Below are 99050 nucleotides of genomic sequence, written 5' to 3' on the forward strand. Positions count from 1 at the left end.
GCCCGGCACGAGCACCGTGGACTACGCCAACAAGAGCGTGACGGAGAACACGCGCACGGCCTACCCGATTCACTTCATTCCCAATGCCGTGGAGCCGAGCGTGGGCCCCTCGCCCAAGAACATCTTCTTCCTGACGGCCGATGCCTTCGGGGTGCTGCCCCCCATCAGCCGCCTGGACAAGAGCCACGCCATGTACCACTTCATGAGCGGCTACACGGCCAAGGTAGCGGGCACGGAGATGGGCATCACCGAGCCGCAGACCACCTTCTCGGCCTGCTTCGGGCAGGTGTTCCTGCCGCTGCACCCGACCCGCTACGCCGAAATGCTGGGCCAGAAGATGGACGAGCACCCCGAAGTGCGGGTGTGGCTGATCAACACGGGCTGGAGCGGCGGGGCCTACGGAGTGGGCCAGCGCATGAAGCTGGGCTACACGCGGGCCATGATTACGGCCGCGCTGGAAGGCCGGCTCGACGCGGTGGACTTCCACCGGCACCCGGTGTTCGGGGTGCAGGTGCCGGCTGCGGTGCCGGGCGTGCCCACCGACATCCTGGACCCGCGCAACACGTGGGCCGATAAAGAAGCCTACGACAAGACGGCCACTGAGCTGGCCCACAAGTTTGTGCACAACTTCCAGCGCTTCGCCGACTTCGCCTCCGACGACATCCTCGCCGGGGCTCCCAAAGCAGAAGTGGTGGCCGGCGTGTAGCCAGTAGCAACATAGAACCTGAGTAGTGAGCCCGCCTGCCTTCCGTGCGAAGAGCAGGCGGGTTCTGCGTTTGGGCTGTATCTTGGCTACAGCTGCGGGCTACTGGCCGGCTTGGTATATCATTATGTTTTTTCGCCGCCGTCCTGTTGCTCCCACCGAGTTGCCTGATGCCGCCCTGCTGGCGCGCTATCGGGAGCAGGGTGCGGTGGCGGACCTGGGCGTGCTGTACGAGCGGCATATGACGGAGGTGTTTGCCATTTGTAGGCGCTACCTCCGCGACGATGCTGATGCGCAGGACGCTGTGATGCAGCTGTTTGAGCAGCTGGTAGATAAGCTGCGGCGTCACGAGGTGGACAACTTTCCGGCCTGGCTGCACGCCACCGCCCGCAACCACTGCCTCATGCTGCTGCGGGCCCGGCAGCGCCCCGGCCCCGACCGGGGCGGCGGGCTGGTGCTGCACTTTCCGGATGCGGCCAGTATGGAATCGGCGGTGGCCGGGCATCTGGAGGAGGATGACCCTCAGGAAGCCGGATTCAACGAAGCCCGCCTGCAAGCCCTGGAGCACGCGCTGGCCACCCTGCCCGACGGCCAACGACGATGTCTGGAGCTGTTTTTCCTCGAAAAGAAGTGCTACCGCGACATTGCCCAGGAAACCGGCTACGACCTGAATGCGGTAAAGAGCCATCTGCAAAACGGCAAGCGCAACCTGCGCCGCCACCTCGAATCACCTCCTTCCTCTACGCCTTCGTCTTTCTCTTCCGATGCGGCCCGATAATCAGTCTCCGTCCTCTTTGCTGCCCGCCGGCTCGGCCGGGGAGCACCTGCCGCTGGCGGTGCTGCGGCAGTACGTGGCCGGTACGCTGCCAGCCGCTGAGCAGTACCGCGTAGAGCGCCATACGCAGGCCTGCCCGCGCTGCGCCGATGTGCTGGAAGGCCTGTCGCAAACCGACCTCGCCACTACCGACCAGGCCGTTTCCGGGCTGCAGGCCCGGCTGCGGGCCCGCGTAGCCGAACTGGAACCTGATACGGCAGGTCCGGCTGTGGTGCCGATGTGGCCGTGGCGGCAGCTGGCGGCCGTGGTGCTGTTGCTGCTGGTGGGCACTGGCGTATGGCTGGGCCTGCGCCGCTCCTCCGAAGGACCGGCTGCGGCGTCTTCTGGTGCTCTGCGTCAGCCGGCTTCTGCTCCCGAGTCGTATGCCACCGTTCCGCCTGCTGCAACTCCGCCAGCTCCTGAAACTGAGGCTGCGGAAACTTCTGCCGCCGTGGCAACGACAATTTCTGCTCCGGCCGTGGCACTGAATACGAAGCCGCTGAAAACCCGCCGCTTGGCAAAGGCAGCGCCGCCGAAAGCCGGTGCAGCACCTGAATTGAGCGATGCTGTTGCCATGAGCAGTGCCCCTGCGCCCACTACTGCCTCAATGGAGACTGTGCAGGGCGCCTCTGCAGAGACTGAATCGATGACGGCCGACAAGGCAGACGTAGCTGCTAAAGAAGGTGCGAGGCAGGCCGTAGCGGATTCAGCCCAAACCTATGCCAAAAGCAGGGCCGCTACAGCCCGCATGCAGGCGGCAGCCGCGCCAAGCGCCATCAGCAAAATGGCAAAGGCCCGGACCATAGATGCCAATGCGCTGCGCGCCGAAACGCGCACAGTGCAGGGCCGCGTGACCGATAGTAAGGGGGCCAACGGGCTAGGCGGCGTGCGCATACGGGCCAACGGCGTAGATACCGGCGTGACCACCGCCCCCGACGGCTCATTTGTGGTAACGGTGTCAGCTTCCACCACAACGCTGGCTTTCGACCACGCCGGCTACGCTTCCCGGGAGCTGCCGGTACCAACGGACTCCGGTGCCGTGGTGCTGGCCCTGACTCCGCAACCAACGGAAACGCCCGTGCTGGTGCGCCGCGAAAAGGCCCCGGCGCCGATGGATCTGGCCGCCACGCCGGCTGGCGGGCAGCAGGCATTCCGCAACTACCTGCGCGACAATCTGGAGTACCCGGAAAAGGCCCTGAAAGACGAAAAGGAAGGCAGCGTCAAGCTCAGCTTCGTGGTGAATACCGATGGCGCGCTGCAGGATATCAAGGTGGTGAAGGGCCTCACGGAAGAGTGTGATGCCGAAGCCATCCGGCTGCTGAAGGAAGGCCCGGCCTGGCATCCGGCCGTCGTGAATGGCCGCCGCACGGCCCGCACGGTGCAAATCAGCGTGCCGTTCCGCATTGCTGACCAGCAATAAGAGGACCCTAAAAAGGAGCGCCTACTCTGCCGGCCCGCATAGGCGTAGCAGAGCAGGCGCTCCTTTTCACCATGTAGCCGCTAGCCGCTGTAGCCGCCGCCGCTTTCGGGCTCGGTAGCGCTGCCGCCGGCTTTGTCGGGGGTGGGCAGCTCGGGCTCAGTTTTCACTTCTACCTGGCTATAGTCGGGGGCACCGTTGCCAGCTACGGGCACGGGCGTTTGATTGGGGTTTGTGTTGATGTCCTGGGCCGAAGGAGGCGTAGGAGCCGTGTTTTCCTGGGAGGGCGGCGTCACGGCGGAAGGCTGGGACGTGGTGGGTTGCTCGGGCTTGGCCGACAGCGCGTCAGATTCGTCTTCGAAGGTCTTTTTCATGGAAATGCTAACTGGATGATTGCCTAAAACCGGCTATACGAGGCCGCGGCCGCGGTGGCCGGAATGCCGGGCCGCAGAATTTTGGGGTTGCCGTGGCGGGCCGTAGGCAGTTGCGTACTTTTGCGCCGTGCCGGCTTGCGGCGCGCTTTCCCGTACTCTTATTCTCTTCTCACCCATTAGAAGCATGACTCAGTTCCGCACCGAGAAAGATACCATGGGCACCGTGCAGGTGCCGGCCGACGCCTACTACGGCGCCCAGACCCAGCGCTCCATCGACAACTTCCAGATTGCCCAGGACATCAACCGGATGCCCAAGGAAATCATCCGCGCCTTCGCCTACCTCAAGAAAGCCGCCGCCCTCACCAACCGCGACGCCGGCATTCTGGACGCCGAAAAGGCCGAGCTGATTGGCAAAGTGTGCGACGAAATCCTGGAAGGCAAACTCGATAAGGAGTTCCCGCTGGTGGTGTGGCAGACCGGCTCGGGCACGCAGAGCAACATGAACGTGAACGAGGTGGTGGCTTACCGCGGCCACGTGCTGCAGGGCGGCAGCCTCTCGGATGAGAAAAAGGTGCTGGCCCCCAACGACGACGTGAACAAGAGCCAGAGCTCCAACGACACGTTCCCGACGGCCATGCACATTGCGGCCTACAAAATCCTGGTCGAAACCACCATTCCCGGCATCGAGAAGCTGCGCGACACGCTCAAAAGCAAGTCGGAGCAGTTCATGCACATCGTCAAAATCGGCCGCACCCACCTCATGGACGCCACGCCGCTGACGGTAGGGCAGGAGTTCAGCGGCTACGTGTCGCAGCTCGACCACGGGTTGCGCGCCATCAAGAACACGCTGGCCCACCTGAGCGAGCTGGCGCTGGGCGGCACGGCCGTGGGCACCGGCATCAACACGCCCGCCGGCTACTCCGAAAACGTCGCCAAGCACATTGCCAACCTCACCGGCCTGCCGTTCATCACCGCTGAAAACAAGTTTGAGGCCCTGGCCGCCCACGACGCCATTGTGGAAGCCCATGGCGCCCTTAAGACTGTCGCTGCTTCGCTGATGAAAATCGGCAACGATATTCGTCTGCTGGCTTCGGGCCCGCGCGCCGGCATCGGCGAGCTGCACATCCCCGACAACGAGCCCGGCTCCAGCATCATGCCCGGCAAAGTGAACCCCACCCAGTGCGAAGCCATGACCATGGTAGCGGCGCAGGTGATGGGCAACGACGTGGCCATCAACATCGGCGGCATGAACGGCCACTTCGAGCTGAACGTGTTCAAGCCGGTGATGATCTATAACTTCCTGCATTCGGCCCGCCTGATTGGGGACGTGTGCGTGAGCTTCAACGACAAGTGTGCCGTGGGCATCGAGCCGCTGGAAGCCAACATCAAGAAGCACGTGGACAGCAGCCTGATGCTGGTCACGGCCCTCAACCCGCACATCGGCTACTATAAAGCCGCCGAAATTGCCCAGACGGCCCACAAAAACGGCTCGACGCTGAAGGAAACGGCTTTGCAGCTCGGCTACCTCACCGAGGAGCAGTTCAACGAGTGGCTGAAGCCCGAGGACATGGTGGGCGAGATTAAGAAGTAAGCCAACCGCTAGCCAAACCGAAACGCCGCTGCTCCACTCCGGGGCAGCGGCGTTTCGGTTTTTCGGGCATCTTTACGTTCCGTACTGTAGCTGCTGCCCGCATGGACTTCTCCGCTGACATCATTCTCGAAAACAGCCGCGCCCTGCTGCGCCCGCTGACAGCTACCGACGCGGACTTGCTGCTGCCCGCGGCCGCCGACCCGGAGTTGTGGCGCTATACCCTCACCCGCGCCGACGACCGGGCCAGCCTGGACGCCTACGTGGCGGCCGCGCTGCAGGGCCGGGCGCAGGCATTGCGGTATCCGTTTGTCATCATCGACAAGCAAACCGGCCGGGCGGCGGGGAGCACCAGCTATTATAACATAGTGCCCCACGAGCAGCGGCTGAGCATCGGCTACACCTGGATTGGGACGGATTTTCAGCGCACGGGCCTCAACCGGGCGGCCAAGCATCTGCTGCTGCGCTATGCTTTCGACGAATTGCAGTGCGAGCGGGTGGAGCTGGAAACCGACGCCCGCAACCACAAGTCGCAGAACGCCATGCGGCAGATGGGCGCCACCGAGGAAGGCCGCCTGCGCAGCCACCGCCCCACGCAGGGCGGCATCCGGCGCGACACCATCCTGTTCAGCATCATCCGGCCGGAGTGGGAGCAGCTGCGCCATACCGTCTTCGGCGCCTTCAATACCGCCCGTGGCTAACCCTGACCCCCACCTCCCGCCCCGCCGCTTTCCGGCGCTGCTGCGCCAGCGGGCCGCCAGCTTTGGCTATGCCTTTCGGGGCGTGGCGGCGGCGCTGCGCTCTGAGGTGCATCTGCAGTTTCATGCGGGGGCTACGGTGGCGGTGCTGGGGCTGGGCTGGTACTGTGGGCTGGCGCGCTGGGAGTGGGCGCTGGTGGCGCTGGCCGTGGGCCTGGTCTGGAGCCTGGAGCTGGTGAATACGGCCATTGAAGCCGTCGTGAATCTGATGTCGCCGGAGTACCACCCGCTGGCGGGCCGGGCCAAGGATGTGGCGGCCGGGGCCGTGCTGGCGGGGGCCGTGGCGGCGCTGGCGGTGGGGCTGCTGGTATTCGGGCCGCGGGCGTGGGCCTGGCTGGGGGCGTAGCGGCCGAACCCTGCGGCGCGGGAGGGCGTAAGCTCGGGTATAGGACTGGCTTTTTGAGCCGGCCTGCTTACTTTCGCGCCCTCTTTCTCCGTGCTTATGCGCTCCTATTCGTTTTTGCCGGCTGCGGCGGTAAGTCTGCTGCTCTTCGGATTTGCCTGCCAGAAAAACGTCAACGTCACGACGCCTACTGACACGCCCGCCACGGGCACTACGGGCATCACCTCCACGCCGGCCCCAACGGCCAAAAACACCACCACGCCCGTGCCCGACGCCCCCGTAGCGGCGTTTGACACCACGGCCCGCCCGGGCTGGCTGCGGGCTAAGATTGACGCGCACTTGGCCGAGAAAAAGCAGAACCCACCCATTCAGATTCTGCGCTACCGCTACCGCGACGCCGTGGTGTACTACGAAACGTCGCCGTGCTGTGACCAGTTTACCAACCTCTACGACCAAAAAGGCAAGCTCATTTGCCACCCCGATGGCGGCTTTACGGGCCGCGGCGACGGAAACTGTGCGGATTTCAACAAAAACAAAACGGAGGAAAAGCTGGTTTGGCAGGACCCCAGGCAGTAAGTCCAGGCCGGGTAGCTAAGGGGGGTGAACACTGCACCGCTACGCCTGGCCTTCATTTCCAAGTACCATGATAAATACCAACGAAAAGCTGGGAGCCTACAACGTGTGGGCCAACGAAACCCTGCTGCGCCACCTCGATGGCCTAGTGGCCAACGGCCAGGAAATTCCGGCCGTCTGCCTGCGTCTTTTCAGCCATGTGCTCAATGCGCAGGCCATCTGGCTCGGCCGCCTCACGGCCACGCCCAGCCCCGTGAAAGTGTGGCAGGAGCACGATTTGGCCGGCCTGCATCACTGGCACGCGCAAACGTCGGAGCGCTTCCGGCAGTACGTGCAAAACGCCGACGAAGCCGAGCAGTTGCGCCTGATTTCCTACACCAACTCGGCGGGCGAAAGCTACACCAGCCAGGTGTCGGACATTTTCACGCACGTGCCGGTGCACGCCAACTACCACCGGGCCCAGGTGGCTACCCGCCTGCGCGAAAACGGCCTCGAACCCATCAACACCGACTACATCACCTACTGCCGCGCGCTGACGGCGGCCGGCAAAGAAACGGTGAGCCTGTAGGAGGGACACTTAGAGCGTGTTTGGGAATTATAAAAGAACGTCATGCTGAGCTTGTCGAAGCATCTCTACCGCTTCGTATGAGGCTTTTCAACCAAGCGGTAGAGATGCTTCGACAAACTCAGCATGACAGAAACGGCGTTTTCGCAAATTTCCAAACACGCTCTTAGTTACTACTTTATGCCTGCCTGGGATATGTCCGGGCAGGCATAAGTTTTTCTATCAGCATAGGTTTATTCATAGAAAAAAGCGGTTACTTGGATGTAGTATCATTCATCTTTTAATCAGCTTTTTATGAAACAATTTTTCCGTGCGGGGTTGCTGACGGCGCTGCCTGCGGACATCCGTACCCTCAACAACGGCTACCTGAGTACCAACAGCGGCTATTACCAGATACTGGTGCGGGGACGCGACCAATGCGGCAAAACCAAGCAGGCAGGTGGTCTGGTCCGCGTCAATGCCCTGACGGCGGCTTTGGCGGGCTTCCGTTTCAACTATGGCAACGGTACGCAGCTGACACCTTCCGCCAATCCGGCCGCACCCACGCAGCTGGGAGCCTACGGAGGCGGGCTGGACGTTACGTTCAGCACGGGCACCTATGACTCGTTTCGCGTCCGCTTTGACCGCTATAATCCGGCCACCGGCCAGTATGACCTACTGGTGTGCCAGTCGCCACCCATTGATGTGGCGGGCGTCATGCTCTCTACCGTAGCGCTCAACAGCCTTATCTATGACAGTGGGTGCAACCCCAACGCCAATCCGGTGCCGGGCAACCCGAACACCGGGCCATTCTTCGCGCAGGAAGGAAACTTCAATACTACGTTCAAACTCACCCTCACCGTTACAAACGGCTGCGGTACCTCAGCGCCGGTGATTGGCTACTTCCAGCCAGATACTCGCTTGTACAGAGGCGGCACGGCCCCCGCACCCGTGACCGTGTACCCGAACCCACTACAGGAAGGCAAGGCCCGGTTGGAGTTTACTTTGCCCACAGCCGGACCAGTAAGCCTGCAGATTCTGGATGGTACCACGGGCCGGGAGCGGCTGGTGGTGCTCGACAAGCAGCCTTATGGCAGCGGTGCGCAAAGCATCATCTTTGACACCTCCACGTTACCGGCCGGCCTTTACTACTACCGGCTGGTTACGGATAAGGTGACAACAGGCCGGCTGCAGAAAACAGAGCAATAAACAGTGGTAGCGAATGTACACGGGGTGCCCGGTTTCGGCCGGGTGCCCCTTATGCGTTGGGTGATGCGAAGTTGGTTGACTGTATTGCTGGTGGTGCTGGTGCTACCAAGCTATGGGCAGAATTTGGTTAGAAATCCAGGGTTTGAGCAGTACCTATACTGCACTCAGTACAATCCAAACTGTGTAGGATGGGCGCGTATGCTCCCTAATGTTGGTACTGGGTCAAGTTGCAACTCAACTGGGGCAAACAGTTGGGTATGTCCAAGTACTGATCTATACGTTGGGCATGTTCTAAAATGTAATAAATCATTTTATAGTTTTCCGCAGACACCTAGAGAGCCCTGGGATACTACTTGGTACACACCGCGCAATGGGGGAGCATACGTTCTGTTGCAGCCTGTAGCCTATAACCACCCTTTGCAGGACCAGGGCCGCACCTATGCGCAGACGCGCCTAGCTAACCCTTTGCAAGCAGGCTGCACCTACCGCGTTACGTTCTATGCGCGGCTGAGTTGGACAAAAGAATTTCGCGTCACTAAGCGTGTCCCCCTAGCCTGCGATGCACTCCAAGCGTATCTTTCGGTTGTGCCTCCCGTTCAGCAAAATTCTCGGCCGCTACTTGGCTACCCGGCGCAGGTTGGCACGCCCCCCGGTATGTTGCTGACGGACACGCTACATTATCAGCGGATTACTGGAACATTCGTGGCACAGGGCGGCGAAGAGTACCTGACATTGGGAAATTTCCGGGCACCGCAATTGGTAACTACCCAACCGTTATATCCGGTACCGCCTGTTTCTCCCGGCAGCCGGGAGTCACTTAGCATCTACGCCATCGACGATGTGTCGGTGGAAGCCGTGCCGCCAGCCGGCCTGACGCTGACGGCCGGGCCCGACCAGTTTCTATGCACCTCCAGCGGCGCGGGCGTACCCCTGACGGCTTCGGGAGGGTTCAGCAGCTACCGCTGGAACACGGGTGCCACCACGCCCACGCTGCTTGTGCGCCAGCCGGGCCGCTACATCGTTACGGCCAACTTTGGCTGTGGCACTGTTTCAGATACGGTGGAGGTAAGCCTCTACGACCCCGCCCGACACCGGCTGCTAGGGCTGCCGCCCGTGGAGCTATGTGTTAATGAGCCACGCTTGCTTACTGCCCGCGCCGGCTTTCAGGACTACCAATGGACTGATGGAGTCAATGGCCCAAGTCGTACGGTTACGGCGGCTGGCCTCTACCGGCTCACGGCGCGCACCGCCGACGGCTGCCTCGTACGGGACAGTGTGTGGGTACGCCGACTGGCTGCACCCGTGCCGCCCCGCCTTCCCGCCGACACGATTGTCTGCGCAGATGAGCGGCTCGTGTTGCGTGTGCCGCCTGCCGCCCAAGGTATCACGTACCAATGGCCTGATGGCAGCCCGGAAACGGAGTACAGCATCCGGCAGCCCGGCACTTATCGGCTACTTATCCGCACCCGTTGCGATACGACAGTGGCTACGGTGCGGGTGCGCAAGGTGGAGTGTGCCCCACTGGAAATACCAAATGTTTTCACTCCCAACGCAGACGGTAAGAATGATGTATTCCGTATCGTGGCTCCGTCTTCAAGGGTGATGCGGCTCTCTATCTATGACCGGTGGGGAAGGCAGGTGTTTCAGACAGAAGCATATACGAACGATTGGCGGGCCGAGCAGCAGGCAGCGGGAGTGTATTATTATTACCTGCGTGACGAAACGTACGGCCGAGTCTACCGGGGCTGGGTGGAAATAATTCGCTGAAAATGCTCGTACATTCAAGCCTGTATAACATGGCTACCCGTGAAGCCCCTTATACGCTTACTCATCTGCTCACAGAATGTCCACCACTTCCCTGACCCAGCCTGTTCCTGTTCTCACGCCCGAACGCCTCGCCACGGCCTATTCCTACGTCAGCTACCGGCTGCTGATTGATGAGCTGCTGGCCGACGGCAAGACCACCGGCCCCCAGCAGTCGGAGGAGCTGACCGACTACACCCGCCTGAATGTGCAGCGCATGAAGCGCCTCGACAAAACGGTGCAGCTGCTGCCCGCCGTGCAGACCACTCTGAACCGGATGCAGGGCCAGTACGCGTGGCTCATCATCACGGAAGGCTGGTGCGGTGATGCTTCGCAGATTGTGCCGGTGCTGGAAGCCATAGCGCTGGCCTCGGAAGGCAAAATCACGACGCACTACATGCTCCGCGACGAGCACCCCGACCTGATGGACCAGTACCTCACGGATGGCGCCCGCTCCATCCCGAAGCTGGTGGTGCTGCACGCCGACACGCTCACGGAAGCCGCCAACTGGGGCCCCCGCCCGGCTCCGGCTCAGAAGCTGCTACTAGACCTGAAAGCCCGCGGCGCCACTCACGAAGAGTACGCCGAGCAGGTGCACGGCTGGTATGCCCACGACAAAACCCAGACCACCCAAGGCGAACTGCTGGCGCTGTTGCAAACGCTGTAGCCATATCTGGAAAGTAGCCTTAAAAGAGAAGCCCCACCTCGAATATGGCAGGTGGGGCTTCTCTTTGCTGTAGATGCGCCAGAATGCTTTACTGCAGCGGAATGGACCCCAAATCCGTCACCTGGTCGTTCACGACCGTAACGCCGGTGCGGGTCACAACGCGGTAAGCTGCCTGGCCGGTGGGGGCGGTAGTCGTCGGGAACAGCTCGACGCGGTAGGTGCCCGAGGGCAGACCGCTAAACTGGAAGGCCCCGGAAGTAGCATCGGTGGCGGTGCTGAACGTGTCGGCGGGCGTGATGGACTGGCGGATGGCCAGTACCTGCGGCCGGGCAGCAGCCGGCGTAGCGGTGCCGCGCAAGCTGGCCCGCAACTCCTGCGCCAGCACGCGAATGACGGGCTTCAGCAGGTAGCGCTCCTTTTTGTCGTTACCGGGGCGCCAGTTGCCGCGCTCCACAATGGATTTGGCCACGTCGAAGTCGAGCAGCAGTTGGAAGGTCTGGTCGGGGCGCACGGTCACGTTGTCGAGTTTCAGCTTCACGCCGGAAGTCTGGCCGCTGGGCGTTTTCAGGTCGTAGCGCTGGCCGTCGCGCCCGATTACGTAGGAGTCGGGCCCCAGCAGCAGCCGGATTTCTTTCAGGTCGCCGGGCTCAAAATCGGTGCTGACCAACAGGGCTGAGCGGCCATTCACGTATTCCAGCACGTTGATGGTCTGGGCCTGGAAAGGCAGCGTCTGCCAGCCGTCGGGGTTGTTTTCGTCCTGGAGGTGCACTTCAATCTGGCGCACATCCAGCACTACCTGCTGAAAGTCGCCGGGGCCGTCCATGAGGCGCACTTCCAGCTTGGTGTTGCCGGAGGCGGAGTCATCGTCTTTGCTGCAGCCAGTGAAGGACAGGGCGGCCAGCAGGGCTATGGGAAGAAAACGGGTCAGTTTCATGGGCTTGGAAAAGCGAAGTGGTAGAAAGCAAAAACGGAGCAGTGCGGCGTATACGGCGGCCGCGCTGCTCCGTTGTGCGGCAACAAACGGGCCGACTGACGGCCTGAACGTTGCTGGGTAAACTTCTATTGCTCTCCGGTTTGTGCTATCCGCCGGTTTTGGTGGTGTCCGTTTTGGCTGGTGCCGGGGTAGTAGCGGGGGCCGAAGCTGGCTCAGTGGGCTTGGCGGGCTGCGTTTTGGGCTTGCCAAACAGCGAGTTGAGGCCTTTGGTCGCCTGCTCTTTCAGCTTGGCCTGGGCCTCCAGCTTTTTCTTCTCGATTTCCTGCTGCGCCTTGGCCTGCAGCTCCAGCTGCTTGCGCTGCAACTCCCGCTGCAGGCTGTCCTGGGCTACTTTGGCTTTGGCCTGCAGCTGCAGCTTGGCGTCATCTACCTTGGCCTGCACGATGTTGGTGACGATGTCCTTCGCCTGCGCCTTCACGCTGCCGGTACTCAGCTTCACCTGTGGGTTGCTCACAGTGCCGCCAATGGTGAGGCCCAGCGTCACGCGCTCCGTGCCCTTGATGTCCGAGACGCCGGTGAGGCGCGTGAGCTGCCCGCTAAGCTGGTTGCCGAGCTTGCCGGTAGGCACGTTCAGGGCCGTCACGTACTCCAGGCCGCCGCTGCTGATGTTGTTGGAGCCGCCCACCGTCATCTTGATCTGGCCCACGTTCAGGTCGAAGGGTTTCACGATGAAGTTACCATTGATGATTTCGGCCGCCACATCCTTGTTATTCACGGCGAAGCTCTTCAGCTCCTGAAACTGCGTCAGGCTGCTGATTTTGTTCATCACCGGGGAGCCGCTCACGGCCGCGCGCACCACCTCAAACAGGCCTTTGCCGGTGAGCGTGCTGTAGTTGGGCATCATGTCGGGCCCCATTTCGCCGCTCACGTTGAAGTTGGTGGAGAAGATTCCTTCCAGGTTGTCGGCCAGCGGCACCAGCGTCTTGATGGAGTTGAAGGCCGAAAAGGCGTTCTGGAAGTTCAGGTTCTTGATGTTTAGCCCGAAGTTGAACTTGGGGTGCGCCAAATCCTTGCTGCTGTACGAGCCGGTGGTGGCAAACGCGCCGCCCAGCGTGTTAAACGTCAGGCCGTTGAGCGTGGCCGTCTGGTCGCGCACGCCCACGGTGCCCTTCACGTTTTCCAGCTTCAGGTTGTCGTAAATCACCTGGCCCACGGTGGTGTTCAGCGTCAGGTCAAACTCTTTCGGAATCTGCAGCACGCCGTCGGCTTTGGTAGCGGCGGCCGGGGCTTTGGTGGCTGCCACCGCGCCCTTGGTCGGCATGGCCGATACCTCGTCTACCATCCACTCGTTCACGTTGAAGCGCTGCGAATTCACGGTCAGGTTGCCGCGCAAGGGCTGGCCGGGCACAAACAGGTAGCCCATGTAGTTGCTGATGGTGCCCGAAGCCGCAATGTCCGACGAGCCCACGAAGCCGCTCATGTTCTGCAGCACAATCTTGTCGTTATTGAAGGTGGCCGTGGCTTTGGTCACCTTCATGCCCTGCGGCAGGTCGGCACTCTTGTAGGTAATGTTCTGCGCATTCACTGTGCCTGAGGCCACCACCGTCTGGTAGCGGCCGGCCTCGATGTCGGCCATGTTGCCTTTGGCGGCCACGTTGCCGTTCAGGCGGCCCGTTACGGTCATGCCTTCCAGCGGGAAGATTTTCGTGATTTTAGTGAGGTCCACGGTGCCTTTCACGTCGGCATCGAAGCGCAGCTTATCTACGCCCTGCGTGCTCACACGGCCTTCCAGCGGCTCACCTTCCAGCAGCATCCGGAAGTTGCTGATGTCCACGCGCGTGTCGTTCAGCTGGCCCGTCGGGTTGGTCACCACGCCCGCCACGGTCAGGTTTTCGATGGGGGCCGGAAACTGCTTGCTCTTTACGTAGCCGTTGGTGAGGTTCATTTTGGCCTGCACCACCGGCATCTGGGTTTTGGAGTAAGTGCCCTTGGCAGTGCCGTCCACAAACAGCTTGCCGCGCAGCAGCAAATCCTGCACCGGGTACACCTTCATCATCTCGGCCAGGTCCACGTTGGCTTTCACGCGGCCGTCCACCTTCATCGGCTCCAGCCCATCAATGGCCACGTTGCCATCAATTGGGTTGGCGCCCAGGTCCAGGTGAAACTGCTTCACATTCACTTTCACGTTGTTGGTGAAGCCCGAGGGGTTGTCCACCACCATATCCACGTTGATGTTTTTGGCGGCCTGCGGCAGCTGCGGATACTTGAACATGCCGTCCTTCACCTGCAGATTCACGCCGTAGCCGGGCATCTTCACCTCGTTCTGCACGCCCTTGAAGTAGCCCTCAAACGCCACCTTGCCGCCGGCCTGCACATCCTTAAACTGCTCGGTATACACGCCGGGCACCAGACTCAGAATCGTTTTGAAGTCGGTTTCCAGCGCCTTGAACGTCAGGTCGTAGGTGATGTCGGTGGCATTCGGCAGGCCGATTGAACCGGCAAACTGCGCCGGGAAGTCGTTCAGCTGCACCTTGTTGTCCTTGAACGTGAACAGCATCTTGTCCAAGTCCATGGCCATGGTCACGTCGGCGGTCAGCTTCTTCTTGCTCACGTACTCGGTGCCGTCGTAGGCCATCGAAAACTGGTTGGCCGTGGTTTGGCTCACCATGTCGAAGACGTTGCTGGCGAAGTCGCCGGAGCCGGTGTGGTTCAGGCCACGCAGCTCCATCTTGAAGGGCAAAGTGCGGTCTTCGTAGCGCAGGTGCCCATCCTTCACTTCCCACTTGCTGATGGCCAGGTTCAGCGAAGTGGTGTCCTGCCCTTTGGCCGCGGCCGCCGAGTCCGACAGCATCACGTCCCAGTTGGCCTTGCCGCTCTTCAGCACCTTCGCACTGATTGCGGGCCGCTCCAGCAGAATGCTCTTAATCTTGATTTGGTCGCCGCTGATAACGCTCATCAAATCCATGCCCACCCGAAACGACGGCAGGTAAGCCAGTGTGTCGCGCGCAAACGAGTCCTGCCCGATTACGCGCAGCTCATCAATGCCCAGGGCCAGGTCGGGGAAGGTGCTCAGCAGGCTCAGGCTGACGTTGCTCGGGTCGTATTCCACCTTGGCATCTATCCGCTCGGCCAGCTGCTTATCAAGGGCCTGCTTGATCTTGTCTTTGAACAACAGCGGCGTAAGGGCCACCGCCGCTACCAGCACCACCAGAAAAATCAGTAAGCCAATCCAGAATTTGCGCATAATTGAAAGAGTGATGAAGGAAAAACAAAGCTCAGCCTACTGCTAAGCCGCTGCAGCGCTGGCCGAATGCTCAGAGCCGCTACCTGCTTAGCAGATAGCACACCGCCCGCCGTGGTTGCACTTTGGACGGACCTCCAGCCTTCGGCAATACTGCCGCCGCTGCCCACCGGCGCCCCGGCGAGCTGCTACAAAAGTAGCAGCCTCAGCGTGCCAGCCCCGCAGGCCTGGTCTGCAAAATCAGGCGTTTGGTCGATTTATGGGGCCGATATACCGTTATTGAGCAGGGAAATCGACAATTTAGTTTCCGCAAAGATGACTGGCCGCGTACGAATCGGGGCAGCTCGGCGTTTAACAGCTTGATGATGGGGCTATTCCGACGGAGAAATATCAGTGGCTGCCGTGTGCCGCGCCGCCTGCGCCAGCCCCTTACGGCGGCGGCCGTCGCGCTGACGTTGCCGGCCACCGCCCAGGACCTGTACTTCTCTCAGCCTTACGCCACCCGCCTGCACCAGAACCCGGCCTTCGCCGGCCTGCTTGATGATGCCAGCCTCACGCTCAGCTACCGCAACCAGTTCCCGACGCTGGCCGGCACGTTCCAGACCAGTCAGCTCGCCGCCGACCTGCGCTTCAAAGACCAGCACAGCGCCGCCGGCCTGCTCCTGAACTACGACCGGACCGGTGGCCTCGGCTACACCCGTTTCGAGGTAGGCGGCATTTACGCTTATCACTCGCGCATCAACGAAAACCTGGCTTTCAGCGGCGGCCTGCGGGCCAGCTTCGGCAACCAGCGCATCAGCTACGGCAACCTCGTCTTCGGCGACCAGCTTTCGGAGGATGGCTCCACGGCGCCCACCACCCGCGAGCCGCTGGACTTCAACCCCGTCAGCTACCTGAGCCTGGGCACCGGCCTTATTCTATATAGTGAGAACTTCTGGGTGTCGGTGGCCGGGCATCACCTCAATCAGCCTGACTTAGGGTTTCGCTCCCAAAGCACGCTGCCGCTCCGCTACGAGCTGAGCACCGGCTACAAGCATTACTTCGTGCGCCGCACCGAAAAGCGCATCTACCGCGAAATCAGCGTGACGCCTACCGTGCATTATGTGCGGCAGGGCGGCTCGCAGCGCGCTGAGGCCGGATTGTACGCAACCGTGACGCCCATTACGCTGGGCGCCCTGTACCGGGGCATTCCGCTGCCCGGCGCCCCACGCCCGCAGCAGATTCTGACCGCCATTGCCGGCGTGAGCGTGGGCAGTTTCCGGGTCGGCTACGCTTATGATGTGGCCCTGAGCAGCTTGAGTGCCGACTTAGGCGGGGCGCATGAAATATCTTTGAGCCTGCGTGCGTTTGATTCGCTGGAAGCGGCATGGCGCCGACTCAAACGCAGAAATTCCCCGGCGCCTCCTTGTCCATCCTTTTGAATTGTTGTATTATTGCAGCAACTTGCCTTGCCTAACCTCTTTTCTAACAGGTAGTTTCAACTCAATCATGAATTTTTCCAAGTACCTGCGTTTTGCGGTCGTAGGAGCCTGCGCCCTGGCTTCCTGCAAAAGCGGTCCGCCCACTGCTACCAAACCCGGTAAGTACAGCTCGACGACGGGCATCGATTATAATACCGAAGAGGGGATGAAGGTAGCCGACTACAAAGGCATTCCGGAAGGTCCCGGCCTGATCTTCATCGAAGGCGGCCGTACGGTGCTGGGCTCGCAGGAAGAAGACGTAACGATGACCCACGACAACGTGGAGCGCACCGTTACCATCGCCTCGTTCTACATGGACGAAGCGGAAGTAGCTAACATCCACTGGCTTGAGTATCTGCACTATATCCGCAAAGACTCGTCGGAAGAATTCTATCAGTCGGCTCTGCCCGACACTACTGTTTGGGCCCGCGAACTGTCGTTCAACGACCCGTACGTAGACTACTACCTGCGTTACCCCGGCTTCCGCTTCTTCCCTGTGGTGGGCGTAAGCTGGCTACAGGCCAACGACTACTGCACGTGGCGGACGGCCAAGGTGAACGAAACGCTGGCTGCTAACGCCGATGGCGGCGGAGGCGGCGGCCTGTTCAAGAAAAAGAAGAAAGGCGGCGACGCTGCTGAAGGCACCGACGGCGACGGCAAAACCCGGATTGCCATCGAAAACGGCAACACCCTGCCGAACTACCGCCTACCCACCGAAGCTGAATGGGAATACGCCGCGCAGGCCCTTATCGGCACCCAGGAAACCGGCAACGAAAACCAGGAAAACAAGCGCATTTACCCATGGGATGGCCGTCAGGTACGTAACCCCTATGGTGGCAAAATGGGCCAGTTCCTCGCCAACTTCAAGCGCGGCCGCGGTGACTACGCTGGTATTGCCGGTTCGCTGAACGACGGCGCCATGATTACGGAGTACATCTACGCTTACCCGCCGAACGACTACGGCCTGTACAACATGTCGGGCAACGTGAACGAGTGGGTGCAGGACATCTACCGCCCGCTGTCGTTTGAAGATGTGGAAGACCTGAACCCCTTCCGCCGCAACGGCTTCCTCGACCCCTCGGAGAAGTACGACAAGAAAGGCTACCAGTCGCTGATCGACGACCACGTGCGTGTGTACAAAGGCGGCTCGTGGCGCGACGTAGCCTACTGGCTGTCGCCGGGCACGCGCCGCTTCATGGCCGAAGATTCGGCAACCGCTACTATCGGTTTCCGCTGCGCCATGATCAACGCCGGCTCGAACAAGTAAGCTACACGGACTTCGCGGACGATTATCAGGGCTGCCCTACCAGGGCAGCCCTTTCGTTTTTAGTCTGCTCAGGCTGCGGTGGTCAGCAGGGCAGCCAGGCCGGAAGGTGGTCTGGCGGGCCACCTGTAAAGCGCTGGGCCTTCTTTAGTTGGAAGGCTCAGCAGCCCGATTCTGAAGGAGTTTGCAACAGGGTAGTATGGAAAAGAAAAAAGCCGGACAAGTCGCCCGGCTTTTTCCTGCCTGAAGAACCATGATTCGCTACTCAATCAGCAGCTTTTGCGGCATATAGATGCCGGTGTTTGCTTCTGCGTGCAGCAGGTAGAGGCCGGGAGCCAGCCCAGAAAGCGGCAGCTGGCGCCGGCCCGGCGCAACGGCCGCCCCGAACACCCGCACCGTGCGCCCCTGTGCATCGGTGAGGCGCAGGCGGACAGATGCCGGCAAGTCAGCTACCGTCACGGAGTGGCGGGCGGGATTGGGGTACAACGCCCAGCGCAGGCCAGTGGCGGCTTTGCGGTTGCTGAGCACAGTCTGGTCGAGCTTGGCGAAGAAAATTTCCGGATAAGCAATGGTAGCTGATGTTAGAGTAGTACCACCAAAGCGGGCGGTGCCAGCGAATGCGCCTGCTACAAATACATTTCCGCCCGAATCTACGGTTGAGCCATTGGCTTCGCCACCTATTTGCTGAAGCGAGGCCGGGACACCGCCAACACGAACCCAATCGGCCAAGTGCGTATTGCCGTTGAAATGTGCGATGCCTATAAGGCCACCTTCGGAAGGACTAAAGGACGCTCCGAAACCACTAAAGGTAGTGGTGCCGGCCCTAGAGGTACTAGTAACTACTGTGTAACCACTTGCATCGGGAATCAGGTTCTTAATACTTGTATTAAGTGGGCCCTGCCAGCCGCCTGCTACATTAGTTGCAGATAAAACAGGCTTTACCCATTGTATCTGGCCGGCAGTATCACAGCGGGCTACACATCCGGTGTACGTATTGGTTGGCACGACAAGCGGGCTGGCTGGGCTATCAAAAGAAATGGCTCCTCCGCTACTGTTGCAGGACAGGTAAATGGTGTTGTCGCTGGCCGATGTATGTAGAAGCTGGTCTACAGCATTGGCCGTTCCAACACGTAATAAGTTGTTTTTTATCCAGCGCACCCGGCTGGCAGCAGATAGCTTCACGAGACTGTTGGTACCGTTAGCAGGTGCATTAACGGTTGTCTGATCTACTGTTAACGTACCGCTGTGACCTACAAGCCAGTATGCAGCACCACTGTTATCTGTTTTGACAGCGGCAGCAGTGGCATATCCACCTAGCGTACCCACCCGGCGTGTCCAAACTGGCTGGCCAGCTGAATTGTATTTAATAAGCACAGCGTCGTACACCCCAACAGCTGGATGATTTTGCCCAGTAACGACAAGAGCACTTTGCGAAGAAGTATTTGCTGATACGTAACAGTTGCTGCTGCTATCCAAGTGTGTGGCTACTATGGTTAGGCCATACGTAGGGGAAGGGTTGTGGGCCCAAAGCAAATTTCCAGTGGCGTCAATGGCCACTACAAATGAGAGTGCTTCATACGAGTTGTTGGAAGCAGGCAAGCCTAATGCCGCCGCCCCGATTAACGTAGTGGATACTCCAAAACTAGAAAAAGACAAGTTAGCCCCACTGCCGCTGCCAAAATTGCCCGTTAGCGTGCATCTGCCATTTGCATCCACGGCTAGGCTCGTTGTTACATCAATGCCAGTGCTTTGCAAGGCCCGAAGCCAAATGAGGCTACCTCCAGGACTATATTTAGCAATGAATACATCTGATTCACCCAAATTTGAGGCTGCAAGGCCATCAAATATAGGAGTTCCAACATAGTTGCCTGCTAGGTAAAGATTTCCTGCTGCATCGTGCCCCAACCCTGCTACGCTATTACGCGCCGTTTGACTACTGGTGAACACTCCAATTTGTTTGGCCCACGCCCAGCCGGGGGGATTTTGGGCAAAAGCACTTACTGTGTGCCACAATAGCATCAAGCTTGCCATAGACAATGAATAGATGATTTTCATGGCTGCTGATTATTGAAAGTGGGAACAATAAAACTTGCTGCAGAAGCGGATTTGCTAGGACAAACGCTTGTCTCAAATGCTACCGGGTGCTAGGTTTAGTGCTGGGTTTGTGTCCATAGCACTGTTACAAGCCCATATCAGACCTTTTGCGTTATTCGTAACCATTTGTGGCAGTGCTAGGAATACCAGGCTTACCGTCATTCTCTGCGGCAAAATTGCCTGAGCCGTTGTCGTGCTGGAGAAAGTGAATATTCACCCTGATGTTTTGTATTTCAGGACAAAGAAAAACAGGATTGCTAGGATTTTCTTTTACAGATGAAATACCGCTGCTGTCTGCTCTTACTGCACATTGCATAGGAATATACTGGGCGCTACTCCGCAAGCCCAGCAGAAGCAGTACGGCTAAGAATAATAAGCGGGGAGGGGGTACTTGTGTTTCATACAGGGAAGGATTATAGGAGAAAAAAAGGAAGTCACGTAGAATGAGGTAAGGGTATAGATTTTGTGCTGCTTATCCAAGTGCTGTACTCCCTAAAAATTTCAGTTACCTATCCGCGCAGGCAATGGTGGCGATGCTGACTTCGGCGGCGCCGGCGGCCAGGAGCACGGCGGCGCAGGCTTCGAGGGTGGCGCCGGTGGTCAGCACATCGTCAACCACCAGCACGTGTTTACCCCGCACTGCTTCCGGGTCGGCTACTTCAAACACTTCGGCTACGTTCTGCCAGCGCTGCACACGGTTTTTGCGGGTCTGCGAATCGGTGTGGCTGGTGCGGCGCAGGGCGGTAGCGTGCCAGGGCGTATGCAGCGCTTCGGAGAGGCCCTCCGCAAACGGGTCCGACTGGTTATAGCCGCGCTGCGCCAGCTTACGCGCGTGTAGCGGCACGGGCACAATGAGGTCGAAGGAGAGGCCGGCGCGGGCCAGGTCGTGGCCGTACCAGCGGCCCAGGGCCAGCCCCACGTCGCGCTGGTTCTGGTATTTGAGCTGGTGCAACAGATGCTGCACCCGGCCGCGGCGCAGGAAGCGCAGGTAGCTCAGGGCATGGCGCACCGGCAGCTTGCCCCAGAACCGGCGGGCCAGTGGGTTGGCGGCCTCGGGCAACAGGTGGTAGTCGGTGTAAGGCAGCTGGGCGCGGCAGCTGGTACAGAGGTGCTCTTCGCCGCGGGCCAGCGGCTCCTGGCAGCCCAGGCAGGTACGCGGAAAAATCAGACCCCAGAAGTCGGAAAGGATAGTGGCAGCAGCGGCGCGCATAGTTGCTACAGGAATAGATAGATAAAAATGCAGAAGCTGTAGCGGGTGAACTTCCGCCTAATTTTGTGGTTTACCCGAACCGAATGGAAAGTAGCAATTTGCCGGCACAGTTGCTTGGTCGTATGCTCTGAAGCGCTGTCCTTCGCCGTTCCTTAATCACCTTCTTACCTCATCACCGATATGTCTCAGGTCACTGAATTCAACGAATACCGCCAGCGCATGAACGAGAAGATCATGGCGGCCGATAACAAGGTCATCAAGCGGTTCTTCAACCTCGATACCAACACCTACCAGGCCGGTGCCGTGGACGTAAAAACCAAGGAAATGCTGGGCCTGGCCTGCTCCATGGTGCTCCGCTGCGACGACTGCATCAAGTATCACCTCGGCAAGTGCCACGAGGAAGGCCTCACCGACGCGGAAATCTACGAGGTGTTTGCCATTGCCAACCTCATCGGCGGCAGCATCGTGATACCGCACTTCCGCCGCGCCGTGGAGTACTGGGAAATCCTGAAAACGGAGGCCGTGGAAGCCGCGCCCGAACACCGGCACGAGGTATGAGCACGATGCACCCCGACGAAACCGAAACCGAGTTCGAGCAACGCTGGTGGGAGTTTATGAACCAGATGCGGGAGCGGTTCGGCAAAAAGCCCGACCTGAACGCGCTGCTGCTGCTCATTGGCGTGCAGGAGCTGGGGCAGGGCGCGGGGCCCTTCACGAAGGAGCAGAAGCAGGACCTGATGCACATTGCCACCTGCCGCCTGTTCAGCCTTTCAGGTTACTACGAGCTGGAGCAGGTGGATGAGGAAGGCTGGCCGCATTTCCGGCTGCTGAAACCCGTTCCGTTTGCCAGCTTGAAAGAGCAGGAGCGGATGCTCAAATGGCACATTCTGGAGTATTTCGCCGAAATGGGCGACGAGTAGCTACACTTTCTGTCGTCCTGAGCGGCGCGAAGGACCTTCTCACGCGGGAACAACTGCCGTGAGAAGGTCCTTCGCAGGCTCAGGATGACAGACGTTCACTCACTCAAGAATTCACTCATCCACTCATTCAACAACTCACGCATTGAATATCATCAGCTACAACGTGAACGGGCTGCGCTCGGCGCTCAGCAAAGGCCTGCTCGATTGGGTGCGGGAAGCGCAGCCGGATGTGTTGTGCGTGCAGGAAATAAAGGCCGGCCGTGAGCCGCTCGACGTGTCGGGCTTCACGGAGCTGGGCTACACCGCGTATCTGCACCCGGCCCAAAAGCCGGGCTACAGCGGCGTGGCTACCTTCTCGAAAATCGCGCCCACGGCTGTGGCAGAAGGCTGTGGCACCGAGCTGTACGATATGGAAGGCCGCGTGCTTCGTCTGGATTTCGATGACCTGTCGGTGCTGAACGTGTATATGCCCTCCGGCACAAGCGGGGCTGAGCGGCAGGCATTCAAGGTGGAGTGGCTGCACTTTTTCCGCGACTATGTGCGGCAGCTGCGGGCCGAAGGCCGCCGGCTTATTATTGGCGGCGACTTCAACTGCTGCCAGACGGCCATCGACCTGCACAACCCCAAGGCCAATCAGAACAGCCCCGGCTACACCCCGGAAGAGCGGCAGTGGTTCCAGGATTTCCTGGCCGACGGCTTCACCGACTCGTTCCGCCACCACCACGGCGACGCGCCCGGCCACTACTCCTGGTGGAGCTACCGGGCCGGCTCACGGGCCCGCAACGTAGGCTGGCGCCTCGACCACCTGCTCGTAGATTCGGCGCTGGTGCCCCGTGTTGCGGCGGCCGGTATACTGCCCGATGTGGTACACTCCGACCACTGCCCGGTCTGGGTTAGCGTTTAGGACAGCAGCATCTCTGCTACTTCGCGGCCGGTAGCCATGGCCGCGTTCAATGATGGATACGCAGTGTAGTCGCCGCAGCGGTAGAGGGTGCTGGTGAGGCGCAGCTCTTGGCGAGGCGGCTGGCCGGCCGGGTATACGGGCAGCGCATGAGGCAGGTCGTAGGTGCGCAGGTGCTGCCACTTGGCCACACCTTCCCCAAACCATAGCATGAGTTCCGCGCGCAGCAAAGCCGTGAGAGTAGTTTCGGGAAGGCCATGCTCGCCGTGGGTGCTCACCGAAACCAGCGTGCGGCCCTCTGGGGCATAGTCCGGCGACACATCGGAGGGGAAGCTCACATTGTGGGCCAGCTGGCCCGGCACGGCGTTCAGGCGGAGCAGCTTATCCCGCTGCCCGGGCGAAGTTGGGGCCGAAAAGTACGTGCAGGTCGTGCGCCGCCAGGCGGTAGCGTGCAGCTGTGGCAGGTGGGGGAGGAGCCGGGCGGTGGTGTTGCCATCAGTAGCTACTACCACGGCGGCCGCTTCTATGGTTTCGCCGCCCCGCAACCGGACAGTGGTGCCATCCACGGCTTCGGCGGGCGTATTCAGGCGTACGGTTCCGGCGGGCAGGCGCTGAGCCAGCTGCTCCGGAATCTGCTGCATGCCCAGTGCTGGTATGGCCGCTTCGCCTTCTATAAACTGCTGGTATACAAACTCGAAGAAGTTGCTGCCCGTGCTCAGGCTACGGTCGAGGAACACACCGCCGAAAAACGGCCGGAAGAAACTGTCGATGATATGCTCGCTCCAGCCGTAGCGGCGCAGAAACGTGAGCGTATCGGTAGAAGGGCGTTCCAGTAGCTCCTCGCTGCTACGGCGGCTTACGTGCTGGGCCAAGCTGGCAATGCGCAGCTTGTCGGGCAGACTCCCAATCGGCGATACGGCCGCCGACAAGGCTGCGGCCGGCTGCCGCAAGGGGTTGCGCAGCGTAGTTTCCTGACCCGAAGCCAACCGAATGACAGCACCGGACTGAAACGTCTTCAGGTTCAGGGCTCCGTAGTCGAGCAGGCGCTGCACTTCCGGGTACTTGGTGAGCAGGATCTGAAACCCATGGTCGAGGCGGAAGCCCTCGGGCGTCACATCAGTCCGGACGCGGCCGCCTACGGCTTCGGCGGCTTCCAGCACTACCACGGCCCGCCCGGCCCGGTGCAGGTAGTTGGCGCAGGTGAGGCCGGCCATGCCAGCTCCGATAATAACGACGGGCGCAGAGGTAGAATCAGGAGTAGTCATATCAGCCCCAAACTGCAAAACGCGCCCGAAGGTTAGGAAAACTGCTGGCAGCCCGGCTATTTAGCGGTGAGGCACTCTGGCCCCAGCTCGTACGCCTCGGCCTTGCTGTAGGTGTCCCAGTCGGCCAGGTCCAGGCGCGACTCATCGTTGTAATATTCCATCTGCTCGATGAGCACGCCGTTGCGGAAATGCCCTTTCACGAAGGTTTCCCGGGCAACCAGGGTTTGATCGACTAGCCGGCGAAGCTGCCAGCGGCCATCCGGAATGCCTTGCACCACGGCGCCCTGCAACTGTAGCCCCAGCTCCTGGCGGTACCATGTGCCGTTGCCATCCTTCACCAGCTGCTTGCCCGAGTCTTCCCAGAACTGCTGAATCAGTGGGTCCTGGCCGTTGCGGAAGCTCAGAATCTGGCGTGGCCTGCCGGACGGATACCAGTAGGCCCAGTCGCCCACCTGCCGGCCGGCCAGGTAGCGCCCGCGCGCGGCCAACTCGCCGGTGGCGTGGTAGGTTTCGAACACGCCTTCCTTGCGGCCTTCGCGGTAGCTGCCCTGCAGCAGCAGCTGGTTGTTGGTCATGCGGTAGTCGCGCACGTAGCCCAGGAAACGGCCGGCGCTGTCGAGGCGGGTGTGGCGGCGGATGGTGGCGCAGCCCGGTGGCGTCAGCACGTAGTCGTCGGAATAGAAAAAGCCCACGCTGTCTTTGCCCAGCACCCGGAAGCACTGGTCGAGCGGCGCTTTGGCCGGCAGGTTCCGCTGTGCCCACGCGGCCGGGCTGGCAAGTAGCGCGGCCCCAGCCAAGAGAGCCGGCAGATAAGTGGATGAAAATAACATCAGGACAGAAATGTGCACCAGGCGGGTAGCCAGGTGGTTAGTGGGGCCGTTGGTTGCGCGGCAGCTTCCGGGTCTTCATCGTCCAGAACTCAGCCACACCGGGGCGCTTCATGGTCAGGCGCCACACGCCCATGCTCTGGCCCAGCGCGTAGCCGGTGGCCTGGTCCTGCGGGTATTGCTTGCGAATGAGGGCGTAGTCAGTGGCGCTGATGTCCTGGCCCACTTCGCCGTGGCAGCGCAGGCACAGCGCGTCGCTCACCGCAATAGGGCGTTGGTAGAAGAAGGTTTCGGTGTTGGGGCGCGCAATCTGGCGGGCGGTATCGGGCTGCAGGTCAGCGGGCGTCAGCTCGGCCAGGTGCGCCGGGTTCCGGGGCTTACTGCTCACGCGGCGGGCATTGGCCTGCAGAATTTTGGCCACCGAGTCTACGGCCGGGAAGGTTTCGGGGCGGCAGTAGGGCAGGGCCGCCGCTACTCCGCCCTCAGCCAGCTTTTGGGCTAATACGCGGCGCAGCTCCCGGTCGGCGTGGCTGGTGAGCGAGTCGCCGGCCCAGCGGGTAGCGCGGAGCAGGTCTTCGGGCATAATGCGCTTCACCTGCCAGTTTTCGGCTTCTATCCCGATGCGCTTACTGTCTTTGAGGTGCTCAATCTGGTCGGGGCGGCAGGCAGCCGTGAGCAGCAACAGGGCCGCTCCGGCCGCACGAAACAGGTGGCGCATAGCGAGGGATAATGGAAAGGAAGGGCAAGATAAACAAGCGAAGCCGCTGTTTGGTCGGGCCGGCACCAACTCCGGCACGCCAGCTTCAGCGTTTCCCGGTAAGGAACGGGAACTGGTGGCGGCGCCTTCAGGGGAGCTTTGGTGGCCGGCTGTGCCCCCGGAACCGGCACCCCTGGCAGGCGTGTTAGTTTTCAGTACCTTTGTAGTTGCAAATACAATTCTCTGAAGGCAAGATGCTAGATAAACTGGAGGCCATTCAACAGCGCTTCAACGACGTGAGCGAACTGCTGACGCAGCCCGACGCCATGAGCGACATGAAGCGTTTCAAGACGCTGAACAAGGAATACAAGGACCTCGGCAAAATCGTGACCGAGTACAAGGCCTACCAGAACGTGCTGGCCAACATCGACGGCGCCAAGGAGGTCATTGCCACGGAAAAGGACGAAGACTTCCGCCAGATGGCGAAGGAAGAGCTGGAAACGCTCTATCCGGAGCAGGAGCGTCTGGAAGCCGTTATTAAAGAGCTGCTTATCCCCAAAGACCCGAACGATTCCAAGGATGTTATCATGGAAATCCGGGCTGGTGCGGGCGGCGACGAGGCGGCCATTTTCGCCGGCGACCTACAGCGCATGTACATGCGCTACGCCGAGAAGCATAACCTGAAAATGGACCTCATTGACGCCACCGAAGGCACTTCGGGCGGATACAAGGAAATTATTCTGGCCCTGAAAGGCGAGGACGTATACGGCAAGCTCAAGTTCGAGTCGGGAGTGCACCGCGTGCAGCGCGTGCCTGCTACCGAAACGCAGGGCCGTATCCACACTTCCGTGGCTTCCATCGTCGTGATGCCGGAAGCCGAAGAGCTGGACGTGCAGATTGACATGAACGATGTGCGCAAGGACCTGTTTATGTCGTCGGGCCCGGGCGGTCAGTCGGTAAACACCACGTACTCGGCCGTGCGCCTCACGCACTTGCCCACCGGGCTTGTTGCGCAGTGCCAGGACCAGAAGTCGCAGCTCAAAAACTTCGACAAGGCCCTGCAGGTACTTCGCTCGCGCCTCTACGAAATTGAGCTGGCCAAGAAGAACGAAGCCGAAGGCGCTGCCCGCAAAAACATGATTGGCGGCGGCGACCGGTCCGACAAAATCCGCACCTACAACTATCCGCAGGGCCGCGTAACCGACCACCGCATTGGCTTCACGGTGTATAACCTGGCCAGCGTGATGGACGGCAACATCGACGACTTCGTGGAGCAACTGCGCCTCGCCGAAAGCGCCGAGCGCCTGAAAGAAGGCGTGTCGTAATAAGTTTGCCTCTAGTTCGTTGAGTTGCTTTGACGCGTAAGAACGTCATGCTGCGCTTGCCGGAGCATGACGTTCTTTTTTAGCCTGTTTCTATGCGCTTTTTACTCCCGCTGCTATTCATTTGCTCGGCGCTGCTGTGCCTGCTGCCGGGCTGTGAGCCGAAGGAAGACCTGCTGATAACGGATGCCAGCGCCAAGCTGGAGTTTTCGCGCGACACGGTCCTGTTTGATACCGTTTTTGCGCAGGTAGGCACCGTGAGCAAGCGCCTGTGGGTGTACAACCGCAACAGCCGCGCCGTGAAGGTGGACCAGATCCGGCTGGCCGATACCAACCCCGGCACCTATTCGCTCATTATCAATGGCGATGAGCGGCAGGCGGCCAGCGGCATCGAAATTCGGGGCAAAGACAGCCTGCTGATTCTGGTGAAGGCCCGCCTCGGTGCCGGTAACATCAATACACCCTTTCTGGTCGCCGAGCAGCTCCTGTTCACGACGAACGGCAACGAGCAGGACGTGAAGCTGGTAGCCTACGGCCAGAACGCCTATTTCCACGGCCCGGAGGAGCGCATCAGCCGCAACACTACGTGGCCCAAAAACCGGCCCCACGTTATCTACGGCGTAGTGGTGGTGGATGCGGGCGTCACGCTGCGGATTCAGCCAGGCACGCGCATCTACTCGCACGCCGGGGCTGCGCTACTCGTGCGCGGCACGCTGCTCATCAACGAAAACACGAGCCCCGCCACCGAGCTGGCCCCCACCGACACCGCCACGTTCGTGCGCTTTCAGGGCGACCGGCTGGAGCCATTCTACAGCGACATTCCGGGGCAGTGGGCTGGTATTCAGTTTGATGCCAGCAGCCGCAACAACGTGCTGAACTTCACGGAAATCAAGAATGCGGCGTTTGGGCTGGTCATTGCCAACGTGCGCAACCAGCTGCCGCGCCCCTCCGTGACAGTGCGCAACTCGGTGTTCCGCAACATTTCCGGGGCCAATCTGGCGTTTAGCGGCAACGGCAGCGGCGGCGGCGTTATCGGGCTTTCCGGCGACTTCGACCTGACCAACTGTCTGTTTACCAACTGCGGTGAGTATGCCGTGCGGGGCATCGGGGGCGGCAGTTTCAACCTGAACCACTGCACCGTGGCCAACTATACGCCCGGTTTCCGGCGCGAAACGGCCTCGCTGCACTTCACCACCGAGCCGGCCTCCGACGAGCCGCTGAGCAACCCGATTTCCACCAGCATCCGCATCCGGAATTCCATTGTGTGGGGTTCTATTCCCGATGAGCTGTTCTTCGACAACAGTGACCTGTACCGCGGCAGCATTGATATCCGCAACAGTCTGCTCCGGACGCGGGAGTACGCCTCGGCTGCCGATGCGCCGGGCAAGCCGGGCCTGGGCAATGCCGCTTTAAGTAACATTATCAACGAGAATCCGAAGTTCAAAAGCGCCCCCGACAATTCGGCCGGCCGCTACGACTACCGCCTCGATACTCTGTCGCCGGCCAGCAACAAGGCCGTGTACAACCCACTCGTGCCGCGCGACCTGCTGTTTAAGGTGCGCAATACGGCCACGCCCGACCTGGGAGCCTATGAGCGGGTAAACCCCTGATTGTATGGTGTATATTCAGAAGCGTCTGCGGCTGCCGGCTGTGCGGCGGGGCTTTCACCTCATCACTGATCTGCTGGTAGCGGAGCTGCCGGAGCTGGAGCGGCTGCGGGTGGGCACGGCGCATTTTTTCATTCAGCACACCTCCGCCAGTCTCAGCATCAACGAAAACGCCGACCCCACCGTGCGGGTTGATTTTGAAGCGTATTTCAACCGGGCAGTGCCCGAAAACGCACCCTACTTCCGCCATACCCAGGAAGGCCCCGATGATATGCCGGCCCACCTGAAGGCGGCCATGCTGGGCCATGCGGTGAGTGTGCCCATCACCAATGGGGAGCTGGCGCTGGGAACCTGGCAGGGCATCTATCTGGGAGAGCACCGCAACCAGGGCGGCCGGCGCTGGGTGGTGGCCACGCTTATGGGCGCGGAATAGCAGCCTACGGGGGCATCAGGCAGAATAGTTGGTAGTTAGGCAGGCCACCGCTGCTCGGTTTGCGTATGAGGAGAAAATTCCTGCCGTTCACGCCATGCTTTCCGCTCTGCTGTTGTCCGCTTCCAAAGGCCTGCCCGCTGTACTGCTCTACAGTGCGCTGGGCTTGCTGAGCTGTGGCCCCGGCGACAACAGCCAAGTGGTAGCAACATCGGAACCGAAACCGGCCAAACGCCCGCCAGCGGCTAAAGCGCCCCAGCGGCCGGCTGCCACTCCCAAAGCCGTGTGCACCCTCACCAACGACACGCTGGCCGGGCAGCCCTTCGGGGCCGAGCCTACCGTGGCGGAACTGCTCCGGGCCGGGGCGAAGGTGAGCTCACGCAAGCCGTTCGCCAACCTGCATGTGGCCGGCCAGACCGATACCATTTTGGTACTACGTCACCAGGGAAACCAGTTCGAGTTTTACCGCACGTTTGAGAAAGACCTGCTGCGGCTGGCCATCATCACCAACTTCCGGCCCAGCTACGGGCAGCGGCTGCGCTTCACGCTTACCGAGTCGGCGCGGCAAAACGGCGGGCCCTGCAACCAGCTTCGCATCCGCGACACCGAGCGGGCCAATAATGTGTCGGCGACGTTTACGGCGGGCCAGCCCAGCGTAGCGCACGTGCAGCCCTACTGGGACTAAGGCTCCGAAAGGGCTCCTACTTCACTACCCGCACCTGCACGGAGTAGCGCACCGTATCGAAGAACACCAGCTTTTGTACGCCCTGCACGCTGTAGCTGGTCAGAGTGCCATCAACTGTGCGCAGGCGTAGCCGCTTCTGGCTGAAAAACAGGGGGTTGTCCTGCCGAATCAGGGCGGCTACTTCCTGCGTTGCGTCACTGGCTTCCCCCGTTTTGCTGACAGCCAAAGAGGCTACGGGAGCCTCGCTACCAGCCTTGAGCGTGTAGGTGCGCGCCCCGCCCACCGAATCGTTGGAGGCCGAATTGGCTATGGAGTAGGCCCCGCGCAAAGCTGGCTTGTTGATGTCGGCCTGGTAGAAAATCTGCAGCTCCTTGCTCCAGTCCGTGTTGGCCACCTGGCTGGTTTCGATGCGCCCGTTGCGCAGTTGCACTTGTTTCTGCACTACCGGCTGCTGGCGGTTGAGCCGGGCTACCTGCTCATCCAGCAGTGCCTTCACGTCGAAGTATTCTGGTTTGCGGTTGATGCCCGCCGGGCGCACAGTAGCATCTTCCTGCCCGCAGGCGGAAAGCAGCACCACTGCCCCGATAACCCAGCTCCGATTAGGCACCGGCAGGAGTACTAGTGGGCAGAAGTAGGCTTGTGCCGGTCATTTCGGGCGGCTGCGGAATACCCATCAGGGCCAGTACCGTGGGGGCAATGTCGCCGAGCTTGCCATCGGCAAGAGTGCCGTGGTAGCTGGTGTCAGCCAGAATGCAGGGCACCAGATTGGTGGTGTGCGCCGTGTTGGGCGTGCCGTTGGCATTCACCATGAACTCGGCATTGCCGTGGTCGGCAATAACGATGCAGGCGTAGCCCGCTGCCAGCGCGGTTTCTACCACGTCTTTGGTGCACTGGTCTACGGCTTCAGCGGCTTTCACGGCGGCTTCAAACACGCCGGTATGGCCCACCATGTCCGTATTAGCGAAGTTGAGCACCACAAAATCGGCGGTGCGGGCCTGTAGCTCCGGTACCAGCGCGTCGCGTAGCTCAAAGGCACTCATTTCGGGCTGCAGGTCGTAGGTCGCTACTTTGGGCGAGTTGCGCAGAATGCGGGTTTCGCCCGTAAACTCTACCTCACGGCCGCCCGAGAAGAAGAACGTGACGTGCGGGTACTTTTCGGTTTCCGCAATCCGGATCTGGGTCTTGTGGTGAGCTTCCAGCACCGCGCCCAGAGTGTTTTCGAGGTTATCTTTCTCGAAAATGGGAGTGACGCCAGTGAAAGTGGCGTCGTAATTGGTCATGGTGAGGTAGTTCAGGTTCAGCCGATGCATCTCAAAGGCGTGAAAATCCTGCTGCGTCAGAGCCTGCGTGATTTCGCGGCCCCGGTCGGTGCGGAAGTTGAAGCAGATAACCACGTCGCCTTCCTGAATGGTCGCCAGGGGCTGCCCGTCGGCGGCTACTTTCACAATCGGCTTCAGGAATTCGTCGGTCACGCCCTCCTTATACGAGTCGAGCATGCTCTGAATCAGGTTCTGCGAGGCTGTGCCTTTGCCGTTCACCAGCAGGTCGTAGGCCACTTTCACCCGTTCCCAGCGGTTGTCGCGGTCCATGGCGTAGTAGCGACCCACAATAGAGGCAATCTTGCCGCTGGCGCCGCGCTGCAGGTGCTGCTCCAGGTCATTCACGTAGCTCACACCGCCTTTGGGGTCGGTGTCGCGGCCATCCGTGAAGGCATGAATGAACACGTTGTGCACGTCGGCATCGTGGGCCAGGGTGCACAGGGCCTTGAGGTGGTCGAGGTGGGAATGCACGCCGCCGTCGGAGAGCAGGCCCATCAGGTGCACGGGCTTGCTGTTGAGGCGGGCGTACTCAAACGCCTTTTCCAACGCCGGCACGAGGCCCAGCTTCCGCTCCCGGATGGCTTTATTGATGCGCACCAGATCCTGATAAACAACCCGGCCGGCCCCGATATTCATGTGGCCTACCTCCGAGTTGCCCATCTGCCCGTCGGGCAAGCCTACTGCTTCGCCGGAAGCCTGCAGTTTGCTGTGCGGAAACTGCTCAAACAACGAGTCTACGAAGGGAGTCTGGGCTTTGTCGATGGCCGAAACCTCCTTATTCTGCGCCAGACCCCAGCCGTCCAGAATCACCAACACTACCTGTTTGTCCATGAGCGCAAAGATAGGCTTCCGGCACCGGACCGGCCACATTTTCTTATCTTGGCTGCTTTCCGAAAAATAACCTGATGCCTGGTTCCCGTATAAGAAGAGGCTGGCATAATTTTCGCGCACTGGATGAAGCATTCTTTACTCTAAGATGAAACGTATCTTCTTTCCCGCCTTTCTGCTCTTGTGGCTGCTGCTGTCCTCAGTGGTGGTGCAGGCCCAGGGCGAGGCATTCGGAGCAGTACGCAGTGCGCTACGCAATGCCTCTTCCCGCGAGCTGTCGCAGTATTTCGGGGCTACGGTGGGCCTGAGCTTCGATGACAACCGGCAGAACTACAGTGCTACGCAGGCCGAGTTTGTGATGAAGGACTTCTTCGCCAAAACGGCCCCGTCCTCTTTCGAAATCGTGCACCAGGGCACCAGCCAGAGCGGCGTGCCGTATGCCATCGGCAAATACAACAGCAAATCGGGCCCATACCGGGTGTTTATCAAGATGAAAAACAGCAACGGCGCCCTTCGCATCGATACGATGGATTTCACGAAGGAATGACCGGCCCAGGCTTCGCTGGCAGGAAAAGGCTTCAACCCAGGTTGGGGCCTTTTTTATGGCCAGGAAATACCCGTTCTTTCGGAAGCGCCGCCCGAATCCGGTCTGGTGTTCTTTTTCCCGATTTCAATCTGGCATAGTTCTCGTATAGAGCTATGTATGTTCACAAACCTGATGAAACCAACCTTACTCTTCGCCTCCCTGACGCTATACTGGCTCACGCTGTTTGTTGGCGTCACGCAGGCCCAGAGCGACCCGTTCGCGCCGGTTCGGACTGCTATCCGAAGCGGCTCGGCCGAAGCGCTGGCCCAGCAGTTCGGCCCCACCGTCGAAATCAGCTTCGATGGCGACAAGAAAAGCTACAGCACCACGCAGGCCGCAGCCGTGATGAAGGATTTCTTTGCCCGGAACGCCCCCGTCAGCTTTGAATTTGTGCATTCCGGCGGCAGCAACGACGGCAAGCCCTACGCGGTGGGCAAGTACGGCAGCAAATCCGGCGCCTACCGCATGTTCGTCAAGATGAAGCAGGAGGGCAACCGCCCGCTGATCAATGCCATCGACTTTACGAAGGAATAGCCGCTGTAAGCCGGCCGAGCGTTTGCCCCGGTGCCGCCCCTGCTTCCCGTATCCGGAGGCAGGGGCGGTTTGCATTTCGGGCTTTGCGGGCTCTACGGCGCTACTAAACTGGCATTGCCGCTAATGGCCGGTTAATGGGGCGTTTTTGCTATTTTTGCCCCGTGCAAAACGCCCCCTACCTCACCCCCGAAGCTCTCACCACTTTCATCCGTACTGCCCTGCGCGAAGACGTAGGCGACGGTGACCATTCCTCGCTGGCCTCTGTTCCGGCCGACGCCCGCAACCGTGCGCGGCTGCTGGTGAAGGACGAAGGCGTGCTGGCGGGCGTGGAGCTGGCCCTGATGATCTTCCGGGAAGTGGATGCCGAACTGCAGGTAGCGCCGCTGCTGGCCGATGGTGCCCGCATCAAGCACGGCGACGTGGTGCTGACCGTGGAAGGCCGCGCCCAGAGCATCCTGACGGCTGAACGCCTGGTGCTCAACTGCATGCAGCGCATGAGCGGTATTGCCACGCACACGGCGCACCTCACCAGCCTGCTGGCCGGCACCAAGGCCAGGCTGCTCGATACGCGCAAAACCACCCCCAACTTCCGGCTCTGCGAGAAATGGGCGGTGCTGATTGGCGGCGGCGTCAACCACCGCTATGGCCTCTTCGACATGATTATCCTCAAGGACAACCACGTGGACTATGCGGGCGGTATCCGGCAGGCTATTGAAGCGACGCAGGCCTATCTGGCCCGCACGGGCCGCCAGCTCCCCATTGAAATAGAGACGCGCAGCCTGGCTGAGGTGCAGCAGGCGCTGGATACCGGCGGCATCGACCGGATTATGCTCGACAACATGCCGCCGGCCCAGCTGCGCGAAGCCGTGCAGCTGATTGGCGGGCGGTTTGCCACCGAGGCCAGTGGCGGCATCACGGAGCAAACCATTGCCGCAGTCGGCGCTACCGGCGTCGACTATATCTCGGTCGGGGCGCTTACTCATTCCACGAAAAGCCTCGATTTGAGCCTGAAAGCCTATTAAAATGAGTGAGTGGGTGAGTAAGCGAATGAGTGATTATTCCGCTGCCCTGATTCATTGACAGAAATCAACTCACTCATTTACTTCCTTCTTCCCTCACCTTACGAAATGCAACTTCCCAACCAACGCGGGAGCTACCGACAGCAGCAGCAGCCCGCCGGCTCACCGCTGGCTATCCGCACCAAAAAGCACCAGCTCGACTCCAACATGTATACCCGCATGGCCATGGGACACGTGTGGCGCAAGGAGTGGTGGTACGCCCTGATTCCGTTTGCGCTCGGGGTGCTGCCGGCGGCCATTTGGCCCTCGTGGTGGTGGCTGGCGGCTGGCCTGCTGCTGGCCCTGCTGTATGTGCTGCTACGCTCCTCCCAGGTAACGGCCGTAACGCAGGTAGAGCAGACCAAGCCCCTGTTCGAGCGCATGAGCTATGTGATTGATCAGCGCCAGATCGGGCTGATGCAGAACGAGAAGGAGGGCCGCGGCATGGGCGTAAACTGGGAGATGATTGGCACCGTGAAGCGCGAGCCCGACGGCTATGTGCTGTGGTTCCGTACGCAGGAAGTACCGGCCGAAATTACCGGCTGGCGCGCCTGGATAGCCCGTACCTTCGAGACGCCCATGTTCCTGCACATTCCGTTTAAAATCTTCAACTCGCCCAACGACCAGAAGCTGTTCGAGTCGTTGCTGCGCCGCAAGAACCTGCTGCCCGCCACCGAGGCGGCCGCCGACACCAAATAAGCGTCTGCCCTTCCGGCAGGCACTTTCGTAATCAGTCTAGTTAACTTCTTCTCTCATGACCAAGCACCTTCTGCTTTCTACCCTGGCCGTAGCCGCCCTTTCCCTGTCGGCCTGCAGCAGCGAACCTTCCGACCTGCGCCCCGACAAGAAAGTATCGTTGGATATGGTGGAGCCCGGCTCCCGCTCGTCCGACAACTTCGACCAGCACACGGAAGCCGCCGCCAGCCAGCACAAAGGCGGAGCCATTGCGGAGCCCATCAGCTCGCACGTAACCCTGGACCAGCGCGAGAAGCCCTCGGCCGACCACGCCACCTCTGCTAATGCTGAGGAAACGCTGAAAAACAGCAGCGACGAAACGGCAGCCGAAAAAGCTACGGTAGCCGACCCCGCTGCCAAGAAAAAGTAGGCGGGCCATGCGTGTTCTTTCCTTACGCCATCTGGCCGCCACCCTGCTGCTGGCCGCCGGCCTGGCTAGCTGCGAAAGCCGCCCTGCGGCCGTTGGTACGCCGGAAGCCTCTGCCGCCAGCACCCCCGACAGCACGGCCACCCCGGTAGTGGCCGCGGCCTACGTATGCCCCATGAACTGTGAGGGCAGCGCCAGCGACAAACCAGGCAAATGCCCGGTGTGCGAAATGGCGCTACAGCCCAACCCGGCGGCCCAGCCCTCCGTCCAGTAATTCTCCCAGACGATGTTCCACCTGTCTGGCAACTGCACAAGCAGCCCGGCGGGTGGAACAGCTGTTGTCGGGAATTTTTTGTAACATTGTTGCAAAAATAGCCGTTTCTCTCCTGCCGCCGGCAGGCTACCTGGGTGGCCTGCCTTCTTTTGCCTTATGACGCTTCACACTGCCGCAGAGCCGGAATGGTTTAGCACTTGGTTCGATTCTCCTTACTACCACCTGCTCTACCACGACCGGAATCAGGCGGAGGCCAGAGAGTTTCTCGAGGGGCTGCTTCAGTATCTGCACCCCAAGCCCCACCACACGCTGCTGGATCTGGCCTGTGGCAAAGGGCGGCATGCCATCTACCTGAGCGAGCGTGGCTACGATGTGACCGGCGTGGACCTTTCGCCGGAAAGCATTGCGGCGGCGCAGGAGCACGCCCACGACCACCTGCATTTCCATGTGCACGATATGCGTGAGGCGTTGCCGTACGGCCCGTTCGATTTCGTGTTCAACCTGTTCACCAGCTTTGGCTATTTCCGGCAGGAAAGCGAAAATGTGGTAGCGCTGCGCAACGCGGCGGCGGCGCTGCGGCCGGGCGGCAAAATGGTCATCGACTTCATGAATACCGAGCGCACCGTGCGGGAACTGGTGGCGCATGAGCAAAAGAGCGTCAACGGCATCGACTTTCATCTGCACCGCCACCTGCACCACGACTTTATCGTGAAGGAAATCAGCTTTCAGGCTCCTGATGGCGAGATGCTGCACTTTGAAGAGCGGGTGCGCGCCCTGAGCCGGGAACGGTTTGAGGAGTACTTCCAGATGGCGGGCCTGCGGCTGGTGGAAGTATTCGGCGACTACCGCCTAACTCCGTACGATGAGGCCAACAGCCCGCGGATGGTCTTCATTTTAAAAAAGTAAGCCAATGCGCTGCTTGTGCCGGCCTTGCCGCACGCCACTGTTGTCGGGCAGACAACCCGGGCGGGCCGCAACAGTGCAGAAGCCCGGCGCGTAGCTCCCTTGTTTGATTCGCTTATGTGGTTTGCTGTTCTGCTGTTGTTTCTTACCGTGCTGGGGGCGGGCTGGTCTACGCGACTGGTGCCCACGGCCAGCACCGTCTGGATGAAGCCGCTGCTGGCCTTCAGCGGTGCCTACCTGTTTACGCTCACCATTACGCACCTGCTGCCGGAGGCGCTGCTGCTGGAGCCCGACGATATGCACCGCATCGGGTATTTCGTGCTGGCGGGCTTCTTTGGGCAACTGGTGCTGGAGGTATTTTCGCAGGGGGTGGAGCACGGGCATGTGCACCACCATACGTCCCACGCCGGGCACGTACCGTTTTTGCTGCTGTTCTCGCTCATCATCCACTCGTTTCTGGAAGGCAGCATTCTGGTGAAAGCCCCCGAGGCCGGCACCGTCAGCGACAATTTCTACGCTATTCTGACGGGCGTGGCGCTGCACCACATTCCGGCGGCCTTCGCCCTGATGGCCGCGCTTATGCTGCGGCTGGGCAGTTTCCGGCGGGCGCTGCCGTTTCTGGTACTGTTTGCACTGGCCGCGCCGGTGGGCATTGTGGTCAGCAACTACGTGGTGCTGGAGCAGCTGCTCACGGGCGGACTGTATGCGGCGCTGCTGGGCTTTGTGGCCGGCAATTTCCTGCATGTATCTACCACTATTCTGTTCGAAACCAGCCCGGAACACCGGCTCAACCTTCCCAAACTAGCCGCTACCATGGCCGGTACCGCTCTGGCGCTGGCCGTGGAGCTGCTTTAGGCGGTGAGCTACCGGCCATATTGTGCTTCGCCAGGCGGCGCTATTCAGCTGGCCAACAGGTCGTCGGCATCCAGTAGCGGGCCGGAGCTGCGCAGCAGGTGCTCCAGCTGCCGGGCCCGGCCCCGCTGATACGCCAGTTCGGCTTGCAAGTGCAGCAGCCGCTGCCGCATGGCCAGCACCACGTCAATTCCTTCTTGGCTGAGGCCCAACTCATGGTGCAGGCGGGCGAGACGGGCCAGGTGGTCGGGCTCGTCGCGGATAGTGTCGGGGCCGGGGCCGGCCTCCAGGAGGCCCAGCTCCACAAAGCCGCGCACGTCGTTTTCGCTCAGCTCGTACTGGCTGGCGCACTCATGGTAGGTAATGATGATGCGGTGCGTTTCCATGGCAGGCAGTTTCGGATAGGGTAAGAGGGCGGGCTACTGACGGGTTTACTCGGGGCGCAGGGCGGCAAGCTGCTGCAGCAGGGTTTTTTCCTGGCCGGTGAGGTGCTGAGGAAGCTGCACGGTAAGGTGCAGGTACAGGTCGCCGTACTGGCCGGCCTGCTTGTAGACGGGAAAGCCTTTGCCGCGCAGCCGCAACCGGGTGCCGTTCTGGGTTTCGGGCTTGATGGTGATTTTGACGGAGCCGGACAGCGTTTCGACCACCTGCTCGCCACCCAGCAGCGCGCGGTATAGGGGCACTTTCACTTCCTGAGTAAGGTCGGAGCCGTTGCGCACGAAACGGGCGTCGGGGGCTACGCGCAGCGTGATAAACAGGGAGCCATTGGGGCCACCGTTGCGGCCGGGGCCGCCCTGGTCGCGCAGCCGGATGGTCTGGCCGTCTTCTACGCCGGGCTGAATGGTGATGCGCAGCTTTTTGCCGTTGACCGTGAGCGTGCGGGGGCCGCCCTGGTAGGCGTCTTCCAGCGTCAGCTCCAGCTCCGCCTGATAGTCCTGGCCGGCGCCGGCGCGCGTGCTACCCCGGCTGCTCCCGCCCATATTGCCGAAAACAGAGCTGAAGAAATCGGAGAAGTCGCCCCCTTCGCCAAAGTCGGCACCGCTGAAGCCGCCCCGGCCGCCCTGCTGCTGGTACTGCCCCCAGTCGAAGCCGCCCCGGCCACCGGCGCCGGCTTGCTGATAGCGCTGCCAGTCGGCGCCCATCTGGTCGTACTTCTGGCGCTTATCCGGGTCCGACAGCACCTCGTTGGCTTCGTTCACTTCCTTGAACTTGCGCTCGGCTTCCGCATCGTTGGGGTTCACGTCGGGGTGGTGCTGCCGGGCCAGCTTCCGGTAGGCCTTTTTGATCTGGTCGGTGGTGGCGGTTTTGTCCACTCCCAGGATTTTGTAGTAGTCTTTGTAATCCACGGGGAAAAATCTGAAAGAGGGTAGAGGTTTAGTAGTTAGCGCTGAGAATCCCAGCTGAGCTACATATGAGGAGACTGAGGGAAGGTCGGAAAAAGACAAAAAAACAACGGCTACTGCACGCAGATCAGGGTTCTTTTCAAACGAGGCATAAATCGTGTTGGTTGCCGGAACGTTCCTGGCCCGGCTTTTGTAAATCACGCTTTCATTCCCACACACATTTTCCTCCATTTTCTCTGCATGAAGCGGATTTCAACGTTTGTTCTCACTTTGTTGCTGGCTACCGGCGGTTTTGCGGTTCAGGCCCAGACTAAACTGCCTCCTCGCAAGCCCGTGCAGCCGAAGGGCCGCGTAGTTAGCAAAGGCACTGCCACCCGCGACGGCGCCGTTATGAAAGACGGCAAAGTGATTCTGACACAAAGCGGCCTCACCAATCCGGTGCTGCAGGAAACGGCCCTCGTCAACGGTACCAAAATCCGGCCTGACGGCTCCCTGACCCTGCCCGACGGCACGACCACTACCATGAAAGAAGGCGACTACATGTCGCTGACGGGCCGCCTGACTACCGCCGCTATGAAGGCCGAGCAGGACAGCCTGGCCAAAGCCGCGCTGCTGGACCCGAAAGGGAAAAACGGCAAGAATGGCAAGAAGAAAAGCCGCTAGCTGTTAGCACGTTATCTTACTATCAGCACACGAAACGGGGCGCCCGAAACCACTGTAGTTTCGGGCGCCCCGTTTCGTGTGCTGGTGCTGGTCAGCGCTGCGTGTAGTCCTGCAAGATGTCCTGCGCCTCGGCTTCGTCGGGGGCTTCTACTACCTCGTTGATGACAAACTGCACCTCGGCTTCCGACCAGTGCTGCGCTTCGGCTGCCTTGATAAAGGCTTCCAGTTGCACAAAACGGCTGGTACCGGCCGGCGGCGTCCAGCTTACTTTCTTTCTGATTCGCATGCGGTAAAGGGTTGTTAGTCTGATCAATATGCTGCGCCTAGCCCTTTTTTATCACCTTTAGCTGCACGGGAGCCACGCCCGCATCAATGATGTCGATTTTACGGGCGGCTTTCTTCGAGAGGTCGATGATGCGCCCTTTGGCGTGCGGGCCCCGGTCGGTGACGGTTACCTTGACGGAGCGGTGGTTGCGGGGATTCGTGACCTTGACAACTGTGCCGAAGGGCAGCGTGTTGTGAGCGGCGGTGCGCTGGCTGGCGCGGTAAACGGTGCCGCTGGCGGTTTTACGGCCATTGAACCTGTCGGCGTAGTAGGAGGCGTTGCCGCTTTGCGTGAAGCCCGTGCCGCCGCCGGCGCAGGAGGCCAGCACCAGCGCAAGCAGCCCGGCCAGGGGCAACGCAGGCCGGCCAAGGCGCAGGCGGAGGGCAGAGGAAGTAACCTGAGAAAGAAGCTTGTTCATGCGCAATGGAAGTGAGTCGGAGGCCGCGGCCCAGCCAGGATACGGCGTAGGGGCCGCCAAGATACGGTTGAGCCCGCGCCCCTGTTTTGCCCGGACTAGTGGGGCGCTTTGCCGGCTTTGGCAGGAATGCGCATTGCCAGCAGCGTTTCGAAATTGCCCTGGAACACGTTGAAGTCTACGGTGCCGCGAATACCGGGGATGTAGGCCTCATCGGAGTGCTGCCAGATAATCCATTTCTCGCGGGGCAGGCTGGGCTGGCTCACCTCGTAGTGCGCCAGCCACAGCGGATACTTGTCGAAGTGGCCGGCCAGGTAGCGCTTGTAGAAGCTGTAGTTGGAGTACAGGATGGGCCGCACGCCGTAGTGGCGCTCCACCAGCCGCAGCCAGGTAGCTACGTTGCGGCGCATATACGCCACATCATGAAACTCAGCGTGCTCCACGTCCAGCACGGGCGGCAGGTCGCCGGGCTGCAGCGGCACGGTGCGCGTGAAAAGGTTGGCCTGCTGCGTGCCGTCGTAGTTGGGCTGGAAATAGTGGTAGGCGCCGCGGTGCACGCCGGCTTGGCGGGCCGCATCCCAGTTGCGGCGGAAGCGGGCATCGCGCAGCGTAACGCCTTCCGAGGCCTTGATGAACGCAAACCGGACGTTGTGGGTAGCGACTTCCTGCCAATCGATACGGCCTTGGTAAGCAGACACATCGATGCCGTGTACGGTGTAGCCGTCGAGCAGGGGCGTCTTTTCGCGGCCCGTGAGGCGGCCACTGATCAGCGTGGCCCAGGTGCGCCGGGCATACCGGTTCACTTGCCGCCGATAGAGCCCGTAAAACACCAGCCCACCCAGTACCAGCAGCATCAGCGCCCAGCGGAGCAGCGGGCGGGCGGGGGCGCGTCGGCGGGCAGAAGTGGCGGGGCGTCTCATCAGCGTAGTCATGGCAAAAGTAACGCCGGGGCGGCGGTTGTAGTGCCTGCAGCCTGCAAAAGGTGCCGCGTGCCGCTTTTTCCCGAACTTGCTGCTTCTGTTTCCTTACCCGCTGCTCTTATGTCTGCTACCCCCCATCCTCAAGAAGCCCGCGACGAAAACGGCCACCTGATTCGTGAGCTGCACGGCGTTACGCTGGCTTCCATTGTGGAGTACCTGCACGGCCGCTACGGCTGGCCCGGCCTCGACCAGCGCCTGCGCATGAACTGCTTTGCCGTGAATCCCAGTGTAAAGTCGGCGCTGGCGTTTCTGCGCCGTACGCCCTGGGCCCGCACCAAGGTGGAAGAGCTCTATATCCAGACGCGCACGGCCGAGGTGCTGGGTAAATAACTGGCTGATATTAAGGAGGATATTTCCGGGCGGCCCATGCGCCGCTCTGCACCGGTGAGCTTCGCTTTTCTTTATTCTCTACCTTCCCTATATGGCCGACGTAACCGAAAAATCCAGCCCGCTGGCGCTGCTGGCAGGCGCTTTCAGCTTTATAGCTTTTGAGGTGGCCGCCTATTATCTGCTGGGCTGGGTTACGTCGCCGCTGGGCATGCCCGACCAGTACCAGCCCGAAAATACCATCGTGCCGAACTGGGCCAAAGCAGTGATAGTGCTGCTGCTGTATCTGGTACTGGTGGTGGGGGCCGTGCTTACGCTCAGCAACCAGCTGCCCCGCCGCCACCGCGCCCAGCTTATGGGCTGGTTCTACCTGTCGTTGCTGGCCGGTTTTGTGGTAGTGTTCATGATAATGGCCTGATACTTTGTAGAGTCCGGCAAGCCAGGAGGGCAACAAAAAAGCCACTGCGCAAGCAGTGGCTGGTGAAACAGGTTACCGGTCGGCCCCGGCGTTATAGGAGCGGCGTTGTGCTTAGCGCTGCTTAATTTCGATTTCGCGCTGCTGGCTGCTGGGGTCGGCGTACGGAATGCGTACCCGCAGCTCACCCTGCTCATGCACTGCGTCAATCCGCGTCAGGTCGAGGTTGACGGGCAGATCCAGTACGCGGGTGAAAAGCGGCGCCGCCAGCTGGTCTTCGGGCTGATGGCGGAATTCGCCAAACACCGACAGCCGGCTGTTGTTGAGCACCACGTGGATGTTTTCAGGACTCACGGAGGGGGCGGCCACCCGAATGACCACGCCCTGTTCCTGCTTGTCCACGCGCATCTGGGCTTGCGCAATGCCCCCACCCAGCGTATTGAGCAGATCCAGCTGCGGCGCCAGGTTACGGATGAATTTTCGGCTTATCAGGTTCATAGTGTGTTCCTCAGTCAGTTGTGGTGATGCTAGTGCAAAGCATGTACCAACAACGATTTGCCTGCTGACTATGTTTGATCCGGCCATAATGGCCGTGCCTTGCCGGTAAATCCAAGCACTCCACGACATTGTGTCGCTAATAGTGGCCTTGTGACTTGCTATGAAGCCGCTCCTTGCCACCGCTACGCCTGCCTCTTACTAAAAGCCAGACTAGTGCGGCAGCCGGAAGTGCGGATTGTCAATCACGCCCAGCAGGTTGCCGAACGGGTCTTGCACGGAGCCCAGCAGAATACCGCCTCCCACATCATGAACAGGCTCGTGAGAAACGGCTCCCAGTGCCACCAGGCGAGCATAGGCCGCTGCTGCGTCTGCTCCGCCCCAGTAGGTAATGGGGCCGCTCTGCCCGGCCACCGGCGCATCCGGTACCAGGCCCAGCTCATAGCCGCCTACAGTGAAGCCTACATAAAACGGCTCATCGAAGTAGGGTTCCTGCTCCAGCGCCTGCGCGTACCATTGTTTGGCGGCCTCTAAGTTGCCAACCGGATATACCACCGTGCGAAGTCCCTGTAGCATAGCGTGTAAATAAGTGCGGATGAAATGAGAAGCAGATGAGGCTAAACAGCGGGAGCCGCAGGCTCTACCTCCCGCTCAAACCGCATTCGGCCTTCCGTGTCGGGGTCGGTGAGCTGAAACCCGTTGCGGAGCAGCACCTGCTGCGAGGCGGCATTATCGGGGCGAATGTGCGCCAGCAGGCGGCGTACCATTCCGGTGTTGGCGGCCTGCTGAATCAGGCCGCTCACCAACTCGGTGGCCAGACCCTGCCCCCGCCAGTCGGCTGAAATGGAATAGCCAATTTCGGCAGTGCCGGCGGCATCGGGCGGGCCCCAGAAGCCGCCCGCGCCCACTAATGTGGCGGGCCGTTGTTCCGTGGCTTTCAGAATGGCGTACCAGCCATACCAGCCGGCAGCCGTGCGGCCGCCAGCCGTAAGCTGGGCCAGAAAATAGCGCCCGGCTTCCTCATCGTATTCGCCCGGAGGCCAGTCGGCGGGCATTGCCGCTCCCAGCAGTACCGGAAAGTAGTGCGGCTTGTGCAGCTCAGCAGTAAGCAGGGCCCGGCTGCCGGCCAGCAGCGTGAGTCGGGGGGTATGAGTTATCAGCGGAATCATGGGCGAAATATACGGGGCCGGGCGTAGTAGGGCGGCCCGGCCGCAGAAATGGCGTGTCCGGAAACAATTGCCGCATACTTAGCTTTACATTTCCTGTCCAGCTTCCTGCCGTGCTCGTGCCCGATTTCCTTACTATCTCCTACCGTCCCGACCTGAAAATGATGGTAATCCGCTGGATGCGGGTGATTACGCTGGCGGAAATGTGCCAGGGCTACGAGTTGCTGCTGCAGGCGGCCATAGAGCACCAGTGCCGGCAGTGGCTGCTGGATGTGCGCCGCCGCAACAACACCGACCGGGAAGGGGCCCACTGGATGGTACAAGAATTTCTGCCTCGCATGGAGCGTGAGCTGGGCGGCTACGCGGCTCTGGCGTATCTGCTGCCGCCCATCCACCTGCGCGACTCGGCTGCCGATGGCGCTTTTCCACCGGCCAGCTACTTCGAGGGCAAGAACTTTATTTCCGACCGGTTTATCGACGAGCGGGTGGCGCTGGAATGGCTGGACCGGCAGCGGCGCGACGGGCCACCCGTGTTTTAAGCCGCCGTTAGGCGTCCTGAAAGGGCAGATCCAGCACAATAGCCGACAGGGCCTCATCGGCAGTGGCCCCGATATAGTACAGGCCCTCGTCGCAGGCGCCGTAGAAACTGCCGTCGGCGGCTACCAGCAGGCAAAGCGGGTCGGTGTAGGCTTGCCCCACAATGCTGAGGGCCCGGCCCGGAACGCGCGGCGTGTACTCGGTGCGCAGGCGGTCCAGGCACAGCACTGTAGCGGCCTGCTGCACCTCAAACTGCATGCGCGCTACCCCCAGGTCCTGGCGGGCGAAGTAGCAGTGCAGGCCCCCGAACTCGCTGAGAAACGCCGCCGCCGCCGGCAGCCATGGCAGCTGCAGCCCCGCGGTTTCCTGCTGGTAAAGGTCCGTCGAGACAGCCCGACCAGCGTACCAGCCGGCTTCCGTCAGCAAATCATGTACTTCTTCTGAAAAAACGCTCATCAAAGGCAAGGCAGGCAAGGGGAACCGCAAAAGTACGGAGGGTTGAGCGAGCCGCTACGCAACCATTGCACCAGTTTTTCGGAACCGCGCTATAATGCAGGTTGAGGCCTTTCTGGCAGCCTGGGCAGGCGGAAAAGCAAAGCCCCGCTACCGGGTTAGTAACGGGGCCCATCAGCAAAGTCCTGACCGGTGTTGGCCTAGTACGGGTGGCTGGCGGAGAGGTGCGTATCGACGCAGTCCAGTACGTCCTGCACGGTGCGCAGCTGTTCCAGCTCAGCATCCGGTATTTCGATGTGAAACCGGTGCTCCAGGTTCATCGTCAACTCAATCAGGTCGATGGAGTCGAGGCCAATGTCGTGTACCAGCCGGGAAGTAGGCTGAAGCTGAAGAGCCGTGTTGCGGCGTTTGCGGCGAAGCATGCGCTCCACCTGAAATTGAATCAGCTGTTCCATATGGAATGGAGAAAGAAAGCAGGGAATAAAAAATTAATTGACGCTCAGCAGCAGGGTGGTGTCGTTGGCCGGGGCGTCAGCCAGCGTTGCGACAGTGGTGCCAGGGGCCAGATAGTCGCCGGGCGCTACGGTGCGCGTTGCCACAATACCGTCCTGCGGAGCCGTTACGAACAGGAAGCTCAGTTGGGAAGGAGAAGCCGCAAGCCGCTGCCGGGCTACCGAAACCAGGTTTTCAGCCGCTGTGAGGGCTGCTGCCGTGGCCGCCGGCCGCTGCGCCGTGAGGGCGGTATAGGCCTGCTGGCGCTGGTTGAGCAGCACCTGCAGCCGCTGCTGCTCGGCGGTACGCAGCTTTTCCGTCACCTTCACAAGTACCTGGCCTTTGCGCACGTGCTGGCCCACTGAAAAGTATACCTCCCAGACCCGGCCAGCCACCTGGGCCGGTATGGCGGTGCCAACAGAAGCAGAAGGTAGTGGTGCGGCAGTAGGCTGTTCGAGGTAGGCAGTGAGAGTAGCGGGAAGGGAAGTAGGGGTAGTCTGGGGAAGGAGCGTGTGTAGCAGCGCAATGCTGCCGGTAGCGCCCAGCAGGATGACAAGCATCATCCTAAATATCTTTTTCATACGGGAGGAGTCGCGGCTACCAGACCCTGAGCGGAGCCACGACGATGGTTTGGGTGTGCACGAGGGTAGTGCCTGAGGAAAGTAAGTAACTGATAAGGTTACATGTAAAGGCAACGGAAAGCTTAGGCGGCGGCACCGGGGCAGCCACAGTTGGCAGGCAGGCGGGCAGCCAGCTCCTGCATCACCTGCTCCAGCGACACGGCCTCCAGAGCGTTGCGCAGGGCCTGTTCGGCGCTGCCCAGCATGTCTTCCAGCGTGTGCTGCATCACGCGGCCCAGGTCGCAGTGGGTGCTGGGGTTGGTGCTGTTCACGGCAAACAGGTCGGGTTCCCGCTCCCGCATGGCCTCAAACACATCCAGCAGCGAAATACTGGTAGCCGGCTTAGCCAGTGAAGCCCCACCGCCAGCTCCCAGCTGGGTGCGCACGAGGCCGGCTGTGCGCAGCGTCCCCATCAGGCGGCGCACCACTACTGGGTGCGTACCGGCACTGCCCGCCAGCACCTCCGACGAAACCGGTTGCCCCTGGGCATGGGCCAGATAAGCGAGAATGTGCGTGGCAACGGCAAATCGGGTGTTCATGAGGGAAGTGTAACTGATTCGGTTGCAAATGTACGAAGCAGAAAGGTTGTGCACAATCTTTTAGGAAACAGAAACCCGAAAACCGGCTCTCCGGGTGGGCTGCTCCCGGCAAGCCGGCAGCACTTTCTGTTTTGGCAGACGCCCTCAGCACTGTTTTACCTTAGTGAGGAGCCTGATTAATTCCTGGTTTTCAAAAAAACCAGGCTGCGGTGGCTCAGCCTTGCCAGACGCCGAACTTGCCGGCCTGGTAGTCCTGGTATGCCTGCCGGATTTCTGCTTCGGTATTCATCACGAAGGGGCCATACGCCACAATGGGCTCCCCAAACGGCCGGGCGTGGCCCAGCAGCAGCACCGCATCCGACGAGGCTTCCACCTGTAGCTCGTCGCCGTCATAATTGAATTCCACGAGCTGGCGTGCTTCGGTTTCCTGCCCGTTCACGCGCAGCCGGCCCCGGATGGTGTAGAAGAAAATCGTGCGTTCCGCCGGAATACTCAGGCTCAGCCGGCCACCTGCTTGGAAGTTGATGGTAGCCAGCTGCACGTCGGCCAGGGGCTGCACGGCGCCGGCCGTGCCGGCCCACTCGCCCGATACGGCATGCACCAGCACGCGCCCTTCATCCAGCGAAACCGTCGGAATTTCCGGTTCCTGCAGGCCGGTGTAGTGCGGCGCGGTCATTTTGTCTTTGGCCGGCAGGTTCACCCAGAGCTGCAGAATCTCCAGCGGCCCGCCCGTGCGCTTGAACTCATCCGACGATATTTCGGAGTGAATCAGGCCACTGCCGGCCGTCATCCACTGAATGCCGCCCGGCCCGATGACGCTCTGGTGCCCGCCCGAATCCTGGTGCATGATGTCGCCGTTTAGAATAAAAGTCACGGTTTCGAAGCCCCGGTGCGGGTGCGGGCCGAAGGGCAGGCCCCGGTTGGGCGCCGGGTAGGTTTGCGGGCCGTGGTGGTTGAGAAACAGAAACGGGTCGAGGTGCTCGACGGCGCGGGTGGGCAGGGCGCGGTACGTAACCAGGTCGTCGATGGGGGCGCTGATGGCGCGATGCTGCTGCTTGATGGTGCGCATAAAGCCGGGCCGGGAGGGGCCGAAAAAGGATTCGCAGACTACTACCCCAAAGCGCGCCACATGTTTGCCAAAAGCCGGATTTTGTGTTGCCGCTGCAGCAGGCCCGCTGCTCACCCGGCTTTAAACAGCAGGATTAAGGCCTGACGGTTAGAAAGTAGTGTTTCTGGTGTGCTCGTTATTTCATCAGCCATGACGACCAAAAAGCTACTTGTGCTCTTGCTTCTGCTGAGCGCCCTGGCTCCGCAACTCCTGCCGACCGTATGGAAACCGTGACGCTCGACACCCGGCCCGTGAAAATGCGCCTCAACCCGAAGAAGCCGAGAACAAAGCCTCGCCCCGCCTCAAACCGCCGCTCCGGCCGCCGCTCTGGCGCCGGCCCGAAAACCCAGACCCTTAGCCGGGAGTTATTCGCTTCTGTATCGAACAACCACTTTGTTATGTCAAGTCTGTTTTCGCCCCTCACGCTGCGCGGCATCACGCTCCGCAACCGCATTGCTATTTCGCCGATGTGCATGTATACTGCCCAGGATGGCTTCGCCAACGACTGGCACCTCGTGCACCTGGGCAGCCGGGCCGTGGGTGGGGCGGGCCTGATTATTCAGGAAGCCACGGCCGTAGCGCCCGAAGGCCGCATCACCCCCGACGACCTGGGCATCTGGAAAGATGAGCACGTGCCGTTTCTGCGCCGCATCACCGATTTTATCCGGGCGCAGGGCGCGGTGGCCGGCATTCAGCTGGCGCACGCGGGCCGCAAAGCCAGCCACAGCAGCCCCTGGAAAGGCGGCGCCGTAGTGCCCGCCGAGGCCGGCGGCTGGACCACCGTAGCGCCCAGTGCCGAGCCCTTCACCCCCGAAGAACCCACCCCGCACGCCCTGAGCCTGGCCGAAATCCGGCAGGTAGTGGCCGACTTTCAGGCGGCTACGGTGCGGGCGCTGGCGGCTGGCTATGAGGTGATTGAGTTGCACGCGGCCCACGGCTATCTGCTGCACGAGTTCTTTTCGCCCCTGAGCAACCACCGCACCGACGCGTACGGCGGCTCCTTCGACAACCGCATCCGGCTGCTGCTGGAAGTAGTGGAAGCCACCCGCGCCGTGCTGCCCGAACACCTGCCGCTGCTGGTGCGCGTATCGGCCACCGACTGGACCGAAGGCGGCTGGACCAGCGAGGATACGGTGGCGCTGGCCGCCATTCTGCAGCAGAAGGGAGTTGACCTGCTCGACTGCTCTACCGGCGGCAATGTAGCCGTAGCGCCCATTCCCGTGGGCCCGGGCTACCAGGTAGAGTTTGCTGAGCGGGTGCGCCGCGAAACCGGCCTGCCCACGGGCGCAGTCGGCCTGATAACGGAGGCCCGGCAGGCCGAGCAGATTGTGGCATCGGGCCAGGCTGATCTGGTGCTGCTGGCCCGGGAGTCGTTACGCGACCCGTACTTCCCGCTGCACGCCGCCCACGAGCTGGGCGCGGCCATCACCTGGCCCGACCAGTACCTGCGGGCCCGCCCCCGGTAGCAGCCGAAACGGGCGGGCCGCAACCTGTTGCCCTTCGCCTGCGACCTTAGCCCACGTACTCCATCAACCCTCGCTCTGCTTTCCCATGACCAACACCAACTCCTTATTGCCCTGGGGCACCGCGGCCCTGCTGGCACTGGCCGGCTGCGCCTCCACCCAGACCGCGCCCACTGCCACCGCGCCCCCGGCAGCCTCTACCGAAACGGTAGCCTCTATTAAAGGTGTTGGCATCGACCCGAAGGACACTGATCCGTCGGTTTCGCCGTGTGAGGATTTCTTTCAGTTTTCGGGCGGCAACTGGCTGAAAAACAACCCAATTCCGGGCTATGCCTCCAGCTGGGGCCCGCGCAACCTGCTCAACGACCGGACCCAGGCCATGCTCCGCCAGATTCTGGAGGAGGCCGCCGCCAACACGGCCGCGCCCAAGGGCACCAACCTGCAGAAGGTCGGCGACTTCTACGCGTCCGGCATGGATTCGGTGGCGCTGGAAAAGGCGGGCCTGACGTATCTGCAGCCGGAGCTGAAGCGCATTGCGGCCATCAAGGACCTGAAAAGCCTGCACGCCACCCTGGCCCGCCAGCAGATGCTGGGTACCGGCGCCTTCTTCCGGGCCGGCGTCGGGCCCGACCGCAAAAACAGCACCGTGTACGCCGTCAACCTCAACCAGGGCGGCCTGGGCATGCCCGACCGGGACTACTACCTCAAGGACGACGCCCGCTCCACGACCATCCGCACGGCCTACATCACCTACATGACCAACACGTTCCGGTTGATGGGGGATTCGGAGGCGGCGGCCAAGCAGAAGGCCCAGGCGGTGCTGGCGCTGGAAAAGCGCCTGGCCCAGGCCAGCAAAACCCGCGTGGAGCTCCGCGACCCGCAGGCCAACTACAACAAGATGAGCGTGGCCGACTTCCAGCGCCAGTACCCCAACGTGGGCTTGCCGGTGCTGCTGACTGCCAACGGGCTGGGCGCGGCCAAAGAGGTGATTGTGGGCCAGCCGGCTTTCTTTCAGGAGCTGAGCGCGGTGATGAAAGCCACCCCGCTGGCCGATGCCAAAACCTACCTCACCTGGCAGCTCGTCAGCTCGGTGCCTTCGGCGCTGCCCAAGGCCTACAGCGACGAAGCCTTCCGGTTTGCGCAGGTGCAGAGCGGGGCCCGGCAGCAGCCGGTACGCTGGAAACGCATGCTGTCCGCCACCGATGCCACCCTGGGCGAGGCCTTCGGGCAGCTGTACGTGGACAAGGCGTTTTCGCCCGAAGCCAAGCAGAAGGCCCTCGACATGGTGACCAACATTCGCGCGTCGATGGCCGAGCACATCCAGACCAACACCTGGATGAGCGACGCCACCAAGCAGGAGGCCCTGAAAAAGCTGAACGCGCTGCGCGTGAAAATCGGCTACCCCGACGTGTGGAAGGATTATTCGGCCCTGAGCATCTCACGCGAGTCGTACCTGCAGAACGTGCTGGCGGCCCGGCAGTGGAACTACGCCCAGAACGTGAAGAAGTACGGCGGCCCGATTGACCGCAACGAATGGGGCATGACGCCGCCCACCATCAACGCGTACTACAACCCGCCGATGAACGAAATTGTGTTTCCGGCCGGCTACCTGCAACCGCCGTTCTTCGATCCTAACGCCGATGATGCCGTGAACTACGGAGCTATTGGGGGCGTAATCGGCCACGAAATCACGCACGGCTTCGACGACCAGGGCCGCCAGTACGACTCGCAGGGCAACCTGCGCGACTGGTGGACGCCCGCCGACGCGGCCGAATTCACGAAACGCGCCGCCGTGGTGGGCCGTCAGTACGACGCCTTCTCGCCGCTGGACTCGGTGTATGTGAATGGCAAGCTGACCATGGGCGAAAACCTGGCTGACTTTGCCGGCCTTACCGTTGTGTACGGCGCTTTGCAGAAGCAGCTCGACAAGCAGTACGGCGCCGGCAAGCGCCCCGTTATTGATGGTTTCACGCCGGAGCAGCGCTTTTTCCTGAGCTGGGCCCAGCTGCGCCGCCAGAACATCCGGCCGCAGGCCCTGCGCCAGCAGATCCTTACCGACCCCCACTCGCCGGGCCAGTACCGCACCATCGGGCCGCTCATGAACATGCCGCAGTTCTACGAAGCCTTTGGCTGCCAGGAAGGCCAGAAGATGGTCCGCAGCGAAAGTGAGCGGGCCAAGATCTGGTAAGCCCGCCGCAGGGTTTACTCGTCTTGCACCATTATAAAGCAGGGCCGCCTCATGTGGGCGGCCCTGCTTTATAATTGATAAGCACCGCAGCAGGAAACTGAGGCCGCCTCAGCGCCGCTTGCTCCACTACCAATGGGCTGTGTCGCCACCGTCGGGCCAGCCCGGTGGCTTGCCCAAAGAGGATGCAACAAATTGCTGGCTGTTTGCTATTTAACCCATACTTTTAGCCCGATTCACTTACTGGCCATTATTCCTTAGAAGACAGCGGCACAACCCTTCTGGGGGTTACCAGCGCGGTGCAGATCTGGCACGACGCCGCCGCTCGGTGGCTATATGTGCGCTGGCGCGGCCGCTATTCAGAAGAGGCCGCAGCCGGAGGCTGGGAGCTGCTACTAAAGTGCCTGTAGCAGCAGCCCTGCACCAAGCTCCTCAATGATGCCCAGTTCGCGGCTACGAGCTGGGCGGGTCGGGAGCAGTGGGCTGGCGAGGCGCTGTTCCCACAGTTGGCGCAGCAGGGCGTGCGTTACCTCGCCTGCGTCTATCCGCAGGCCCTGGCAGCTCGCTTTTCCCTGGACGCTACCCTGATCAGCACGCCCCAGCCCTTCATGGCCGCTTTCGAGGACTTGGCATCAGCCTGTTCCTGGCTCCAGCAGGATTAAAAAAACCGGCGGCCAAAATATTATAGATACAGCAAGTTGCTGTGAATGAGTTAATACGATTTATTCGTAGAATTACGAAAATTTCGTAGAGAAATATGGAACGATTATCACTCTCGGAGGAGGAAGCTATGCGTGGCTTCTGGAAGTTTGGCGGCGGCTGCATCAAAGAAGTGATGGAGCTGCTGCCGGTGCCCCGGCCTCCTTACACTACGCTGGCTTCTACCGTGCGCAATCTGGAGCGCAAAGGCTACCTGAGCAGCCGCAAACTCGGCAATACCTACCGGTTTGTGCCCAGCATTACGGCCGAGGAATACCGGCGCCAGCACTTAGGAGCACTGGTAACCGACTATTTCCGGGGTTCTTATAAGGAGCTGGTACTGTTTCTGGCGCAGGAGCAGAAAATCAGCCCCGACGAGCTGCAGGACATCATCGACATGACCGATAGCCGCCGGCTGCGGCTGTAGCAGCGGGGCCTGCCCATCGGGGTGCTGAGCGTGGTCTGCAGCGCTGCATTCGAACACAAAGCCGCAAGAAGCCGTAATTCTGCGCATCCGCACCCTGACCTGGCCGGTCGTACTGTCTATGACGCCAACCAATCAGCTTGACTTTCTGAGCCTGAGCCACCGACCCGACCTGGGCATTGTGGCCGCCCGCTGGACCCGCCCCACACAGTCGCATGAGTTGCGGGCCGGCTACCAGGAAATGCTGCGCTACGCCGCTGCCTGTGCCAGCTGTACCCGCTGGCTGGTGGATTCGCGCCGCCGGGTACAGGTAGATGTGCGCGATGTGCACTGGCTCACCAGCGAGTTTTATCCCACCCTCCGCCGCCACCTGAACGCGCACGTCTACCTGGCCTTCCTGATTGCGCCTTACCAGGCCGACCATGTACACGACGATACACTGCCTGCGCTGCCGTACACCCACGGCGACTACTGCTCGCTCAATCAGTTCATAGATGAAGGAGAGGCAGTGCGCTGGCTTATGTCGCGGAATTAATTCCGGCGCTGGCCACCCCGGATATAAGAAATGTTAAAATATAGCCCTTATCCTAAAATGGATAGGACTATAGATATAAAGCAGAAAATTGGCCCGAAAATGGCCAATATTACGTGGAGTAAGCTCGTTTGAGCAGGCAAGCCTGCTTACGACGCCGACTCAACAGTCTCCTTTCCCTCCTTGTATGAATAAAATAATACTATTGCTCATGTGCGTGCTGATAGCACTGCTGGAGCCCGCCGCCGTACAGGCAGCCCCTGAAGCCGAAGCCATTGCCTTAACTGGCACCTCGGAAAGCACCGCCATTCCACGGCCTAATTACAAGCGCTACAAAGGCAACAGCCGCAGCAAGAAGCGCAAGCTGGGCTTCTTCCGTCGCCGGGCCGCCCGCCGCAAGGCCATGCGCAAGCAAAAGCAGAAAGCAGTTGCCCCCAAAGGCGTCATCAAGGTAGATGCCCCAACGGGAACCATGCCCAAGCGCGTCGAGTAAGCTGCCTATTGCTGCTGCTATCCGCCGCACTTTCCTGACTGGGAAGGTGCGGCGGCTTTTTTTAGGCTAGTCAGTAAATAGTGCGGTAGGGGCAACGGTGGGCCGCTGGGTGGCCGAGGCAGGCCGCAACGCCGTATAGGAAGCTGAATCCTATGCTCCTGCCTTATGAAATACCATCTGCTTACCACGACGCTGGTGCTGAGCCTACTAGCTGGCAGCGCCGCTACTGCCCAAAACCGAACTCCTACTGCTCCTACGCAGCGCAAGCTGGGGGCCGTGAAGGTACCGCCGCCCAATACGCCTATGCCGGCGCCATCTACCGCATCTGGCGCTACCAGCACTTCTGCGGGGCAGGGCGGTAAGTACACCGCGCCGGGCCTTACCGGCGAGCCGGCCCGCCAAGCCACCGCCGACCAGGACCGGCTGCTCCGCCAGCCTGTGCCCGCTCCGCCGCTGGCTACACCCGCCCCGGCTCCTGCTGCCGCCCCCGGAAAAAAACAGTAGTGCACGTACGTCTACACAAAAAAGCTCCCGGCCGCAATGCTGGGGGCTTTTTCCGTATAGGGCGCTTCTGTGCAAGGTATTATTGCTGGCACAATGTCCCCAGCATCGGCATGGCTGCTCAGACAAGATACCAGAGTTGGAAGTCGCGCCTACCGGATACTACAGCACCGGAGCCCTGAAGAAACGCTAGCCCTCCAAACAATAGATGTAGGTACCGGTATTACCTTTATAGTTATGGATCGAGCCTTTCGCCTGCGCGTATATTTTGAGAATGCTGCTGGCCGGGTAGAAGAAGACCCGGCTGGTTTTCTGCGCACTACCTGGAACCCGGTGATGCGCCAGCCCGAAGACACCCGGGCCGTATTTGTGCACATGATGCGCGGCCTGAGCCACAACCAGTGGAGCCGCATCCTTATCAACCAGTTGAACATGCCCCCTTTTTCCGCGCAGGAGCAGGAGTGGGTGGCCCAGGAATGGCTGCCCCAGGCAGTAAAAGCCGGCTACCGCTATGGCGCTGTAGTGGTTTCTACCGACGTGATGGTGCGCCTGGCCACCGCGTATATCACAACGCAGGCTCCCGCCTCAGCCCTTACGTATCGCTCTTTCGAAACCGATGCGGAAGCAGTGGCGTGGCTGCTGCAGCAAAAATAGGGCTGCCTGATAGCCTGCTGACACAAAAAGAGGGCTCTGCCCCTTAGCGGCAAGGCCCTCTTTTGCTCTACTGGTGCCGGGATTGGCTAGGCGCCTACCCCGGAGCTTTTGGGCCGCTTCTTCATTTCGGCGGCAGCGGCGGAGCCGCTGCGTTGCTCGGTGCCGCCGCCCCTCTGGCCCGACTGCACCGCCGCGTCGGTGGCCTGCTCGCTGAGGCGTTCCGACATCTGGCCCTGGTTCTGGGCAGTGCTGCTTTGGGCGCCGCGCACTTCTATCTGGTGGCGGCGGGTTTTCTGCTCGTCCTTGGGCACGCTCACGCGCAGTACCCCGTCCTCGAAACTGGCCTCAATCCGGCTGGCATCTACGGTGTCGGGGAGCTGCAGGGAGCGGCTGAACGAGCCGTAGGAGCTTTCCACCAGGTGGTAGCGGCGCTGGTTCTGCTCGTTGCGGAAGCTCCGCTCGCCGGAAATGGTGAGGCGGCCCTGGTGGAAATCCACCTTGATGTCTTCGCGCTTCAGGCCGGGCAGGGCGGCTTCTACTTCATAGCTGCTCTCGGTTTCGTAGGCGTCCAGGTGCGGCGAGAAGCTGCTGACGCGGCCGCGTGAGGCCAGCGAGTCGCTGAAAAACCGGTCGAGCATGGTGCTGAAGCTCGAAGAGGACAGATCGGAAAACGAGTCCTGATACTTTTGAATAGCCATGGCTGTGAAAGGTTGAAGTGAAACAAACGAACACAAGCGCCCCTGATACGCAGACGAAAATACCGTTGTTTCACTCCTGAACCCTGTTTTTGCCGGAAGCCGCAGCCCTATTCGGCCAGGGAAGGCGACCAGCCGTGCATGGCCGAGCTGGGCGTGTAGAACGCGGCCTGCTGCGGGTTGAGCTGCCGCGACCAGGAAGCCCGCTGCTTGGGTAAGGCGCCCGGCCCTTTTGACTTATACTCGGCGAAGAACGACTCCTGCTTGTTGTCTTCCTTGCCCCAATGGTCCCAGCCTTTGGGCGCTACTACCGGGCTCATCTCGCAGTTCAGGAACACGGCTTTGCCGAACGGTTTCCAGGGCCGTGCCAGGAAGTAGGAGCCGTCGGGGGCGTTGCCGGTGATGGTGCAGCGCTGAAACACGAAGCCGAACGTCACGGTGTCGGGGGTGGAGGGGGCCATGATGCAGGTGCCCTTGGGCTTGCAGAACAGCGTGCAGTTCTCGAACCAGGCCGTGCCCGAGCCCAGAATAAAATCGGTGGTGCCTTCGATGTAGCAGTCCTGGTAGTACTGGCGGCTGCCGTAGCCATACACGTAGAGCGTGTCGCGGAAGCCCAGGAACCGGCAGTTACGGAACTGCGCCTTGTCGCCGTAGACCCACATGGCCGGGGCCTGGCCCAGCAGGCCCGCCGAGTTCTGGAACGTCAGGTTTTCGGCCGAGAAGTCGTTGCCGAACACCCGGAACGAGGACGCCTCCGACGTGCCCAGCGGCTTATCGGAGCCTTCCACCACGCGGCCGTTGTAGTCGTCGTAGACCAGCACCGTTTCCTCAACCGACTCGCCCACGAGCCGCACGAAATTCTGCTTTTTGGCCAGGTTGAGCTTCTCCTTGTAAGTGCCTTTCTTGATGAAGATGGTAATCGGCGACTTGTTGCCGACGGGCACCGCATCGAGGGCGGCCTGCACGGTGCGGTGGGTGCCGCTGCCGTCCTGCGCTACGGTGAGCTGCTGCGCCTGCAGATGCCGGACGGTAGCTAGTAGAATGATGACAAAGAATAGAATTTTTTTCATATTGAAAAGAAGGGTGGGTGGAAGGGCGAAGCGGGGTGGAGGACAGCTCCCGCCAGCTGCGCGTGACTTCCGTCATGGGCCAGCAAGAGCCGCGTAATGCCCAAGGGCTTCTGTGCGGGCATAGTTCGCCTTCTTTTCGGGGCAGCAGCCGGGAGCCGACCCGAAAAATACCTAGCTGGATATAGCACCTGAACAGTAGCAGAATGAGCACCGCTAATATATTTTGATTTGTATAATAAACAGGTGGCAGGCATTATGAAAATATTTGATGCTGAGCTGTCCCGGCTACCTGCCCGCGGGGCCAGACCTAATCTTCCCGCAGCCGCCACCGGCCAGCCGGCGGAGCAGCAGTAAGTCGGGCAGGTAGTATAGCGGCAACATGCACACGTTGATGCGCGTTGATGCGCCCCGGAATGGGAGTTTGCCACCACCCAGCAACAAGGCCGGTGCGTCATTACCAGCATTGCGTTCAACTAGCCGCGCCGCACAACGCCACTACGCCCGCACTCCGGCTGGGGCCGAGGATGCGGGCGTAGAGTAGAAGCAGGAAGGAAAGAGGAAGCGCCGCTGGTTGCTTTCCTTCTGGGCGCCGTGTGATGACCAGGAAGAAGGTAGTTGACGCTGCACCCGCGTCAGCGCAGGCGGTAGCCAAGTCGGCGCAACGGCCTGCGCCCCACACTTAGCGAATGGCCTTTTCGAAAAAGGCAATGACGCTGGCATTCATGCTTTGGTGGAAGACTGTTCTATCAAACTGCCCCTGGTCGGTGCAGAGCAGCGGTGGGGCCAGCGGACCACAGGGCGCGAGAAACGAGAAGTGCCCGGCCCCCGGCACCGCATGAAACTCAGCCCCGGCCCCGAGGGCCTCCCGCACCTGTTGGATGTTGGTGGCATAGGAAACCACGGTGTCCTGGTCGCCGCTCCACAGCTGCACCGGCACCCGCACGGCCGCGAGGGCGCCGGGACCCATCGTGAAGCCCAGGCCGGGGGCGGCTACCACGGCGGCCTTGATGCGCGCATCGGGTTGGTAGCGGTTGCCCTTCGCCGCCTCAGCGGGGTTCAGCAAGGGCGAGTTGCCGGCGCGGAGCAGCTTGCAGATAGCCTCCGGCGACGACTCAGTGCACTGTTTGGCAATCAGGCGCAGGTCGGGCTGGGCCCCCACGGCGGTCAGGACGGTCAGGCCGCCGGCGGAGAAGCCGAACGCCCCGATCCGCTCGGGGTTGATCTGCGCGTGCCCCGGCCAGCTCGTGAGCAGGTAGTCGAGGGTGGCGTGCAGCTGCCGGGTGCGCCCGCCCAGCCAGCCCACCGTGCCGGCCGCGCTTTGGTCGGCGTAGTTGTCGCCGCTGTGCATGGGGGCCGCCACGATGTAGCCCGCGTTGGCCAAAGCCAGGGCCAGGTCGGCGTGGCTGCCGGGGCCGCCGGAGTTGCCGTGCGAAATCACCACGAGCGGCAGGCTGCGGCCCGCCACGGGCGCATCGGCGGCTACCTCCATCAGGCCCAGGCCCAGCCACGTCGTCGGCCAGGGGCGGGCCTGGGTGGGGTACCAGATGCCCACGGCCAGGGGTTTGCCGTCGGGGTCAGTGGCCCGCGCCAGCTGGAAGCCTACCGGCCGCTCCGTGCGCAACGCCGTCCAGACCATAACTGCCCCAAACCCAACAACCAGTACCAGCACCACCAGCAGCACCCGACGAATCCATTTCATTATTCTTTCCAGCTATAAGGTGAGTGTATAGTGCTTCAATAGTAAGTAAATATGGTATTCAATGCGGCCCGCTTTCCGAAGAAAACCGCCTGACTATCACAACAACGCCGCCCGGATTTCCCCAGGCGGCGCGGTGTTGGTTTGCCGCGGTGCGGCAGTGGAGGTGCAGCCTCCCCTTCATTTAGGGTGGGCACGGGTTACGGCTTCGACTACACCCGCGCCAGGGAAGCCAGGGAAAAGTAGAACGTCCTGCTGACGTTGATAAATCGTTAACCGGCAACCGCTCCGTAGCCCAGGGTTTAAACCCTGGGCTAGTGAAGTAACGTCAGCACGCGAGATGCTTCGGCAGGCTCAGCATGACGTTCTTCAGCAGGACGCTCTATACCCTAGTAGCTTTCCTTCTGGAAGCCAAAGGCGCGGAGCTGGGCCTCGAAGGTGTCGGGGTAGTTGGCTTTGAGGTGATGGATGAGGGCGCGCAGGGCCTTGCGCACCTTGGCTTCGTGCTGGTCTTTGCTGCTCACCTGCGCGCTGCGCTGCCCGGCCGTGTCGGTGCTGGCCTGCACCAGTTGGGCGTACTCCTGCACCAGCGGCTGCCAGAAGGCGGTGCCGTACTTCTTCTTGTCCAGGTCGTGGGCCGGGAGGGCCTTCAGCAGCTTGTTCAGCGACTTTACCCGCTCGGTGCGGGCTCTGGGCAGGCTGTATACTTTGTTTTCGCGCGTAATTCCGAACTCGGGGTAGTAGCTGCGGCCCTCGTCTTCGTCGTGGGCTTCGGCGAGGTAGCCTTTCACGTACCGGAGGTGTTTGTCGAATAGCTTATCTAGCTGCTTGAGGCGCTGGCTTTGCGGGCTGCGCTGGTCGCCGGCGGCATCGGCGGCGTCGCGGCCCTGGGCGTAGGCGGCGGCCAGCGTTGTGAACTCGGCTTTGGAAAGCCACAGCAGCGGCGGCAGCGCCGAGGTAGTCCAGGCATCGGCCGCTTTGGTCGCCAGCGCCGACAGCGCCACATCGGAGGCCGGCAGCTGGCTGGTGCGCTGGATGGTGGGGGGTTGGGGAGCCGCGTTCGGACCCTCGGTAGTGGGGGTAAGCATAGATAATGGGGTAAAGTGAATACTGGCCATAAGATATTGATTCCGCGCAAGCTGCACTATACCTGCCCGCGCAAAATCAACTGTTTTCAGGCCAGTAGGCCGCCTCACTCCGCAAATCCAATGGTTTCGGAGCCGTGAGGCCGCCTCACTGCCTGAAACCATTCGGTTCGGAGCCCTGAGGCGACCTCACGGCCCAAAACCAATCGGTTGGAAGCCCTGAGGCCGCCTCGCTCACCCAAACCATTCGGTTTCGGGCACTGAGGCGGCCTCAGGGGATAGAAACATTCGTTTCGGCGCTCTGGGGGCTTCTCAGAGCTTCCACTGACGCACGTATAACTACTATTAAAATACGATAGTAGTGTACGCTCAGAAACAAACCAGCCGCGCCCGAGGCGGCAGCGGCTGGCGAAGCTCCAGTTATTTCAAAACACCCATTGCGAGCTTGTTACTTCTGTTTATGTCTGTTCAAAATTAATTAAACCGAAATCATCGTATGTAATAGATTGATTGATATGAGGTCCTCCGTTAGAAGCCTTGCTGCAATTTAGTTGATTCACTAATCCAACCCAATGCCTAGTATTAGAGAATCCGGCTGTTGCAGAAAATAGGACGTTATTGTTTTCAAGTCTAGCTTCTATTGCTTCAACAAGCATATTTAAGTTTTGAATAAGAGAATCAAATTGAATTTCCGTTGTGGCGAACACCTTTTTACCGACCCTTTTAAATGCTGTTAATGCCAACTCGTTGATTCCGATTCTGTAGTTTGACAATAAATTCAAACTTATTCTTTGTGGATTATGCTTGTGATCAATCCCTGATTTTACCATAAACATTTTAATTTCTTCAGCAGAAACAGAATACGTCCAGCTGAGTTGGCCTAGAATTGGGTTTCCCTTATCTATAAATAATTCATCGATGCGTTCATCCAGATGTTGAAAAGTATGTCTTACCAAAAAAATCTCATCAAACAAGTTCTTCATGGCCGGCTCAATCGAAAATATACCTATGGACTCAAGCATACGTTTTAGTCTTGCAGAGCTATCAATAATGTTCCACACACTTGTAAAAAGAGAAGATATTCTAGGCCGTGCATCTTCGGTACTGAATATTGAAAGTTTGTGCTCAAGTAAAACGAGTTCCTCTTCAATTATTTCAAATGAAATCCGAATTCCGTCTATTAGAAATGCTTGGCGTGGGTCTAATTGCGTAGGAATTTTATTGAGAATTGATTCTCTTTTTAAAGCAAATTTTTCCATATCCTTCTTAACTTCATAAAGCAAAAGAGCTACTTAAAAAGTAGCTCTTTTGCTTTTGAGGTGATTAAATATTTTTCTACGACCCGCAGGCCTCGCAGGCGTCCGGGTTATCCAGGGAGCAGGCCATGTCGGAGGCGTTCTGGGCCGATACGTTCAGCGGCTCCAGGGTCTCGGCGGCTTGCTTCTGCACCGTGAACTTGATGGCGTCGGCGGCGGCTTTGGTGCGCAGGTAGTACATGCCGGTTTTCAGGCCCTTCTTCCACGAGTGGAAGTGCATGCTGGTGAGCTTGCCGAAGTTCACGTTCTGCACGTGCAGGTTCAGGCTCTGGCTCTGGCAGATGTAGGCGCCCCGGTCGGCCGACATATCAATAATGCGGCGCTGCGAAATCTCCCACACCGTCTTGTAGAGGTCCTTGATGTTCTGCGGGATGTTGGGAATGTCCTGTACCGAGCCGTTGGCGGCAATGATGGCCGTCTTCATCTGCTCGTTCCACAGGCCCAGCTTCACCAGGTCTTTCAGCAGGTGCTTGTTCACCACCATGAACTCGCCGCTGAGCACGCGGCGCACATAAATGTTGCTCGTGTACGGCTCAAACGACTCGTTATTACCCAGGATCTGGGCCGTGGAGGCCGTTGGCATGGGCGCTACCAGCAGCGAGTTGCGTACGCCGTGCTCCATTACCTCGGCGCGCAGCGCGTCCCAGTTCCAGCGGCCGGAGTCCGGCGTCACGTTCCAGAGGTCGAACTGGAACTTGCCCTTGCTCAGCGGCGAGCCGGGGAAGGTTTCGTAGTGGCCGTCGCGGATGGCCAGGTCCTTGGAGGCCGTCATGGCCGCGAAGTAGATGGTCTCGAAGATGTCCTTGTTCAGGCCGCTGGCTTCGTCGCTCTCGAAGGGCATGCGCAGGGCAATGAACGTATCGGCTAGGCCCTGCACGCCCAGCCCGATGGGGCGGTGGCGGCGGTTGCTACGCTCGGCCTCCACTACGGGGTAATAGTTGATGTCGATGACCTTGTTGAGGTTCATCGTGGCGTGGTAGGTAACGTCGTAGAGCTTCTGGTGGTCGAAGATGAGGTTGCCGGCGTCGTCGGGGCGCACGTAGCGGGGCAGGGCCAGCGAGGCGAGGTTGCACACGGCAATTTCGTTCTCGTCAGTGTACTCCATAATCTCGGTGCAGAGGTTGGAGCTCTTGATGGTACCCAGGTTCTGCTGGTTGCTCTTGCTGTTGGCGGCATCCTTGAACAGCATGTAGGGCGTGCCGGTCTCGGTCTGGCTTTCCAGAATGGCAAACCACAGGTCCTGCGCCTTGATGGTTTTGCGGCCGCGTCCTTCCCGCTCGTACTTCGAGTACAGCTTCTCAAACTCTTCGCCGAAGCACTCATCGAGGCCGGGGCACTCGTTGGGGCACATCAGGGTCCAGTCGCCGTTGGCTTCCACGCGCTTCATGAACAGGTCGGGCGTCCAGAGGGCGAAGAACAGGTCGCGGGCGCGCATTTCCTCCTTGCCGTGGTTTTTCTTCAGGTCCAGGAAGTCGAAGATGTCGGCGTGCCAGGGCTCCAGGTAAATGGCGAAGGCGCCTTTGCGCTTGCCGCCGCCCTGGTCCACGTAGCGGGCCGTATCGTTGAACACCTTCAGCATGGGCACGAGGCCGTTGGAGGTGCCGTTGGTGCCTTTGATGTAGGAGCCGGTGGCGCGCACGTTGTGCACGGCCAAACCAATGCCGCCGGCGCTCTGCGAAATCAACGCACAGTTTTTCAAGGTGTCATAAATGCCCTCGATGGAGTCGTCCTTCATCGTGAGCAGGAAGCACGAGCTGAGCTGGGGCTTGGGCGTGCCGGCGTTGAACAGCGTAGGCGTGGCGTGCGTGAACCACCGCTCCGACATGAGGTTATAGGTCTCGATGGCGGCGGCAATGTCTTCCTTATGAATGCCCACGGCCACGCGCATAATCATGTGCTGGGGCCGCTCTACCACTTTGCCGTCGAGGCGCAGCAGGTAGGAGCGCTCCAGCGTCTTGAAGCCGAAGTAGTCGTAGTTGTAGTCACGGTCGTAGATGATGGCCGAGTCGAGGGTAGCGGCGTTGGCGTGCACGATTTCCCACACGTCCTGCGCAATCAGGGACGCGTTTTCGCCGGTTTTGGGATCCTCGTAGGTGTGCAGCCGCTTCATGGTGCTGCTGAACGACTTGCTGGTGACCTTGTGCAGGTTGCTGACGGCAATGCGGGCAGCCAGAATAGCGTAGTCGGGGTGCTTGGTGGTGAGCGAGGCGGCGGTTTCGGCGGCCAGGTTGTCCAGCTCCACGGTCGTCACGCCGTCGTAAATCCCGTCGATAACCTTCTTGGCTACCTCAATTGGGGAAATGAAATTCTGGTTGAGGCCGTAGCAGAGCTTTTCGATGCGGGCCGTGACTTTGTCGAATTTCACGGATTCGCGGCGGCCGTCGCGTTTGAGTACCAGCATAGACGTGTGATGTGGAGTGTTGGAGTATGTTGCTACCGGCTCAGCCAAGAGCCCGGCAATAGTTCAGAAGAGGCGCCAAAAGTGCCCGTTCAGCGGCGGGCAGCATGCATTGATAGCGGAAGATATTTCTATCTGGGTTGTAGGACAAACCTTCTTTTCAGAAGTTTTCCACATAAGCGTAAAACAGTGCAGTTCAGCCGCTTTTTCGTGATTCAGGGGCAGCTATATAGCCGGGCTTGCGCCAGGAATTTCAGGTTGGCAAATTGGCGGGGAAGTGCTATTGTCTGTAGGTAGTTGTGGAGCCTGCTACTGCCTAGGGTTTAGAGCGGCATCCGGCGGCCCCCAGCTATCAATGCCCGGCCGCCAGCGGTAGTAAGAGCGGCCATCATAGGTGAAAGCACACACGCAGTCCGCCTTCACCGGCCAGCCCGGAAACAGCTGCTGATACATAGCTACCTGTTCATTCAGCGAGTGAAATGGAATCGGGTGGTGCCCATGCCACCGCACTAGCACGTTCACGAGTGGGTCGTGCAAGGGCGGGCGCCAGCCGTCATAGATGTACTCCGCCAGCAGATGATACCGAAATCCAATGCCTACCAGCCGCTCGGTCATGTAGGATCGGGGCAGCACGTTTGCCAGTGCTAAGAACCGGTCGTGCTGGTTTGGTGGCACCTGCCGAACTGCCTGGACCACCTGCTGATACTGCCATTCGCCCCACGCCACCACCGGCAAGGCTGTCAACATGCCCGCCGCTACCACTGCCCGCGCACCCGGCAGCGGGCTTCGCCGCGCTCTATGTACTATCTGGGCGGCAAAAAACACGGGCACCCAGGCGAGCAGCGGGACAAGCAGAAACCCGGTCACCAGACTAAGAATGTAGCTGCTTAGCCCAAGGAACCAGCTGCAATAAGCGCACACCAGTAGGCCCACGCCTTGCAGAAATAGCGCTGGGTAGCGCAACAGGGGCACTGGTTTCCGTAGCCAAGGCCAGCCAAGGAAAGCGCCGAGAAACCCCACTAACACCGCCGTTGCCCACGTCACGGGTTGACAAAACACCTGCAGCAACAGCAGGTTGGCTAGGTATGCCACTACGGCTAGCCCAATATTCACCCAACGAAGCTTCTGGCTCAGCCAGTGGTATAGCCATTTTATCATACTGAATCCTAACGCACTACTCCAATCGGACTATATATGGCCACAAAAAAGCCCGAAGCAAGTGAGCTTCGGGCTTTCGTCTCAGGAAGTGAAATGCTTAAAACTCCTCGTCCAGCGAGAAGGCATTTTCGGTCCGCTCGCTCATCACGCCGGCCTTCTGGTATTCGGCCACGCGCTTCTCGAAGAAGTTGGTTTTGCCCTGCAGCGAAATCATCTCCATGAAGTCGAAGGGGTTGGTGGCGTTGTAGATGGGGCTATAGCCCAGGCTCACCAGCAGGCGGTCGGCCACAAACTCAATGTACTGGCTCATGGTTTTGGCGTTCATGCCGATGAGGTTCACGGGCAGCGCATCGGTCACAAACTCCTGCTCAATCTGCACCGCGTCCTTGATGATGTCGTGCACGCGGCTCTCGGGCAGCTTATTTTGCAGGTGCTTTTCGTAGAGCAGGCAGGCGAAGTCGCAGTGCAGGCCTTCGTCGCGGGAAATCAGCTCGTTGGAGAACGTCAGGCCGGGCATCAGGCCGCGTTTCTTCAGCCAGAAGATGCTGCAGAACGAGCCTGAGAAGAAGATGCCTTCCACGGCGGCAAAAGCAATCAGGCGCTCCGTGAAGTTCTCGGAGTTGATCCACTTGATGGCCCACTCGCCCTTTTTCTTCACGCACGGCACGGTTTCCAGCGCGTTGAAGAGGCGGTCCTTCTCCTTGGGGTCTTTGATGTAGGTGTCAATCAGCAGGGAATAGGTTTCGGAGTGGATGTTTTCCATCATCACCTGGAAACCGTAGAAGCAGCGGGCCTCAGCCATCTGCACTTCCTGCATGAAGTTCACGGCCAGATTCTCGTTCACGATGCCGTCGGAGGCCGCGAAGAACGCCAGCACGTGGCTGATGAAGTGCCGCTCCCCATCATTCAGGCTTTCCCAGTCTTTCTGGTCCTGCGACAGGTCTATTTCCTCAGCGGTCCAGAACGAGGCCTCGGCCTTCTTGTACATCTGCCACACATCGTTGTGCTGGATGGGAAAGAGGACGAAGCGGTTAGGGTTTTCGGTGAGCAAGGGTTCCATAAGCAAAGACGTAACGGGTGAATAATGCGGCAAAACCAGCGGATTGGCAGAGGCAATCCGGCGGCTGACAACCCCACCGCGCACCGGTTTGTTCAGGTGGGCAGGCCGGCACAGCTGCGGGGTGGAGCACCAAATATAACCCCCTCTGATGGGATGCCTGGTGAGGCAAACCCGTTTTTTCTCTGTTAATTTTTGAGTATAGCCTGTTCTCCCGGGAGTAGTGGTCTTTCCCAAAAACACCCAAAAAAGATAGTGAAAAGCCCGATTTTGGAAAAGTTATCCACAAATCATCTGTGGACAATCAATGTTTTCCACAAAAAAGCTATTCGCGTACCCGCTGGCGTGTTCTTCTTATATCCCTGCCCAGAGGCTCAGAAGGCCTGTGTAATGATGTTTAGTGAGTTAGGGTTTGGATATATGAAATGATCCTTCTACTTTTGCCTTCCATTTTTCAGAAACCGCGAAGACGCCGATGTACGCAATTGTCAACATAGCTGGGAAGCAGACGAAAGTCGAAGCCAATAAATTTGTATACGCCCACCGCTTGGCTGGCAATGTCGGCGACACGGTGGAGCTGGGTAAAGCACTGCTCACGGATAGCGACGGCACCATCACCATTGGTTCGCCGCTGCTGGACGTAGCCGTTACGGGCACCATCCTGGCGCACGTAAAGGGCGACAAAGTTCTGGTGTTCAAGAAGAAGCGCCGCAAGGGCTACAAGAAGCTGAACGGCCACCGTCAGCAGTTCACCAAAGTAATGATCAACAGCATCGGGTAATTGAGTTGCCTGTTTTGTGTTGCCAGTTGCCAGTCTGTTTAGGATTCGGCTACAACGTTCTGGCAACCGGCAACTGATAACTCTCAACTTAACAATACCATGGCACACAAGAAAGGCGTAGGTAGCTCCAACAACGGCCGCGAATCGGAATCCAAGCGTTTGGGCGTTAAAATCTTCGGCGGGCAGAGCATCATTGCCGGCAACATCATCGTGCGTCAGCGCGGCACCAAGCACCACCCCGGCCAGAACGTGGGTATCGGCAAGGACCACACGCTGTTCGCTATGGTAGACGGCACGGTGCAGTTCCGCAAGGGCCGCAAAGACCGTTCGTTCGTATCGGTAGTAACTGCCGGTGCCGAAGTAGCTGAAGTAGCTGCTGCCGAGTAGTTTCTGACTGCTCTCGTTCTACAAAAAGGGACGCCTCTCGCGGGGCGTCCCTTTTTGCGTTGCGGCTTTGTCAGGTCAGGGCGTAGAGCACTGGTTTGCTGGGACTGGCATCCAGCTCCAGACTCGTGACCTGCAGGTTGAGCAGGTACAGGCCGTCTTCTACTTCGTCGGGCACAAAGATGAGCTCCGTGATGGTGGCGTGTTGGCGGGTAGCGTGCGGGTACTGCCAGAACGCATGGTGCGCCAGCAACTGTCCGGCATCTTCTTCCCGATCTACGCTGGGCAGGTCGAGGAGCAGGTGCTCAATATGATGCTCGGCCAGATAGTGCGCCAGTGCGGGCTCCAGGTACGTGGGGTTGGTGCCGGAGTACTGCCGGGTGCGCTTGGCTTTGTGGTTGGGTATGGTGCGCAGGATGATGGCCTCAGGACGCACAGCAGCATCGGGGCCGCCTTCCAGCTCGCGCCGAAAATCTTCCAGCAGCACTACTTCGTCGCCATCGGCTTGCCGGCGGGGCTGCACCGATACCAGCCGCGCTACAAACAGGAAGCGGCGCAGGCTGCGGTTGAGCGTCGCCTGCGGGTCGGGCGAGATGTGGCCGTAGCATTCGGTATGGGTGCCGTTGCCGTGGGGCGTGAGGTGCACGCGCTTGTAGTTGGTGCTGCCGCCCTCGGCCACGCTGCCGACAAAGCTGCCCACCCGAATCACATCAAACTGCACCGGCTCGGCCCAGAAGCAGTTCACCTGGTTTTCGCCGGGCGCCAGCGGCAGCGAAATATCCAGCGGTGCGGCCGGGTTGAAGGAAAACGTGCGGCCGTGGTGCGGGTAGGTGGCGAGCATTGGTTGTTAGTTGGTGATGACGTGATGACGTGGGCCGTAATGAGGTGACAGGGGACGACCGGAAGGTGAAGAAGCAAAATAGGGTTTCGTGAGCATCACGTCACTTTTCACCTCATCCCAATTCACCTCATCACCATTCCTTCATTGCTTCATCACCTCAGTTTCTTCAACTGCCAGCCGATTGAGGATGTCGGCAATTTCCTGGGCGTGGCTGATGATCATGAAGTGGCCACCGCCCCGAATAAGGTAGTCGACGGGCGTGGGGCCGGGCGGAAATACTCGGTCGTGGGTGCCCAGAATCTGGATGCCGCGGCCCACGTTGGTGCTGTCCCAGTGCAGCAGGCGGTGAATGGCCCAGCGGGTGTAGCGCGGCTCCATGTCGCGCAGAATCTCCTTGAACAGCGGATATTCTTTCTCCTTGACCCCGAAATACCACTGCCCGGCCCGCGGAAACAGCTTCAGCCACTGCGGCGGAAACAGCCGGTACGCTCGGCTCCCTCGAATCAGGCGTAGTAGCGGCGGCAGGCAGCTGGCATCGGGCACGCTGCTCACCAGTATGGCGCGGGCCAGCGGCCGGATCCGGCAGATTTCCAGCGCCACCACCCCGCCAAACGACACGCCCACCAGCAGGCAGGGCTGCGCCGTCGGAATGGCCTCGGCCATGCGGGCCACGTACTGGGGCAGGGTTTCGTCGGGGGCGGGCGTAAGCCAGTGCAGCACCTGGGCCGGGCCGTGCAGCAGCGGCAGAATGTTGCGGAACACCCGCTCATCGGCGCCCAGCCCGGGAATAAGATAGAACATACTGTGTGACAAGGGTAGTGCGCTGCTGGCTAAGCAGCGTTACTTACGGCTCCACGCGCAGAAACACGCCTTCCAGATAGAAGATGTTGTGGGGCATGCCGGCCTCAAATTCCTCCGCGTCTTCTGTTTCCGGGTCTACGTTGATGTCGAAGGTTTCCTCCGCCTCGTCCTCTTCCTCACCTTCCTCGAAAGGCCCATCGGCGGGGTAGGTGCAGGAGAGTTTCAGCGCTACGTTGGGCAGCGGCACGGGGGGCTCCGTTTCCGAGGTGTATTCCAGCAGGCAGGGCCACTCCGTGACGGTGGCCAGCGCCTCGGCTACGTCTTCCTGCAGCTTGCCGGCCCGGTCGGCAGCCAGACGAAGCAGCAAATCGAGCTGCTGAAACTGCAGGCCCAGGTGGAAGAAGTGCGGCTCCTGGTCGAAGTGCGTGGTGCCCCAGATGGTCACGTCATCCGAATTATCGAACACAATGGCAGTTATCTGCACCTGCTCGATGAAAAAGTCTGTGTCGTCGGCCAGGGCATCAATCAGTCTTCTCATAATCGAAGATTACGCGGATTTTTCAGATTCTGCCGCGCCGCACCACCTAAAATGCCACGTACGCCGCCGCGCCGGCTCAAACTGCCAGAGAGCAAGCGCGGTAAGAAAGTAAGAAATTTACCCGTACTGCCGACTAGCCGGCACCGCATCTAGTCGGCACTCTGGAACAGCGTCAGCGTGATGTGGTCGGCCAGCAGCTTGCCTTTGTCGGTGAGGCGCAGCACGTTATCCGGGCTGAGGCTGGCAAGGCCGGTGTCCTGCAGCTCACGCAGATAAGCGGCTTGCTGCGCGAGCAAGTCTACGCCCAGTGTGTCGCGCAGGTGGCGCAGGTCGGTGCCGGAAGCGGTGCGCAGGCTGGTCATCAGGTACTCGTTGGCGCGGTCCAGGGGCGTGAGGTGCTCCACGGTGGCCGGCACTTCGCCCCGCTCCAGCACCGCCGCCACGTACTGCGGATTGTTGGCTACGGTGTATTGCCGGCTGCTGCCATCGAAGGAGTGCGCGCTGGGCCCGAGGCCCAGATACGGCACGCCGCGCCAGTACGCCGAGTTATGCCTCGACTCGCGGCCGGGCCGGCAGAAGTTGCTGATTTCGTATTGCTGATAGCCGTGGCGGGCCATTTCCAGCAGCAGCATCTCGAACTGCTGCGCCACAAAATCGTCGGGCGGGGGCCGAAACGTGCCTTTCTGCTGGCGGCGGCCAAACACGGTGTCGGGCTCCACGGTGAGGGCGTAGCAAGACAGGTGCGGCACGCCCAGCGCAAAAGCCGTGGCCATATCCTGCTCCCAAATGGCGTGGCTGTCTGCCGGCACGCCGTAAATCAGATCCACCGAAATATTCCCGAAGCCCGCGTCCTGCGCCAGCCGTACCGCCGCCGTGGACTCCTGCGCCGAATGCGCCCGGTTCATCAGGCGCAGGTGCGGCTCGTGGAAGCTCTGCAGCCCGATGCTAAGCCGGTTGATGGGCGAAGCCGCCAGCTCGCGTACTTTCTCGGCCGTGAGGTCGTCGGGGTTGGCTTCGAGCGTGACTTCTGCATCGGGCGCCACCCGAAAGTGCCCGTGAATGGCCTCGAAAATCTGGTCCAGCTCAGCCGCTGTGAGCAACGACGGAGTGCCCCCGCCGAAATAGATGGTTTCCAGCGTGGCCTGCGGGCCTAGGTAATCGGCACGCAATGCCAGCTCCTGCGTCAGAGCTTCCACCAGCCGGCTTTTCAGGGCCATACTGGTGCTGAAGTGGAAGTCGCAGTAGTGGCAGGCCTGCTTGCAGAAAGGGATATGGAGGTAGAGTCCGGGCATGGAAGGGGGCGCGGGGGCGCGGCCGTACGCAGTAGCATCCGGAGCGGTAGTGCCTGCCGGTTTTGCCCCGCTCGCAGGAGCGGAAGTACATTCGGGAAATTAAATGCGCGTTTTCGCGTTTGTGTTCCCAAATGTACGGCCGCCTCTTCGGTTTCTGGGTGTTGTGGTGCTGGCTGCTGATGGGCAGCTCCGGCAGCGCGTGGGCGCAAACCACGCCCCTCAACCTGAATCTGCCGCCGGTCCAGGCACCGCTGCCCTCGGACACAGCCCGCGCCCTGCGGCCCGACAGCACGCAACGCGCCACCCGCCCCGATTCGGTCCGGCCAGCCCGGCCAGTCCGCGCGGCACTGCCCGTACGGCGGCCCCGCGTGCTGGTGTTCGATACTGAAGCCGCCGACCGCTCCGTGCTGCGCCGCTACCGTACCCGGGTCGTGGTGCCTGATTCGCTGACGGCCCTGCGGGAAGTGCGCGAGCTGGTGCTGGCCCTGCAAAGCCAGAGCTACCTCACCGCTTCCGCCGACGATATCCGCTGGCGGCGCGACACGGTGCGGGTGCGGCTCTACATCGGGGAACAGTTTCGGTGGGCGCGGCTGCGCAACGGCAACCTCGGCGACGGACTGCTGACCCGGGCCGGCTACCGCGAAAAGCTGTACCGGGAGCAGGCGTTTCAGCCGCAGGAGTGGAGCCGGCTGCAGCAGCGGGTTCTTACGGAGGCCGAAAACCAGGGCTTCCCCTTCGCTACCGTTCGCCTCGACTCGGTGCAGCTGCGCGGCTCCGATATTGAGGGCCGGGTGCTGCTGGAACGGGGCCCGGCCATCGTCTTCGACTCGCTGCAGATTGTGGGCAATACCAAGACCAAGAAACGGTTCCTGACCAAGTATCTGCAGATTTTCCCCAACCAGCCCTTCAGCCAGCAGCGCATCGACGAAGCTGCCCGCCGCCTGCGCCAGCTGCCGTATCTGCAGCTCAAGGCTGAGCCCGAAGTCCGCTTCGCCAAAGGCCGGGCCCGGGTATACCTGCTGCTCGAAGACCGTACCGCCAACCAGTTCGATGCCATTGTGGGCGTGCTGCCCAACCCTACGCCCATCCTCGGCCAGAAGCGCGTGCAGCTTACCGGCGACGTAACTATTGCGCTGCGCAACATCAAGGGCGGGGGCAAAGGGCTGGGGCTGCAGTGGCGTAAGGTAGATGCCAACTCCCAGCAGCTGGACGCGCAGTATAGCCACCCCACGCTTTTTGGGACGCCGCTGGAGCTGGGCGGCACCTTCAACCTCTACCGCCAGACCGACCCCGTCAACGCCTTCCAGACGCTGCGGCCGCGCCTGCAGGTCACGTATCCGACGGCGCGGGCCGGGCGCATCGGCTTCTTCACGGAGTGGCGCAGCTCCCGCCTGCTGTTCGTCGATAGCCTCGCCACGGCCCTGCCGCCCAACATCGACACCCGCTTCACCTCCTACGGCCTCGACTATACCTGGACCACGCTCGACGACCCGTACTTCCCAAGGACCGGCGTGCTGGCCGGCGGGCAGGCGGCGGTGGGCAGCAAAATCATCAGCAAAAACGCTCAACTCAAAGAAGAGCTCTATTCCAGCCTGCCGCTGCGCACTACTCAGGTCAGCGTGAGCACGCGGCTGGAACGCTACAACCGTATCGGGCGGGGCGGGGTGCTGCTGGTCCGGGTGCGGGGCGAAGCGCTGTTCAACCGCCGCCTGTTTCTAAATGACATGTTTCGGGTAGGCGGGCTGGCCACGCTGCGCGGCTTCAACGAGCTGAATTTCTACGCCAGCCAGTACGCCATCGGCACGCTGGAATACCGGCAGTTCACCGGGCCCGATGCCTACGTCTTCGCCTTCGCCGACCAGGGCTACCTCCGCCTCGATATCGAAACGGCTTCGGATGAAAATACGCCTACCGGCCTGGGAGTGGGCCTGAGCTTCCGCACTGGGGCCGGGCAGTTCCAGTTCGTGTACGCCCTTGGCCGCGACCAGCAGCAAAAGCTGGCGTTGGGCGCCGGCAAAATCCACTTTGGCATTACCAGCCGCTTCTAGGCGCGAAAGAACGATGAATTTTTCCGGCTGATAGTCAGCGTGCAAGCAACAAACGCAGGCCTATTGTAACCTTTGATAGTGTTTCCCCGAAAAACACTCTTACATTTGCATTACCAAACAGTGCGGGGTGGAGCAGTTGGTAGCTCGTTGGGCTCATAACCCAAAGGTCACTGGTTCGAGTCCAGTCCCCGCTACCTCAGACGACCCGGTTGCCCTTCGGCAGCCGGGTCGTTCTTTTTCAGGTGGGTCTGCCCGGCGTTATCCGGAGCTCCTAACAGAACGGGCCGGCCTACACGATGTAGGCCGGCCCGTTCTGTTAGGAGCAAATAGGCTTAGTTTAGCCACACCGTCAGGATGACTTCGAAGCGGTGCGGAGCAAAGGCGTTATAAAAAGGGGCTTCGCCCTGAAAGCCGAGTACATGGATCAGGCCCATGCCTTCGGTGCGGGAATCCACCACGCGCACAGGGTACAAACCGCCCTCTTCGGGCCAGTCACCTACGTGGTTATAAGGGCGTTGGCTGGCGTCGACGCAACGGGCGTAGTCCACAAAGGGAGCGTGGCGGGTGGCTTCGGCCAGGGTCAGGTTGTCTACTTCGTATGCCATAAGTTCTCTTACAAAAAGCGGAGAAGTTTGATTCATTAAGGAGCTTGAAACCAGCTCAACGGTTGCATTCGGCCGGGAAGACGGTCCGTGCCAAGTTGTTTCACCAAACGTGGAGCCGCCGGGCCCTATAGTCGGAACTGCAAGCTGAATTTCACCCCAAAGTTACGAGCCCCCGGCGAGTTACGATAGGTGAGGCGGTGAAGGAAGTCAACGCGGGCTACCCGGAAAATATTTTCCACTCCGTAGCCGACCTCCGCATAGGGCAGGCGGCCCAGCGGCTGGAAGCGGGGCAGCGGTTGGCCGCTCTCGGGGTCTAGTTGAGGGATGATGGCATCGTTGGCGCTGGCTACGGCCCCGTAGAGCACGTTGCCGGTGGCTACCAGGCGCCAGTTGAGCTGCTTCAGGGCCGGAATGGAGTTGAGCAGGAAGCCTTCGAAGTGATGGTCGAGGCGCAACGCTACGTACCGGTCGCTCACAAATTCGAAGTAGCGCATCAGGTTGTAGGCCCCGGCGTTGAAAAACGGCGACTGGTTGCCCAGGTGGGCTTTCAGAACCAGATACGGGACCGTGCTGGGAATGTAGCCGGCATCAAGCGTGTAGTTGGAGCGGCCCAGCTGGCCCAGGCGCACGCTCTGCGCCACAAGCAGATTGAGCTTGTGGTAGCGGAAGTCGCCGCCCAGAAACCGGTTGAGGCCCAGCGTGTAGCGAAGGGTCGTGACGGGCAGGCGCTTCACGCCCACCGACTGCCGGCGGTTCTGATTTTCGTTCTGCACCAGCACTTCGTCGGGCGCGTACCGCGACTCCAGCACGATTTCCGACAGGCCGAACCGGCTTTCGGTTGGGGCGCCCACGCGTGGCTCTTCGGTGTAGTACGCAAAGCGGTAGAGCGGGCGGAACTGCTGGTGCCGGAACGTCACCTTCTGCGTGAACCCCCGGAACAAATCCGACTGCAACGACACCGACGACAGGTCGCGCAACAGCGGGCGGCCCCGGTCGATGTTGCCGAGCCGGGCCGAGGCCTCAAACAGCGGGTTTTCGAGGGCATAGTCGTTGTCGAGTAGGGCTACCTGGTCCAAGTCGTGGCGGTATTCCAGGCCCAGGGTGGTCCAGGTGCGGCGCTCCAGCACGTGGGTAGCGCGGGCGCCGTACTTGAAGCGGCCGTCGCGGGTGCCGTAGGCCAGGTAGGCCCGCAGCGTCCAGTCGCGGCTGATTTCGGGTGTGGTGCGGAAGCCAATGCGGGGCCGCAGCCCTTCGATGTTGTTGTAGCCGATGGTAGCCAGCACGGGCCCCACATCAAACTTGCCCACCCGGTAGTAGCCGTTCACCACGATATCCGCCACTTCCAGCAAAGAGCGCACGGCCGGTAGCTTCCGCACCGAGTCCAGCACCATGAGCGTACGCTGCTCCTGCACCGACAGCGAATCGGGACGGTGCTGGTCGAAGAAGTTGGCCGGCAGCTTGGGGGCATTGGTCACGGTTTCCAGCGGCCGGTCGTAGAAAGCCAGCGGGTGCTGCTTCTGCACTTCAAAAGCCGAGTTGACGGTAACGAAGCGCGCTACTACGCCGGTGCTCTGCTTGGTAGGCCGGATGCCGACCACCACGCGGGTGCGTAGCGGCAGCCAGGGCCCGGCGGCCGTTGGAGTCAGCTCCTGCCACACCCGAATCTGGTCGATGAAGTTGATATTGACTTCGGGGCTGATGTGCACGTCGATGCGGCGCAGGGCGTAGGTGTCGGCCGTAATCCAGATGGTGCCGGTAAAGGCCAGATCCTGCGGCCGGCGCGGCGCTACGGCCAGCTGGTAGCAGTAGTCGCCGCCGATGAAAAGCGAGTCCTGCAGCTCGTATTCGTAGGAGAACTTCCAGCCGTCGGCAATCGGCGACACGAAGTCCTTGCCCATGATCTGCTGCCAGTTGCGGTAGAAGTCCCAGTCCTGAAACGACGAGCCCGTCACCTGCGACACCACCGAGCCTTCGCGCGGGGCCATGCCGCGCATCTGGGTGTGCCGAATTTCCTCGCGCCGCCGCACCGGCTGGCGCAGGAAGTAGTAGCGGGAAAGCATTTCGGAAGCGAAAATGGGCACCACCGGCTTGCCGTCGGCGCCGCGTTCCAGGCCCATGCTGTCGGCTACGGCGGTCATCTGGCGCAGCACTTTGCGGCGGCTCACCTCCTCAGGCAGGTTGTTGAGGCTGATTTCGGTACGGTTGTACGAGTCGAATTCGAAGGCCTCCAGCCGCAGCTTGTTGTTGCGGTCTTTGTGCTGCTGCACGCGGCGCATAATCACGTAAGCCGGATTCTCGCGGGGCCGCACCACCACCTCGCCCAGCGAAACCGCGCCGGCTCCCAGCGCAAAGTCCAGGGTCTGGCGGGCATCCTGGCGTTTCAGCGGCTTGCGTACCGGCGCAAAACCCATGGCCGAGGCCACCAGCGTATCGGCAGGGGCAGTGCTGAGTTGGTAGCGGCCGTTTTCGTCGGCGGTGGCGCCGGTAGTAGTGCCGGGCACGAATACTGAGGCAAATGGAACGGGCTTGCCAGTAGCGGCCTCCGTAATGCGGCCCGTCACGAGTAGCTGCTGCGCCCAGCCAGCCGGCGCAGCCAGCAAAACCAGCGCGAAGAGGGTAAAATAGAAGGTGCGCGGGTATAGTAGACGCAAGGGAAATAGGCCAATAGAATAAGTACGCAGCGGGCAGACTTGGCGTAAGATACAGAATTGGGGTGCGCGGTTGTAAGAAATTCTGAGTCGCTGGCGAAATTTTTACGGGCTGCCTTATACAGTGGCTTGGGATGGTGGCAGTGAGTTTTCTGCGGCGCAGCTATGCCTCAGAAGTTCCTTAGAGCAAGTCTGCCAGATACAGAAAAACCCGTTCCAGCTGGCGCCGGAACGGGTTTTCAGGAAAGCAGAGCGGGTTTCGCCGCCTAGTTGTTCTGATAATCGACGGGCTCTTTCATGTCCACGCCCTGCTCCTGCAAAGAAGGGTAGTCGATGTAGCCTTTGTCGCCGGGCACGTAGAACGTGGCGGGGTCGGGGGTGTTGAGGGCCGCGCCGATGCGGAACCGCTCCACCAGGTCGGGGTTGGCGATGAACGGCACACCGAAGGCAATAACGTCGGCTTCGTTGTTGGCCAGCGCCTGCTCGGCGGTTTCCTGCGTATAGCCGCCGTTCAGAATAAAGGTGCCGTTGAAGATTTTGCGCAGATGCGCCGCTACGGCCGGTGCCTGCGGCTGAGCCATGGGGTGGCCGGGCAGGGCCTCAATGACGTGCAGATAAGCCAGCTTGAACTTGTTGAGTTGCTCGGTTACGTAGCTGAAGGTTTTCACCAGATCAGAATCCTGGATGCTGGCGCTGCCCTGGGGCGACAGGCGGATACCGACCCGGTCGGCGCCCAGCTCATCTACCACAGCCTGCACCACTTCCAGCACGAAGCGGCTGCGGTTTTCCAGGCTGCCGCCGTACTCGTCGGTGCGCTGGTTGGAGCCGTCCTGAATGAACTGGTCGAGCAGGTAGCCGTTGGCGCCGTGGATTTCGGCGCCATCGAAGCCGGCCAGCTTGGCGTTGCGGGCCGCCTGGCGGAACTGGTCTACAACGCCCGGAATTTCGCTCAATTCCAGCGCGCGGGGCGTCGGCACGTCCTCAAAACCCTGGCCGGTGAAGGCCTTGGCGCCTTCGGGCTTGATGGCCGAGGGGCCTACCGGCAGCTCGCCCTTGTGGAAGAACGGGTGCGACACACGGCCTACGTGCCACAGCTGCACGAAAATGCGGCCACCAGCGGCGTGCACGGCATCCGTCACTTTCTTCCAGCCGGCTACCTGCTCTTCGGTATAGATGCCGGGTGTGTTGATGTAGCCCACACCCTGCGGCGACACCTGCGAGCCTTCCGTGATGATAAGGCCCGCCGACGCGCGCTGCACGTAGTATTTCACCACCGAATCGGTGGGGGCGGTGGCTTCGTTGGTGGCGCGGCTCCGCGTCATGGGAGCCATGGCGAAGCGGTTGGGCAAAGTAATGGCGCCCACTTGCACGGGCGTAAACAGGTTGGTGGTCTGGCTCATGATAAAGACAACATGTAGGAAACAGCTATGTGCTGTTTCGGCATGTAGCAACCGGTGTTGCTACATGAATGTTTTGCCAGTGTCCGGATGATGTTCCCTCAGAGCCAATCCAGCTTCTGTCGTGGGCCGGCAGGGAGAAGGAAACAGCGGATTGTAGCATCGCCACCATGCACCGGCGATTATATAGGAGGGGGCGGATCGTGTAGCCGCGCTGGCAGGTAGATGGCGCCGCCGCTTTGGTTGTCTGAGTTGCTTTCCCGTGCCCTGGCTAGTATCTTCGCAGAGTTACTTATCCAGAAAGACCGAGGGATTGGGCCCGACGACGTCTTAGCAACCTGAAATAAAACAAGGTGCTAATTCCCTTTTCAAACCGTTTTGGCGGTCTGGAAGAAGATAAGAACAGGACGCGCTTCCCGCACGGCTCTTTCTGGATAGGCATTGTTGAGTTGCCTATTTACCTGAAGAGCCGATATGCCGACCGTCACTACCTCCCCGCTCCACGATATTCTTGCTAAGCGCGTCCTGATTCTGGATGGCGCCATGGGCACCATGATTCAGCGTCATACGTTGGAAGAGGCTGACTTCCGCGGCTCGCGCTTCGCGGATCATCCCAAGCCTCTGCGCGGCAACAACGACCTGCTCAGCCTCACGCGCCCCGATATCATCAAAGGCATCCACGCCGATTACTTCGCGGCCGGGGCCGATATGGTGGAAACCAACACATTCAGCGGCACCACTATCGCCCAAGCCGACTACGCCCTGGAGCACATCGTGTACGAGCTCAACTACGAGTCGGCGCGCATTGCCAAGGAAGTAGCCGACGAGTTTACGGCCCAGAACCCCGATAAGCCCCGTTTCGTGGCCGGCGCCATCGGGCCCACCAACCGCACCGCCTCCCTCTCCCCCGACGTAAACCGCCCCGGCTTCCGGGCCGTGACGTTTGATGAGCTGGCCACCGCCTACCACGAACAAGTGCGCGGCCTAGTAGATGGCGGCTCCGACGCCCTGCTCATCGAAACCATCTTCGACACGCTGAACGCCAAAGCGGCCTTGTACGCCGTGCAGAAGTTCTTCGACGAAGGCGGCCGTGTGGTGCCCGTCATGATTTCCGGCACTATTACCGATGCTTCCGGCCGCACTCTTTCGGGGCAAACGGTGGAAGCCTTCTGGAACTCGATTCGACACTTGCCCCTGTTGAGCGTGGGCCTGAACTGCGCCCTCGGCGCCGATCAGCTGCAGGTATATATCAAAGAGCTGAGCCGCATTGCCGATGTGCACATCTCGGCTTACCCTAACGCCGGTCTGCCGAATGCGTTTGGTGGCTATGATGAGTCGGCCCAGGAATTTGCGGGCGTAGTGGAAAACTACCTCAAGGAAGGCCTCGTGACGGTGGTAGGCGGCTGTTGCGGCACCACACCCCAGCACATTGCCGAGCTGGCCCGCCTGGCCGACAAATACCAGCCGCGTAAACTGCCCGAGCTACCGAAAGCTACTCGCCTGAGTGGCCTAGAGCCCTTCGGCATCTACCCCGAGAGCCTGTTTGTGAACGTGGGTGAGCGGTGCAACGTGACCGGCTCCCGAGCTTTCGCCCGTCTCATCCGGACCGGCAACTACGAGGCCGCCTTGCAAGTAGCCCGCGACCAGGTGGAAGGCGGCGCTCAGGTAATCGACGTGAACATGGACGAAGGTATGCTCGATTCGGAGCAGGCCATGACCACCTTCCTGAACCTCATTGCCTCGGAGCCCGACATTTCGCGGGTGCCGATTATGATTGACTCCTCGAAGTGGAGCGTACTGGAAGCCGGCCTCAAGTGCGTGCAGGGCAAAAGCATCGTCAACTCCATTTCGCTCAAGGAAGGAGAAGAAACCTTCAAGGAGCGCGCCCGCACCGTGCGCCAGTACGGTGCCGCCGTGGTGGTGATGGCTTTCGATGAGAACGGCCAGGCCGATACACTGGAGAAGCGCATCGAAATCTGCCAGCGCAGCTACGACATTCTGGTAAACGAAGTGGGTTTCCCCGCCGAGGACATCATCTTCGACCCCAACATTCTGACGGTAGGCACCGGCATGGAGGAGCACCGCAACTACGCGCTGGACTTCATCGAGGCCGTCCGCTGGATCAAGCAGAACCTGCCCGGCGCCCTCACCAGTGGCGGCGTCAGCAACATCAGCTTCAGCTACCGCGGCAACGACGTGGTGCGCGAGGCCATGCACTCCGCCTTCCTCTACCACGCCATTCAGGCCGGCCTGGATATGGGCATCGTGAACCCCAGCCAGCTGGCCGTGTACGACGAAGTGCCTAAGGACCTGCTGGAGCTGGTAGAAGATGTACTGCTGAACCGTCGCCCTGATGCCACTGAGCGTCTCGTTGACTTTGCCGATACGGTAAAGCAGAAGGACAAAACAGAGGTAGTAGCCGACGCCTGGCGCAGCCTGCCGGTGAAAGAACGCCTGCAGCACGCCCTGGTGAAAGGCATTACGGAGTTCATCGACCAAGACACCGAGGAAGTCCGCCAGCAAGTCGCTAGGCCACTCGAAGTGATTGAAGGCCCGCTGATGGCTGGCATGAACGTGGTGGGTGACCTATTTGGCGCGGGCAAAATGTTCCTGCCCCAGGTAGTGAAGTCGGCCCGCGTGATGAAGAAGGCGGTGGCCTACCTGGAGCCCTACCTGTTGGCCGATAAGCAAAGCGGCGACCGGCAAACCGCCGGTAAAATCCTGCTGGCCACCGTGAAAGGCGACGTGCACGACATCGGCAAGAACATCGTGGGCGTGGTACTGGCCTGCAACAACTTCGACATTGTGGACCTGGGCGTAATGGTGCCCCTGGAGAAAATTCTGGACGAAGCCGTGAAGCAGCAGGTAGACGTGATTGGCCTCAGTGGCCTCATCACCCCGAGTCTGGATGAAATGGTGTACGTGGCTCAGGAAATGGAAAAGCGCGGCCTTAAAACGCCGCTGCTCATTGGTGGTGCCACTACTTCTCGCCTGCATGCCGCCGTGAAAATTGCGCCCAACTATTCCGGCCCCATAGTACACGTGAACGATGCCTCCCGCTCGGTAGGAGTAGCTGCGGCCCTGCTCGGCACCGCCGATGTAGAGTACGCCCGCACGGTGCGCGAGGAGTACCGTCAGCTCCGCGAGGACTATGCCGAACGCCAGCGCGAGAAGAACTACCTGACCATCGAAGCCGCCCGCGAAAACGGTTTCAAAGCCGATTGGGAAACCAGCCGCATCGTGAAGCCGAGCTTCCTGGGCACCAAAACACTGGAAGACTACCCACTGGCGGAGTTGGCTGAGTACATCGACTGGACGCCTTTCTTCCAGACCTGGGAGCTGAAGGGCCGCTACCCCCGCATCCTCACCGATGAGAATGTGGGCGAAGCGGCCACCCAGCTCTTCAACGACGCCCAGAAGCTACTCAAGCAAATCATCGACGAGAAGCTGCTCACCGCTCGCGCCGTGGTGGGCTTCTGGCCCGCCAACACCGTCGGCCACGACACTATCCAGATCTTCAAGGACGACACCCGCGAGGAAATCCAGACTGAGTTCTTCACTCTGCGCCAGCAAAGCGAGAAAGCGCCCGGCGTGCCCAACCTGGCCTTCTCCGACTTTGTGGCTCCGCGCGAAACCGGCCGCGAAGATTACATTGGTGGGTTTGCTGTTACGGCAGGCCTAGGAATCGAGAAGCTGCTGGAAAAGTACGAGCAGGAGCACGACGACTACTCCAGCATCATGGTGAAAGCCCTGGCCGACCGCCTCGCCGAGGCCTTTGCCGAGCGCCTGCACCAGCGCGTGCGCGAAGAGTTCTGGGGCTATGCTGCCGATGAGAACCTCTCGAATGAAGACCTCATTCAGGAGAAATACAAAGGCGTACGCCCCGCCCCCGGCTACCCAGGCTGCCCCGACCACACCGAGAAAGTCACCCTGTTTGAGCTCCTCGACGCGGAGAACACCACGGGTATCCGTCTCACCGAGAACCTGGCCATGTACCCGGCATCCTCGGTCAGCGGCCTCTACTACGCCCACCCTGATTCCCGCTACTTCGGCCTCGGCCGCATCGGCAAGGACCAGGTAGAGGACATTGCCGAGCGCAAGAACATGCCGCTGACTGAGCTGGAACGCTGGCTGGCCCCCAACCTGAACTACGACCCCGCCAGCGTACCGGTAACGGCCCTCTAGGCCACTTACTCCCTAACCCTCCTCTGAGGGGCGGAACTTGCTTACTACTCCTACGACTCACTGGCTACCCGCTGGTGCTCTATATGAAAGTAACTGAACACCTGACCCGCGCCGACGGCAAGACGCTGTTTTCCTTCGAGGTGCTGCCCCCGAAAAAGGGCGAGAACATCCAGAACCTGTTCTCGAACATTGAGCCCCTCATGGAGTTCAAGCCGCCGTTTATCGACGTGACCTACCACCGCGAAGAGTACGTGTACCGCCAGCACCCGAATGGCCTGCTGGAGAAGAAAACGGTGCGCAAGCGCCCTGGCACCGTAGGGATTTGCGCGGCCATCAAGAACCGCTTCGATGTGGATACGGTGCCGCACCTCATCTGCGGAGGCTTCTCGAAAGAAGAAACCGAAAACGCCCTCATCGACTTGCATTTTCTGGGCATCGACAACGTGCTGGCTCTGCGCGGCGACCCAATTAAATCGGAAGGCAGCTTCATTCCCGACCCCGACGGGCACGCCTACGCCTGCGACCTGATTGGGCAGGTGGCTGACCTGAACAAGGGAGCATATCTGGATGAAAAGCAGGATGATACCTGGGCTACTGACTTCTGCATCGGGACGGCCGGCTATCCTGAGAAACACTTTGAGTCGCCGAACTATGGGGCCGACCTGCGCTACCTCAAGCACAAGGTAGACCGTGGCGCCGACTACATCGTGACTCAGATGTTCTTCGATAACGAGCAGTTCTTCAACTTCGAGAAGCGCTGCCGTGAGGCGGGCATTACGGTGCCCATCATCCCCGGCCTCAAGCCCCTGACCACCAAAAGCCAGCTCACCATGCTGCCCCGGGCCTTCTACCTCAACATTCCGGAGGAGCTGGCCGATGCCGTGCATCTGGCCCCGGACAACGCGGCAGCCCGCGAAATCGGGATTGAGTGGTGCATCAACCAGAGCCGGGAACTGATGGCCCACGGTGTGCCGGTGCTGCACTACTACAGCATGGGCAAGTCGGAGAGCATCCGGCGGGTGGCGGCGGCGTTGTTTTAGTCGAGATGGGAGAGCCGGTGGCCGTCGCCCCGTCATCTGCGTATTCCGGCTTGTTGTTTCACTTCTCACGGTTTGCCCTTGGATACGCTGGATGATCTGTTTGCGCGTTTGCGTGAGGCTGCTACTCCTGCCGAGATAGAAGCTCTGCAAAACGGTATCTGGCAGCTCTGGCTGACTACCGGCAACCAGCTGCTGGACAAGCACCTGGAGGCCGGCATGCGGGCCATGGCCGCCGGCGACTACAACCGGGCCATTGCCGATTTTACGGTGCTGACAGAGGAGCTTCCAGCCTACGCGGAGGGCTGGAACAAGCGTGCTACGGCCTACTATCTGCGGGGAGAATACCGGGCTTCTTTGCTCGATATTCAGGAAACGCTGCGGCGGGAGCCCCGGCACTTTGGGGCCCTGAGCGGCCGGGCCAATATGCTCCAAATACTCGGCGACGAAGCCGGGGCACTGCGGGTGCTGCTGCGCCTGGAGCAGCTGTGCCGGCACTGGCCCGGCCTGCAGGCGCAGCTGCACGATCTGCGCGGCCGGCTGGGGTAGTTGGCCTGAAGTTGTATATATCTGGGAATGCTGGTAAATTTCCGGTCTGTAAGCATGCCTCTTCCGGTACTTTGGCGTGGTATGAAGTAAGCCAACACGCTGCCACAGCAGCCAGGCCCTACGAAATGCCCGTCATCGTCAGCAAGAGGAAAGCGCATACAGGCTGCCCCACCCGGCTATCTGCACCTTCTTTCCACCCGCGTATCAAACACTTCTTCTCTTCGGCAGCACTCTGTGCCCTGCTATTTGCAGGGCCGAGTTCCACCGCGCAGGCCCAGCGTCGCAAAAGCGACCTGGAAAGCGGGGAAATGGAAAAAGGCAAGAAAGTAGGCATCTGGGAATATTCGAGCCTCACGCGCGACGGCCGGCAGGTGCTGGTGCAGCGCTACGGCCACACGGCCAACAAGCTCGGGTATTGCCGCCCGATTGAGGATGTGCCCTACGAGGCCGAAGTGCAGCTCGGCCAATGGACCCGCACACGCGTAGAGCAGCCGCCACTCTTTATCGGGGGCGAAGCGGCACTGGCCGCCTACATGGCCAAGCTGAACTATCCTGAGCCGGCCCAGCGCCGCAATATTCAGGGCCGGGTCATTGTTTCGTTTGCCATCGATACGCTGGGCAACGCTACTTCCCACAAAGTGCTGATGGGCATTGGTGGGGGCTGCGACGAAGAAGCGCTGCGCCTGAGCCGCACCATTCCGGCCCACTGGATTCCGGCGCGGCTCAATGGCCGGGCCGTGCCGGTTGTCTACGAGCTGCCCTTCTCGTTTAAGCTCCAGACCCAGCGCTAGGCCGGTATATCTGCTAAGGTTGCCGCTTTGTCTGGCAGAAGGCTAACCCCGGATTGGGGTGCTTGCGTACATTGCCTCCATGAACTCGTCCCCGAACTTCCGCCTCCTGACAGCCGCGAGTGTGGCTGCTCTGCTCCTGACCGCCTCCTGCGACACCACTCCGCGTGAGCGCCAGGAGGCTGTGCGCGAAGAAGCCCGCAACATAGACACGCTGGCCAACCGCGCCGCCGATAAGCTGCGCACCGTGGGCCGCCGCGCCGCCCGCTTCGATTCGGTGTCGCGGCAGCGCAACCGCCAGCCCCTCGATACGGCCGCCGCCCGCACCTTCGCCAGCCAGCTGCTGGGCAGCTACGGCGATATTGAGCAACTCACGCCCACCACCATTGAGCCGGCGTTTGTGCAGTTTATGCAGCAGGTGCGCACCAACCGCAAGCAGTGGACCCAGCGCGACTGGGACTACGCTACCGCGCTCAGCCGCCGCCTCAACTCCCGGTTTCGCACTATCCGTCTCGACATCAAAGGCCGCGACGAGCTACACATCCGGGCGTTGCAGACCGAATTCACGGCCCTCGAAACCAGCCGCGACGTGAAAGACCTGAGTGATGCCGTGAAAGACAAGTAGGCTGCCGCCGACCACCTAACTAGAAGCCCCGCGTTGTGCGGGGCTTTTTTTCTGCAATGAAACACACCCTTATTAGTAGAAGCACCGGCCTGGCCCTGCTGCTCCTGTTGCTGAATCTGTCTGCTGCGTGCGCGCAGCGCCTGATCCGGAAAGCCGAAACGCTGCCGGCCGGTGAGCTGTGGCTGAGCCCCGGCGACGCCCTGCAGCTGCGCCTGGCCGGCCCGCCCGGTGGGCAGGCATCGTTCCTGAACGGCCTGCCCATGACGGAGCTGCCGCCCGAGCAGGCTGGTGGCGTGGCTGGCATCTATCAGGCCACCTATCATGTGCAGCCCACCGATACGCTGGGTGGCGCCGGTGGCCGGCCGCTGTGGCTGCACCTGCGCCTGCCCGACGGCCGCCACGACTCGCTGCAAACGGCCGCTCCGGTCCGCGTGCTGTCCCCGAACCAGCCGCAGCTGGCCGTTACGCAGGGTGCATTAGCCCACCTCAACTACGGCTTGGGCGAAGACCGGCTGGGCGGCGCCAAGCTCGGCTACCTCGATTCGCTTGTGGTGCTGCACGTGGTGGGCCGGGTGGCCGGGCAGTATCGGGTGCGGCTGGCGGAAGGCCAGTACGCCTGGGCCCCGCTGGAAACGGTGCGGCTGCTTCCGGCGGGCGGTTTTCAGCCGGCCTCGCTCACCGGCTCCTGGAGCGTGGCCGGCGACTCGCTCTACGACTATGTGCGCCTGCCGCTTACTCAGCGCCTGCCCTACCGCTCGCAACTGCTCCAGAATCCTGCCCGGCTCGTAATTGATGTGTTCGGGGCTACCTCCAACACCAACTGGATAACGCAGCGCGCAGGCCTGCGGGAGTTGGGTGCCATATACTACGAGCAGCCGCAGCCCGATGTGTTTCGGATGGTGCTGCCGCTGCGCCACCTGCAAAGCTGGGGCTACCATATTCGGTATGAGCGAAATACGCTGCTGGTGCAGGTGTCGCGCCCACCCGCCCGCCTGCGGCTGAAAGGACTTGTGGTGGCCGTGGATGCCGGGCATGGTGGCACCAACGTAGGCGCTATCGGCCCAAGCGGAGCCCGAGAAAAAGACCTCACGCTGGCCATTGCCCGGCAACTGCGGCGGGAGCTGGAACGCCAGGGCGCCCGCGTACTCATGACCCGTGACGCCGATGTCACGGTTGGCAATGCCGAGCGGGTGCAGCTGCTGCGCCAGCGGCGGCCAGCCTTGCTGGTCAGTATTCACGTAAACTCATCCGGTAGTGCTGCCGCTCAAGGCACCAGCACCTACTACCGCTACGTGGCGTTTCGGCCGCTGGCGCAGGCCTTGTATGGGCGCATGCAGCAAACCCGCCTGAAGGGGTGGGGACTGGTCGGCAACTTCAACTTTGGCCTTAATGGCCCCACCGAATACCCCAACGCGCTGGTAGAAACGGCCTTTGTGTCGAACCCGGAAGATGAGCAGCGGCTAACCGACCCCGAGCAGCAGCGCCAGATGGCCCGCCGAATGGCGCAGGGCATCGAAGACTTTCTGAAAAGCTCCCGGGCCCCGGGCCCGAAAGGCTGGCTGCGGCACCAAGCCGCCGAACAGTAGGGGACAGGCTGGAACCAGGGAAGCCGGAAAGCCTGAGCAGGAGAAGCTGCACTGTAGGCTGCTATAGTTTCTTAGCAAGAAATAGTTGGGTATTTGCCAACAATCCGCGTACAAAGCCAATTATCTTCCTCAGAGTCAGGGTTGCCCGCGGGGCATCCGCTGCGCACCTGAACCCCCTTTTTCCAACCAAACCCACCATTCACATGGCAGAAGCTTCTTTACTGGACCGCAGCCGTACGGTGGCTGGCCCCGGCTACAACCGCTGGCTGGTTCCACCGGCCGCGCTGGCAATTCATCTGGCCATCGGGCAGGCCTATGCCTTCAGCGTATTCAAAAAGCCGCTCGGCGCTCTTATCAGCGGCAACCCCGATGCGCCGGCCCCCGCCGACTGGACTCCCGGGCAGCTGGGCGTTATCTTCTCCATTGCCATCGTGCTGCTGGGCCTTTCGGCGGCTATTTTCGGGACGTGGCTGGAACGGGTGGGGCCTCGCAAGGCCATGATGGCCTCGGCCCTGTGCTTTGGCGGCGGCTTCTTTATTGCGGCTTTGGGCGTGCACCTGCACAGCATCTGGCTGGTATATTTCGGCTACGGCTTTGTGGGCGGTATCGGGCTGGGTATTGGCTATATCTCGCCCGTGAGCACGCTCATCAAGTGGTTTCCGGACCGGCGCGGTGTGGCTACGGGCATGGCCATCATGGGCTTTGGCGGCGGCGCCATGATTGGCTCGCCGCTGGCCGTAACGCTCATGGACTACTTCAAGGCGGCCGGCACCGGCACACTGGGCGTGGCCGCCACGTTCCTGGCTATGGGCCTGATTTATCTGCTGTTCATGCAGTTCGGCGTCTGGACCATTCGGGTGCCGGCCGACGACTGGAAGCCGGAGGGCTACGTGCCTTCCAACGAACACAACGCCCTGATTACGACCGGCAACGTTACGGCCGACAATGCCATCAAAACGCCCCAGTTCTGGCTGCTCTGGGTGGTGCTGTGCATGAACGTGACGGCCGGTATCGGGGTGCTCGAAACCGCCTCGCCGCTTATTCAGGAGTCCTTCTCCGATGGCGTGATGGGCGCCGGCCGGGGCGTAACGGCCGCTGCTGCCGCTGGCTTCGTAGGCCTGCTGAGCCTGTTCAACCTGCTGGGGCGCTTCTTCTGGTCGTCGGCTTCCGATAAAATGGGCCGTAAAACCACCTACGCCATCTACTTCGGGCTGGGGATTCTGCTGTATGCGCTGGTGCCTACACTGGGAGCCGGCGCGCAGCTTACGCTGTTCGTGGTCGTGACGTGCGTGATTCTGAGCATGTACGGCGGCGGCTTTGCTACCATCCCGGCCTACCTCTCCGACCTGTTCGGCAAGCTGCAGGTGGGCGCCATTCACGGCCGCCTGCTCACGGCCTGGAGCACGGCCGGCGTGCTGGGTCCCGTCATCGTCAACTATCTGCATTCCAACGCCAAAGAAAACGGCATGGTAGGCGCGGCGGCGTATCAGTCGGTGTTCTACACCATGGCTGGGCTGCTGGTGGTAGGGTTGATTGCCAACTTCCTGGTGCGGCCCGTCGCAGAGCAGTATTTCGAGAAGGAACCGGCCAAAAAAACAGCGGCCTAGCCTGCACTTGTCTTATCCTCTACAGCTGAACTCATGGACCAAAAACCTCTCACTTCCGATTCGAATGCCGCTCCCAGCTCTACCGGCGCCGTGGCTTTCGCCTGGCTCTTTGTCGGCATTCCGCTGGTTTGGGGCGTGTCTCAGACCTTTATCAAGGCGTTGGCACTGTTTCAATAAGCCGGCTCCGCAGAAAAAAAGCTGCGGCCAGTGAAGGAAGCACCCGAAAGGGTGCTTCTTTTGTTTTATCTGAAACCCTGGCGCCCATGTACGACGAGCCCACCCATGCCCCGATTGTGCTGCTGGCCTCTTTTGCCAATGTTATTTCGGCGCACCTGGCCAAAAACCAGCTGGATGCGGCCGGCATTCCGTGCTTTTTGAGCAATGAAAACCGGCCCTACGGCCCCATTTCGGGTGGGGTGCGGCTGCACGTGCGGGAGCAGGACCTACCGGCGGCGCAGGAAGTACTGGAGGCGGGCCGCCCCACCATGCACGCGCTGGCTTCTTCCGAAGACGAATCCACCACGCCGGACACCGTCCGCTGCCCCCGCTGCCACCACACCGATGTGGTCTGCCAGCAGACTCCCGAGCCCAGCCACACGCTGCTCACCCGCCTGCGCCTCTGGCTCCTGGACCCCGAAAAGCCACAGTGCCACTGTTTCCACTGCGGGCTGGACTTTGAAGGATAATGAGGCTGGTAAAGCGCCTGGTGCGGGCTTTACCGAAACCGCCACGCGGGCAGCACTGTGCCCGCCGGAAAATGCTCCTGCTCGGCGGGAAGCTCCAGAAATGCGTTGCTCATCAGCAGACTGGCCTGGTCGCCGGAGCCGCCGGCCCGTTCGGGGTGCGCGAGGCGCCGGCCGTCGGGCGCATCTTCCAGGCGCACCAGCAGAAAGTGAGTGAGAGCCGGCCGAAACGCCACATCGGCGGCCAGCACGGCGGGCACGGGGCCGGGCACGGCGGCCGGTTGCTGCACGGCCAGCAGCCACGGCTGCACATACCGGTAAAAATTCACGAACGACGACACCGGGTTGCCGGGCAGCGCAAACACCACCGCTCCGGCCGGGTGCTGCCCAAACCAGAACGGCTTGCCCGGCCGCTGCTGCACCTCATGGAACCGCTGTTCTACTCCCAGCCCGCGCAAGGTTTCCGGCAAAAAATCGGCCTTGCCCTTCGAGACGCCCCCGCTCAGTACCACGGCATCATACTCTTCCAGTAGCGTCGGCAGGCCCTGCTGCAGCGCTGCCACATCATCGTTGAAGTGGAAAAGCGCCGTAACGGCTCCGGCAGTATCGGCGGCGGCTTGCAGCATCAGGCCATTGGAGCGCCGGATCTGGTGGGGCAAGGGAGTGGCCGAAATGGGCACCAGCTCGTCGCCGGTGCTGACCACGGCCACCCGCGGGCGGCGCGTAACAGCCACCGTGGCGGCCCCAATAGTAGCAGCCACGGCCAGTTCCGTGGGGCCCAGCGCAGTGCCGGCCGGCAGCAGCAAGTCACCTTGGTGCCGGTCGGCGGCCCGGGCGTGGATGTTGTGGCCCGCGCGTGGTGGCAGCACCTGCACCTGCGCGTGGCGCCGGCCGGTGGCTTCGTCGGTCCGGAAAGTCAGGTCTTCGTAGCGGATGCTGGTATCGGCCCCTTCCGGCAGTGCCGCCCCGGTCATGATTTCGACGGCCGCCAGCGGGTTTTGGAGTGGTTCCGGTGGTTGGCCGGCAAACTGCGTCCGCTCAACCAAAAACTCCGTCTGGCCTGCTTCAAGAGCCGCAAACCGCACCACAATGCCATCCATAGCCACTCGGTTGAAGGGCGGAAAGTCCCGGTCGGCGCGCAGGTCTTCGCGCAACACGCGGCCGGCGGCTAAGCTCAGCGAGAGGTACTCCACGCCCAATGGGCGGATGGTAGCGGCAATGAGGCGGGTGGCTTCTGCAACGGAAATCATAGGCACGAATGTAGGGCAAGCTGTAGCTTGCGCCAGTAACCAACGGCTGGGCCGGGCGGTTGTTTGTGCAGCAGCACCTGAAACTCCAGCCTCTGCGCCGCGTTTGGCTTTCTGGCGGCGCACCTGCTTGTGGTTGCGGCCCGAAACTTTTCGATTCCTCTATGTCTGATTCCCCGAAGCTTACCCATCTGGATGCGTCCGGCCAGCCCGCCATGGTAGATGTCGGCGCCAAGCAGCCGACCCGCCGCGTGGCCCGGGCCCGCAGCCGCGTAGTGCTGGGCCCCGAAATCATGGCACTGGTGCAGGAAGGCGACCTGCCCACCCGCAAGGGTCCTGTGTTCCAGACGGCTATTTTGGCGGGTATTATGGGCGCGAAACGTACTTCGGAGCTGATTCCGCTGTGCCACCCGCTGTGCCTGGACAACTGCCAGGTGACGATTGAAGTAGACGGGCCCGATGCCGTGCTGATTGAGTGTACGGCCACCGTAACCGGGAAAACCGGCGTCGAAATGGAAGCTCTGACCGGCGCTTCGGTGGCCGCCCTCACCATCTACGACATGTGCAAGGCCTTGTCGCACGACATTCTTATTCAGGAAACCCGCCTCGTAAGCAAAACCGGCGGCAAACAGGACTTTCATCATGCCGGATAATTCAGCCGCCAACAAACCCCGCAGCAAGCACGCCCAGCTGGCCCGGCCCAATATCGGCGAGTTCAGCCGCCACGAGCTGGCCATTCTGGGGGCTCCGTGCGGCCGCATCAAGGAGCTGGCGGCCCGCTTGACTTCCGTGCTGGCCGATACGCTTCGGGTAGCTTACGTGGATGCCGACCACGCCGCCGGCGACGATGCGGCCCAGGGCGGCAGCGGCGGCCAGGACGCCATACTGCAAGCCGGCGCGGCCGCCGAGCTGACCGACAAAATCACCTTCACCCGCCTGGATGTGCAGCGGCCCCTCGACCGGTTTAGCCAGCCGGAGCTGCTGCAACATCAGGGCTTGGTGCTGGTGAACGGCAACCACTTCCGGGCCCGGCAGCAGCTGGTGATTCTGGACCCGGCCAAACCCGTGGAAAAGAAGCTGGACCGCCTCACCGATGTGCGCGCCCTGCTGCTGCCCGACGGCGTAACGGAAGTACCGGCCTACTTGCGGGCTCATCTGCAGGAAGCTGCCGTGCCACTATTGCCCCTGCACGATACCGCCGCCATTGCCGAGCTGATTCTGGAGGAATGGCGTGCCGCTGCGCCGCCGGTGCGGGGCCTGGTGCTGGCTGGTGGCCGAAGCCAGCGCATGGGCCACGACAAAGGCAAGCTCGCCTACCACCACGGCCAGGAGCAGCGCGCCTATGCTGCCGAGCTGCTGGCCCCGTTCTGCCAGGATGTGCACGTTTCCTGCCGCCCCGACCAGGCGACGGAGCTGGAATACGCCGGCCTGCGCCCTTTGCCCGACACTTTCGCCGACCTAGGCCCGCTGAGCGGCTTGCTTTCCGCCTTTCGCCTCGACCCCAACGCGGCGTGGCTGGTGGTAGCTTGCGACTTGCCATTTCTGTCGGCCGCCACCTTGCAGCATCTGCTGGAAAACCGCCACCCGGGCCGCATGGCCACGGCCTTCCAGAGCCCCGAAAACGAGTGGCCCGAGCCGCTTATCACCATTTGGGAGCCCCGCAGCTACGGCACGCTGCTGCGCTTCCTGAGCTTGGGTTACAGCTGCCCCCGCAAGTCGCTCATCAACTCCGATATTGAGCTGCTGGCCGCGCCCGCGCCCGAAGAGCTACGCAACGTGAATACGCCCGAAGAAGCCGCCCAAACCCGGGCAGAGCTGGGCTAGTAGCCTGCATTGAGTTTTACGGATGGGCGGCTACCCACACGTCGCCGTCCTCATAAAACTCCTTTTTCCAGATAGTTACTACCTGTTTCAGTGTGTCGATGATGTACTGGCAGGCGGCGAAGCTTTCGGCGCGGTGCGGCGTAGACACGGCCACCACCACCGCCACATCGCCGATGTAGAGCGTGCCTTTACGGTGCACCACGGTTATTTTCTGCACCATCGGCCACTTTTCGGCAGCCTGCTCGGCTACTTTGCGCAGCTGGTGCAGCGCCATGCTGTCGTAGGCTTCGTACTCCAGGCGCACCACGGTGCGGCCGGTGCTCCGGTTGCGCACTGTGCCAATAAACGTATTGATGGCGCCCGCCCCATCGGCTTCCACGCTTTGCAGGGCGGCGGCCACGTCGATGGGTTGGTCAGTCAGGTCGATGTGAATCAAGGGAGTATTGAGAGGAGGAGAATGGTGAGAAAGACCGCCATACTGCGCCGGTCGAGGCCGCAGAGATGCTTCACGCGGCAGCATGATGTGCGGTAGTGCCCGAGAGCTGCTATTATCCGCCGGATACGGGCGGAATCAGGGCTATTTCGTCGCGCTCCTGCAGCGGCTGCGCATCTTCGGCGTATTCGTTGTTCACCGCCACCGCCAGGCTGCTGAGCTGGCGCAGCGCCGGGTAGTCGGTGCGGAGCTGTTCCAGCAGCTGGTGTACCGGCTGGCCTTCGGGAGCTGTAACGGTCAGTTCCGGCTGGCCCACAATTTCTTTGGCAATGCCAAAAAGCGCTATTTTCAGGTTCATAGGGTCGGGGAAAGGAAAATATAGCAACAGTACGTATTTCAAACCCGAACCACAGCGCGCATGTTACGTTTTGGTTGACAGATTCCGGCTCGCACTGAGCCACCCTCTTTAGTTTTGTTGCTATGGCTGATGCCACACCGTCTGTTTTGTTTGATAATCATGGCCGTCCGCTGGAGTACCTGCGGCTGGCCGTGACGGACCGGTGCAACCTGCGCTGCTTCTATTGCATGCCCGAAGAAGGCATCAAGTACATGCCTAAGCAGGAGCTTCTGACCTACGAGGAGATGGAGCGGCTGGTTGGCCTGCTCACTGGCCTGGGTGTGCGCAAAGTGCGCCTGACGGGCGGGGAGCCATTCGTACGCCGCGACTTGGTGCCCTTTATGGCCCGCCTCGCCGCCATTCCCGGCCTCGACGACCTGAGCCTGACCACCAACGGCGTGCTCACGGCCCCGCACGTGCCCGAACTGGCCCGCCTGGGCGTGAAGGCCGTCAACCTCAGCCTCGATACCCTGGACCGCGCCCGGTTTGCCAGCATCACGCGCCGCGACGAGCTACCGCGGGTGCTGGATACGTTTTATGCGCTGCTGGCCTCTGGCATTCAGGTGAAAATCAATGCCGTAGTGATGGACGGGCAGAACATCGAAGACCTGGTGCCCTTGGCCGAGCTGACGCGGGAGCTGCCGGTAGAAGTGCGCTTTATCGAGGAAATGCCTTTCAACGGCGGCAGCCACGCCGCCACGCTGCCCTGGGACCACCGCCGCATCCGGCAGCATCTTGAGGCTAATTTGGGCGAGTTCATACCCGTGCCTACGCCCGCCGGCGCCACGGCTTCCGAATACAGCATTGCCGGCCACCAAGGGCGCATTGGTATCATTGCAGCCTATTCGCGCACGTTTTGCGGCACCTGCAACCGGATCCGGCTTACGGCCGAAGGCGGCCTCAAAACCTGTCTCTACGACCAGGGCGTGCTGGACGTGCGGGCCCTGCTGCGCGGCGGCTCCTCAGATGAAGAAGTAACCGAGGCCCTGAAAAACGCCTTCCGCTACCGCGCCGCCAACGGCTTCGAGGCCGAGCAACGCCGCCCTGTGCATCAGCTCAGCTTCGAGTCGATGAGCACGATTGGTGGCTAAGCGCAGCGGCGGGCCTATTTACCCAAGCCAACCCAGCCGCGCCGCATGGCATAGTGCGCCGCCGTTCCCACCAGCAAGCCCACCAGATAGCCGTAGGGCAGGCCCGCGCAGAGCAGTCCTACCAGCAGCGCCACCAGCAAATCTGGGCGGTGTTCCGCAACGTCGCGGAGCAGCGTGGCCAGCGTGAGAGCCTCGAACAGGAGCAGCACGCCCAGTACCGGCAGCGGGAAAATCTGCACGATTTGCTGGAAACCCTGGCTGAAAAACAACCCCAGCACCAGAAACAGGCCCCCATAAATCAGGACGGAGCCGCCGGTGCGGCCGCCAAACGTGTAGTGGCCTACCATGCCGCCCGAGCCGTGGCACACCGGAAAGCCGCCCAGAAACGGATTCACGAGGTTCATGAGGGCATACGTGAAGCTGATTTGCCGCACCGTGAGACTCCGTTCCGGGAAATAGTCCTGCACCACCTGCCGGGTCGCCAGCACCGAGTTGCCGAGCGACAACGGAATCTGGGGCAAGGCCAGCAGCACGGCACCCGTCAGGATATCGGCGGTGGTGGGCACGTGCCAGGCCGGCAGGTGCAGCCCGATGGCCCGCTGAGCCGAGGTCAGATCGAGCTTGAAAACCAGCCCGTAGGCCACGCCCAGCGCCAGCACCACTAGGGCCGCCGGCCAGCGGCGGTTGCCCAGCAGCACCACCGTCACCAGAAAGCCGGCCGCCGCCAGCGCGTAGCCGGGCAGGCCGTCGGCGGGCACGTATTCTTTTAAGGCGAGGGTGGCCAGCTGCAGGGCCAGCCCAAACTGAATACCGCGCACTACCGGCTTCGGAACCAGCCGGGCCAGCGCGTCAATCAGCCCCGTAACCGACAGCAGCAGCATACTGACGCCAATGGCCAGCCCTCCGCCAAAAATGATGCGCCCCGGAATTTTCTGCGCAATAACCAGCGCTGCAAACGCCTTCAGCGGCTGCACCGGCATCGGCATGCCGTACCAGAGGCCCGAAAACACCTGCATCAGCCCGAACATCACCAGCACCCCGGCGCTATCCATGCCCGAGGCCGCAATGATGCCGATGAGCAGCGGCAGATCAGTGCCTAAATCCCCGAAAGCCCCCGCCAGCTCATTTCTGTCGAAGCGGATGCGCGGGCGGGCAGGACGGGTGGCGGTGAGGGGCATACAGGGTATTTCAGACTGGATAATAGGGTAGGGGGGCACTTTATACAGGTAGACTCGCCGCTCAGGCAACCTTCTCAGCGGTATCCTGCCAGGCCAGTATGCCGCCTTCCAGATTCTGCAGGTTGGTGAAGCCATACGTGTTCTGCAGCAGGTCGATGGCCTGAGTGCTGCGGCGGCCGGAGTGGCAGTATACTATTACCGGGTGGTGCTTCGGAATCGAGGCCACGCCTTTCTCCAGGGTAGCCAGTGGCAACAGCGTAGCGCCCGGCAGGTGCGTAGCGGCAAATTCGTCCGGCTCGCGTACATCCAGCAGAAACGGCGGGTGGCCCGATTGCAGCAGTTCCCGCAGCTCTACCGCCGACACCGTGCTGATACCGACTCCGCACAAATCGGCGTAATCGGCGGGGTTGGCAGTATCCAGGTTGATGGCAGCCTGCTCCGGGCGGCGCGGAAATTTCAGGACCCGACTCTGAAACGACAGCGCATCTAGCATCCAGAGCCGCCCTACCAGCACTTCCCCGATTCCCAGCAACACCTTCAGCGTTTCTGTGGCCTGGGCCGTGCCTACCAGGCCGGGCAGCACGCCCAGCACGCCGGTGGCTTCGCAGTTGGGGGCTTCGCTGGCGGCCGGCGGCTGCGGAAACAGGCAGCGGTAGGTGGGCCCGCCCTGGTAGTTGAACACCGAAACCTGCCCTTCGAACTTATAGATGGCCCCCGATACCAGCGGCCGGCCGAGGCTCACGCAGGCATCGTTGAGCAGGTAGCGGGTCGGGAAGTTGTCGGAGCCGTCTACCACCACATCGTACTGCGCCACCAGTTCCCGCACATTGCCCAGCATCAGCCGGCAGTTGTACACCTCTGTGTGCACCAGCGGATTAAGCTGGCGAAGAGCGTGCGCGGCGGTGGCTGCTTTGGGCTGGCCCACGTCGGCCGGGCCGTACAGAATCTGGCGCTGCAGGTTGCTCATGTCCACCTTGTCGGCATCCACAATGCCCAGCGTGCCTACGCCGGCGGCGGCCAGATACTGCAGCACCGGGCAGCCCAGCCCGCCGGCGCCTACCACCAGCACGCGGGCGTTTTTGAGGCGTAGCTGGCCGGCTTCCCCTATTTCGGGCAGTTGCAGGTGGCGGCGGTACCGCTGGCGTTCTTCGGTAGTAAGCATAGCTGAGAAAATAGGCGGCCTGAAAGGCGGGGTGTGGTGACTGCGGCTCATTCAAACTTACAACTGCCCCGTAAGGTTAAGATACTACGCGCTGGCTGCTTCGGCGCGGTTTTCCTCATCGGCTATCCGGATTCTCAGTGGCAACTCCCGTTTTTCTGCCTCCTACCAGCTACGAATACGTGACCGTGCAGAAAGTGCATGGCTCTACCGCTACCGAAGCCTCCGACGTGCTGGCTGCCGAAGAGCCGCTGGAAATCCGCGTCGGTTACGGTCCCGAAAACCAGCGCCAGCACCGCACGCTGTCCGTCACGATGCGCACACCGGGCCACGACTTCGAGCTGACGGCCGGCTTCCTGCTCACCGAAGGCCTGATCCGGGGGCGCGACGACCTGCAAGGGGTCATCTACTGTCCCGATGTGAAGAAGGAAGAGGAGCGCGAAAACGTGGTGCGGGCCGAGCTCAACCCAACCTCCGTGCCCGACTTGCCCCGCCTGGAGCGCCATTTCTACACCAGCAGCAGCTGCGGTGTGTGCGGCAAAACCAGCATTGAGGCGGTGCACGCGGCCAGTTGCCCGGTTTTGCCCACCAACGGGCCTGCCGTAGCCGCGGCCGTGGTGCATCAGCTGCCCGAGCGGCAGCGGGCGGCCCAGGCGCTGTTCGAGCAAACCGGCGGCCTGCACGCCGCCGCCCTGTTTTCGCCGGCCGGCGAGCTGCTGCTGCTGCGCGAAGACGTGGGCCGCCACAACGCCCTCGACAAGGTGATTGGGGCCGCGCTGCTGGCCGGGCAGCTGCCGCTGCATGGCGCGGTGCTGCTGGTAAGTGGCCGTGCGAGCTTCGAGCTGGTGCAGAAAGCAGCGGTGGCGGGTATTCCGGTGCTGGCCGCCGTCGGGGCTCCCAGCTCCCTGGCCGTTTCGGCCGCCCACAATTTCGGTATGACGCTCTGCGGCTTCGTGCGCCAGAATCGGTTCAACATCTACAGCCACAGCTGGCGCATCACGCAGGAGCCACCGGCTGAACCGCCGGCCTGAATACTGCCTGATGTAGCGTCCACTTCGTTCATATACCCTGCCTCCGCTTCGCATTCCATGAAACTCCGCCTCGAAGACAACACCCTGCGCCTGCGCCTCTCCGCGGAAGAAGTAGCTGACTTTGGCCGCACCGGCCAGCTGCAAACGGTGGTACCGCTCGGGCCCGCTGCCCTCGATACGCTGACGTATGTGTTGGTACGGGCTGCCGGCCTGGGTGGCTTGGAGCTGCAATTGGCGTATTCGCCGGGCCATATCACGGTGCAGGTCCCGGCCGCCGTAGCCGATGAGTGGACTGCCTCCGAAACCATCAGCCTGCGCTGCAGTTATCCAGTGGCCGGCAACCAAGTACTGCATATATTGGTAGAGAAGGACTTAGGTTGTAAGCACTAGCCTTCTTCAATTTCTGCTCCCACCGAAAGACCTTATTCCATGGAAGAGTCTCCCATTGCCGACCCGAACAAAGCAGGCAAGCAGCACGAGCAAAAAGCCAGCAATGCGCCCAAAAGCGGGGAGCGGCCCGACCAGGGCGCCGCGCCGGCTCCCGACCATTACCGCCCCGACCCGCAGGCCGCCCGCGACGAAAGTAATATCACCCCTCCAGACGTGGCTAACGCAAAATATACCCACCCGATTCTGGCTCAGCCGCCCGAAGCCCTGACCGGCATCCGGCTCGAAGAGCGCGCCAAAGTAGCGGCCGGCGTCACGGCCGTTATCAAGTCCATGGAATTCAGCTGGAGCGAAGGCGGCCTGAACCGCGGCACCCGTGGCCTGCTCAAAATGAACCAGAAGGACGGTTTCGACTGCTCCAGTTGCGCTTGGCCTGACCCCGACGACCACCGCTCGGTAGCCGAGTTTTGCGAAAACGGCGCCAAAGCCACTGCCTCCGACGCCGACGACAAAGCGGCCGGCCCGGAGTTTTTCGCGCGCTACAGCCTGGCCCAGCTTTCCCAGATGACCGACCGGGACCAGAACAACGCCGGCCGCCTCACGCACCCCATGGTCAAGCGCCCCGGCGACAACCACTACTCGCCCATTGCGTGGCCCGATGCCTTCCAGCTCATCGGCGACCATCTGAATGCGTTGGATTCGCCCAACGAAGCGGTGTTCTACACGTCCGGCAAAGTGCCTAATGAGCCCGCCTTCCTGTTCCAGCTCTTCGCCAAGCAGCTCGGCACCAACAACCTGCCCGACTGCTCCAACATGTGCCACGAAAGCAGCGGCGCGGCCCTCAGTCCCACACTCGGTTTGGGCAAGGGCTCCGTTACGCTCAACGACATCTACGAGGCCGAAGTCATCCTTATTATAGGGCAGAACCCGGGCACCAACCATCCGCGCATGCTCACGGCCCTGCAGAAGGCCAAGCGCAACGGGGCTAAGATCATCAGCATCAACCCGCTCATCGAAGCCGGCCTCAACCACTTCAAGAACCCACAGGATTTCATGAACCCGCTCAGAGCACTGGGCGCGCTGATGGGCGACGGCACCCAGATTACCGACCTGTATCTGCAGGTTCGGGTGGATGGCGACATGGCCCTGCTGCGCGGTATCATGAAGCACCTCTTCGAAGCCGAGGACCTCAACCCCGGCCAGGTAGTAGACCGGGCCTTCATTGCCGAGTACACCACCGGCTTCGAGTCGTTCGAGCAGAATATCCGCAACACTTCCTGGGAGGATATCGAGGAGCTGAGCGGAATCAGCCGCGACCAGCTCCTGGAGGCTGCCAATATGCTGGCCACCAAAAAGAAAATCATCACCTGCTGGGCTATGGGCGTCACGCAGCAGCGGCAGGGCGTGCAGACCATCCAGGAAATCGTGAACCTGCACCTGATGAAAGGCGCCATTGGCAAGCGTGGCGCAGGTACCTGCCCCGTGCGCGGCCACTCCAACGTGCAGGGCGACCGGACTATGGGCGTCTGGGAGCAGCCCACCAAGGCGTTTCAGGATGCGTTGAGCAAGGAATTCAACTTCCAGGCTCCCTACGAACATGGCTACGACACCGTGGAGGCCATCAAAGCCATGTACAAAGGCAAAACCAAGGTGTTCTTCAGCCTCGGCGGCAACCTGCTGGGGGCCGGCCCCGATACCGAAGTCATTGCCGAAGGCATGCGTAAGCAGAAGCTGACGGTGTTTGTCGGCACCAAGCTCAACCGCGGCCACCTCACCACCGGCGAAACCAGCCTGCTGCTGCCCTGCTTCACGCACGCCGACGTAGATATGCAGAAGTCCGGCCACCAGATGACCTCCTGCGAAAACTCTATGGGCGTGGTTAGCCAGAACAAAGGCGTCCTGATTCCGCTCGAAGGCCAGATGATGAGCGAAGTGGCCATTATCAGCGGTGTCGCCATTGCTACTCTCGGCAGCCGCACCAACATCGCCGACTGGGTTGCCATGACCGAGAACTACGATGTCATCCGCGACCATATCAGCCGCGTGATTCCCGGCTTCGAGAACTTCAACGAGAAGCTGCGTCGCCCCGGTGGCTTCTACCTGCCCAATGGTCCCCGCGACCGGAAGTTCACCACGCCCAACGGCAAGGCCAACTTTACTACCACCGAGCTGCAGCACTACCAGCGCGAACTGGAGCCGGACCAGCTTATTCTGATGACGGTGCGCAGCCACGACCAGTTCAACACTACTATATACGACTACAATGACCGGTACCGGGGCGTATTCAACGAGCGGCGCGTCCTGTTCATGAATCCCCAGGATATGGCCGAGCGGGGTATTGGCGCCAAGGACCTCATCGACATCACCAGCCACTTTAAAGGCGAAACCCGCACTGTCGAGAAGTTCGTGGCCGTCCCCTACGACATTCCCAAAGGCAACGTGTCTGCCTATTTCCCCGAAGCCAATCCATTGGTTCCAATAGCCAGCGTGGCCAAAACCAGCAATACGCCTACCTCTAAGTATGTAGTAGTAACGGTAGTGCCCACACTCAAAACCACTGGCGCTCCTGTAGAGCAGCGCTTGGCAGTGGAAGCGTAGCCCCAATACATATAATAAGAGTCACTCATCTTGGCTTCAGTCGACCTCCCCTACTATGCTCAGCAGTGTAGGGGAGGTCGGCGTTTATAGGGAATACTGCTTCATAAAGGCCCTTTTGGGGCGGTCATAGCGAGTTGGTAACTTTTTTTGATCTGCGAGTGAACTAAGGGCAGGAGCTAAGTAGTTGTCTGCCAGTGCCCGGTTCGCTGCCACGGCCACGCCCTACGCGCCGGCCGATAAAAAAAGTTGGCCCCGGGGCTTGCACCGGAAAAAACGACCGACTACTTTTGCACTCCCAATCCGAAACGCGGACGGGCAACAGGCCGAATCAGCCCGGAAAAGAAAGTTGCTGGCCCAGGTAGCAAACCCGGAAAAGTCTACTTACCTTTGCAGCCCGCTTCAACCGGAAACGGAACCCGCTTCGAAAAAAAAGTTTGCCTGGTTACTTGCAGGCGAAGAAAACGAGGTGTTACCTTTGCAGCCTGCTTCAACCGGAAGCCGGGCCACGACTCTACGAAAAGCCCTAAAAAGTTTTTCGGCCCGGAGTTGGAAACTCAAAAAAGGGTGTTACCTTTGCAGCCCGCCGCGCTTCGAACGAGAAACGGCCGGGCAGGCAGGAAAAAGAAACAACCTTTTTCTTGCGATTTTAAAAAGGTTGTGTACCTTTGCAGCCCGCTTCGATCGGAAGCCGGGACCCGGACTCAGCAGATGAGTCACTACGTTGCTTCACACGAGAAGCGACGCACGTTCTTTGAATGGATGGAAAGACAAATGAAAGGGCTTTGGTAGCTCACTTCTTCGGAAGGGAGGCTGCTGAAGACCACGCGTAGAACAAAAGGAATTGAACAGCTCGTACACACGAGTCGGATCAGCACTCGACATCGTCTGTGGTTCGCCACG

102 protein-coding genes, 1 tRNA gene and 1 riboswitch are annotated in these 99050 nt (G+C 61.0%); of the genes, 59 read left to right on the forward strand and 44 right to left on the reverse strand.

The genetic code is table 11. From position 1 onward, the window contains the following. From BUE15_RS15295 to BUE15_RS15305, 3 genes are all read left to right on the forward strand, one after another. Nucleotides 1-706 (forward strand): phosphoenolpyruvate carboxykinase (ATP) (locus BUE15_RS15295; protein WP_139252329.1); only part of this gene is annotated, 706 nt, incomplete at its 5' end. A 124-nt stretch (nt 707-830) separates the two neighbouring features. Next, nucleotides 831-1481 carry an RNA polymerase sigma factor gene (locus tag BUE15_RS15300; protein WP_073286974.1) on the forward strand — a complete coding sequence of 217 codons (651 nt, stop codon included), beginning with the start codon at nt 831-833 and terminating at the stop codon, nt 1479-1481. Then, entirely contained in the window at nt 1468-2937 is a 1470-nt protein-coding gene (locus BUE15_RS15305) for a TonB family protein (RefSeq protein ID WP_139252330.1), read from the forward strand. The genes BUE15_RS15300 and BUE15_RS15305 overlap by 14 nt, the downstream gene beginning before the upstream one ends. 80 nt (nt 2938-3017) lie before the next feature. Here BUE15_RS15305 and BUE15_RS15310 read toward each other — a convergent pair whose 3' ends face one another. Then, nucleotides 3018-3308, reverse strand: coding sequence for a hypothetical protein (locus BUE15_RS15310; protein ID WP_073286980.1), 291 nt, complete (start codon nt 3306-3308; stop codon nt 3018-3020). A gap of 184 nt (nt 3309-3492) precedes the next feature. Here BUE15_RS15310 and fumC point away from each other — a divergent pair, with 184 nt between their 5' ends. The 8 genes from fumC to BUE15_RS15350 all read left to right on the forward strand — a co-directional run bounded on the left by fumC (nt 3493) and on the right by BUE15_RS15350 (nt 10793). After that, on the forward strand, nt 3493-4899 hold the full coding sequence (fumC, locus tag BUE15_RS15315; protein WP_073286983.1) for a class II fumarate hydratase: 1407 nt from the start codon (nt 3493-3495) through the stop codon (nt 4897-4899). A gap of 101 nt (nt 4900-5000) precedes the next feature. After that, complete coding sequence (locus BUE15_RS15320) at nt 5001-5597, forward strand: GNAT family N-acetyltransferase (protein ID WP_073286986.1); 597 nt, start codon at nt 5001-5003, stop codon at nt 5595-5597. Then, the gene (locus BUE15_RS15325; protein WP_211617676.1) at nt 5590-6000 is read left to right on the forward strand and encodes a diacylglycerol kinase family protein; all 411 of its coding nucleotides are present in this window, start codon (nt 5590-5592) and stop codon (nt 5998-6000) included. Before BUE15_RS15320 ends, BUE15_RS15325 begins: the two co-directional genes overlap by 8 nt. A gap of 96 nt (nt 6001-6096) precedes the next feature. Further along, on the forward strand, nt 6097-6573 hold the full coding sequence (locus tag BUE15_RS22385) for a DUF6970 domain-containing protein (protein WP_244535960.1): 477 nt from the start codon (nt 6097-6099) through the stop codon (nt 6571-6573). Nucleotides 6574-6640: 67 nt separating this feature from the next. Further along, on the forward strand, nt 6641-7138 hold the full coding sequence (locus BUE15_RS15335) for a DinB family protein (protein WP_073286989.1): 498 nt from the start codon (nt 6641-6643) through the stop codon (nt 7136-7138). Between the two features lie 291 nt (nt 7139-7429). Beyond that, complete coding sequence (locus tag BUE15_RS15340; RefSeq protein WP_139252331.1) at nt 7430-8323, forward strand: T9SS type A sorting domain-containing protein; 894 nt, start codon at nt 7430-7432, stop codon at nt 8321-8323. 654 nt (nt 8324-8977) lie between these two features. Continuing rightward, nucleotides 8978-10090, forward strand: coding sequence for a T9SS type B sorting domain-containing protein (locus BUE15_RS22015; protein ID WP_073286995.1), 1113 nt, complete (start codon nt 8978-8980; stop codon nt 10088-10090). 76 nt (nt 10091-10166) lie between these two features. Continuing rightward, nucleotides 10167-10793, forward strand: coding sequence for a thioredoxin family protein (locus BUE15_RS15350; protein ID WP_073286997.1), 627 nt, complete (start codon nt 10167-10169; stop codon nt 10791-10793). An 88-nt stretch (nt 10794-10881) separates the two neighbouring features. Here the strand turns inward: BUE15_RS15350 and BUE15_RS15355 are convergent, their stop codons facing one another. Continuing rightward, nucleotides 10882-11727 (reverse strand): DUF4382 domain-containing protein, encoded by an 846-nt coding sequence (locus tag BUE15_RS15355; protein ID WP_073287000.1) that lies wholly within the window; start codon nt 11725-11727, stop codon nt 10882-10884. Nucleotides 11728-11872: 145 nt separating this feature from the next. Further along, on the reverse strand, nt 11873-14971 hold the full coding sequence (locus tag BUE15_RS15360) for an AsmA family protein (protein WP_073287003.1): 3099 nt from the start codon (nt 14969-14971) through the stop codon (nt 11873-11875). Nucleotides 14972-15372: 401 nt separating this feature from the next. Between BUE15_RS15360 and BUE15_RS15365 the strand changes: the two genes are divergently transcribed. Beyond that, nucleotides 15373-16389 (forward strand): PorP/SprF family type IX secretion system membrane protein, encoded by a 1017-nt coding sequence (locus tag BUE15_RS15365; protein WP_073287006.1) that lies wholly within the window; start codon nt 15373-15375, stop codon nt 16387-16389. 67 nt (nt 16390-16456) lie between these two features. Beyond that, entirely contained in the window at nt 16457-17695 is a 1239-nt protein-coding gene (gene gldJ, locus BUE15_RS15370; protein ID WP_073287009.1) for a gliding motility lipoprotein GldJ, read from the forward strand. Between the two features lie 258 nt (nt 17696-17953). On the opposite strand, the gene BUE15_RS21365 is transcribed toward gldJ, so the two are convergent. From BUE15_RS21365 to BUE15_RS15380, 3 genes are all read right to left on the reverse strand, one after another. Beyond that, on the reverse strand, nt 17954-19747 hold the full coding sequence (locus BUE15_RS21365; RefSeq protein WP_084549098.1) for a T9SS type A sorting domain-containing protein: 1794 nt from the start codon (nt 19745-19747) through the stop codon (nt 17954-17956). 151 nt (nt 19748-19898) lie between these two features. Beyond that, nucleotides 19899-20102, reverse strand: a complete 204-nt coding sequence (locus BUE15_RS22020; protein ID WP_170865280.1) for a hypothetical protein — start codon at nt 20100-20102, stop codon at nt 19899-19901. Nucleotides 20103-20291: 189 nt separating this feature from the next. Continuing rightward, nucleotides 20292-20996 (reverse strand): ComF family protein, encoded by a 705-nt coding sequence (locus tag BUE15_RS15380; protein WP_073287015.1) that lies wholly within the window; start codon nt 20994-20996, stop codon nt 20292-20294. Between the two features lie 180 nt (nt 20997-21176). Here BUE15_RS15380 and BUE15_RS15385 point away from each other — a divergent pair, with 180 nt between their 5' ends. The 3 genes from BUE15_RS15385 to BUE15_RS15395 all read left to right on the forward strand — a co-directional run bounded on the left by BUE15_RS15385 (nt 21177) and on the right by BUE15_RS15395 (nt 22820). Then, on the forward strand, nt 21177-21554 hold the full coding sequence (locus BUE15_RS15385) for a carboxymuconolactone decarboxylase family protein (protein ID WP_073287018.1): 378 nt from the start codon (nt 21177-21179) through the stop codon (nt 21552-21554). Beyond that, nucleotides 21551-21916, forward strand: a complete 366-nt coding sequence (locus tag BUE15_RS15390) for a hypothetical protein (RefSeq protein ID WP_396276145.1) — start codon at nt 21551-21553, stop codon at nt 21914-21916. Before BUE15_RS15385 ends, BUE15_RS15390 begins: the two co-directional genes overlap by 4 nt. 142 nt (nt 21917-22058) lie before the next feature. Continuing rightward, nucleotides 22059-22820, forward strand: a complete 762-nt coding sequence (locus tag BUE15_RS15395; RefSeq protein ID WP_073287021.1) for an exodeoxyribonuclease III — start codon at nt 22059-22061, stop codon at nt 22818-22820. Here BUE15_RS15395 and BUE15_RS15400 read toward each other — a convergent pair. Genes BUE15_RS15400 through BUE15_RS15410 form a run of 3 tightly spaced genes read right to left on the reverse strand, consistent with a single transcriptional unit; the run spans nt 22817 to nt 25627 of the window. Continuing rightward, nucleotides 22817-24082 (reverse strand): protoporphyrinogen/coproporphyrinogen oxidase, encoded by a 1266-nt coding sequence (locus tag BUE15_RS15400; protein WP_073287228.1) that lies wholly within the window; start codon nt 24080-24082, stop codon nt 22817-22819. The genes BUE15_RS15395 and BUE15_RS15400 overlap by 4 nt on opposite strands. 56 nt (nt 24083-24138) lie before the next feature. Next, complete coding sequence (locus BUE15_RS15405) at nt 24139-24912, reverse strand: toxin-antitoxin system YwqK family antitoxin (protein WP_139252332.1); 774 nt, start codon at nt 24910-24912, stop codon at nt 24139-24141. A gap of 37 nt (nt 24913-24949) precedes the next feature. Next, nucleotides 24950-25627 (reverse strand): c-type heme family protein, encoded by a 678-nt coding sequence (locus BUE15_RS15410; protein WP_073287027.1) that lies wholly within the window; start codon nt 25625-25627, stop codon nt 24950-24952. Nucleotides 25628-25860: 233 nt separating this feature from the next. On the opposite strand from BUE15_RS15410, the gene prfA reads away from it, so the two are divergent. The 4 genes from prfA to BUE15_RS15430 all read left to right on the forward strand — a co-directional run bounded on the left by prfA (nt 25861) and on the right by BUE15_RS15430 (nt 29650). After that, on the forward strand, nt 25861-26931 hold the full coding sequence (gene prfA / locus BUE15_RS15415) for a peptide chain release factor 1 (RefSeq protein ID WP_073287030.1): 1071 nt from the start codon (nt 25861-25863) through the stop codon (nt 26929-26931). Nucleotides 26932-27023: 92 nt separating this feature from the next. After that, on the forward strand, nt 27024-28538 hold the full coding sequence (locus BUE15_RS15420) for a hypothetical protein (RefSeq protein WP_073287033.1): 1515 nt from the start codon (nt 27024-27026) through the stop codon (nt 28536-28538). Nucleotides 28539-28542: 4 nt separating this feature from the next. Continuing rightward, on the forward strand, nt 28543-28968 hold the full coding sequence (locus BUE15_RS15425; RefSeq protein ID WP_170865281.1) for a secondary thiamine-phosphate synthase enzyme YjbQ: 426 nt from the start codon (nt 28543-28545) through the stop codon (nt 28966-28968). 94 nt (nt 28969-29062) lie between these two features. Beyond that, nucleotides 29063-29650 (forward strand): hypothetical protein, encoded by a 588-nt coding sequence (locus BUE15_RS15430; protein WP_073287036.1) that lies wholly within the window; start codon nt 29063-29065, stop codon nt 29648-29650. Nucleotides 29651-29666: 16 nt separating this feature from the next. On the opposite strand, the gene BUE15_RS15435 is transcribed toward BUE15_RS15430, so the two are convergent. Further along, nucleotides 29667-30257, reverse strand: a complete 591-nt coding sequence (locus BUE15_RS15435) for a hypothetical protein (protein WP_139252333.1) — start codon at nt 30255-30257, stop codon at nt 29667-29669. Then, entirely contained in the window at nt 30250-31800 is a 1551-nt protein-coding gene (gpmI, locus tag BUE15_RS15440) for a 2,3-bisphosphoglycerate-independent phosphoglycerate mutase (RefSeq protein WP_073287234.1), read from the reverse strand. The genes BUE15_RS15435 and gpmI overlap by 8 nt, the downstream gene beginning before the upstream one ends. A gap of 145 nt (nt 31801-31945) precedes the next feature. Here gpmI and BUE15_RS15445 point away from each other — a divergent pair, with 145 nt between their 5' ends. The 8 genes from BUE15_RS15445 to BUE15_RS15480 all read left to right on the forward strand — a co-directional run bounded on the left by BUE15_RS15445 (nt 31946) and on the right by BUE15_RS15480 (nt 37109). Next, on the forward strand, nt 31946-32344 hold the full coding sequence (locus tag BUE15_RS15445; RefSeq protein WP_073287042.1) for a DUF4783 domain-containing protein: 399 nt from the start codon (nt 31946-31948) through the stop codon (nt 32342-32344). Nucleotides 32345-32515: 171 nt separating this feature from the next. Next, nucleotides 32516-32917 carry a DUF4783 domain-containing protein gene (locus BUE15_RS15450; RefSeq protein WP_170865282.1) on the forward strand — a complete coding sequence of 134 codons (402 nt, stop codon included), beginning with the start codon at nt 32516-32518 and terminating at the stop codon, nt 32915-32917. A 134-nt stretch (nt 32918-33051) separates the two neighbouring features. Further along, nucleotides 33052-33939 (forward strand): carboxylating nicotinate-nucleotide diphosphorylase, encoded by an 888-nt coding sequence (gene nadC, locus BUE15_RS15455; RefSeq protein ID WP_073287046.1) that lies wholly within the window; start codon nt 33052-33054, stop codon nt 33937-33939. A gap of 105 nt (nt 33940-34044) precedes the next feature. Further along, complete coding sequence (locus tag BUE15_RS15460; RefSeq protein WP_073287049.1) at nt 34045-34674, forward strand: helix-turn-helix domain-containing protein; 630 nt, start codon at nt 34045-34047, stop codon at nt 34672-34674. A gap of 55 nt (nt 34675-34729) precedes the next feature. Continuing rightward, nucleotides 34730-35080, forward strand: coding sequence for a hypothetical protein (locus tag BUE15_RS15465; RefSeq protein WP_073287052.1), 351 nt, complete (start codon nt 34730-34732; stop codon nt 35078-35080). Between the two features lie 7 nt (nt 35081-35087). Then, nucleotides 35088-35351 carry a heavy metal-binding domain-containing protein gene (locus BUE15_RS15470; RefSeq protein WP_073287055.1) on the forward strand — a complete coding sequence of 88 codons (264 nt, stop codon included), beginning with the start codon at nt 35088-35090 and terminating at the stop codon, nt 35349-35351. Nucleotides 35352-35507: 156 nt separating this feature from the next. Then, nucleotides 35508-36257 (forward strand): SAM-dependent methyltransferase, encoded by a 750-nt coding sequence (locus BUE15_RS15475; protein ID WP_073287058.1) that lies wholly within the window; start codon nt 35508-35510, stop codon nt 36255-36257. A 114-nt stretch (nt 36258-36371) separates the two neighbouring features. Beyond that, complete coding sequence (locus BUE15_RS15480; RefSeq protein ID WP_073287061.1) at nt 36372-37109, forward strand: ZIP family metal transporter; 738 nt, start codon at nt 36372-36374, stop codon at nt 37107-37109. A 44-nt stretch (nt 37110-37153) separates the two neighbouring features. On the opposite strand, the gene BUE15_RS15485 is transcribed toward BUE15_RS15480, so the two are convergent. Next, nucleotides 37154-37492, reverse strand: a complete 339-nt coding sequence (locus BUE15_RS15485; RefSeq protein ID WP_073287064.1) for a chaperone modulator CbpM — start codon at nt 37490-37492, stop codon at nt 37154-37156. 45 nt (nt 37493-37537) lie between these two features. Next, nucleotides 37538-38452, reverse strand: coding sequence for a DnaJ C-terminal domain-containing protein (locus BUE15_RS15490; protein WP_073287067.1), 915 nt, complete (start codon nt 38450-38452; stop codon nt 37538-37540). 237 nt (nt 38453-38689) lie between these two features. On the opposite strand from BUE15_RS15490, the gene BUE15_RS15495 reads away from it, so the two are divergent. Beyond that, complete coding sequence (locus BUE15_RS15495; protein ID WP_073287070.1) at nt 38690-39112, forward strand: DUF6799 domain-containing protein; 423 nt, start codon at nt 38690-38692, stop codon at nt 39110-39112. 91 nt (nt 39113-39203) lie between these two features. Here BUE15_RS15495 and BUE15_RS15500 read toward each other — a convergent pair whose 3' ends face one another. The 3 genes from BUE15_RS15500 to BUE15_RS15510 form a co-directional block, all read right to left on the reverse strand. Next, on the reverse strand, nt 39204-39398 hold the full coding sequence (locus BUE15_RS15500) for a hypothetical protein (RefSeq protein WP_073287073.1): 195 nt from the start codon (nt 39396-39398) through the stop codon (nt 39204-39206). A 37-nt stretch (nt 39399-39435) separates the two neighbouring features. After that, complete coding sequence (locus BUE15_RS15505) at nt 39436-39855, reverse strand: septal ring lytic transglycosylase RlpA family protein (RefSeq protein WP_084549101.1); 420 nt, start codon at nt 39853-39855, stop codon at nt 39436-39438. A 95-nt stretch (nt 39856-39950) separates the two neighbouring features. Then, nucleotides 39951-40784: a glycoside hydrolase family 25 protein gene (locus tag BUE15_RS15510; RefSeq protein ID WP_073287079.1), complete on the reverse strand. Its 834-nt coding sequence runs from the start codon at nt 40782-40784 to the stop codon at nt 39951-39953. A gap of 108 nt (nt 40785-40892) precedes the next feature. Here BUE15_RS15510 and BUE15_RS15515 point away from each other — a divergent pair, with 108 nt between their 5' ends. After that, on the forward strand, nt 40893-41162 hold the full coding sequence (locus tag BUE15_RS15515; RefSeq protein WP_073287082.1) for a VF530 family protein: 270 nt from the start codon (nt 40893-40895) through the stop codon (nt 41160-41162). Nucleotides 41163-41253: 91 nt separating this feature from the next. Beyond that, nucleotides 41254-41577, forward strand: a complete 324-nt coding sequence (locus tag BUE15_RS15520) for a hypothetical protein (RefSeq protein WP_073287085.1) — start codon at nt 41254-41256, stop codon at nt 41575-41577. Nucleotides 41578-41688: 111 nt separating this feature from the next. Here the strand turns inward: BUE15_RS15520 and BUE15_RS15525 are convergent, their stop codons facing one another. From BUE15_RS15525 to BUE15_RS15535, 3 genes are all read right to left on the reverse strand, one after another. Further along, complete coding sequence (locus tag BUE15_RS15525) at nt 41689-42072, reverse strand: Hsp20/alpha crystallin family protein (RefSeq protein WP_073287088.1); 384 nt, start codon at nt 42070-42072, stop codon at nt 41689-41691. Between the two features lie 210 nt (nt 42073-42282). Continuing rightward, on the reverse strand, nt 42283-42645 hold the full coding sequence (locus BUE15_RS15530) for a VOC family protein (RefSeq protein ID WP_073287091.1): 363 nt from the start codon (nt 42643-42645) through the stop codon (nt 42283-42285). Nucleotides 42646-42686: 41 nt separating this feature from the next. Then, entirely contained in the window at nt 42687-43238 is a 552-nt protein-coding gene (locus tag BUE15_RS15535; RefSeq protein WP_073287094.1) for a GNAT family N-acetyltransferase, read from the reverse strand. A 116-nt stretch (nt 43239-43354) separates the two neighbouring features. Here BUE15_RS15535 and BUE15_RS15540 point away from each other — a divergent pair, with 116 nt between their 5' ends. Beyond that, on the forward strand, nt 43355-43774 hold the full coding sequence (locus tag BUE15_RS15540) for a hypothetical protein (RefSeq protein WP_139252334.1): 420 nt from the start codon (nt 43355-43357) through the stop codon (nt 43772-43774). Between the two features lie 7 nt (nt 43775-43781). Here BUE15_RS15540 and BUE15_RS15545 read toward each other — a convergent pair whose 3' ends face one another. The 5 genes from BUE15_RS15545 to BUE15_RS15565 all read right to left on the reverse strand — a co-directional run bounded on the left by BUE15_RS15545 (nt 43782) and on the right by BUE15_RS15565 (nt 46945). Then, complete coding sequence (locus BUE15_RS15545) at nt 43782-44228, reverse strand: SUKH-3 domain-containing protein (RefSeq protein WP_073287100.1); 447 nt, start codon at nt 44226-44228, stop codon at nt 43782-43784. 197 nt (nt 44229-44425) lie between these two features. After that, nucleotides 44426-44680 (reverse strand): acyl carrier protein, encoded by a 255-nt coding sequence (locus BUE15_RS15550; RefSeq protein WP_073287103.1) that lies wholly within the window; start codon nt 44678-44680, stop codon nt 44426-44428. A 33-nt stretch (nt 44681-44713) separates the two neighbouring features. After that, nucleotides 44714-45298: an efflux RND transporter periplasmic adaptor subunit gene (locus BUE15_RS15555; protein WP_084549103.1), complete on the reverse strand. Its 585-nt coding sequence runs from the start codon at nt 45296-45298 to the stop codon at nt 44714-44716. Nucleotides 45299-45420: 122 nt separating this feature from the next. Beyond that, nucleotides 45421-45876, reverse strand: a complete 456-nt coding sequence (locus BUE15_RS15560; protein ID WP_073287109.1) for an Rrf2 family transcriptional regulator — start codon at nt 45874-45876, stop codon at nt 45421-45423. A 214-nt stretch (nt 45877-46090) separates the two neighbouring features. Beyond that, nucleotides 46091-46945, reverse strand: a complete 855-nt coding sequence (locus tag BUE15_RS15565; protein ID WP_073287112.1) for a pirin family protein — start codon at nt 46943-46945, stop codon at nt 46091-46093. A gap of 437 nt (nt 46946-47382) precedes the next feature. On the opposite strand from BUE15_RS15565, the gene BUE15_RS15570 reads away from it, so the two are divergent. The 8 genes from BUE15_RS15570 to BUE15_RS15600 all read left to right on the forward strand — a co-directional run bounded on the left by BUE15_RS15570 (nt 47383) and on the right by BUE15_RS15600 (nt 53935). Next, nucleotides 47383-48450, forward strand: a complete 1068-nt coding sequence (locus BUE15_RS15570) for an NADH:flavin oxidoreductase/NADH oxidase (protein ID WP_073287240.1) — start codon at nt 47383-47385, stop codon at nt 48448-48450. Between the two features lie 85 nt (nt 48451-48535). Then, nucleotides 48536-50635, forward strand: a complete 2100-nt coding sequence (locus BUE15_RS15575) for a M13 family metallopeptidase (RefSeq protein WP_073287115.1) — start codon at nt 48536-48538, stop codon at nt 50633-50635. Nucleotides 50636-51153: 518 nt separating this feature from the next. Next, the gene (locus BUE15_RS22025) at nt 51154-51294 is read left to right on the forward strand and encodes a hypothetical protein (protein ID WP_170865284.1); all 141 of its coding nucleotides are present in this window, start codon (nt 51154-51156) and stop codon (nt 51292-51294) included. 95 nt (nt 51295-51389) lie between these two features. Continuing rightward, nucleotides 51390-51758, forward strand: coding sequence for a BlaI/MecI/CopY family transcriptional regulator (locus BUE15_RS15580; protein WP_073287118.1), 369 nt, complete (start codon nt 51390-51392; stop codon nt 51756-51758). A gap of 118 nt (nt 51759-51876) precedes the next feature. Further along, complete coding sequence (locus BUE15_RS15585; protein WP_073287121.1) at nt 51877-52290, forward strand: hypothetical protein; 414 nt, start codon at nt 51877-51879, stop codon at nt 52288-52290. A 184-nt stretch (nt 52291-52474) separates the two neighbouring features. Next, on the forward strand, nt 52475-52780 hold the full coding sequence (locus tag BUE15_RS15590; RefSeq protein ID WP_139252335.1) for a hypothetical protein: 306 nt from the start codon (nt 52475-52477) through the stop codon (nt 52778-52780). Nucleotides 52781-52945: 165 nt separating this feature from the next. Then, nucleotides 52946-53284 carry a hypothetical protein gene (locus BUE15_RS15595; RefSeq protein ID WP_073287127.1) on the forward strand — a complete coding sequence of 113 codons (339 nt, stop codon included), beginning with the start codon at nt 52946-52948 and terminating at the stop codon, nt 53282-53284. Between the two features lie 234 nt (nt 53285-53518). Then, a complete protein-coding gene (locus BUE15_RS15600; protein WP_073287130.1) occupies nt 53519-53935 on the forward strand; it encodes a hypothetical protein in 417 nt (138 codons plus the stop codon). Nucleotides 53936-54021: 86 nt separating this feature from the next. Here the strand turns inward: BUE15_RS15600 and BUE15_RS15605 are convergent, their stop codons facing one another. The 8 genes from BUE15_RS15605 to BUE15_RS15635 all read right to left on the reverse strand — a co-directional run bounded on the left by BUE15_RS15605 (nt 54022) and on the right by BUE15_RS15635 (nt 64413). Continuing rightward, nucleotides 54022-54633: an Hsp20/alpha crystallin family protein gene (locus tag BUE15_RS15605; protein ID WP_073287133.1), complete on the reverse strand. Its 612-nt coding sequence runs from the start codon at nt 54631-54633 to the stop codon at nt 54022-54024. Nucleotides 54634-54740: 107 nt separating this feature from the next. After that, nucleotides 54741-55700, reverse strand: coding sequence for a pectinesterase family protein (locus BUE15_RS15610; RefSeq protein ID WP_073287136.1), 960 nt, complete (start codon nt 55698-55700; stop codon nt 54741-54743). A gap of 679 nt (nt 55701-56379) precedes the next feature. Then, nucleotides 56380-57399, reverse strand: coding sequence for an alpha/beta hydrolase family protein (locus BUE15_RS15615; protein ID WP_073287139.1), 1020 nt, complete (start codon nt 57397-57399; stop codon nt 56380-56382). A 386-nt stretch (nt 57400-57785) separates the two neighbouring features. Continuing rightward, nucleotides 57786-58484 carry a hypothetical protein gene (locus tag BUE15_RS15620; protein ID WP_073287142.1) on the reverse strand — a complete coding sequence of 233 codons (699 nt, stop codon included), beginning with the start codon at nt 58482-58484 and terminating at the stop codon, nt 57786-57788. Nucleotides 58485-58939: 455 nt separating this feature from the next. Then, nucleotides 58940-59740 (reverse strand): hypothetical protein, encoded by an 801-nt coding sequence (locus BUE15_RS21665; RefSeq protein WP_139252336.1) that lies wholly within the window; start codon nt 59738-59740, stop codon nt 58940-58942. Between the two features lie 76 nt (nt 59741-59816). Then, a complete protein-coding gene (locus tag BUE15_RS15625; RefSeq protein WP_073287145.1) occupies nt 59817-62198 on the reverse strand; it encodes a ribonucleoside-diphosphate reductase subunit alpha in 2382 nt (793 codons plus the stop codon). A gap of 306 nt (nt 62199-62504) precedes the next feature. After that, nucleotides 62505-62942 carry a hypothetical protein gene (locus BUE15_RS21670; protein WP_139252337.1) on the reverse strand — a complete coding sequence of 146 codons (438 nt, stop codon included), beginning with the start codon at nt 62940-62942 and terminating at the stop codon, nt 62505-62507. A 508-nt stretch (nt 62943-63450) separates the two neighbouring features. After that, the gene (locus tag BUE15_RS15635; protein WP_073287150.1) at nt 63451-64413 is read right to left on the reverse strand and encodes a ribonucleoside-diphosphate reductase small subunit; all 963 of its coding nucleotides are present in this window, start codon (nt 64411-64413) and stop codon (nt 63451-63453) included. 472 nt (nt 64414-64885) lie between these two features. On the opposite strand from BUE15_RS15635, the gene rplU reads away from it, so the two are divergent. After that, the gene (rplU, locus tag BUE15_RS15640) at nt 64886-65191 is read left to right on the forward strand and encodes a 50S ribosomal protein L21 (RefSeq protein ID WP_073287153.1); all 306 of its coding nucleotides are present in this window, start codon (nt 64886-64888) and stop codon (nt 65189-65191) included. Nucleotides 65192-65290: 99 nt separating this feature from the next. Then, a complete protein-coding gene (rpmA, locus tag BUE15_RS15645; RefSeq protein ID WP_073287156.1) occupies nt 65291-65578 on the forward strand; it encodes a 50S ribosomal protein L27 in 288 nt (95 codons plus the stop codon). A gap of 70 nt (nt 65579-65648) precedes the next feature. Here the strand turns inward: rpmA and BUE15_RS15650 are convergent, their stop codons facing one another. From BUE15_RS15650 to hemW, 4 genes are all read right to left on the reverse strand, one after another. Further along, nucleotides 65649-66416 (reverse strand): cyclase family protein, encoded by a 768-nt coding sequence (locus BUE15_RS15650; RefSeq protein WP_073287158.1) that lies wholly within the window; start codon nt 66414-66416, stop codon nt 65649-65651. 141 nt (nt 66417-66557) lie between these two features. Continuing rightward, nucleotides 66558-67217: an alpha/beta fold hydrolase gene (locus BUE15_RS15655; protein ID WP_073287161.1), complete on the reverse strand. Its 660-nt coding sequence runs from the start codon at nt 67215-67217 to the stop codon at nt 66558-66560. A 43-nt stretch (nt 67218-67260) separates the two neighbouring features. Beyond that, complete coding sequence (locus BUE15_RS15660; protein ID WP_073287164.1) at nt 67261-67755, reverse strand: hypothetical protein; 495 nt, start codon at nt 67753-67755, stop codon at nt 67261-67263. 149 nt (nt 67756-67904) lie between these two features. After that, nucleotides 67905-69047, reverse strand: a complete 1143-nt coding sequence (gene hemW / locus BUE15_RS15665) for a radical SAM family heme chaperone HemW (protein ID WP_073287166.1) — start codon at nt 69045-69047, stop codon at nt 67905-67907. Nucleotides 69048-69178: 131 nt separating this feature from the next. Here hemW and BUE15_RS15670 point away from each other — a divergent pair, with 131 nt between their 5' ends. Together BUE15_RS15670 and BUE15_RS15675 are read left to right on the forward strand one after the other, a co-directional pair. Continuing rightward, on the forward strand, nt 69179-71095 hold the full coding sequence (locus tag BUE15_RS15670; protein ID WP_084549105.1) for a BamA/TamA family outer membrane protein: 1917 nt from the start codon (nt 69179-69181) through the stop codon (nt 71093-71095). 121 nt (nt 71096-71216) lie between these two features. Further along, nucleotides 71217-71289: transfer RNA gene (locus BUE15_RS15675), tRNA-Met, on the forward strand. A 138-nt stretch (nt 71290-71427) separates the two neighbouring features. On the opposite strand, the gene BUE15_RS15680 is transcribed toward BUE15_RS15675, so the two are convergent. The 3 genes from BUE15_RS15680 to BUE15_RS15690 all read right to left on the reverse strand — a co-directional run bounded on the left by BUE15_RS15680 (nt 71428) and on the right by BUE15_RS15690 (nt 75748). Next, nucleotides 71428-71700 (reverse strand): hypothetical protein, encoded by a 273-nt coding sequence (locus tag BUE15_RS15680; RefSeq protein WP_073287169.1) that lies wholly within the window; start codon nt 71698-71700, stop codon nt 71428-71430. Nucleotides 71701-71825: 125 nt separating this feature from the next. Next, a complete protein-coding gene (locus tag BUE15_RS15685; RefSeq protein WP_084549106.1) occupies nt 71826-74351 on the reverse strand; it encodes a DUF5686 and carboxypeptidase-like regulatory domain-containing protein in 2526 nt (841 codons plus the stop codon). Nucleotides 74352-74614: 263 nt separating this feature from the next. Continuing rightward, nucleotides 74615-75748: an alkene reductase gene (locus tag BUE15_RS15690; protein ID WP_073287171.1), complete on the reverse strand. Its 1134-nt coding sequence runs from the start codon at nt 75746-75748 to the stop codon at nt 74615-74617. Between the two features lie 286 nt (nt 75749-76034). Beyond that, a riboswitch (SAM riboswitch) is annotated at nt 76035-76148 on the forward strand. Between the two features lie 71 nt (nt 76149-76219). On the opposite strand from BUE15_RS15690, the gene metH reads away from it, so the two are divergent. The 9 genes from metH to BUE15_RS15730 all read left to right on the forward strand — a co-directional run bounded on the left by metH (nt 76220) and on the right by BUE15_RS15730 (nt 86808). Continuing rightward, nucleotides 76220-79930, forward strand: a complete 3711-nt coding sequence (gene metH / locus BUE15_RS15695) for a methionine synthase (RefSeq protein WP_073287174.1) — start codon at nt 76220-76222, stop codon at nt 79928-79930. A gap of 83 nt (nt 79931-80013) precedes the next feature. Then, nucleotides 80014-80970 (forward strand): methylenetetrahydrofolate reductase [NAD(P)H], encoded by a 957-nt coding sequence (gene metF / locus BUE15_RS15700; RefSeq protein ID WP_073287248.1) that lies wholly within the window; start codon nt 80014-80016, stop codon nt 80968-80970. 72 nt (nt 80971-81042) lie between these two features. After that, on the forward strand, nt 81043-81516 hold the full coding sequence (locus BUE15_RS15705) for a tetratricopeptide repeat protein (protein ID WP_139252339.1): 474 nt from the start codon (nt 81043-81045) through the stop codon (nt 81514-81516). Nucleotides 81517-81824: 308 nt separating this feature from the next. Beyond that, entirely contained in the window at nt 81825-82307 is a 483-nt protein-coding gene (locus tag BUE15_RS15710) for an energy transducer TonB (RefSeq protein ID WP_073287180.1), read from the forward strand. 79 nt (nt 82308-82386) lie between these two features. After that, complete coding sequence (locus BUE15_RS15715; RefSeq protein ID WP_139252340.1) at nt 82387-82929, forward strand: hypothetical protein; 543 nt, start codon at nt 82387-82389, stop codon at nt 82927-82929. A 56-nt stretch (nt 82930-82985) separates the two neighbouring features. Beyond that, nucleotides 82986-84515 (forward strand): N-acetylmuramoyl-L-alanine amidase, encoded by a 1530-nt coding sequence (locus BUE15_RS15720; RefSeq protein WP_073287186.1) that lies wholly within the window; start codon nt 82986-82988, stop codon nt 84513-84515. Between the two features lie 203 nt (nt 84516-84718). After that, nucleotides 84719-86122, forward strand: coding sequence for an OFA family MFS transporter (locus tag BUE15_RS15725; protein WP_073287189.1), 1404 nt, complete (start codon nt 84719-84721; stop codon nt 86120-86122). 33 nt (nt 86123-86155) lie between these two features. Next, nucleotides 86156-86299 (forward strand): MFS transporter small subunit, encoded by a 144-nt coding sequence (locus BUE15_RS22030; protein ID WP_170865279.1) that lies wholly within the window; start codon nt 86156-86158, stop codon nt 86297-86299. Between the two features lie 86 nt (nt 86300-86385). After that, nucleotides 86386-86808, forward strand: coding sequence for a putative signal transducing protein (locus BUE15_RS15730; protein ID WP_073287192.1), 423 nt, complete (start codon nt 86386-86388; stop codon nt 86806-86808). Between the two features lie 29 nt (nt 86809-86837). On the opposite strand, the gene BUE15_RS15735 is transcribed toward BUE15_RS15730, so the two are convergent. Beyond that, nucleotides 86838-88055: a molybdopterin molybdotransferase MoeA gene (locus BUE15_RS15735; protein WP_073287195.1), complete on the reverse strand. Its 1218-nt coding sequence runs from the start codon at nt 88053-88055 to the stop codon at nt 86838-86840. A gap of 161 nt (nt 88056-88216) precedes the next feature. On the opposite strand from BUE15_RS15735, the gene moaC reads away from it, so the two are divergent. Together moaC and BUE15_RS21675 are read left to right on the forward strand one after the other, a co-directional pair. Then, on the forward strand, nt 88217-88705 hold the full coding sequence (gene moaC, locus BUE15_RS15740; protein WP_073287197.1) for a cyclic pyranopterin monophosphate synthase MoaC: 489 nt from the start codon (nt 88217-88219) through the stop codon (nt 88703-88705). Beyond that, nucleotides 88695-89876: an NTP transferase domain-containing protein gene (locus BUE15_RS21675; RefSeq protein ID WP_139252341.1), complete on the forward strand. Its 1182-nt coding sequence runs from the start codon at nt 88695-88697 to the stop codon at nt 89874-89876. The genes moaC and BUE15_RS21675 overlap by 11 nt, the downstream gene beginning before the upstream one ends. A 16-nt stretch (nt 89877-89892) precedes the next feature. On the opposite strand, the gene BUE15_RS15750 is transcribed toward BUE15_RS21675, so the two are convergent. Then, nucleotides 89893-90312, reverse strand: coding sequence for a molybdenum cofactor biosynthesis protein MoaE (locus tag BUE15_RS15750; RefSeq protein WP_073287200.1), 420 nt, complete (start codon nt 90310-90312; stop codon nt 89893-89895). Nucleotides 90313-90424: 112 nt separating this feature from the next. Further along, a complete protein-coding gene (gene moaD, locus BUE15_RS15755; protein ID WP_073287203.1) occupies nt 90425-90667 on the reverse strand; it encodes a molybdopterin converting factor subunit 1 in 243 nt (80 codons plus the stop codon). Nucleotides 90668-90789: 122 nt separating this feature from the next. Between moaD and moaA the strand changes: the two genes are divergently transcribed. Continuing rightward, the gene (gene moaA, locus BUE15_RS15760) at nt 90790-91797 is read left to right on the forward strand and encodes a GTP 3',8-cyclase MoaA (protein WP_073287205.1); all 1008 of its coding nucleotides are present in this window, start codon (nt 90790-90792) and stop codon (nt 91795-91797) included. A 14-nt stretch (nt 91798-91811) separates the two neighbouring features. Here the strand turns inward: moaA and BUE15_RS15765 are convergent, their stop codons facing one another. Together BUE15_RS15765 and moeB are read right to left on the reverse strand one after the other, a co-directional pair. Continuing rightward, nucleotides 91812-92975 carry a putative sulfate/molybdate transporter gene (locus BUE15_RS15765; protein ID WP_073287208.1) on the reverse strand — a complete coding sequence of 388 codons (1164 nt, stop codon included), beginning with the start codon at nt 92973-92975 and terminating at the stop codon, nt 91812-91814. A gap of 61 nt (nt 92976-93036) precedes the next feature. Continuing rightward, nucleotides 93037-94137, reverse strand: coding sequence for a molybdopterin-synthase adenylyltransferase MoeB (gene moeB / locus BUE15_RS15770; protein ID WP_073287211.1), 1101 nt, complete (start codon nt 94135-94137; stop codon nt 93037-93039). Nucleotides 94138-94274: 137 nt separating this feature from the next. Between moeB and fdhD the strand changes: the two genes are divergently transcribed. The 3 genes from fdhD to BUE15_RS15785 are packed head-to-tail and all read left to right on the forward strand — an operon-like array spanning nt 94275 to nt 98150. Beyond that, a complete protein-coding gene (gene fdhD / locus BUE15_RS15775; RefSeq protein WP_244535961.1) occupies nt 94275-95165 on the forward strand; it encodes a formate dehydrogenase accessory sulfurtransferase FdhD in 891 nt (296 codons plus the stop codon). Nucleotides 95166-95222: 57 nt separating this feature from the next. Next, nucleotides 95223-95555, forward strand: coding sequence for a DUF7009 family protein (locus BUE15_RS15780; RefSeq protein ID WP_073287214.1), 333 nt, complete (start codon nt 95223-95225; stop codon nt 95553-95555). A 39-nt stretch (nt 95556-95594) separates the two neighbouring features. Continuing rightward, nucleotides 95595-98150 (forward strand): FdhF/YdeP family oxidoreductase, encoded by a 2556-nt coding sequence (locus BUE15_RS15785; protein WP_073287217.1) that lies wholly within the window; start codon nt 95595-95597, stop codon nt 98148-98150. Nucleotides 98151-99050 lie beyond the last annotated feature (900 nt).

This window comes from Hymenobacter psychrotolerans DSM 18569 (assembly GCF_900142395.1).
Lineage (GTDB): Bacteria > Bacteroidota > Bacteroidia > Cytophagales > Hymenobacteraceae > Hymenobacter > Hymenobacter psychrotolerans.

What these genes read in the sequence shown, in the direction of transcription:
- BUE15_RS15550 (WP_073287103.1), bottom strand. Translation starts at nt 44,680, where the DNA reads ATGGAACAGCTGATTCAATTTCAGGTGGAGCGCATGCTTCGCCGCAAA.
- BUE15_RS15335 (WP_073286989.1), top strand. Translation starts at nt 6,641, where the DNA reads ATGATAAATACCAACGAAAAGCTGGGAGCCTACAACGTGTGGGCCAAC.
- BUE15_RS15535 (WP_073287094.1), bottom strand. Translation starts at nt 43,238, where the DNA reads ATGATTCCGCTGATAACTCATACCCCCCGACTCACGCTGCTGGCCGGC.
- BUE15_RS15605 (WP_073287133.1), bottom strand. Translation starts at nt 54,633, where the DNA reads ATGGCTATTCAAAAGTATCAGGACTCGTTTTCCGATCTGTCCTCTTCG.
- BUE15_RS15725 (WP_073287189.1), top strand. Translation starts at nt 84,719, where the DNA reads ATGGCAGAAGCTTCTTTACTGGACCGCAGCCGTACGGTGGCTGGCCCC.
- BUE15_RS15470 (WP_073287055.1), top strand. Translation starts at nt 35,088, where the DNA reads ATGCGTGTTCTTTCCTTACGCCATCTGGCCGCCACCCTGCTGCTGGCC.
- BUE15_RS15385 (WP_073287018.1), top strand. Translation starts at nt 21,177, where the DNA reads ATGTCTCAGGTCACTGAATTCAACGAATACCGCCAGCGCATGAACGAG.
- BUE15_RS15680 (WP_073287169.1), bottom strand. Translation starts at nt 71,700, where the DNA reads ATGGCATACGAAGTAGACAACCTGACCCTGGCCGAAGCCACCCGCCAC.
- BUE15_RS15340 (WP_139252331.1), top strand. Translation starts at nt 7,430, where the DNA reads ATGAAACAATTTTTCCGTGCGGGGTTGCTGACGGCGCTGCCTGCGGAC.
- BUE15_RS15355 (WP_073287000.1), bottom strand. Translation starts at nt 11,727, where the DNA reads ATGAAACTGACCCGTTTTCTTCCCATAGCCCTGCTGGCCGCCCTGTCC.
- rpmA (WP_073287156.1), top strand. Translation starts at nt 65,291, where the DNA reads ATGGCACACAAGAAAGGCGTAGGTAGCTCCAACAACGGCCGCGAATCG.
- BUE15_RS15615 (WP_073287139.1), bottom strand. Translation starts at nt 57,399, where the DNA reads ATGAAATGGATTCGTCGGGTGCTGCTGGTGGTGCTGGTACTGGTTGTT.
- BUE15_RS15780 (WP_073287214.1), top strand. Translation starts at nt 95,223, where the DNA reads ATGAAACTCCGCCTCGAAGACAACACCCTGCGCCTGCGCCTCTCCGCG.
- rplU (WP_073287153.1), top strand. Translation starts at nt 64,886, where the DNA reads ATGTACGCAATTGTCAACATAGCTGGGAAGCAGACGAAAGTCGAAGCC.
- BUE15_RS15655 (WP_073287161.1), bottom strand. Translation starts at nt 67,217, where the DNA reads ATGTTCTATCTTATTCCCGGGCTGGGCGCCGATGAGCGGGTGTTCCGC.
- BUE15_RS15555 (WP_084549103.1), bottom strand. Translation starts at nt 45,298, where the DNA reads ATGAAAAAGATATTTAGGATGATGCTTGTCATCCTGCTGGGCGCTACC.
- BUE15_RS21665 (WP_139252336.1), bottom strand. Translation starts at nt 59,740, where the DNA reads ATGGAAAAATTTGCTTTAAAAAGAGAATCAATTCTCAATAAAATTCCT.
- BUE15_RS15570 (WP_073287240.1), top strand. Translation starts at nt 47,383, where the DNA reads ATGTCAAGTCTGTTTTCGCCCCTCACGCTGCGCGGCATCACGCTCCGC.
- BUE15_RS15625 (WP_073287145.1), bottom strand. Translation starts at nt 62,198, where the DNA reads ATGCTGGTACTCAAACGCGACGGCCGCCGCGAATCCGTGAAATTCGAC.
- BUE15_RS15710 (WP_073287180.1), top strand. Translation starts at nt 81,825, where the DNA reads ATGGAAAAAGGCAAGAAAGTAGGCATCTGGGAATATTCGAGCCTCACG.
- BUE15_RS22030 (WP_170865279.1), top strand. Translation starts at nt 86,156, where the DNA reads ATGGACCAAAAACCTCTCACTTCCGATTCGAATGCCGCTCCCAGCTCT.
- BUE15_RS15410 (WP_073287027.1), bottom strand. Translation starts at nt 25,627, where the DNA reads ATGCGCCACCTGTTTCGTGCGGCCGGAGCGGCCCTGTTGCTGCTCACG.
- BUE15_RS15425 (WP_170865281.1), top strand. Translation starts at nt 28,543, where the DNA reads ATGGTGTATATTCAGAAGCGTCTGCGGCTGCCGGCTGTGCGGCGGGGC.
- BUE15_RS21365 (WP_084549098.1), bottom strand. Translation starts at nt 19,747, where the DNA reads ATGAAAATCATCTATTCATTGTCTATGGCAAGCTTGATGCTATTGTGG.
- BUE15_RS15765 (WP_073287208.1), bottom strand. Translation starts at nt 92,975, where the DNA reads ATGCCCCTCACCGCCACCCGTCCTGCCCGCCCGCGCATCCGCTTCGAC.
- BUE15_RS15610 (WP_073287136.1), bottom strand. Translation starts at nt 55,700, where the DNA reads ATGAAAAAAATTCTATTCTTTGTCATCATTCTACTAGCTACCGTCCGG.
- moaD (WP_073287203.1), bottom strand. Translation starts at nt 90,667, where the DNA reads ATGAACCTGAAAATAGCGCTTTTTGGCATTGCCAAAGAAATTGTGGGC.
- BUE15_RS15320 (WP_073286986.1), top strand. Translation starts at nt 5,001, where the DNA reads ATGGACTTCTCCGCTGACATCATTCTCGAAAACAGCCGCGCCCTGCTG.
- BUE15_RS15305 (WP_139252330.1), top strand. Translation starts at nt 1,468, where the DNA reads ATGCGGCCCGATAATCAGTCTCCGTCCTCTTTGCTGCCCGCCGGCTCG.
- BUE15_RS15350 (WP_073286997.1), top strand. Translation starts at nt 10,167, where the DNA reads ATGTCCACCACTTCCCTGACCCAGCCTGTTCCTGTTCTCACGCCCGAA.
- BUE15_RS15405 (WP_139252332.1), bottom strand. Translation starts at nt 24,912, where the DNA reads ATGTTATTTTCATCCACTTATCTGCCGGCTCTCTTGGCTGGGGCCGCG.
- BUE15_RS15310 (WP_073286980.1), bottom strand. Translation starts at nt 3,308, where the DNA reads ATGAAAAAGACCTTCGAAGACGAATCTGACGCGCTGTCGGCCAAGCCC.
- BUE15_RS15465 (WP_073287052.1), top strand. Translation starts at nt 34,730, where the DNA reads ATGACCAAGCACCTTCTGCTTTCTACCCTGGCCGTAGCCGCCCTTTCC.
- BUE15_RS22385 (WP_244535960.1), top strand. Translation starts at nt 6,097, where the DNA reads ATGCGCTCCTATTCGTTTTTGCCGGCTGCGGCGGTAAGTCTGCTGCTC.
- BUE15_RS15460 (WP_073287049.1), top strand. Translation starts at nt 34,045, where the DNA reads ATGCAACTTCCCAACCAACGCGGGAGCTACCGACAGCAGCAGCAGCCC.
- BUE15_RS15300 (WP_073286974.1), top strand. Translation starts at nt 831, where the DNA reads ATGTTTTTTCGCCGCCGTCCTGTTGCTCCCACCGAGTTGCCTGATGCC.
- metF (WP_073287248.1), top strand. Translation starts at nt 80,014, where the DNA reads ATGAAAGTAACTGAACACCTGACCCGCGCCGACGGCAAGACGCTGTTT.
- BUE15_RS15595 (WP_073287127.1), top strand. Translation starts at nt 52,946, where the DNA reads ATGAAATACCATCTGCTTACCACGACGCTGGTGCTGAGCCTACTAGCT.
- moeB (WP_073287211.1), bottom strand. Translation starts at nt 94,137, where the DNA reads ATGCTTACTACCGAAGAACGCCAGCGGTACCGCCGCCACCTGCAACTG.
- BUE15_RS15360 (WP_073287003.1), bottom strand. Translation starts at nt 14,971, where the DNA reads ATGCGCAAATTCTGGATTGGCTTACTGATTTTTCTGGTGGTGCTGGTA.
- nadC (WP_073287046.1), top strand. Translation starts at nt 33,052, where the DNA reads ATGGGGCGTTTTTGCTATTTTTGCCCCGTGCAAAACGCCCCCTACCTC.
- hemW (WP_073287166.1), bottom strand. Translation starts at nt 69,047, where the DNA reads ATGCCCGGACTCTACCTCCATATCCCTTTCTGCAAGCAGGCCTGCCAC.
- BUE15_RS21675 (WP_139252341.1), top strand. Translation starts at nt 88,695, where the DNA reads ATGCCGGATAATTCAGCCGCCAACAAACCCCGCAGCAAGCACGCCCAG.
- BUE15_RS15380 (WP_073287015.1), bottom strand. Translation starts at nt 20,996, where the DNA reads ATGCGCGCCGCTGCTGCCACTATCCTTTCCGACTTCTGGGGTCTGATT.
- BUE15_RS15430 (WP_073287036.1), top strand. Translation starts at nt 29,063, where the DNA reads ATGCTTTCCGCTCTGCTGTTGTCCGCTTCCAAAGGCCTGCCCGCTGTA.
- BUE15_RS15510 (WP_073287079.1), bottom strand. Translation starts at nt 40,784, where the DNA reads ATGACTACGCTGATGAGACGCCCCGCCACTTCTGCCCGCCGACGCGCC.
- BUE15_RS15560 (WP_073287109.1), bottom strand. Translation starts at nt 45,876, where the DNA reads ATGAACACCCGATTTGCCGTTGCCACGCACATTCTCGCTTATCTGGCC.
- BUE15_RS15785 (WP_073287217.1), top strand. Translation starts at nt 95,595, where the DNA reads ATGGAAGAGTCTCCCATTGCCGACCCGAACAAAGCAGGCAAGCAGCAC.
- BUE15_RS15735 (WP_073287195.1), bottom strand. Translation starts at nt 88,055, where the DNA reads ATGATTTCCGTTGCAGAAGCCACCCGCCTCATTGCCGCTACCATCCGC.
- BUE15_RS15530 (WP_073287091.1), bottom strand. Translation starts at nt 42,645, where the DNA reads ATGCTACAGGGACTTCGCACGGTGGTATATCCGGTTGGCAACTTAGAG.
- BUE15_RS15475 (WP_073287058.1), top strand. Translation starts at nt 35,508, where the DNA reads ATGACGCTTCACACTGCCGCAGAGCCGGAATGGTTTAGCACTTGGTTC.
- BUE15_RS15445 (WP_073287042.1), top strand. Translation starts at nt 31,946, where the DNA reads ATGAAACGTATCTTCTTTCCCGCCTTTCTGCTCTTGTGGCTGCTGCTG.
- BUE15_RS15500 (WP_073287073.1), bottom strand. Translation starts at nt 39,398, where the DNA reads ATGCGAATCAGAAAGAAAGTAAGCTGGACGCCGCCGGCCGGTACCAGC.
- BUE15_RS15715 (WP_139252340.1), top strand. Translation starts at nt 82,387, where the DNA reads ATGAACTCGTCCCCGAACTTCCGCCTCCTGACAGCCGCGAGTGTGGCT.
- BUE15_RS15520 (WP_073287085.1), top strand. Translation starts at nt 41,254, where the DNA reads ATGGCCGACGTAACCGAAAAATCCAGCCCGCTGGCGCTGCTGGCAGGC.
- prfA (WP_073287030.1), top strand. Translation starts at nt 25,861, where the DNA reads ATGCTAGATAAACTGGAGGCCATTCAACAGCGCTTCAACGACGTGAGC.
- BUE15_RS15545 (WP_073287100.1), bottom strand. Translation starts at nt 44,228, where the DNA reads ATGAGCGTTTTTTCAGAAGAAGTACATGATTTGCTGACGGAAGCCGGC.
- BUE15_RS15400 (WP_073287228.1), bottom strand. Translation starts at nt 24,082, where the DNA reads ATGACTACTCCTGATTCTACCTCTGCGCCCGTCGTTATTATCGGAGCT.
- BUE15_RS15390 (WP_396276145.1), top strand. Translation starts at nt 21,551, where the DNA reads ATGAGCACGATGCACCCCGACGAAACCGAAACCGAGTTCGAGCAACGC.
- BUE15_RS15730 (WP_073287192.1), top strand. Translation starts at nt 86,386, where the DNA reads ATGTACGACGAGCCCACCCATGCCCCGATTGTGCTGCTGGCCTCTTTT.
- BUE15_RS21670 (WP_139252337.1), bottom strand. Translation starts at nt 62,942, where the DNA reads ATGTTGACAGCCTTGCCGGTGGTGGCGTGGGGCGAATGGCAGTATCAG.
- BUE15_RS15420 (WP_073287033.1), top strand. Translation starts at nt 27,024, where the DNA reads ATGCGCTTTTTACTCCCGCTGCTATTCATTTGCTCGGCGCTGCTGTGC.
- fumC (WP_073286983.1), top strand. Translation starts at nt 3,493, where the DNA reads ATGACTCAGTTCCGCACCGAGAAAGATACCATGGGCACCGTGCAGGTG.
- BUE15_RS15565 (WP_073287112.1), bottom strand. Translation starts at nt 46,945, where the DNA reads ATGCGCACCATCAAGCAGCAGCATCGCGCCATCAGCGCCCCCATCGAC.
- BUE15_RS15575 (WP_073287115.1), top strand. Translation starts at nt 48,536, where the DNA reads ATGACCAACACCAACTCCTTATTGCCCTGGGGCACCGCGGCCCTGCTG.
- BUE15_RS15590 (WP_139252335.1), top strand. Translation starts at nt 52,475, where the DNA reads ATGAATAAAATAATACTATTGCTCATGTGCGTGCTGATAGCACTGCTG.
- BUE15_RS22020 (WP_170865280.1), bottom strand. Translation starts at nt 20,102, where the DNA reads ATGCAATGTGCAGTAAGAGCAGACAGCAGCGGTATTTCATCTGTAAAA.
- BUE15_RS15660 (WP_073287164.1), bottom strand. Translation starts at nt 67,755, where the DNA reads ATGAGAAGACTGATTGATGCCCTGGCCGACGACACAGACTTTTTCATC.
- BUE15_RS15720 (WP_073287186.1), top strand. Translation starts at nt 82,986, where the DNA reads ATGAAACACACCCTTATTAGTAGAAGCACCGGCCTGGCCCTGCTGCTC.
- gpmI (WP_073287234.1), bottom strand. Translation starts at nt 31,800, where the DNA reads ATGGACAAACAGGTAGTGTTGGTGATTCTGGACGGCTGGGGTCTGGCG.
- BUE15_RS15620 (WP_073287142.1), bottom strand. Translation starts at nt 58,484, where the DNA reads ATGCTTACCCCCACTACCGAGGGTCCGAACGCGGCTCCCCAACCCCCC.
- BUE15_RS15600 (WP_073287130.1), top strand. Translation starts at nt 53,519, where the DNA reads ATGGATCGAGCCTTTCGCCTGCGCGTATATTTTGAGAATGCTGCTGGC.
- BUE15_RS15635 (WP_073287150.1), bottom strand. Translation starts at nt 64,413, where the DNA reads ATGGAACCCTTGCTCACCGAAAACCCTAACCGCTTCGTCCTCTTTCCC.
- BUE15_RS15650 (WP_073287158.1), bottom strand. Translation starts at nt 66,416, where the DNA reads ATGCTCGCCACCTACCCGCACCACGGCCGCACGTTTTCCTTCAACCCG.
- BUE15_RS15505 (WP_084549101.1), bottom strand. Translation starts at nt 39,855, where the DNA reads ATGAACAAGCTTCTTTCTCAGGTTACTTCCTCTGCCCTCCGCCTGCGC.
- BUE15_RS15480 (WP_073287061.1), top strand. Translation starts at nt 36,372, where the DNA reads ATGTGGTTTGCTGTTCTGCTGTTGTTTCTTACCGTGCTGGGGGCGGGC.
- metH (WP_073287174.1), top strand. Translation starts at nt 76,220, where the DNA reads ATGCCGACCGTCACTACCTCCCCGCTCCACGATATTCTTGCTAAGCGC.
- gldJ (WP_073287009.1), top strand. Translation starts at nt 16,457, where the DNA reads ATGAATTTTTCCAAGTACCTGCGTTTTGCGGTCGTAGGAGCCTGCGCC.
- BUE15_RS15585 (WP_073287121.1), top strand. Translation starts at nt 51,877, where the DNA reads ATGACGCCAACCAATCAGCTTGACTTTCTGAGCCTGAGCCACCGACCC.
- BUE15_RS15525 (WP_073287088.1), bottom strand. Translation starts at nt 42,072, where the DNA reads ATGAACCTGATAAGCCGAAAATTCATCCGTAACCTGGCGCCGCAGCTG.
- moaC (WP_073287197.1), top strand. Translation starts at nt 88,217, where the DNA reads ATGTCTGATTCCCCGAAGCTTACCCATCTGGATGCGTCCGGCCAGCCC.
- BUE15_RS22015 (WP_073286995.1), top strand. Translation starts at nt 8,978, where the DNA reads ATGTTGCTGACGGACACGCTACATTATCAGCGGATTACTGGAACATTC.
- BUE15_RS15450 (WP_170865282.1), top strand. Translation starts at nt 32,516, where the DNA reads ATGAAACCAACCTTACTCTTCGCCTCCCTGACGCTATACTGGCTCACG.
- moaA (WP_073287205.1), top strand. Translation starts at nt 90,790, where the DNA reads ATGGCTGATGCCACACCGTCTGTTTTGTTTGATAATCATGGCCGTCCG.
- BUE15_RS15495 (WP_073287070.1), top strand. Translation starts at nt 38,690, where the DNA reads ATGAAGCGGATTTCAACGTTTGTTCTCACTTTGTTGCTGGCTACCGGC.
- BUE15_RS15580 (WP_073287118.1), top strand. Translation starts at nt 51,390, where the DNA reads ATGGAACGATTATCACTCTCGGAGGAGGAAGCTATGCGTGGCTTCTGG.
- BUE15_RS15690 (WP_073287171.1), bottom strand. Translation starts at nt 75,748, where the DNA reads ATGAGCCAGACCACCAACCTGTTTACGCCCGTGCAAGTGGGCGCCATT.
- BUE15_RS15670 (WP_084549105.1), top strand. Translation starts at nt 69,179, where the DNA reads ATGTACGGCCGCCTCTTCGGTTTCTGGGTGTTGTGGTGCTGGCTGCTG.
- BUE15_RS15515 (WP_073287082.1), top strand. Translation starts at nt 40,893, where the DNA reads ATGTCTGCTACCCCCCATCCTCAAGAAGCCCGCGACGAAAACGGCCAC.
- BUE15_RS15485 (WP_073287064.1), bottom strand. Translation starts at nt 37,492, where the DNA reads ATGGAAACGCACCGCATCATCATTACCTACCATGAGTGCGCCAGCCAG.